This window comes from Amycolatopsis endophytica (genome assembly GCF_013410405.1).
Taxonomy (GTDB): Bacteria; Actinomycetota; Actinomycetes; order Mycobacteriales; family Pseudonocardiaceae; genus Amycolatopsis_E; species Amycolatopsis_E endophytica.
In genome coordinates, this window is the sequence record NZ_JACCFK010000001.1 from 3,274,494 (window position 1) to 3,385,203 (window position 110,710).

Annotated in this window: 110 protein-coding genes, 1 pseudogene and 1 riboswitch (2 of these 112 only partly in view); of the genes and pseudogenes, 56 read left to right on the top strand and 55 right to left on the bottom strand. The window is 71.2% G+C overall.

What is annotated here, in order from left to right:
- From HNR02_RS16235 to HNR02_RS16255, 5 genes are all read right to left on the bottom strand, one after another.
- Nucleotides 1–23: the start of an ABC transporter substrate-binding protein gene (locus tag HNR02_RS16235; RefSeq protein WP_179773996.1), read on the bottom strand. Its footprint begins 961 nt before the window's first position; the window shows 23 of its 984 coding nt (coding positions 1–23); it begins with the start codon at nucleotides 21–23; its stop codon lies off the left edge, out of view.
- A gap of 32 nt (nucleotides 24–55) precedes the next feature.
- A complete protein-coding gene (locus HNR02_RS16240; RefSeq protein ID WP_179773997.1) occupies nucleotides 56–1,090 on the bottom strand; it encodes an ABC transporter permease in 1,035 nt (344 codons plus the stop codon).
- An 88-nt stretch (nucleotides 1,091–1,178) separates the two neighbouring features.
- Nucleotides 1,179–1,946: an ATP-binding cassette domain-containing protein gene (locus HNR02_RS16245; protein WP_179773998.1), complete on the bottom strand. Its 768-nt coding sequence runs from the start codon at nucleotides 1,944–1,946 to the stop codon at nucleotides 1,179–1,181.
- Entirely contained in the window at nucleotides 1,946–2,971 is a 1,026-nt protein-coding gene (locus tag HNR02_RS16250; protein WP_179773999.1) for a class I mannose-6-phosphate isomerase, read from the bottom strand. The genes HNR02_RS16245 and HNR02_RS16250 overlap by 1 nt, the downstream gene beginning before the upstream one ends.
- Nucleotides 2,968–3,951 (bottom strand): LacI family DNA-binding transcriptional regulator, encoded by a 984-nt coding sequence (locus HNR02_RS16255; protein WP_179774000.1) that lies wholly within the window; start codon nucleotides 3,949–3,951, stop codon nucleotides 2,968–2,970. The genes HNR02_RS16250 and HNR02_RS16255 overlap by 4 nt, the downstream gene beginning before the upstream one ends.
- 289 nt (nucleotides 3,952–4,240) lie before the next feature.
- Here HNR02_RS16255 and HNR02_RS16260 point away from each other — a divergent pair, with 289 nt between their 5' ends.
- Entirely contained in the window at nucleotides 4,241–4,603 is a 363-nt protein-coding gene (locus HNR02_RS16260) for a DUF3817 domain-containing protein (protein WP_179774001.1), read from the top strand.
- A 54-nt stretch (nucleotides 4,604–4,657) separates the two neighbouring features.
- Here HNR02_RS16260 and HNR02_RS16265 read toward each other — a convergent pair whose 3' ends face one another.
- On the bottom strand, nucleotides 4,658–5,158 hold the full coding sequence (locus HNR02_RS16265; RefSeq protein ID WP_179774002.1) for a MarR family winged helix-turn-helix transcriptional regulator: 501 nt from the start codon (nucleotides 5,156–5,158) through the stop codon (nucleotides 4,658–4,660).
- Nucleotides 5,159–5,234: 76 nt separating this feature from the next.
- Here HNR02_RS16265 and HNR02_RS16270 point away from each other — a divergent pair, with 76 nt between their 5' ends.
- Both HNR02_RS16270 and HNR02_RS16275 read left to right on the top strand, forming a co-directional pair.
- Entirely contained in the window at nucleotides 5,235–5,534 is a 300-nt protein-coding gene (locus HNR02_RS16270; protein WP_179774003.1) for a thiamine-binding protein, read from the top strand.
- A gap of 70 nt (nucleotides 5,535–5,604) precedes the next feature.
- A complete protein-coding gene (locus tag HNR02_RS16275; RefSeq protein WP_179774004.1) occupies nucleotides 5,605–6,522 on the top strand; it encodes a tetratricopeptide repeat protein in 918 nt (305 codons plus the stop codon).
- A gap of 443 nt (nucleotides 6,523–6,965) precedes the next feature.
- Here the strand turns inward: HNR02_RS16275 and HNR02_RS16280 are convergent, their stop codons facing one another.
- Entirely contained in the window at nucleotides 6,966–8,354 is a 1,389-nt protein-coding gene (locus HNR02_RS16280) for a neutral zinc metallopeptidase (protein ID WP_179775953.1), read from the bottom strand.
- A 93-nt stretch (nucleotides 8,355–8,447) separates the two neighbouring features.
- Here HNR02_RS16280 and glgP point away from each other — a divergent pair, with 93 nt between their 5' ends.
- A complete protein-coding gene (gene glgP, locus HNR02_RS16285; RefSeq protein ID WP_179774005.1) occupies nucleotides 8,448–10,988 on the top strand; it encodes an alpha-glucan family phosphorylase in 2,541 nt (846 codons plus the stop codon).
- A 443-nt stretch (nucleotides 10,989–11,431) separates the two neighbouring features.
- On the opposite strand, the gene HNR02_RS16290 is transcribed toward glgP, so the two are convergent.
- The gene (locus HNR02_RS16290; RefSeq protein ID WP_179774006.1) at nucleotides 11,432–11,824 is read right to left on the bottom strand and encodes a rhodanese-like domain-containing protein; all 393 of its coding nucleotides are present in this window, start codon (nucleotides 11,822–11,824) and stop codon (nucleotides 11,432–11,434) included.
- Nucleotides 11,824–12,360 (bottom strand): cysteine dioxygenase, encoded by a 537-nt coding sequence (locus tag HNR02_RS16295; protein ID WP_179774007.1) that lies wholly within the window; start codon nucleotides 12,358–12,360, stop codon nucleotides 11,824–11,826. The genes HNR02_RS16290 and HNR02_RS16295 overlap by 1 nt, the downstream gene beginning before the upstream one ends.
- A 299-nt stretch (nucleotides 12,361–12,659) precedes the next feature.
- Here HNR02_RS16295 and HNR02_RS16300 point away from each other — a divergent pair, with 299 nt between their 5' ends.
- The 5 genes from HNR02_RS16300 to HNR02_RS16320 are packed head-to-tail and all read left to right on the top strand — an operon-like array spanning nucleotide 12,660 to nucleotide 17,176.
- Nucleotides 12,660–13,424, top strand: a complete 765-nt coding sequence (locus HNR02_RS16300) for an ABC transporter ATP-binding protein (RefSeq protein ID WP_218913891.1) — start codon at nucleotides 12,660–12,662, stop codon at nucleotides 13,422–13,424.
- A gap of 45 nt (nucleotides 13,425–13,469) precedes the next feature.
- Nucleotides 13,470–14,249, top strand: a complete 780-nt coding sequence (locus HNR02_RS16305; protein WP_179774009.1) for an enoyl-CoA hydratase/isomerase family protein — start codon at nucleotides 13,470–13,472, stop codon at nucleotides 14,247–14,249.
- Nucleotide 14,250: 1 nt separating this feature from the next.
- On the top strand, nucleotides 14,251–15,201 hold the full coding sequence (locus HNR02_RS16310; protein WP_179774010.1) for a class I SAM-dependent methyltransferase: 951 nt from the start codon (nucleotides 14,251–14,253) through the stop codon (nucleotides 15,199–15,201).
- A 38-nt stretch (nucleotides 15,202–15,239) separates the two neighbouring features.
- Entirely contained in the window at nucleotides 15,240–16,385 is a 1,146-nt protein-coding gene (locus HNR02_RS16315) for a THUMP-like domain-containing protein (RefSeq protein WP_179774011.1), read from the top strand.
- A 50-nt stretch (nucleotides 16,386–16,435) separates the two neighbouring features.
- The gene (locus tag HNR02_RS16320; RefSeq protein WP_179775954.1) at nucleotides 16,436–17,176 is read left to right on the top strand and encodes an HAD family acid phosphatase; all 741 of its coding nucleotides are present in this window, start codon (nucleotides 16,436–16,438) and stop codon (nucleotides 17,174–17,176) included.
- Here HNR02_RS16320 and HNR02_RS16325 read toward each other — a convergent pair whose 3' ends face one another.
- Together HNR02_RS16325 and HNR02_RS16330 are read right to left on the bottom strand one after the other, a co-directional pair.
- Nucleotides 17,177–18,595, bottom strand: a complete 1,419-nt coding sequence (locus HNR02_RS16325) for a serine/threonine-protein kinase (protein WP_179774012.1) — start codon at nucleotides 18,593–18,595, stop codon at nucleotides 17,177–17,179.
- Nucleotides 18,596–18,604: 9 nt separating this feature from the next.
- A complete protein-coding gene (locus HNR02_RS16330) occupies nucleotides 18,605–19,522 on the bottom strand; it encodes a TetR/AcrR family transcriptional regulator C-terminal domain-containing protein (protein WP_179774013.1) in 918 nt (305 codons plus the stop codon).
- 99 nt (nucleotides 19,523–19,621) lie between these two features.
- Here HNR02_RS16330 and HNR02_RS16335 point away from each other — a divergent pair, with 99 nt between their 5' ends.
- The 4 genes from HNR02_RS16335 to HNR02_RS16350 all read left to right on the top strand — a co-directional run bounded on the left by HNR02_RS16335 (nucleotide 19,622) and on the right by HNR02_RS16350 (nucleotide 23,462).
- Entirely contained in the window at nucleotides 19,622–20,428 is an 807-nt protein-coding gene (locus HNR02_RS16335) for an FAD-dependent monooxygenase (protein ID WP_179774014.1), read from the top strand.
- Nucleotides 20,340–20,834, top strand: a complete 495-nt coding sequence (locus HNR02_RS16340) for a Rossmann-fold NAD(P)-binding domain-containing protein (RefSeq protein ID WP_179774015.1) — start codon at nucleotides 20,340–20,342, stop codon at nucleotides 20,832–20,834. Before HNR02_RS16335 ends, HNR02_RS16340 begins: the two co-directional genes overlap by 89 nt.
- Before the next feature lie 69 nt (nucleotides 20,835–20,903).
- Nucleotides 20,904–22,139, top strand: a complete 1,236-nt coding sequence (locus tag HNR02_RS16345; protein WP_179774016.1) for a DivIVA domain-containing protein — start codon at nucleotides 20,904–20,906, stop codon at nucleotides 22,137–22,139.
- Nucleotides 22,140–22,202: 63 nt separating this feature from the next.
- Complete coding sequence (locus tag HNR02_RS16350; protein ID WP_179774017.1) at nucleotides 22,203–23,462, top strand: aminotransferase family protein; 1,260 nt, start codon at nucleotides 22,203–22,205, stop codon at nucleotides 23,460–23,462.
- 34 nt (nucleotides 23,463–23,496) lie between these two features.
- Here HNR02_RS16350 and HNR02_RS16355 read toward each other — a convergent pair whose 3' ends face one another.
- Genes HNR02_RS16355 through HNR02_RS16360 form a run of 3 tightly spaced genes read right to left on the bottom strand, consistent with a single transcriptional unit; the run spans nucleotide 23,497 to nucleotide 24,714 of the window.
- Entirely contained in the window at nucleotides 23,497–24,063 is a 567-nt protein-coding gene (locus HNR02_RS16355; RefSeq protein WP_179774018.1) for an NADPH-dependent FMN reductase, read from the bottom strand.
- Between the two features lie 34 nt (nucleotides 24,064–24,097).
- Nucleotides 24,098–24,370, bottom strand: coding sequence for an NAD(P)-dependent oxidoreductase (locus HNR02_RS35475; RefSeq protein WP_246339252.1), 273 nt, complete (start codon nucleotides 24,368–24,370; stop codon nucleotides 24,098–24,100).
- Nucleotides 24,268–24,714, bottom strand: coding sequence for an NAD(P)-dependent oxidoreductase (locus HNR02_RS16360; protein WP_246338582.1), 447 nt, complete (start codon nucleotides 24,712–24,714; stop codon nucleotides 24,268–24,270). Before HNR02_RS16360 ends, HNR02_RS35475 begins: the two co-directional genes overlap by 103 nt.
- On the opposite strand from HNR02_RS16360, the gene HNR02_RS16365 reads away from it, so the two are divergent.
- Nucleotides 24,705–25,058 (top strand): winged helix-turn-helix transcriptional regulator, encoded by a 354-nt coding sequence (locus HNR02_RS16365; protein WP_179774019.1) that lies wholly within the window; start codon nucleotides 24,705–24,707, stop codon nucleotides 25,056–25,058. The two genes, HNR02_RS16360 and HNR02_RS16365, sit on opposite strands and share 10 nt — an antisense overlap.
- Here HNR02_RS16365 and HNR02_RS16370 read toward each other — a convergent pair.
- Entirely contained in the window at nucleotides 25,047–26,003 is a 957-nt protein-coding gene (locus HNR02_RS16370) for an Lrp/AsnC family transcriptional regulator (protein ID WP_179774020.1), read from the bottom strand. The genes HNR02_RS16365 and HNR02_RS16370 overlap by 12 nt on opposite strands.
- 84 nt (nucleotides 26,004–26,087) lie before the next feature.
- On the opposite strand from HNR02_RS16370, the gene HNR02_RS16375 reads away from it, so the two are divergent.
- Nucleotides 26,088–26,951 carry a VOC family protein gene (locus tag HNR02_RS16375; RefSeq protein WP_179774021.1) on the top strand — a complete coding sequence of 288 codons (864 nt, stop codon included), beginning with the start codon at nucleotides 26,088–26,090 and terminating at the stop codon, nucleotides 26,949–26,951.
- On the opposite strand, the gene HNR02_RS16380 is transcribed toward HNR02_RS16375, so the two are convergent.
- Nucleotides 26,938–27,954 (bottom strand): Glu/Leu/Phe/Val dehydrogenase family protein, encoded by a 1,017-nt coding sequence (locus tag HNR02_RS16380; RefSeq protein WP_179774022.1) that lies wholly within the window; start codon nucleotides 27,952–27,954, stop codon nucleotides 26,938–26,940. The two genes, HNR02_RS16375 and HNR02_RS16380, sit on opposite strands and share 14 nt — an antisense overlap.
- A 79-nt stretch (nucleotides 27,955–28,033) precedes the next feature.
- On the opposite strand from HNR02_RS16380, the gene HNR02_RS16385 reads away from it, so the two are divergent.
- Entirely contained in the window at nucleotides 28,034–28,501 is a 468-nt protein-coding gene (locus tag HNR02_RS16385; protein WP_179774023.1) for an Lrp/AsnC family transcriptional regulator, read from the top strand.
- Here HNR02_RS16385 and HNR02_RS16390 read toward each other — a convergent pair.
- The 4 genes from HNR02_RS16390 to HNR02_RS16405 all read right to left on the bottom strand — a co-directional run bounded on the left by HNR02_RS16390 (nucleotide 28,495) and on the right by HNR02_RS16405 (nucleotide 34,894).
- Nucleotides 28,495–29,109 (bottom strand): SDR family oxidoreductase, encoded by a 615-nt coding sequence (locus tag HNR02_RS16390; protein ID WP_179774024.1) that lies wholly within the window; start codon nucleotides 29,107–29,109, stop codon nucleotides 28,495–28,497. The two genes, HNR02_RS16385 and HNR02_RS16390, sit on opposite strands and share 7 nt — an antisense overlap.
- Complete coding sequence (locus tag HNR02_RS16395; protein ID WP_179774025.1) at nucleotides 29,106–31,970, bottom strand: AfsR/SARP family transcriptional regulator; 2,865 nt, start codon at nucleotides 31,968–31,970, stop codon at nucleotides 29,106–29,108. Before HNR02_RS16395 ends, HNR02_RS16390 begins: the two co-directional genes overlap by 4 nt.
- 94 nt (nucleotides 31,971–32,064) lie before the next feature.
- A complete protein-coding gene (locus HNR02_RS16400) occupies nucleotides 32,065–32,505 on the bottom strand; it encodes a DUF6401 family natural product biosynthesis protein (protein ID WP_179774026.1) in 441 nt (146 codons plus the stop codon).
- Between the two features lie 28 nt (nucleotides 32,506–32,533).
- Nucleotides 32,534–34,894, bottom strand: a complete 2,361-nt coding sequence (locus HNR02_RS16405) for a Tex family protein (protein WP_179774027.1) — start codon at nucleotides 34,892–34,894, stop codon at nucleotides 32,534–32,536.
- A 155-nt stretch (nucleotides 34,895–35,049) separates the two neighbouring features.
- Here HNR02_RS16405 and HNR02_RS16410 point away from each other — a divergent pair, with 155 nt between their 5' ends.
- A complete protein-coding gene (locus HNR02_RS16410) occupies nucleotides 35,050–35,304 on the top strand; it encodes a hypothetical protein (protein ID WP_179774028.1) in 255 nt (84 codons plus the stop codon).
- Between the two features lie 328 nt (nucleotides 35,305–35,632).
- Here HNR02_RS16410 and HNR02_RS16415 read toward each other — a convergent pair whose 3' ends face one another.
- Nucleotides 35,633–36,043, bottom strand: coding sequence for a MarR family winged helix-turn-helix transcriptional regulator (locus HNR02_RS16415; protein WP_179774029.1), 411 nt, complete (start codon nucleotides 36,041–36,043; stop codon nucleotides 35,633–35,635).
- Between the two features lie 56 nt (nucleotides 36,044–36,099).
- Here HNR02_RS16415 and HNR02_RS16420 point away from each other — a divergent pair, with 56 nt between their 5' ends.
- The 6 genes from HNR02_RS16420 to HNR02_RS16445 all read left to right on the top strand — a co-directional run bounded on the left by HNR02_RS16420 (nucleotide 36,100) and on the right by HNR02_RS16445 (nucleotide 40,644).
- Nucleotides 36,100–36,666 (top strand): non-oxidative hydroxyarylic acid decarboxylases subunit B, encoded by a 567-nt coding sequence (locus HNR02_RS16420; RefSeq protein WP_179774030.1) that lies wholly within the window; start codon nucleotides 36,100–36,102, stop codon nucleotides 36,664–36,666.
- Nucleotides 36,667–36,676: 10 nt separating this feature from the next.
- Nucleotides 36,677–38,098: a non-oxidative hydroxyarylic acid decarboxylases subunit C gene (locus HNR02_RS16425; protein WP_179774031.1), complete on the top strand. Its 1,422-nt coding sequence runs from the start codon at nucleotides 36,677–36,679 to the stop codon at nucleotides 38,096–38,098.
- 10 nt (nucleotides 38,099–38,108) lie between these two features.
- A complete protein-coding gene (locus HNR02_RS16430; protein ID WP_179774032.1) occupies nucleotides 38,109–38,333 on the top strand; it encodes a non-oxidative hydroxyarylic acid decarboxylases subunit D in 225 nt (74 codons plus the stop codon).
- Nucleotides 38,333–38,557, top strand: coding sequence for a hypothetical protein (locus tag HNR02_RS16435; protein ID WP_179774033.1), 225 nt, complete (start codon nucleotides 38,333–38,335; stop codon nucleotides 38,555–38,557). The genes HNR02_RS16430 and HNR02_RS16435 overlap by 1 nt, the downstream gene beginning before the upstream one ends.
- Nucleotides 38,558–38,659: 102 nt before the next feature.
- Nucleotides 38,660–39,406 carry an alpha/beta fold hydrolase gene (locus HNR02_RS16440; RefSeq protein ID WP_179774034.1) on the top strand — a complete coding sequence of 249 codons (747 nt, stop codon included), beginning with the start codon at nucleotides 38,660–38,662 and terminating at the stop codon, nucleotides 39,404–39,406.
- Nucleotides 39,406–40,644: a cytochrome P450 gene (locus tag HNR02_RS16445; RefSeq protein WP_179774035.1), complete on the top strand. Its 1,239-nt coding sequence runs from the start codon at nucleotides 39,406–39,408 to the stop codon at nucleotides 40,642–40,644. Before HNR02_RS16440 ends, HNR02_RS16445 begins: the two co-directional genes overlap by 1 nt.
- Before the next feature lie 145 nt (nucleotides 40,645–40,789).
- Here the strand turns inward: HNR02_RS16445 and HNR02_RS16450 are convergent, their stop codons facing one another.
- The 5 genes from HNR02_RS16450 to HNR02_RS16470 are packed head-to-tail and all read right to left on the bottom strand — an operon-like array spanning nucleotide 40,790 to nucleotide 47,176.
- Nucleotides 40,790–41,551: a LamB/YcsF family protein gene (locus HNR02_RS16450; protein WP_179774036.1), complete on the bottom strand. Its 762-nt coding sequence runs from the start codon at nucleotides 41,549–41,551 to the stop codon at nucleotides 40,790–40,792.
- Nucleotides 41,548–45,138 carry a cobaltochelatase subunit CobN gene (gene cobN / locus HNR02_RS16455; protein ID WP_179774037.1) on the bottom strand — a complete coding sequence of 1,197 codons (3,591 nt, stop codon included), beginning with the start codon at nucleotides 45,136–45,138 and terminating at the stop codon, nucleotides 41,548–41,550. Before cobN ends, HNR02_RS16450 begins: the two co-directional genes overlap by 4 nt.
- A 51-nt stretch (nucleotides 45,139–45,189) precedes the next feature.
- Nucleotides 45,190–45,423, bottom strand: coding sequence for a helix-turn-helix transcriptional regulator (locus HNR02_RS16460; protein WP_179774038.1), 234 nt, complete (start codon nucleotides 45,421–45,423; stop codon nucleotides 45,190–45,192).
- Nucleotides 45,420–46,265 carry an ABC transporter permease gene (locus HNR02_RS16465; RefSeq protein ID WP_179774039.1) on the bottom strand — a complete coding sequence of 282 codons (846 nt, stop codon included), beginning with the start codon at nucleotides 46,263–46,265 and terminating at the stop codon, nucleotides 45,420–45,422. The genes HNR02_RS16460 and HNR02_RS16465 overlap by 4 nt, the downstream gene beginning before the upstream one ends.
- Nucleotides 46,262–47,176 carry an ABC transporter ATP-binding protein gene (locus HNR02_RS16470; RefSeq protein ID WP_179774040.1) on the bottom strand — a complete coding sequence of 305 codons (915 nt, stop codon included), beginning with the start codon at nucleotides 47,174–47,176 and terminating at the stop codon, nucleotides 46,262–46,264. The genes HNR02_RS16465 and HNR02_RS16470 overlap by 4 nt, the downstream gene beginning before the upstream one ends.
- Nucleotides 47,177–47,279: 103 nt before the next feature.
- Here HNR02_RS16470 and HNR02_RS16475 point away from each other — a divergent pair, with 103 nt between their 5' ends.
- Genes HNR02_RS16475 through HNR02_RS16485 form a run of 3 tightly spaced genes read left to right on the top strand, consistent with a single transcriptional unit; the run spans nucleotide 47,280 to nucleotide 50,427 of the window.
- Entirely contained in the window at nucleotides 47,280–48,323 is a 1,044-nt protein-coding gene (locus tag HNR02_RS16475; protein ID WP_179774041.1) for a ferredoxin-like domain-containing protein, read from the top strand.
- On the top strand, nucleotides 48,320–48,943 hold the full coding sequence (locus HNR02_RS16480; protein ID WP_179774042.1) for a precorrin-8X methylmutase: 624 nt from the start codon (nucleotides 48,320–48,322) through the stop codon (nucleotides 48,941–48,943). Before HNR02_RS16475 ends, HNR02_RS16480 begins: the two co-directional genes overlap by 4 nt.
- Nucleotides 48,940–50,427, top strand: a complete 1,488-nt coding sequence (locus HNR02_RS16485; RefSeq protein WP_179774043.1) for a precorrin-2 C(20)-methyltransferase — start codon at nucleotides 48,940–48,942, stop codon at nucleotides 50,425–50,427. Before HNR02_RS16480 ends, HNR02_RS16485 begins: the two co-directional genes overlap by 4 nt.
- 591 nt (nucleotides 50,428–51,018) lie before the next feature.
- Here HNR02_RS16485 and HNR02_RS16490 read toward each other — a convergent pair.
- Genes HNR02_RS16490 through HNR02_RS16500 form a run of 3 tightly spaced genes read right to left on the bottom strand, consistent with a single transcriptional unit; the run spans nucleotide 51,019 to nucleotide 55,653 of the window.
- Nucleotides 51,019–54,228 (bottom strand): arabinosyltransferase domain-containing protein, encoded by a 3,210-nt coding sequence (locus tag HNR02_RS16490; protein WP_376772930.1) that lies wholly within the window; start codon nucleotides 54,226–54,228, stop codon nucleotides 51,019–51,021.
- Nucleotides 54,229–54,244: 16 nt separating this feature from the next.
- The gene (gene bluB, locus HNR02_RS16495) at nucleotides 54,245–54,907 is read right to left on the bottom strand and encodes a 5,6-dimethylbenzimidazole synthase (protein WP_179774044.1); all 663 of its coding nucleotides are present in this window, start codon (nucleotides 54,905–54,907) and stop codon (nucleotides 54,245–54,247) included.
- Complete coding sequence (locus tag HNR02_RS16500) at nucleotides 54,904–55,653, bottom strand: cobalt-precorrin-6A reductase (protein ID WP_179774045.1); 750 nt, start codon at nucleotides 55,651–55,653, stop codon at nucleotides 54,904–54,906. The genes bluB and HNR02_RS16500 overlap by 4 nt, the downstream gene beginning before the upstream one ends.
- A gap of 11 nt (nucleotides 55,654–55,664) precedes the next feature.
- On the opposite strand from HNR02_RS16500, the gene HNR02_RS16505 reads away from it, so the two are divergent.
- Nucleotides 55,665–56,720 carry a cobalt-precorrin-5B (C(1))-methyltransferase gene (locus tag HNR02_RS16505; protein WP_179774046.1) on the top strand — a complete coding sequence of 352 codons (1,056 nt, stop codon included), beginning with the start codon at nucleotides 55,665–55,667 and terminating at the stop codon, nucleotides 56,718–56,720.
- A gap of 54 nt (nucleotides 56,721–56,774) precedes the next feature.
- Here the strand turns inward: HNR02_RS16505 and cobM are convergent, their stop codons facing one another.
- Both cobM and cbiE read right to left on the bottom strand, forming a co-directional pair.
- Nucleotides 56,775–57,542, bottom strand: coding sequence for a precorrin-4 C(11)-methyltransferase (gene cobM, locus HNR02_RS16510; RefSeq protein ID WP_179775956.1), 768 nt, complete (start codon nucleotides 57,540–57,542; stop codon nucleotides 56,775–56,777).
- Nucleotides 57,539–58,714: a precorrin-6y C5,15-methyltransferase (decarboxylating) subunit CbiE gene (gene cbiE, locus HNR02_RS16515; protein ID WP_376772865.1), complete on the bottom strand. Its 1,176-nt coding sequence runs from the start codon at nucleotides 58,712–58,714 to the stop codon at nucleotides 57,539–57,541. The genes cobM and cbiE overlap by 4 nt, the downstream gene beginning before the upstream one ends.
- 41 nt (nucleotides 58,715–58,755) lie before the next feature.
- Nucleotides 58,756–58,816: riboswitch (cobalamin riboswitch) on the top strand.
- An 81-nt stretch (nucleotides 58,817–58,897) separates the two neighbouring features.
- Here cbiE and HNR02_RS16520 point away from each other — a divergent pair.
- Genes HNR02_RS16520 through cobC form a run of 4 tightly spaced genes read left to right on the top strand, consistent with a single transcriptional unit; the run spans nucleotide 58,898 to nucleotide 63,816 of the window.
- Nucleotides 58,898–60,868, top strand: a complete 1,971-nt coding sequence (locus HNR02_RS16520) for a putative cobaltochelatase (protein WP_179774047.1) — start codon at nucleotides 58,898–58,900, stop codon at nucleotides 60,866–60,868.
- Complete coding sequence (gene cobO, locus HNR02_RS16525; protein WP_179774048.1) at nucleotides 60,868–61,482, top strand: cob(I)yrinic acid a,c-diamide adenosyltransferase; 615 nt, start codon at nucleotides 60,868–60,870, stop codon at nucleotides 61,480–61,482. Before HNR02_RS16520 ends, cobO begins: the two co-directional genes overlap by 1 nt.
- Nucleotides 61,476–62,810 (top strand): cobyrinic acid a,c-diamide synthase CobB, encoded by a 1,335-nt coding sequence (locus HNR02_RS16530; protein WP_179774049.1) that lies wholly within the window; start codon nucleotides 61,476–61,478, stop codon nucleotides 62,808–62,810. The genes cobO and HNR02_RS16530 overlap by 7 nt, the downstream gene beginning before the upstream one ends.
- A complete protein-coding gene (cobC, locus tag HNR02_RS16535) occupies nucleotides 62,803–63,816 on the top strand; it encodes an Rv2231c family histidinol phosphate aminotransferase CobC (RefSeq protein WP_179774050.1) in 1,014 nt (337 codons plus the stop codon). Before HNR02_RS16530 ends, cobC begins: the two co-directional genes overlap by 8 nt.
- Here the strand turns inward: cobC and HNR02_RS16540 are convergent.
- From HNR02_RS16540 to cobU, 3 genes are all read right to left on the bottom strand, one after another.
- Nucleotides 63,799–64,530, bottom strand: a complete 732-nt coding sequence (locus HNR02_RS16540; protein WP_179775958.1) for an adenosylcobinamide-GDP ribazoletransferase — start codon at nucleotides 64,528–64,530, stop codon at nucleotides 63,799–63,801. The two genes, cobC and HNR02_RS16540, sit on opposite strands and share 18 nt — an antisense overlap.
- A 72-nt stretch (nucleotides 64,531–64,602) precedes the next feature.
- The gene (cobT, locus tag HNR02_RS16545) at nucleotides 64,603–65,628 is read right to left on the bottom strand and encodes a nicotinate-nucleotide--dimethylbenzimidazole phosphoribosyltransferase (protein ID WP_179774051.1); all 1,026 of its coding nucleotides are present in this window, start codon (nucleotides 65,626–65,628) and stop codon (nucleotides 64,603–64,605) included.
- Nucleotides 65,625–66,245 (bottom strand): bifunctional adenosylcobinamide kinase/adenosylcobinamide-phosphate guanylyltransferase, encoded by a 621-nt coding sequence (gene cobU, locus HNR02_RS16550; RefSeq protein ID WP_179774052.1) that lies wholly within the window; start codon nucleotides 66,243–66,245, stop codon nucleotides 65,625–65,627. The genes cobT and cobU overlap by 4 nt, the downstream gene beginning before the upstream one ends.
- Nucleotides 66,246–66,281: 36 nt before the next feature.
- Between cobU and HNR02_RS16555 the strand changes: the two genes are divergently transcribed.
- Nucleotides 66,282–67,208, top strand: coding sequence for a cobalamin biosynthesis protein (locus HNR02_RS16555; RefSeq protein WP_179774053.1), 927 nt, complete (start codon nucleotides 66,282–66,284; stop codon nucleotides 67,206–67,208).
- Nucleotides 67,205–68,671, top strand: a complete 1,467-nt coding sequence (locus HNR02_RS16560) for a cobyric acid synthase (RefSeq protein WP_179774054.1) — start codon at nucleotides 67,205–67,207, stop codon at nucleotides 68,669–68,671. Before HNR02_RS16555 ends, HNR02_RS16560 begins: the two co-directional genes overlap by 4 nt.
- Here HNR02_RS16560 and HNR02_RS16565 read toward each other — a convergent pair.
- From HNR02_RS16565 to HNR02_RS16580, 4 genes are all read right to left on the bottom strand, one after another.
- Nucleotides 68,628–69,371, bottom strand: a complete 744-nt coding sequence (locus HNR02_RS16565) for a CbtA family protein (RefSeq protein ID WP_179775959.1) — start codon at nucleotides 69,369–69,371, stop codon at nucleotides 68,628–68,630. The two genes, HNR02_RS16560 and HNR02_RS16565, sit on opposite strands and share 44 nt — an antisense overlap.
- Entirely contained in the window at nucleotides 69,368–69,577 is a 210-nt protein-coding gene (locus tag HNR02_RS16570) for a CbtB domain-containing protein (protein ID WP_179774055.1), read from the bottom strand. Before HNR02_RS16570 ends, HNR02_RS16565 begins: the two co-directional genes overlap by 4 nt.
- 174 nt (nucleotides 69,578–69,751) lie before the next feature.
- Nucleotides 69,752–70,537 (bottom strand): DeoR/GlpR family DNA-binding transcription regulator, encoded by a 786-nt coding sequence (locus HNR02_RS16575; RefSeq protein WP_179774056.1) that lies wholly within the window; start codon nucleotides 70,535–70,537, stop codon nucleotides 69,752–69,754.
- Nucleotides 70,538–70,969: 432 nt separating this feature from the next.
- Nucleotides 70,970–71,716 (bottom strand): SDR family NAD(P)-dependent oxidoreductase, encoded by a 747-nt coding sequence (locus HNR02_RS16580; protein ID WP_179774057.1) that lies wholly within the window; start codon nucleotides 71,714–71,716, stop codon nucleotides 70,970–70,972.
- Nucleotides 71,717–71,810: 94 nt separating this feature from the next.
- Here HNR02_RS16580 and HNR02_RS16585 point away from each other — a divergent pair, with 94 nt between their 5' ends.
- The gene (locus HNR02_RS16585; RefSeq protein ID WP_179774058.1) at nucleotides 71,811–72,410 is read left to right on the top strand and encodes a TetR/AcrR family transcriptional regulator; all 600 of its coding nucleotides are present in this window, start codon (nucleotides 71,811–71,813) and stop codon (nucleotides 72,408–72,410) included.
- Between the two features lie 95 nt (nucleotides 72,411–72,505).
- Here the strand turns inward: HNR02_RS16585 and HNR02_RS16590 are convergent, their stop codons facing one another.
- Together HNR02_RS16590 and gltB are read right to left on the bottom strand one after the other, a co-directional pair.
- Entirely contained in the window at nucleotides 72,506–73,957 is a 1,452-nt protein-coding gene (locus tag HNR02_RS16590; RefSeq protein WP_179774059.1) for a glutamate synthase subunit beta, read from the bottom strand.
- Complete coding sequence (gltB, locus tag HNR02_RS16595; protein ID WP_179774060.1) at nucleotides 73,950–78,479, bottom strand: glutamate synthase large subunit; 4,530 nt, start codon at nucleotides 78,477–78,479, stop codon at nucleotides 73,950–73,952. Before gltB ends, HNR02_RS16590 begins: the two co-directional genes overlap by 8 nt.
- A gap of 508 nt (nucleotides 78,480–78,987) precedes the next feature.
- On the opposite strand from gltB, the gene HNR02_RS16600 reads away from it, so the two are divergent.
- From HNR02_RS16600 to HNR02_RS16610, 3 genes are read left to right on the top strand one after another with little or no spacing between them, the layout of a single operon-like run.
- Nucleotides 78,988–79,764, top strand: coding sequence for an MBL fold metallo-hydrolase (locus HNR02_RS16600; RefSeq protein ID WP_179774061.1), 777 nt, complete (start codon nucleotides 78,988–78,990; stop codon nucleotides 79,762–79,764).
- A 43-nt stretch (nucleotides 79,765–79,807) separates the two neighbouring features.
- Nucleotides 79,808–80,395 (top strand): DedA family protein, encoded by a 588-nt coding sequence (locus HNR02_RS16605; protein WP_179774062.1) that lies wholly within the window; start codon nucleotides 79,808–79,810, stop codon nucleotides 80,393–80,395.
- Nucleotides 80,392–82,395 (top strand): phage holin family protein, encoded by a 2,004-nt coding sequence (locus tag HNR02_RS16610; RefSeq protein WP_179774063.1) that lies wholly within the window; start codon nucleotides 80,392–80,394, stop codon nucleotides 82,393–82,395. Before HNR02_RS16605 ends, HNR02_RS16610 begins: the two co-directional genes overlap by 4 nt.
- Before the next feature lie 499 nt (nucleotides 82,396–82,894).
- Here HNR02_RS16610 and HNR02_RS16615 read toward each other — a convergent pair whose 3' ends face one another.
- The 4 genes from HNR02_RS16615 to mtnA form a co-directional block, all read right to left on the bottom strand.
- Entirely contained in the window at nucleotides 82,895–83,665 is a 771-nt protein-coding gene (locus HNR02_RS16615; protein ID WP_179774064.1) for a 2-keto-4-pentenoate hydratase, read from the bottom strand.
- Nucleotides 83,662–84,459 (bottom strand): 2-keto-4-pentenoate hydratase, encoded by a 798-nt coding sequence (locus tag HNR02_RS16620; RefSeq protein WP_179774065.1) that lies wholly within the window; start codon nucleotides 84,457–84,459, stop codon nucleotides 83,662–83,664. The genes HNR02_RS16615 and HNR02_RS16620 overlap by 4 nt, the downstream gene beginning before the upstream one ends.
- A 448-nt stretch (nucleotides 84,460–84,907) precedes the next feature.
- Nucleotides 84,908–86,827, bottom strand: a complete 1,920-nt coding sequence (locus tag HNR02_RS16625; protein WP_179774066.1) for a S53 family peptidase — start codon at nucleotides 86,825–86,827, stop codon at nucleotides 84,908–84,910.
- Between the two features lie 84 nt (nucleotides 86,828–86,911).
- Nucleotides 86,912–87,886: an S-methyl-5-thioribose-1-phosphate isomerase gene (gene mtnA / locus HNR02_RS16630; protein ID WP_179774067.1), complete on the bottom strand. Its 975-nt coding sequence runs from the start codon at nucleotides 87,884–87,886 to the stop codon at nucleotides 86,912–86,914.
- Nucleotides 87,887–87,950: 64 nt separating this feature from the next.
- On the opposite strand from mtnA, the pseudogene HNR02_RS16635 reads away from it, so the two are divergent.
- The 3 genes and pseudogenes from HNR02_RS16635 to HNR02_RS16645 all read left to right on the top strand — a co-directional run.
- Nucleotides 87,951–88,166, top strand: a pseudogene (locus tag HNR02_RS16635) (TrpB-like pyridoxal phosphate-dependent enzyme); the annotation flags it as partial.
- Nucleotides 88,167–88,213: 47 nt separating this feature from the next.
- The gene (locus tag HNR02_RS16640; protein WP_179774068.1) at nucleotides 88,214–88,960 is read left to right on the top strand and encodes a tryptophan 2,3-dioxygenase; all 747 of its coding nucleotides are present in this window, start codon (nucleotides 88,214–88,216) and stop codon (nucleotides 88,958–88,960) included.
- A gap of 258 nt (nucleotides 88,961–89,218) precedes the next feature.
- Nucleotides 89,219–90,298, top strand: a complete 1,080-nt coding sequence (locus HNR02_RS16645; RefSeq protein WP_179774069.1) for a Glu/Leu/Phe/Val family dehydrogenase — start codon at nucleotides 89,219–89,221, stop codon at nucleotides 90,296–90,298.
- A gap of 63 nt (nucleotides 90,299–90,361) precedes the next feature.
- On the opposite strand, the gene HNR02_RS16650 is transcribed toward HNR02_RS16645, so the two are convergent.
- Nucleotides 90,362–90,553, bottom strand: coding sequence for a DUF5302 domain-containing protein (locus tag HNR02_RS16650; RefSeq protein ID WP_179774070.1), 192 nt, complete (start codon nucleotides 90,551–90,553; stop codon nucleotides 90,362–90,364).
- A gap of 130 nt (nucleotides 90,554–90,683) precedes the next feature.
- Between HNR02_RS16650 and HNR02_RS16655 the strand changes: the two genes are divergently transcribed.
- Nucleotides 90,684–91,403, top strand: coding sequence for a TetR/AcrR family transcriptional regulator (locus HNR02_RS16655; RefSeq protein ID WP_179774071.1), 720 nt, complete (start codon nucleotides 90,684–90,686; stop codon nucleotides 91,401–91,403).
- Nucleotides 91,404–91,457: 54 nt separating this feature from the next.
- Here HNR02_RS16655 and HNR02_RS16660 read toward each other — a convergent pair whose 3' ends face one another.
- Complete coding sequence (locus HNR02_RS16660) at nucleotides 91,458–93,242, bottom strand: VanW family protein (protein ID WP_179774072.1); 1,785 nt, start codon at nucleotides 93,240–93,242, stop codon at nucleotides 91,458–91,460.
- A gap of 96 nt (nucleotides 93,243–93,338) precedes the next feature.
- Here HNR02_RS16660 and HNR02_RS16665 point away from each other — a divergent pair, with 96 nt between their 5' ends.
- Nucleotides 93,339–93,839 carry a metallophosphoesterase family protein gene (locus HNR02_RS16665; protein WP_179774073.1) on the top strand — a complete coding sequence of 167 codons (501 nt, stop codon included), beginning with the start codon at nucleotides 93,339–93,341 and terminating at the stop codon, nucleotides 93,837–93,839.
- Nucleotides 93,840–93,847: 8 nt separating this feature from the next.
- Here HNR02_RS16665 and HNR02_RS16670 read toward each other — a convergent pair whose 3' ends face one another.
- The 3 genes from HNR02_RS16670 to HNR02_RS16680 form a co-directional block, all read right to left on the bottom strand.
- Nucleotides 93,848–94,501: a TetR/AcrR family transcriptional regulator gene (locus tag HNR02_RS16670; RefSeq protein WP_179774074.1), complete on the bottom strand. Its 654-nt coding sequence runs from the start codon at nucleotides 94,499–94,501 to the stop codon at nucleotides 93,848–93,850.
- Nucleotides 94,502–94,585: 84 nt separating this feature from the next.
- Nucleotides 94,586–95,740: a saccharopine dehydrogenase family protein gene (locus tag HNR02_RS16675; protein ID WP_179774075.1), complete on the bottom strand. Its 1,155-nt coding sequence runs from the start codon at nucleotides 95,738–95,740 to the stop codon at nucleotides 94,586–94,588.
- A gap of 26 nt (nucleotides 95,741–95,766) precedes the next feature.
- Nucleotides 95,767–95,973 carry a hypothetical protein gene (locus tag HNR02_RS16680; RefSeq protein WP_179774076.1) on the bottom strand — a complete coding sequence of 69 codons (207 nt, stop codon included), beginning with the start codon at nucleotides 95,971–95,973 and terminating at the stop codon, nucleotides 95,767–95,769.
- Nucleotides 95,974–96,037: 64 nt separating this feature from the next.
- Between HNR02_RS16680 and HNR02_RS36795 the strand changes: the two genes are divergently transcribed.
- From HNR02_RS36795 to HNR02_RS16695, 4 genes are read left to right on the top strand one after another with little or no spacing between them, the layout of a single operon-like run.
- On the top strand, nucleotides 96,038–96,238 hold the full coding sequence (locus HNR02_RS36795) for a hypothetical protein (RefSeq protein ID WP_376772867.1): 201 nt from the start codon (nucleotides 96,038–96,040) through the stop codon (nucleotides 96,236–96,238).
- Nucleotides 96,238–96,528, top strand: coding sequence for a GNAT family N-acetyltransferase (locus tag HNR02_RS36800; protein WP_376772868.1), 291 nt, complete (start codon nucleotides 96,238–96,240; stop codon nucleotides 96,526–96,528). The genes HNR02_RS36795 and HNR02_RS36800 overlap by 1 nt, the downstream gene beginning before the upstream one ends.
- A 60-nt stretch (nucleotides 96,529–96,588) precedes the next feature.
- Nucleotides 96,589–96,924, top strand: a complete 336-nt coding sequence (locus tag HNR02_RS16690) for a WhiB family transcriptional regulator (RefSeq protein ID WP_179774077.1) — start codon at nucleotides 96,589–96,591, stop codon at nucleotides 96,922–96,924.
- Nucleotides 96,903–97,886: a TIGR03557 family F420-dependent LLM class oxidoreductase gene (locus tag HNR02_RS16695; RefSeq protein ID WP_179774078.1), complete on the top strand. Its 984-nt coding sequence runs from the start codon at nucleotides 96,903–96,905 to the stop codon at nucleotides 97,884–97,886. The genes HNR02_RS16690 and HNR02_RS16695 overlap by 22 nt, the downstream gene beginning before the upstream one ends.
- Here HNR02_RS16695 and shbA read toward each other — a convergent pair.
- Complete coding sequence (shbA, locus tag HNR02_RS16700) at nucleotides 97,883–98,548, bottom strand: RNA polymerase sigma factor ShbA (RefSeq protein WP_218902913.1); 666 nt, start codon at nucleotides 98,546–98,548, stop codon at nucleotides 97,883–97,885. The genes HNR02_RS16695 and shbA overlap by 4 nt on opposite strands.
- A gap of 304 nt (nucleotides 98,549–98,852) precedes the next feature.
- Nucleotides 98,853–99,290 carry a GtrA domain-containing protein gene (locus HNR02_RS16705; RefSeq protein WP_179774079.1) on the bottom strand — a complete coding sequence of 146 codons (438 nt, stop codon included), beginning with the start codon at nucleotides 99,288–99,290 and terminating at the stop codon, nucleotides 98,853–98,855.
- Between the two features lie 123 nt (nucleotides 99,291–99,413).
- On the opposite strand from HNR02_RS16705, the gene HNR02_RS16710 reads away from it, so the two are divergent.
- Nucleotides 99,414–99,812: a hypothetical protein gene (locus HNR02_RS16710; protein WP_179774080.1), complete on the top strand. Its 399-nt coding sequence runs from the start codon at nucleotides 99,414–99,416 to the stop codon at nucleotides 99,810–99,812.
- A gap of 133 nt (nucleotides 99,813–99,945) precedes the next feature.
- Entirely contained in the window at nucleotides 99,946–100,263 is a 318-nt protein-coding gene (locus HNR02_RS16715; protein WP_179774081.1) for a HesB/IscA family protein, read from the top strand.
- 45 nt (nucleotides 100,264–100,308) lie between these two features.
- On the opposite strand, the gene HNR02_RS16720 is transcribed toward HNR02_RS16715, so the two are convergent.
- The 4 genes from HNR02_RS16720 to HNR02_RS16735 form a co-directional block, all read right to left on the bottom strand.
- Nucleotides 100,309–101,757, bottom strand: a complete 1,449-nt coding sequence (locus HNR02_RS16720) for an FAD-dependent monooxygenase (RefSeq protein WP_179774082.1) — start codon at nucleotides 101,755–101,757, stop codon at nucleotides 100,309–100,311.
- Between the two features lie 66 nt (nucleotides 101,758–101,823).
- Nucleotides 101,824–102,423, bottom strand: coding sequence for an acyl-CoA-like ligand-binding transcription factor (locus tag HNR02_RS16725; protein ID WP_179774083.1), 600 nt, complete (start codon nucleotides 102,421–102,423; stop codon nucleotides 101,824–101,826).
- A gap of 54 nt (nucleotides 102,424–102,477) precedes the next feature.
- Entirely contained in the window at nucleotides 102,478–103,170 is a 693-nt protein-coding gene (locus tag HNR02_RS16730; RefSeq protein WP_312861035.1) for an HAD family hydrolase, read from the bottom strand.
- Nucleotides 103,171–103,180: 10 nt separating this feature from the next.
- Complete coding sequence (locus HNR02_RS16735) at nucleotides 103,181–104,155, bottom strand: 2-hydroxyacid dehydrogenase (protein WP_179774085.1); 975 nt, start codon at nucleotides 104,153–104,155, stop codon at nucleotides 103,181–103,183.
- A 103-nt stretch (nucleotides 104,156–104,258) separates the two neighbouring features.
- On the opposite strand from HNR02_RS16735, the gene HNR02_RS16740 reads away from it, so the two are divergent.
- The 8 genes in view from HNR02_RS16740 to pcaC are tightly spaced (at most 35 nt apart) and all read left to right on the top strand, a layout consistent with a single transcriptional unit that may run on beyond the window.
- A complete protein-coding gene (locus tag HNR02_RS16740) occupies nucleotides 104,259–105,077 on the top strand; it encodes a CoA transferase subunit A (protein WP_179774086.1) in 819 nt (272 codons plus the stop codon).
- 35 nt (nucleotides 105,078–105,112) lie between these two features.
- A complete protein-coding gene (locus HNR02_RS16745) occupies nucleotides 105,113–105,841 on the top strand; it encodes a CoA-transferase subunit beta (protein WP_179775961.1) in 729 nt (242 codons plus the stop codon).
- On the top strand, nucleotides 105,838–107,013 hold the full coding sequence (locus HNR02_RS16750; RefSeq protein ID WP_179774087.1) for a thiolase family protein: 1,176 nt from the start codon (nucleotides 105,838–105,840) through the stop codon (nucleotides 107,011–107,013). The genes HNR02_RS16745 and HNR02_RS16750 overlap by 4 nt, the downstream gene beginning before the upstream one ends.
- A 19-nt stretch (nucleotides 107,014–107,032) precedes the next feature.
- Nucleotides 107,033–107,776: a protocatechuate 3,4-dioxygenase subunit beta gene (pcaH, locus tag HNR02_RS16755; protein ID WP_179774088.1), complete on the top strand. Its 744-nt coding sequence runs from the start codon at nucleotides 107,033–107,035 to the stop codon at nucleotides 107,774–107,776.
- Nucleotides 107,773–108,318, top strand: coding sequence for a protocatechuate 3,4-dioxygenase subunit alpha (gene pcaG / locus HNR02_RS16760; protein ID WP_179774089.1), 546 nt, complete (start codon nucleotides 107,773–107,775; stop codon nucleotides 108,316–108,318). Before pcaH ends, pcaG begins: the two co-directional genes overlap by 4 nt.
- Nucleotides 108,311–109,636, top strand: coding sequence for a 3-carboxy-cis,cis-muconate cycloisomerase (gene pcaB / locus HNR02_RS16765; RefSeq protein ID WP_179774090.1), 1,326 nt, complete (start codon nucleotides 108,311–108,313; stop codon nucleotides 109,634–109,636). Before pcaG ends, pcaB begins: the two co-directional genes overlap by 8 nt.
- A complete protein-coding gene (gene pcaD, locus HNR02_RS16770; protein WP_179774091.1) occupies nucleotides 109,633–110,394 on the top strand; it encodes a 3-oxoadipate enol-lactonase in 762 nt (253 codons plus the stop codon). Before pcaB ends, pcaD begins: the two co-directional genes overlap by 4 nt.
- Nucleotides 110,391–110,710 carry the 5' portion of a 4-carboxymuconolactone decarboxylase gene (gene pcaC / locus HNR02_RS16775; RefSeq protein ID WP_179774092.1) on the top strand. It continues 70 nt past the right edge of the window, so the window shows 320 of its 390 coding nt (coding positions 1–320); the start codon lies at nucleotides 110,391–110,393; its stop codon lies off the right edge, out of view. Before pcaD ends, pcaC begins: the two co-directional genes overlap by 4 nt.

Here is a 110,710-nt window from a genome sequence, read left to right on the forward strand (position 1 = left end):
GCGGCGAACCTCGTGAACTTCATCGATCCCTCTCCCTACTTCGTTGTACGAGAATTCAGCGGGAACTGCGCGACCGGCGGCGCCGCTGGTCGAACCACACCGCGGCCACCAGCACGGCGCCGACCGCGATCATCTGCCAGAAGTCCTGCACGTGCGTGATGTTGAAGCCCTTCTTGAGCACCGCCGGGATGAACACGCCGATCACCGTGCCCAGCACCGATCCGACGCCGCCGAACAGGCTGGTCCCGCCCATCACGGTCGCCGCGATCGCGTTGAGGTTGTCGTTGGTGTGGGCGGTGATCGTGGTCGACGCGTAGTAGGCCAGCGACAGGAAACCCGCCACCCCGGCGAGGAAACCGGTCAGCAGGTACACCTTGAGCAGGTGCGCGGTCACCGCGATCCCGGACCGCCGCGCCGCTTCGGCGTTCGACCCGACCGCGTAGGTGTAGCGGCCGAACCGCGTGGTGTGCAGCAGCCACGCGCCGATCAGCGTGATGACGACGGCGACCAGCACCAGGTTCGGGACGCCGCCGAACGACGTGCCGTAGCCGAGCGTGCGGTTCAGGGTCGTGGGCACGCTGCGCACGTCGGAACCACCGTTGAGCAGGTACGCCGCGCCGAGCGCCGCGCCCATCGAGCCCAGCGTCACGATCAGCGGCGGGATCTTCGCCACCGCGATGAGGAACCCGTTGATCAGTCCCCACACGGTGCCGGCCAGCACCGCCGCGACCAGCCCGGCCGTGATCACGCCCCATCCCGCTGCGCTCGCGTTGCCGCCGGAGAGCCATTCCATCGTCTTGCCGCACACCATGCCCGCGAAGATCAGCACCGACCCGACGGACAGGTCGATCCCGGAGGTGATGATCACGAACGTCATCCCGACCGAGAGCACGAGCAGCACCGACGTCTCGATCAGCAACGTCTGGAACGTGAACACGGTGGCGAACTCGTTGGGGGCCAGCGCGGTGAAGATCGCGATCAGCGCGAGCAGCACGAGCGCGATCCAGAACGTGTTGGCACCGAGGAGCCGTTGCCCCAGGGATCGCTTGCCGACCCCGCCCTCGACCTTGGTCTGAATCGCCGTGCTCACGCCGCCTCCTCAACGGACGCGGCAAGCCGCGACAGTGTTTCCACGTCGGCGAGCGTGGTGTTCGATGATGCGGACCTGCAAGCAGTCCTCATGCCGCCTCCTCGTGCGTCAGAGCGCCAGTCATCGCCGCGACCAGGTCTTCGAGCTTGGTCTCCGAAGCCTTGAACCGGGCCACCCGCGTGCCCAGCCGCAGCACCTCGACCCGGTCGGCCACGGACAGCACCTCGGGCATGTTGTGGCTGATCAGCACCACCGCGATGCCCTCGTCGCGGACCCGCCGGACCACGTCCAGCACGCGTTCCCGCTGCACCACGCCGAGCGCGGCGGTCGGCTCGTCCATGAACACGACCTTCGACGCCCACACCACCGACCGCGCCACGGCGACGCTCTGCCGCTGCCCGCCGGACAGCGACCCGATCGGCACGTCCGCGCTCTGCAGCGTCACGCCCAGCCGTTCGAACTCGGCGACCGCCTGGCGCCGCATCTCGGCCTTGTCCAGCATCCCCAGCTTGCCGAGGAACCCCTTGCGCGGGATTTCCCTGCCGAGGAACAGGTTCGCCGCCGGATCGAGGTCCGGGGCGACCGCGAGGTCCTGGTACACCGTCTCGATGCCCAGCCGCCGCGCGGTCGTCGGCGAATCGAGCGACACCGTCCCGCCGTCCAGCACGATCTCGCCGGAGTTCGGTTGCTCCGCGCCGGACAGGCACTTGACGAGGGTGGACTTCCCCGCGCCGTTGTCCCCGATCAGCGCGGTCACCTCGCCCGCGCGGGCCTGGAAGGACGCCCCGCGCAGGGCCTCCACCGAGCCGTAGTGCTTGACCAGGTTCCGCGCGTCGAGCAGGACGGTGTCGTTCATCAGTGCACTCCCGGGGCAGGGGGTCGGCAGCGGATGACGGCCAGCTCGCCCGCCAGTTCGAGCTGGCCCGCGGCGTGCGGGACGACCAGGGTTTCGCCCTTGGCCACGGGGACCTCGTCGCCGTGCTCGGTGCGCAGGGTGCCCTGCCCGTCGAGCGCCACGAACACGGCGAACGACGGGTCGAGCGCGAGCGCGGGGGACGGGCGCAGCTGGTCGGCGCGGAAGAACTCCGCGGAACCGGCGGCGAGGAGGTCCACAGTGGACCCGGGCTCGTCCGCGGTGTGCTTGACGATGCTGGTGAGCCGCTCGTCGTCCCAGCCGCTCGTGTCCAGTGCCGTCAACGCGGTGTCGAAGCCGAGACCGAGGTGGCCCTTCTCGGGGCTGTCCAGGAAGTTCCGCCACTCGATGGTCAGCGAGAAGTCGGTCGGTTGCTGCAGCTCGACGACGAACACGCCCTCGCCGATCGCGTGCGGCAGCCCGGCCGGGATGTAGACCGTGTCACCAGCGCGGACCGGGACGCTGTTCAGCGCCCCCAGCATCGCGTCGGTGTCCTGCTCGCGCACCCAGCCGTCGACCGTCGAAGAGCTGACGGTCTCCCGGAAGCCGGGGTAGACGCGGGGGTCGTCGCCGCTGGTGCCGATGACGATCCAGGCTTCGGTCTTGCCGAAGTGCGAGTCGAAGTGCTCACGCGCGAAACCGTCGGTGGGGTGGAAGTGCACCGGCAGCCGCTGGCCGGCGTCGAGCAGCTTGACCAGCAGCGCGGTGGAATCCTTGAACGCCGACACGTGCCCGGCGCCGAGCCACGACTTCGGATCGTCGCGGACCGCGTCCCTCAGCCAGCGGCCGTCGGGCAACCTGCTCAGGCCGGATTCGTCCTGGCCGAAGCGGGTCGTGGCGGAGGCGACCCAGTCCTCCGGGCCGAACGCCGAGTCCTGACCGGACGCGCCGCGCAGAGCCGCGATAGCCGCGCCGCCGCGGTAGAACTGGTCCGGCTGGTTGGCCGGAAGCTTGATCGGAGCGGTCACGGGGACACCTCACCGGAGCCGCGGGGAACGAGATGCACGGGCAGGACGACCTTTCTCGGTGGTGAGGCATCGCCGTTGATGCGGGCGAACAACAGCTCGGCCGCCGCCGACCCGAGGCGGCTGACGTCGTGCGCCACGACGGTGACCGGTGGGTCGAGCAGGTCGGCGAGTTCGAAGTCGTCGAAGCCGACGACGGCGGGACGCGGGGTGACGTGCGCCAGTGCCCGCAGCAGGTGGACCGCGGCGCGGTTGTTGCCCGCGATGATCGCGGTGGCCGGGTCGGGCCCGCCGAGCAGGCGGGTCACCGCGTCGGCGACGCTGTCGCGTGTCGGGGGCCGCAGGATCGCGAGGCTTTCGTCGAAGCGCAGGCCCGCGCGGGCGCAGCCGTCGCGGAACCCCCGCAGGCGTTCGGCGGCGGTGAAGATGTCGGGCCGGTCGCCGAGGAAGGCGATCCGGCGGTGCCCGTGCCGGGCCAGGTGGGCGACGGCCTCGACGGTGCCACCCAGGTTGTCGACCAGCACGGTGTCGGCCGGGATGTCGCCCGCCGGACGGTCGACGAACACCACCGGCGTGCCCGCCCGCATCTCCGGCACGAGGTAGCCGTGCTGGGTGCCCGCCGGGACGACCAGCAGGCCGTCGACGCGCCGCGAGCAGAACTCCAGGGCCAGCTCACGTTCGCGGTCGGAGTCCTCCTCCGAGGAACCGGACAGGACGTGCCGCCCGAACGCGGTGGCGACCTTCTCGACCGCCCGGTTCAGTTCCGAATAGAAGGGGTTGCCGACATCCTCGACCACCAGGCCGACCGTGCCGGTGGTGGAGCCGCGGCGCAGGTTGCGGGCGCCCAGGTTGCGCCGGAAACCGAGCTGGTCGATGGCCGCCAGCACGCGCTCGGCGGTCTCCGGGTGCACCGCGGGCTCGTCGTTCACGACCCGCGAGACCGTCTTGATGCTCACCCCGGCCAGGCGGGCGACGTCGTTCATCGTGGCGCGACGAGACGCCTTACGCGGATCAGACGACAACGTTGTCATAGCGGTGTGGATTTCACACCCGCGGGCGGGGGCGTGTCAACCGTCGTCCGTTTTGATCCTTTGTGGACGACCTGGATGTGGCCCACGCCACGCGATTCCGGTGTCGGTGATGATGATCACGACCCCCGGCGTTCCGGTGAGGACCATCACGCCTCACACTGGGTACCGGAACGTCCGACAGCGTGGTTGAACGTAGCAGGGTCGGACGTTTTCTCATGTGCTTCTCACGAGGAGGAAAGCAGTGACCAGCAAGGCCGCTCTCGTGTTCCGCGTGGCCGCCGTCGCCGAGGCGTTGTCCTGGGCGGGTTTGCTGATCGGGATGTTCCTGAAGTACGTCGTCGACGCCCCGAACGAGGGCGGCGTGCCGGTGCTCGGCATGGTCCACGGCGTCGTCTTCGTCGTCTACCTGATCGTCACGCTGTCCGTGTTCAAGCCGCTGGGCTGGCGTCCGAAGACCGTGATCACGGCGCTGCTCGCCAGCATCCCGCCGCTGTTCACCTGGTGGTTCGAGACCTGGGCGCTGCGCACCGGCAAGCTGGACGGCCCGCAGCGGCTGACTCACGGCGGTACCGGGCTGTTCGTCCGCGACGCCGTCTCCGCCTGATCTTCCACCGCGGCGCCGCCTCCACGACTGTGGGGGCGGCGCCGTGTGCCGTCGTCAGCCGTCGAAGTCGCCCGTGGCTTTGCGGACCTTCGTGAGCAGGTCGGACAGCTGTTCGGTCTGCTTCGACGTGAGCCCGACCAGGCCGAAGTCGATGCCGGTGACCGCTTTCGTGGCGTCCTCCAGCCGGGCGTGACCGTCGTCGGTGATCTCGACCAGTGTGGTCCGCCGGTCGGTGGGGTGCGGTACGCGCTTGACCAGCCCGTCCTTCTCCAGCCGGTCCACGATGTTGGTGACACTGGTGGGGTGCAGTTGCAGCCGCTCACCCATGACCCGCATCGGCAGCGACCCGCGGCGCGCGAAGGACAGCAGCACCAGCGCCTCGTAGCGGGCGAAGGTCAGGCCGTGGGGCTTGAGGGCGCCGTCGACGGCCGACTGGACGATCTGCTGCACGCGCATCACGCCGGTGACCGCCGCCATGGTCGTGGACGGCCCGATCCGCTCCTCCCACGTCTTGGCGGCGCGGGCGATCGGGTCGAAAGGCAGCCGGCGGTTCATGGCAGGGAAGCTACCAGCGGGTTCTTGACCGAGGGGGCAGGGTAGTGCGCAAGTGCCGCGAGTGTGAGGAGAGCCGATGATCGTCGCGTTCAGCGTGAGCCCGTCCGGTGGTGACCCGGACGGCGGGGTCAGCGAGGCCGTCGCCAAGGCGGTGCGAGTGGTGCGTGATTCGGGCCTGCCGAACTCGACCAACGCGATGTTCACCAACGTGGAGGGCTCGTGGGATGAGGTCATGGACGTGGTGAAACGGGCCGTCGAGGCGGCGGGCGAAGGTGCGGCGCGGGTGTCGCTGGTGTTGAAGGCGGACATCCGGCCGGGGTTCGAGAGCGGTCAGCTGGACGCGAAAGTGGACCGGCTGGAGGAGCACCTGCGGTGAAACGCCGGACAGTACATGCCAGGATGGAAGCGTGACAAATCCACGCGCATCAGCAGCCAATTCAGCCGCCATGTCCGCCGCGCTGTCCGGCGCGGTGGATCTGTCCGGGCTCAAGGCGCGGGCCGAGGCCCAGCGCAACGGTCCGGCGCAGCCCAGCGGCGGCGCGCCCGAGGGGGACCGTCCCGTGTCGGGCGCCGTCATCGACGTCACCGAGGCCACCTTCCAGGCCGATGTCGTCGACCGGTCGATGCAGCAGCTCGTCGTCGTCGACCTGTGGGCCGACTGGTGCGGGCCGTGCAAGCAGCTCAGCCCGGTGCTGGAGCGGCTGGCCGGGCAGTCGGGCGGCGCCTGGGTGCTGGCGAAGGTCGACGTCGACGCCAACCCGCGCATCGCGCAGGTCTTCGGGGTCCAGTCGATCCCGACGGTGGTCGCCATCGCCGGTGGCCAGCCGGTCAACGCCTTCTCCGGTGCCCTGCCGGAGCCGGAGATCCGCCAGTGGCTGGACCAGCTGCTGGACGCGTTGAAGGACAAGCTGCCGGGCATCCCGCCCGCCGAGGGCGAAGAGGTCGAGGAGCCCGAGGACCCGCGCTTCACCGAGGCCGAGGCCGCGTTCGAACGCGGCGATTTCGCCGAGGCGGATGCTGCTTACCAGCGGATCCTGGACACCGAACCGGCCAACGAGCTGGCCAAGGCCGCCCAGGCCCAGGTCCGTTTCGCCGCCCGAGCCGCCGAGGCCGACCCCACGGCCGTCACCCGGGCCGATGCCTCACCTGGCGACCTGGACGCCCAGTTCGCGGCCGCGGATTACGAGGTGGCGACCGGCAAGGTCGAGGACGGCTTCTCGCGCCTGATCGAGACCGTGCGCCGCAGCGCGGGCCCGGACCGCAACCGGGTTCGCGAGCACCTGGTGAGCCTCTTCGACTTGTTCGACGCCTCCGACGAGCGCGTGGCCGCCGCGCGCCGCAACCTGGCCTCAGCCCTGTTCTGACCCCCCACACGGCGCCCGCGAGCGGCCAACACGCCGCCGGGAGCGGCAAACACGCCGCCCGGAACAGCAAACACGCCGCCCGGAACGGCAAACACGCCGGGTCGCGCGGCGTGTTTGCCGTTCCGGCTGGCGTGTTGGCCCTTGCGGGCGCCGTGTTTGCCCCTCCGGGACGCCACCCACCCACCCACCACACCGCCGCCCGGCAACGCAACCCAGCCACCAGGCCGCCCAGCCCTCCCCCGCACCCCGATCCCCAGCTCAGTTCTACGGACGATCAGGCGGAGTCAAGGCACGCTTTCCCGCCTTGACGCCGCCTGCTCGGCCGTAGAAACAATCAAAAATCGGGGCGGCCCCAATCGGGGCGTAGCGAAGCGAAGCCGGCGCTTGTCAGCCGCGCGCAGCGCAACAACCCGTGTAGCGGCTACGCAAGCCCTGCGCCCACCTCACCCGTACTGCGTCGAGCAGGGCCCGGACCCCTGCAGATACCCGGTCCGCATGGCCTCCACCCGGTTGAACCCACTGGCCGCAGGCTTCCCGCTCACATCAGCCGCCACGAGCGAATCCGGCCGCAGCAGATCCGAAATCGCCTCATCCAGGTCCCCAGCCGAGATCCGCAACTGGTCCCCGCCCTGCAACTGATTGGTGGCCGCGGCCCAAGCCCCCACCAGACACGCCGTCCGCAACCCGGCATTCGCGTTGTCCAGCGACGCCCCGACGCCCTTCTGAATGCCCAGCGCGTACCGGGACGCGACTTCGGAGAACGCCGCGAAGTCGCCGTGCCCGCCGCTGCTGGAGCCGGTGAACTCGCCATCCTGGTCGACCGGCTGTCCCAGTTCGGCGAGTGCCGCCAGGTCGATGCTGACCGTGTTGTCGCCGGTGCAGTAGGTCGCGGGCGGGGTGGACGTCCCGGTCGGGCAGGTGCCGCCGTTGTCCACGATTTCCGGTGCCTGCACCCCGGCGCCGGAGAATGCCTGATCGAGGCTCGTTTTCAGCAGGTCGATCGCGTCCTGGTCGACGTCGATGTCGCCGTCGTGGTCACCGGAGTCGAACGGGCGCTCGGTGAGGCGGGGCTGGATGGTGTCCATCGTCATCCCGGCGCACTCCTTCGGGCCCTGTTCGAAGCCGATCTGGAAGGCGTAGGTGCGGTCGAAGCCGGTGCCGTGCGCGGACCGGTCGGTCGCCGCCGTGCCCGCGCTGTCGCGCACCAGGAACAGCGACGACAGCGCCGAGTTCAGACCGTCGGACGTGGACACCGTGAAGTACTTGCTCTTGCCCTCGGCGACCCAGCGGTAGTAGCCGCCCGCGAAGCAGTCGGCCTGCTGCTCCTTGACGATCGTGGGGGTGTTGCGGGTGATGCCCGCCTTGTCGGCGATCCGGTACTGCACCGCGTGCCCGAACTCGTGCGCCAGCACGGTGACCACCGACAGTGGCCCGAACTGGTCCATCATCGTCGGCAGCAGCACTCCGCGATCCCAGGCGACCGAGTCGTCGAGGCTGCAGTAGAAGGCGTTGGCGTTGTCGCGGGTGTCGCCGCAGCCGTTCTCCTGGTTCTCGCCCTCGGAGTCGTAGGACAGCAGCGACTTCACCGGCTCGAACCGCACACCGAAGGACGACGGCAGCGCGTCGGACCAGTAGTCCTCGACGTCGGCGATCGTGGCGACGGCGACCCGGTCGGCCTCGTCGTCGCTCACGTTGGTCACATCGAGGTCCGGCGTCGGCGCGTTCGGTTTCAGGCCGCTCTCGAAGTGCGTGATCGGCAGACCCGCGACGTCACCCTCCGACAGGGACGCGGATTTCCCGTCGCTGCACGCGGCCAGCGCGAGCGCCAGCATCCCGGTCAGCGCCACCAGTGATCGCCGCACCCGGCCCCCCCTCGATGTTCGTCACGCTTGTCGCAGCGCACCTTACCGATATCGTCGATCCCCATGAGAGCAATCCGCCGGTTCACCGTCCGCGCGAGCCTGCCCGAGCCGCTGGCCGGGTTGCGCGCGCTGGCCACCAACCTGCGCTGGACGTGGCATCCGCCGACCCGCGACCTGTTCGCGTCGATGGACGACGAGCTGTTCCGGCGGGTACGGGACCCGCTCCGCATGCTCACCGCGGTGTCGCCGGCGCGGCTGGAGGAGCTGGCCGCGGACGAGGACTTCCTGGCCCGCGCGCGCGGCATGACCGAGGACCTCGACCGGTACCTGACCGAGCGCCGCTGGTACCAGCAGCACCCGGAGGGCGACCGCGCGCCGTCGGCGATCGCGTACTTCTCGATGGAGTTCGGTGTGCACGAGGCGCTGCCGAACTACTCGGGCGGGCTCGGGGTGCTCGCCGGTGACCACCTCAAGGCCGCCTCCGATCTGGGCGTGCCGCTGATCGGTGTCGGGCCGCTGTACCGGTCCGGCTACTTCCGGCAGGCGCTGTCGCTGGATGGCTGGCAGGTCGAGCACTACCCGGTGATCGAGCCGAGCGCGCTGCCGCTGGACCTGCTCACCGACGCCGACTCCGAGCCGGTGCTGGTGCACGTCGCGATGCCGGGCGGCCGCGACCTGTACGCGCAGGTGTGGCAGGCGCAGGTGGGCCGGGTGCCGTTGCTGCTGCTCGACACCGACATCGACGCCAACGACGAGGACCTGCGCCGCGTCACCGACCGGCTCTACGGCGGCGACGCCGACCACCGGATCCGGCAGGAGATCCTGGCCGGCATCGGCGGTATGCGCGCGGTGCGGCGTTACTGCGAGCTGACCGGGCATCCGCAGCCGGAGGTGTTCCACACCAACGAGGGGCACGCCGGGTTCCTCGGGCTGGAGCGGGCGCGCGAGATCATCGGCGAGCACGGTCTGGCCTTCGACGAGGCGTTGTCCGCGGTGCGGGCGGGCACCGTGTTCACCACGCACACCCCGGTCCCGGCGGGCATCGACCGCTTCCCGGTGGACCTGGTGCGGCACTACTTCGGCGACGGCCGCCTGCTGCCCGGCCTGGAGCTGCAGCGCATCCTCGCGCTGGGCGCCGAGGACAACCCGGGCATGTTCAACATGGCGCACATGGGCCTGCGGCTGGCGCAGCGGTCCAACGGCGTGTCCGCGCTGCACGGCCGGGTGTCGCGGCGCATGTTCGGGCGGCTGTGGCCCGGGTTCGACGACGCGGAGGTGCCGATCTCGTCGGTCACCAACGGCGTGCACGGGCCGACGTGGGTGGCGCGGGAGCTGACCGCGCTGCTGGGCGGCAAGCACAAGGCGTGGGGTCACGACGGGAAGCTGCCCAGTGAGATGGGTGTGTCCGACGAGGAGCTGTGGGCGCTGCGCCGTGACCTGCGGCAAAAGCTCGTGCTGGAGGTGCGGCGGCGGGTCCGCAACGCGTGGTTGCAGCGCGGCGCGTCCGCTCTGGAGCTGGGCTGGATCAACCAGGTCTTCGATCCCGACGTGCTGACCGTCGGGTTCGCCCGCCGCGTGCCGACGTACAAGCGGCTGACGCTGATGCTGCGTGACCCGGAACGGCTGCGGGCGCTGCTGCTGGACGAGGAACGGCCGATGCAGGTCGTCGTCGCGGGCAAGTCGCATCCCGCCGACGAGGGCGGTAAGGCGCTGATCCAGCAGGTCGTGAAGTTCACCGATGATCCGGCGATCCGGCGGCGCATGGTGTTCCTGCCGGACTACGACATGTCGATGGCCCGTTACCTCTACCGCGGTTGTGACGTGTGGCTGAACAACCCGACGCGGCCCCTGGAGGCGTGCGGGACGTCGGGCATGAAGTCGGCGCTCAACGGCGGTCTCAACCTGTCCATCAAGGACGGTTGGTGGGACGAGTGCTACGACGGCAGCAACGGGTGGGCCATCCCGACCGCGGACGGCGTCACCGACCCGCTGCGCCGCGACGAGCTGGAGTCCGCCGCGTTGTACGACCTGCTGGGGCAGCAGGTCGCGCCGCTGTTCTACGAGCGGGACGACGCCGGTGTGCCGCGCGGATGGATGTCGATGGTGTGGCACACGCTCGACGTGCTGGGGCCGCGGGTGCAGGCGTCGCGGATGGTGCGCGAGTACGTGGAGACGGCTTATCATCCGGCGGCGGTGACCAGCGCCGAGACGGCCGCCGACGGCTATTCGGGCGCCAGGGCGCTGGCCGGGTACCGGCGGCGGCTCGACACGCTGTGGCGTCAGGTCCGGGTGCTGGACACCGAGCTGACGGTGGAGCCGCCGGAGCTGCTCGTGGTCGGCGACGAGGTCCGGGTCCGCGCGAAGGTCGACCTTGCCGGGCTCGAACCGTCCGAAGTGGACGTGCAGACGGTGGTCGGCCGGGTGGGCGACACGGACGAGCTGGCGGAGCCGATCGTGGTGTCGATGTCACCCTCGCGGGAGGGCGAGTACACGGCCTCGCTGCGGCTGCCGCGCGCCGGTTCGCTCGGGTACACCGTGCGGATCCTGCCGCGCCACGATCTGCTCGCGACCCCGGCCGAACTGGGCAAGGTCGTGCTCGCCTGAACGCGGAACTCACTCGCCGGAGCGCAGAACTCGCGGTCGGGAACGAGTTGAACGGTCAGAGGAAGCGGGTGCGGAGGTCGGCGCGCGGAACGCGGCGGGGAAACCGTTGACCGAGATCACGGCGACGGTGCTGCCCCCGGCGGGCAGCACCCGCAGTGCCGCCGGCGCGGGGTAGAACGCCGCGTCCGCGGGCGTGGCGCAGTCGGCCACCCGAAGGAGTCGAACACCGGGTCGGGCACCGGCTCCAGCCCCGCGCCGGCAGCCGCACGCTCGCCGAGTGGATGATCCCGCGCCGGACCGGGACCTGCTTGCGCGCGGCCCACGCCTGTCCCGGCCGCACCCCGATGTGGATCAACGGCAGCAACCGCGTGAACACCGCCCGCGCTCGTCGCGGTGCGGCGTTGCGTGCGTGAGACGGCCGGGCCCAAGGCCCGGATCGCGAACTAGGGGACGGCGGGTGTGCCGCCGGGGCGCACGGGCAGTCCGGCGCCACGCCACGCGCGGAAGCCGCCGACCAGATCCGTCGCACGGGCGAGACCCAGCCGTCGCAGGTCGGCGGCCGCCAGGCTGGAGGCGTAGCCCTCGTTGCACACCACCACGACCGGCAGGTCCGGGTGCACCTGCGGCAGGCGGTGGTCGCTCGACGGGTCGAGGCGCCATTCCAGGTGGATCCGCTCGACCGGCACCGAGCCGGGGATCTCGCCCTCGGCGGTCCTGTTCGCGATCGGCCGGATGTCCACGATCAGCGCGCCCTCGGCCTGCAACCGCCACGCGTCGGCGGGTTCCGCCCGCTCCAGGGAGGAACGGGCGGCCGCCAGCATCTCGTCGATCCCCATCACCGCAGGATGCCAGGCAGTGGCGGGATCTCGGCGGGGACGTCGGCCAGACTGCTGTACTCGCGGGTCGGCACCAGCGGCGGTGAGTAGGCGTGGATGCTCGCCGAACCCCCGGCCGCGGCGCCGGTCACCTGGTGGGCCCGCCCGGCACCGAATCCGATTCCGTCCCCGGTCGCGTGCCTGCGCTGCCGGACCGGGCCGCCGGGGTAGCGGTACTCCTCGTCCAGTTCGCCCCGCAGCACGGTGAACGAACCGGCCGCGCCGCCGTGGTCGTGCGGCGCGGTGTGCTGCCCGTCCAGCCAGGTCAGCACCCACAGCTCGATCCCGTCGGTGAGGGCGAGCCGGGCCCACCACCGCTGGTCGGTGTCGAAGTGCAGGAACTCGCCGATGGAGTCGCCGAACTCCAGCGCGACCGTGCGGGTCAGGCCGGCGAGCTGGGTCGGGGTCCACAGCAGCCGCTCCGGGTGCAGCAGCTCACCGAGCGCGGACTCGGCCAGGCGCGGGTGGATCTCGGACGAAGGCAGGACAGAGGTCACGAAAGTCTCCGGGAAAGGTCGCGTGGGCGGGGAAATGGGCGAGACGCGGCAGGTCAGCGACCATGCCGCGTCGGGCTACACCCGCACGAGGCGACCAGCACCAGGTCCACGGCACGGTTGCGCCAGAAACGGCGGCGCGGGAACCGGGAGGTGCTCACGCAGCGCATGCTGTCACGAACTTCGGCTACCCGGGGTGACGTCCCACGAGGTGGTACGGGGGCGGCGCGACTCCGGCCGCGCTCGGCGGACACAATGGGGCCGTGAGCGAGCCGAACGACCTTGACGATCTCGTGGTGCGGATGGCCGGGGTGGGGGTCCGCCGCGGCACGAACGACCTGCTGGCCGGCCTCGACTGGTCCGTGGAGCTGGACGAACGCTGGGTGGTGCTCGGCCCCAACGGCGCGGGCAAGACCACGCTGCTCCGGCTGGCCGCCGCCGAGCTGCACCCCACCACCGGGTCGCTGCACCTGCTCGGCGAGCAGATCGGCAAGACCAACATCTTCGACCTGCGCCCCCGCATCGGGTTCACCTCCGCCGCGATCGCCTCGCGCGTCCCCGGCGACGAGAAGGTCAGCGACGTCGTGGTCAGCGCCGGGTACGCGGTGATCGGCCGCTGGCGCGAGCAGTACGACTCGCTCGATACCGGCCGCGCCGGGGAACTCCTGGCCGCGATGGGCATCGGGCACCTGGCCGACCGCCTCTACGGCACGCTGTCCGAAGGTGAGCGCAAGCGCACGCTGATCGCCCGCGCCCTGATGACCGACCCCGAGCTGCTGCTGCTCGACGAGCCCGCCGCCGGTCTCGACCTCGGCGGCCGCGAGGACCTGGTGGCCCGGCTGTCCGCGCTGGCGCTGGACCCGGACGCCCCGGCCATGGTCCTCGTCACACACCACGTCGAGGAGATCCCGCCCGGCTTCACCCACGCGCTGCTGCTGCGCGACGGGCGCGCCGTGGTCGCGGGCCTGGTCGAGGACGTCCTGACCGCGGAGAACCTGTCCAAGACGTTCGACCAGGACCTGCTCCTCGAACGCTCGGGTGACCGCTACTTCGCGCGTCGCCGGTAAGGTCGGCCCTACCAGCCGGTAGGCAAGATCAAGGAGGATGCCAGCGTGGGCGAGTTCGTACGGCTCGAGGTGGACGGCGGGATCGGCACGATCCGGCTGGAGCGGCCCCCGGTCAACGCGATCAACGGCCAGGTCACGGCCGAGCTGGCGGTGGCCGCGCAGGAGGCCACCGAGCGGGCCGAGGTGCGCGCCGTGATCCTCTACGGCGGTGAGAAGACCTTCTGCGGTGGCGCCGACGTCAAGGAGATGGTCACCCGCTCCTACGTCGACATGCGGTCCTTCGGCGCGAAGCTGCAGGCCACGGTCGCCGCGGTCGCCGCGATCCCGAAGCCGGTCGTCGCCGCGATCACCGGGTACGCGCTGGGCGGCGGGCTGGAACTGGCGATGGGCGCGGACTACCGCATCGCCGGGGACAACGTGAAGGTCGGCCAGCCGGAGATCCTGCTCGGCATCATCCCCGGCGCGGGCGGCACGCAGCGGCTCGCGCGCCTGATCGGCCCGAGCAAGGCCAAGGACCTGGTGTTCACCGGCCGGTTCGCCAAGGCCGATGAGGCGCTGTCGCTGGGCCTGGTCGACCAGCTGGTCGCCCCGGACGACGTCTACTCGGCCGCGCGGAAGTGGGCGGGGCAGTTCGCCAACGGTCCCGCCGTCGCGCTCGCGCAGGCCAAGGCCGCGATCGACGGCGGACTCGACATGGACCTGGCCAGCGGTCTCAAGCTGGAGACCCAGCTGTTCACGGCCCTGTGGGCGACCGAGGACCAGACCGCCGGCATGACCTCTTTCGTGGAGAACGGCCCCGGCAAGGCCACCTTCGAAGGGAAGTGACGTGACCGACCCCGCTCCGCACCCGCACGCGACCGAGGAAGAGGTCCAGGCGGCGTACTCGGACCCGAAGCTGGCCAACATCCTCTACCACGACTGGGAGGCAGGCACCTACGACGAGAAGTGGTCGATCTCCTACGACGAGCGCTGCATCTCCTACGCCACCGACGTGTTCAACGCGGTCGCGGGTGAGGACGGCCAGCCCTACCCGACCGCGATGGAACTGGGCAGCGGCACCGGCTTCTTCCTGCTCAACCTGATGCAGGGCGGGGTCATCAAGAAGGGTTCGGTCACCGACCTCTCGCCGGGCATGGTGCAGGTCGCGCTGCGCAACGCGGAGAACCTGGGCCTGGACGTGGACGGCCGCGTCGCCGACGCCGAGCGCATCCCGTACCCGGACGACAGCTTCGACCTGGTGGTCGGGCACGCGGTGCTGCACCACATCCCGGACGTGCCGGGTGCGCTGCGCGAGGTGCTGCGGGTGCTCAAGCCGGGCGGCCGGTTCGTCTTCGCCGGTGAGCCCACCAGGATCGGCAACTTCTACGCCCGCAAGCTGGGCCAGCTGACCTGGTGGCTGACCACGAACGTCACGAAGGTCCCGGCGCTGAACGGCTGGCGGCGTCCGCAGGAGGAGCTGGACGAGTCCTCCCGCGCGGCGGCGCTGGAGGCCGTGGTCGACATCCACACGTTCGACCCGTCCGAGCTGGAGCGCATGGCGCTGGGCGCCGGTGCGGTCGACGTCCGCGCGGTCACCGAGGAGTTCTCGGCGGCGCTGGCGGGCTGGCCGATCCGCACGTTCGAAGCGGCCGTCCCGCAGGAGAAGCTGACCGTGCGGTGGCGGATGTTCGCCTACCACCTGTGGCTGCGGCTGTCCGCGCTGGACAAGAAGGTGCTGGCCAAGGTGCTTCCCCGCGAGCTCTTCTACAACGTCATGATCACCGGCACCAAGCCGTAGGAATTTCCGGTACAGCTCCGCTTTCGAAAAGAACCGGAATGCCCTACACGTTCACCCTCGACGACGTCGCCTTCCTCCGCTCGGAGGAAGGCGCGCGTGCGCTGGACCAGGTTGCCGAGCTGCCGCTGACCGACCGGATCGCGGACGTGGCGGCCGTGCGCAAGCTGGTGGGCGAGAAGTTCGCGGCCGTGCTGGAGACGGTGCTGCTGCGGCGCAAGGGCAAGCTCGACCCCACGTGGCTCTACACCGGCGACGCGCTCCAGCAGGCCAGCGTGCCGCCCGTCGCCCGGCACCGCGCGGCGCGGCTGGCCGGGCGGGACGTGCACGACGTGACCTGCTCGATCGGCGCGGACCTGGCCGAGCTGGCCCGGGTCGCCCGCCGTTGTCTCGGCTCGGACCTCGACCCGGTGCGGCTGGCGATGGCCCGGCACAACTGCCCGTCAATACCGCTGGTCCAGGCCGACGCGCTCGCGCCGGTCACCTCCGGCGCCGTCGTCGTGGCCGACCCGGCCCGCCGTGACTCGGCGGGCCGCCGCACCTGGCGGCCGGCCGACTTCGGCCCGCCGCTGGACGAGCTCGCCGAGGTCTGCACCGGGCGCGACCTGGCGGTGAAGTGCGCCCCCGGCCTCGACCCGGCCGCGGTTCCGTGGGCGGCGGAGATCGAGCTGGTCTCGCTCGACGGGCAGGTCCGGGAGGCGTGCCTGTGGAGCGCGGGACTGGCCACCGCTTCGCGGCGGGCGAGCGTGCTGCGGTCGGACGGTACACAGTGGACGCTCACCGACCGGGACCCGTCGGACGCCGGGGCCGCCGCGCCGGGTGAGTGGATCGTCGATCCGGACGGGGCGGTCGTGCGGGCGGGCCTGGTCAAGCACTACGCCGCCCGGCACGGGCTGTGGCAGCTCGACGAGCGCATCGCCTACCTCACCGGCGACGAGCCGCCGCCGGGCGTGCGCGCGTTCCGGGTCATCGAGCACGGTCACTACCAGGAGAAATCCCTGCGGAGCCTGCTACGGGCGCGCGGCGTGGGACGGCTGGAGATCCTCGTGCGTGGCCTGGACGTCGACCCGGACGCGCTGCGCAAACGGCTCAAGCTCACCGGCGCGGACGAGGCGAGCGTGGTGCTCACGCGCATCGGCCGGACTCCGCACTTCTTCCTCTGTCGCGCGGAGCGGGTTCCGGGGTAAGTTCACTCGCCGTTCATCATTCACGGGGAGAGATCATGTTGCGTGAGAAAATGTCCGGTTTGGTCAAATTGGCCGCCGCGGCGGCGATCGGTGCGACGGTCGCCGGTGGCACCACGGCGCTCGCGACCTCCGGCGGCAGCCACGAACCGGACAACCTCGGCCAGGTCAAGCTGGACATCCAGGAGTACTACGGCGACCAGGTCGACGAGGACGGCAACCACCACGAGTCCGACCACAGCCGCTGGGCCGCCGATGTCCGCAGGCAGGTCGAGGGCGCCCAGCGCTACCTGGCGATCCGCCTCCAGCAGGGCGTGCGCAACCCGGCGATCGTGCTCGACATCGACGACACCTCCGAGGTCACCTACGGCTGGGAGGCCGACAACGACTTCGGCTTCGACCCGGTGAAGCAGGAGCAGGCCATCAACGACGGCACGTTCCCGGCGATCAAGCCGACACTCGCGCTCGCGAACTGGGCCGCGCAGCACGGCGTCGACGTCTACTTCCTGACCGGGCGCGCGGAACACCAGGGCCCGGCGTCACTGAAGAACCTCGCCAACGAGGGCTACCCGGCACCGGCCGACGCGTTCTTCAAACCCGAAACCACCGCGCCGGACTACCTGTCCTGCGGTCTGACCTGCACCACCGTGCAGTACAAATCCGGCACGCGCGCCCACATCGAGGCTGAAGGCGCCACCGTGGTGCTCAACCTCGGCGACCAGTACAGCGACCTCGAAGGCGGCCACGCCGAGCGCGCCGTCAAACTGCCGAACCCGATGTACTACCTGCCCTGATCAGAGCGCGCCGCTGTCCCGGTTGATCAGCATCCTGCCGTCGCGTTCGACCATGTCCAGGTGGTGCCGTTCGGTGGAGCGGCTCCCGCTCTTCTTGACGAAGGTGAGCGTGACCTCGACGGTGTCGGCGTCGACCATTCGCGGACCGCTGACGATGCTGACCGAGCTGATCGTGGACCACCAGCCCGCGTAGCTGGACTTGCCCTGGGCCTGCAGGACGGGGCCGAGGCGTTCCCAGCCCGCGTCGGTGTTGCCCGGCATCAGGGCGTAGTACTCGCTGACCACCTGGGTCGCGGAGCCTGCGCTCGGGCTGGCGCTCGTGCTCGGAGAGGCGGGGGTGCTCGTGCTCGACGCCGTCTCGGTGACGGTTCTCGTGGTCGGCGACGGCGGGTCCGCGCTGGACGACGGGGGCGGCGGTGCCGCGGAGGTGGACTGGCCGGGCGCGGCGCCGGTCCCGGTCGAGCCGGGCAGCATGATCACCAGGACCACGACGAGGGCGGCGACGACGACCAGCGCGGCACCGGCCCAGACGTATCTTCGTCTGGACCCCTCGGACGGCGCCGTACCGGCCTTCGCCGGAGCCGACAGCGAGGCCAGTTTGCCCAGCTCGGTGGCCAGTTCCGCCATCGTCGGTCGGACCGCGGGGTCGACCTGGAGGATCCGGTCGAGGACGCCGGTGAGCGGTCCGGCCTGCCGCGGCGGGGCGACGCGCCCGGCGGCGGCCGCGTAGAGCAGCGCCATCTGGTTGTCGGTGTCGCCGTAGGGCATCCTGCCCTCGACCGCGGCGTAGAGCGTGGCGCCCAGCGAGTAGACGTCGGACTCCGGGCCGGGCTGCTCGCCGCGGGCGGCCTCGGGGGAGAGGAACGCGGGCGTGCCCGCGAAGCGGCCGCTGCCGGTCAGGGTGCCGTCGTCGGCGGCCTTGGAGATGCCGAAGTCGGTGATCTTCGCGGTGCCGTCGGCGCCGAGCAGGATGTTGCCCGGCTTGACGTCGCGGTGCACGATCCCGGCGGCGTGCGCGACGGCCAGCGCGGACGCGGCGTGCGCGCCGATGCGGGCGACCTCGGCCGGCGGGAGGCTGCCGCGCTCGGCGAGCACCTCGGCCAGGCTGTGCGAGGGCAGGTACTCCATGACCAGCACGGGTTTGCCGTCGTCGTCGGCCACGTCGAACACCGTGATGGCGTGCGGGTGCTGGAGGCGCGCGGCGAGCCGGGCCTCACGGAACGAGCGTTTGCGTGCCTGCTCCGCCTCCTCGGGGGTGAGCCGGGGCGGGAGCAGAAGTTGTTTCACCGCAACGGTTCGGTCCAGTACCTGGTCGGTCGCCTCCCAGACGACCCCCATCGCGCCACCACCGATGTGACGCCGCAGCCGGTAGCGGCCGGCGATCACGCGCGCGTTGTCCTGCCCCTCGGTCTCCGTCACCCGGCAAGGCTACGGTGTCGACCTTGACGGGTGCGCGCCAAACACCTCGAAACCGTCGAGCATGCGTTGCAGGCCGAACTCGAACTGGGCGTCGAGGTCGGTCTGGAAGTCGTGCGCCAGCAGCCTCGCCAGCGCGGGGAAGCGGTGCAGCTCCAGCATTTCCGCCAGATGCGGCCCCTGTTCGGCCATCCATTCGCCGGGTGTCTGGCCGGTGTCCCGCAGCGCCTCGTACTCGGCTTCGAAAGTGACAGCGGCACCACGGACGTAGCCGAAAAGGGTCAAGTACGCGTTGAGCCGTGTCGACGGCGGCAGGCCGAGCAGTTCGAGCGCGGCCAGGGACCAGTCCGTGTGGGCGATCCCGCGCGGGAGCGCCTGGGGCCGCGTGAGGGAAATGGTTCTGGCCAGCCACGGGTGACGGCGGTAGGCGGCCCACTGCAGGCGGGAGGACAGTTCGAGTCGTGCTCGCCAGTCCGCGGGCGGTTCGGTGGGGAGGGTGTCTTCGGCGAGGACGGCGTCGGCCATCAGCAGGACCAGCTCGTCCTTGCCAGGGACGTGCCGGTAGAGGGACATGGTGGCGGCGTTGAGTTCCGTCGCGAGGCGGCGCATCGAGACCGCGGCCAAGCCTTCGGTGTCGGCGATCTCGATGGCCTTGGCGATGATGCGGTCGCGGCTGAGGTCCTGCTCCCTCGGCCGGGGCGGCGCGGGGGTTCTGGCGGAGGCGACGACGGTGCCGACACCGGGAACGGCCGTGACGAGGCCCTGCTGCCGCAGCGCGGTGAGGGCCTTGGTCGCGGTCGCCATCGCGACGCCCCAGTCCTGCGTGAGCTGCCGCGTGGAGGGCACGCGATCACCGGCGCGGAGTTCCCCGCTGTCGATGCGGCGCCGGATGTCGGCGACGATCCTGACGTAGGGCGGCGGCTCGACCATGACATTCTCCGTACTAGTGCGCACTTCGTTATTTACGCAGTCTAACACCAGTGCACTAGGTAACTTTACGACGTACGAGACCGTATGTACGGTGTACGCATGAACATCTTGATCTCGGGTGCCGGTATCGCCGGGCCCGCGCTCGCCTACTGGCTTCGCGAGTACGGCTTCGCCGTGACAGTCGTCGAACGGGCGCCGGCGCTGCGCCTCGGCGGGCAGGCGGTCGACCTGCGCGGAACCGCCCGTGAAGTGGTCTCGCGGATGGGCCTGCTGGACGAGATCCGCGCCCGGCACACCGGCGTCGTCGGCGTGGCGGCGGTCGACGAGCGGAACCGGCGGCTGTACGAATGGGGCGCGCAGCTGTCCGGGGATTCCGGTGGGATCATCGCCGACATCGAGATCCTGCGCGGCGACCTCGGGCAGCTGTTCCACGACGCGAGCCGCGACGGTGTGGAGTACCTGTTCGGCGACGCGATCGCGGCCCTCGACTCGCGCGACGACGGTGTCGACGTGCGGTTCGACAGCGGCGGACGCAGGACGTTCGACCTGGTCGTCGGCGCCGACGGGGTGCATTCGCGGGTTCGGCGGCTGGTGTTCGGGCCGGAGCGGGAGTGGGTCGCGGACCGGGGCTTCTTCAAGTGCGTGTTCGAGGCGCCGGTCGGCACCGGGTCCGACGGCCTGCAGACGATGTATTCGATGCCGGGCGGCAGGCGGGCGAGCGTGTACCCGGTGCGGGGGCGCGGCGCGCGGAATGCTGTGGTTCCTGGGGGATGCCGGGGAATGGGATCGCCGGGACGTGGCGGGTCAGAAGGACCTGGTGGCGCGGACTTTCGCGGGCGAGGGCTGGTTCGTGCCGCGGCTGATCGAGGCGATGCGCGACGCACCGGACTTTTACCTCGACCGTGAGTCGAAGGTTTCCCTGCCGACCTGGTCGCGGGGACGGGCCGTGCTGCTGGGTGACGCCGCGTTCGCCGGCTCGTTCGGCATGGGCACCAGCATGGCGGTCGTCGGGGCGTACGTGCTCGCCGCCGAACTCGCGACTGCGCAGGGTGATCACCGGCGGGCGCTGGAGGCATACGAACGTCGGCTGCGGCACTACGTGCAGGTGAACCAGAAACCCATGCCCGGTGGCACGAAGTCGTTCCTGCCGAAGTCGAGAACCGCCATCCGGCTGGGGAACGCGGGCATGAAGGTGATGCTCGCCGGGCCGTGGCGCAAGGCGCTGACGGGCGGGCTCGAAGACAAATCCGCCCTTGTCGCACTGGAAAATCCGGCCGTGCGGCCCCTGCGGGTGGACGGCGGGCACGGATGAGAGGATGCTGGGCAGTGGCGGGCTTTCAGTAGCTTTGTCCATTCAGGACAGTCTCTTCGGGAGGTGCGGATGACGGCCGTGGACACTCGCGAGGATCTGGTGCCACTGCGGACCGATTTCGACCGCTCGTGGCGGGGCTACGACGCGCGCCAGGTGCAGGCGTACGTCCGCACCGTCGAGGCCGATCTGCGGATGCTGATCGCCGACCGCGACGCGGCGGCGGTCACCGTCGAGCGGCTGGCCGTGCAACTGGAGGCGCTGCGCGGTGAGAACGACGCGCTGCGCGCGAAGATCGACCGGATCAGCCGCTCGCCGATCGAGGCCGAGGGCCTGACCGAGCGGTTGCTGCGGATGGTCGAGCTGGCCGAGGACGAGGCTGCCGAGGTCACCGAGCGGGCGAGGCTGGCGGCCGAGCGGAGCTGGGCGGCGGCCGATCAGGCGGCGGGACGGCTGCGGGAACGGCACGAGCGCCTGGTCGCCGAACTGGACGCCCGGCGCAGGGAAATGGCCGAGGAGCAGGCCGAGATCATGCGCCGCACGCAGGCCGAGGTCGACCTGATGACCCGGCAGGCGGCGCAGAGCAGGCACAAGCTGGACGACCAGGCCGCCCGCCGCCGCGCCGAGGTCGAGAAGGACTTCGACGAGGCCATGACCCTCCGGCGTGCGGCCGCGGTGCGCACCATCGCCGAACGCGACGCCGAGGCCAGGGCGCGGGCGGACGAGCTGGTGACATCCGCGCGCGCCGAGGCCGAGGAGTCGTTGGCCGCTGCCCGTGCCGAGGCGAACCGGACCCTGACCTCCGCCCGCGAGGAGGCCGAGGCGCTTCGGACCGCGGCCATGGAGCGGGAGGCCGATGCCCGCACCCGGGCGGACGAGCTGGTCGCCGACGCGACCGCCCGCGCCGAAACCCTCCTGGCCGACGCGCGTTCCCGCGCTGACCGGCAGGTCGCGGAGGCCGCCGACCGCGCCCGCTCCCTGGTCGCCGAGGCGACCGCCCGCGCCGAGGACAAGGTCACCAGTGCCGGAGCCCGGGCCGAAAAACTCCTGGCCGAAGCCACCACCGAGGCCGCCCGCCGCACCGAGGAAGCCGACGCCAAGGTCGCGGATCTGGACAAGGTCCGCGACGAGGCGGCCCACCGTCTTCGGGCCGTGCACGATCTCCTGTCCCGGGCGACGCCGCTCCTGCGTGACGCGCATCCCGCGGCGCCCGACGAGGCGAAGGCGTCTCCCGCGCCCAGGGTGGAGATCTCGGTGCCGGAGCAGGCGTCCCCGCCGGAGAAGTCCCCGGCGGAAGCCGCGCCCTGACGTCACTGGCTGCCCGGCAATTTCCGGTCCCGGCGAGGTCGACCGCCCGCTAACGTGAGGACCATGGAGACAGCACTGTGGCATCCGTTCTCGGACATGGCGATGGTCAGGGGCGAGGAGTTCGTCCTCGAACGCGGCGAGGACGTGTGGGTCTACGACGCCGCCGGCAACCGCTACCTGGATGCCACGGCCAGCCTCTGGTACGCCAACGCGGGCCACGGCCGCGCGGAGATCGCGGACGCGGCCGCCGAGCAGATGCGCACGCTCGCCGGGTACTCGATCTTCGGCGATTTCGCGAACGAACCCGCACGCGCGCTCGCGGACCGGCTCGCCGGGCTCGCGCCGATGCCCGGCGCCAAAGTCTTCCTCACCACCGGCGGCGGTGAGGCGATCGACAGCGCCGTCAAGATCGCCCGCCGCTACCACGTCGCGCAGGGACGGCCGGAGCGTGTGCATGTCATCAGCCGCACGAACTCCTACCACGGCACCAACGGCATCGGCACCGGCGTCGCGGGCATCGAAGCCAACCGAACCGGGTTCGGCGAATACCTGCCGTCGTCGTCGCGGGTCGCGTACGACTCGGTGGACGCGCTGCGTGACGAGATCCGGCGCGTCGGCCCGGAGCGGGTCGCGGCGTTCCTGGTCGAGCCGGTGATCGGCGCGGGCGGGGTGCTCGCCCCGCCGGAGGGCTACCTGCGGGGCGTGGCGGACGTGTGCCGCGAGTACGGCGTGCTGCTCATCGCCGACGCGGTGATCTGCGGGTTCGGCCGTCTCGGCACCTGGTTCGGCGTCGAGCGGTGGGGGGTGGAGCCGGATCTCGTCACCTTCGCCAAGGGTGTGACCAGCGGTTACCTGCCGCTGGGCGGTGTGGTCGTGCACGGCCGGGTCGCCGAGCCGTTCTGGGACCGGCCCGGTACGACGCTGCGGCACGGCGCCACCTACTCCGGCCACCCGGCCTGCTGCGCCGCGGCGCTGGCCAACCTTGACATCCTGGAGCGCGACAACCTGATCGAGCGGGGACGGCTGCTGGAATCCGAGCTGGCGGCCGCGCTCCAGCCGCTGTCCGGGCACTCCCTCGTATGCGAGGTGCGAGCTGGCGTCGGTCTGCTGGCCGCCGTCGAACTGCGGCCGGACCTGCTGGACCGCCTGCCCTCGGCGGTGTCCGACCTCAGCCTGCTCGTCCGGCAGCAGGGCGTGCTGACCAGGACCCTGGGCAAGGGGCTGGCCGTGTCGCCGCCGCTGACCATCCAGGGCGCGCAGATCGACGAAATCGCCCGCGCCATCACCGCTGGACTCGACGAGCTGGCCCTCAAGGCCGCCTGACCGCCGCTCCCCAACCCCACATGGGGAAAGCGCGTCAGGCGGCGTAAGGGTGGGTGCGCCGGGCGGTGCGGAGTGCGCTGGCCCACCAGGCGAGCTGGTCGAGCTGTGCCTTGGCGGCCGCGGTCGCCGCGTCCGGGTCGATCAGTGCGCCGGAGTCGTCGAACTGGCTCCAGGCTCCGTGGAAGCTGACGGTGTCCCGGATGGTCACCGCGTGCAGTTCGGCGAAGACCGGGCGCAGGTGCTCGACTGCGCGCAGCCCGCCGGACAGCCCGCCGTACGAGACGAAGGCCACCGGCTTCGCCTGCCACTGCGTTCCGTGCCAGTCCAGCAGCGTCTTCACCGGGGCCGGGTAGCTGTGGTTGTACTCGGGCGTCACCACGACGAACGCGTCAGCCCTGTCGAGCCGCGCGCTGACCGAAGCTACCTCGGGCGTCGGACGGCCGGAGAGGGCCGCCGGGAGGTCGGTGTCGGCCAGATCGATCACGTCGGTCCGGAACTCGCCGTGCCCGGCGGCCCGTTCGGCGAACCAGTTCGCCACGACCGGGCCGAACCGGCCTTCCCGGGTGCTTCCGATGATGATCGCTACTTCGAGAGGTTCCATGCCGACCAGGATTGAACCTCGACATTACTTGAGGTCAAGAGCTGCTGATCAGCAGATGTTCGTGCGGGTGACGTCCGTCGACGGCTTCGTCGATCAGTGGTATCGCGAAGTCGGCGTAGGAGATCCGGTCTTCGGGGTGCAGGTGCGCGGCGACCCGATAGTGCCCCGAACGGTCGCCGTTGTGGTCGAAGTCTCCGGCCGGGCTCACGTACAGCCAGTCCGCGCGGCTCGCCCGCAACACGTCCAGCCCCGCTTGGTGCGCCACGCAGAACGGCCGGGACTCCGGCGGGAACCCGGGCGTGTCCACCAACCGCTGCCCGGATGCGTCACGTGCCAGCGGCGCCAGCCCGACGACGACCAGGCGTACCCGGCGTCGGTCAGTGCCCGCGACGAAGCCGTGAAGAACGCGTGCGGATCGGTGCCCGCCCCGTACACGGCGGCGGCCGAAACCACCGCGTCCCGCCCCTTCGCCAAGGCCGCGGCCGAGGCCGGATCCGTGACGTCCCCCGCCACCGACCGCACCCCGTCCGGCGCCGCATGCCGGGACGGATCACGCACCGCGGCCGTCACCTCATGCCCCCGCCGCGCCGCCTCCGCGACCGCCTGCCGCCCCGCTCGCCCACCGGCACCGAAAACCACGATTGCGCTCATGGCGGGAAAGCTTCGACGAGATCTGCCCGTCGGGCCTGGCGCCGATCCGGTTCGGCGACAAGTGGGCGCCGCTGGTGATCGCCTGCCTCGAACACGGACCACGCCGCTTCTCCGAACTCCGGGTGCCGCTGCGGCGGGTCACACCCAAGATGCTGACGAAGTCGTTGCGGGGCCTGGAACGCGACGGTCTCGTCCGGCGCACCGACGAGGACGAACTCACGCCGCTCGGCCGCAGCATGCTCGAACCGATGAAGGCGGCCTGCGCCTGGGCGGGCGAGCACGGGGAGGAACTGCTCGACGCGCGCGAGACCTACGACGAACAGCGCGCGGGCTCACAGCGGTAGCACGGCACGCTTGTCCCGGCGGATCACCGGTGCGGTCTCGACGGCTGTCAGTCCCGGCAACGGACCCAGCCGGTTCGCGAGGTAGTCGTAGAGCGCTTCGGTATCCCGGCAGACGGCGAAGGCGAACAGGTTGCTCCGCCCTGTCGTCGCGGCGGCGAACGCGATTTCCTCGTGTCCGGCCAACGCTTCCGCGACCGCGGTGAGCGAACCGGGTGCGACGGTGAGCCACAGAATCGCTTCGGTGTGGTAGCCGAAGAGCAGCGCGTCGAGGTCGATGTCGAAGTAGAGGAGCCCGTTGTGGCGCAGTCGGTCGAGTCGGCGGCGCGTCGACGACTCCGACCAGCCGGCCGCCTTCGCCAGTGACGGGATGTCGGCGCGTCCGTCCGAGCGGAGCACCGCGAGCATTCGTGAGTCCGCTTCGGTCAGAGGCGTTCCGGTGCCGTCCGGATGGGCTTCCCAGCGCAGTCCCGCGACCTCGTCCGCGGTGAGCGCGCTGGTCCGGCCGGCCCAGCCGGTGTCGCCCGCGACGACGCGCAGGAGGCAGTGCGCGGTGACGCCGACGATGCGCGGCGTGCGCGGAAGCTTGCGCAGCAACAGGCTTTCGGCCTCGGAGCGGCCGCCGGTGCGGGTGATGCAGGTGACCTCGGTGCCGCCGGAGGTGAGGCTCACCCACGACGTGTCCGGCCGCCGGGCTAGCGCGGCGGCCACCTGGGCGGCGGCGTCGGGCGCGCACTGCAGGCGCACGAACCACTCGGTTTGCCCCAGCGCCCGCGCGCTCGTCAGGCCGAGCACCCGGAGCGCACCCGACGAGCGCAGCCGCAGGTAACGCCGGGCGACCGTCCGGTCGGAGGCGCCGAGCACCGCAGCGATCCGGCTGAACGGCGCCCGCCCGTCGAGCTGCAACGCGTGGATCAGGCGGCGATCCAGGGAGTCGAGTGAAACCACCGGAGCAGGCTAGCGTGTGTCGGAATCCGCCAGGATCGGGCGATTTTGTGCCGAGCGTGCCGCGGGGTTCGGAGTGTGACTGTCATGAGCGACATCGACTACCTCGACCACACCGTGGTCCTCTCCCGCGACCTCGCCGAGATCGCCGCCCGCTACGAGGCGCTCGGCTTCACCCTCAGCCCGCCGTCCGCGCACCGGTTGTCCGAGCAGCTCGGCGGTCCCATGGCCGGGCACACGTGCACCGCCAACCGGTGCGCCTGCTTCGGCGAGTCGTTCGTCGAACTCCTCGGTATCGTCGCCCCGGACGCGCCGGACCCGTGGCACGTCAAGGAACTCTCGGCGTCGCACCGCGGCCTGCTGCTGACCGTGGGCACCGGCGACGCGGAGGCGACCGAGCGGCGGTGGCGGTCCGCGGGGTTCCCCTCGACCGGGGTGCGCGACCTGGAGCGGGACGTCGAGACGCCCGAGGGGGAGCGGACCGTGCGGGCGCGGGGCGTGTACCTCGACCCGGGCAGTGCGCTCGGCGTCGGTTTCCAGGCGGGGCAGCACCTGACGCCGCAGTACGTGCACCAGCCGCACCTGCTGTCGCACCCGAACGGCGCAGTCGGACTGGCGAGCGTGCTGCTGGTGGTGGCTGACGACGCACTGGACACCTACGCCGAGCGGTACTCGGTGATCCTGGACGTGCCGCACGGGACCGACGGCCCGAAACGGGTGTTCCCCTTGCGCGCCGGCCGGTTCGAGGTGACTCCCGTCTCGGCGGCGCGCGAATTCCTGCCGGTCCACGACACGCCCGTCCTCGCGGCGCAGACGATCGCCGTCACCGACCTCGGGCGCGCGCGGAAACTGGTGGAGGGCAACGGGATCGAGACGCGCACGGTGCCGGACGGTTTCCTGGTCCGCGCCGCCGACGCGGGCGGCGCGGCCGTGGTGTTCAGCGAGCGCTGATCAAGCGAGCGTCCACAAGCGACTGGGCTTCACGCAGGGGTGTGGTCCCGTTGGCGGAAGCGGTATCCAGTACGCGCGACACCGTGACACCGATGGCGCGGACCCGGTCCAGTGCGTCCTCGTGGCCCAGTCCTTCGACCTCCCGCAGCAGGACGTAGACCACTCCACCGGCACTCGCCACGAAGTCCGGGATCCACACGATGCCCCTGGCGGCCAGCTCACCGGCGACCGCATCGCCGGTGAGCTGGTTGTTCGCCGGGCCGACGATCAGCGGCGCCGACAGCTCGGGCACCAGTTCGGGAGTCAGCACCCCGCCCACGGCGGCAGGCACCAGGATGTCCGCGGGCGTGCGCAACGCCTTCTCCGGTGTCACCCACTCGTGGTCCGCCGTGCGCTTCGACTCGTCCACATCGGACACCACGACGCGAGCGCCCGCGTCCGCCACCTGCCGGGCCAGTAGACCGCCGACCGAACCCAGTCCGCTGATCACGACCGTCCGCCCGCGCAGCGAATCGCTGCCGAACACGTGAGCCGCTCCCGCCAGCAGCGACTCGAACACGCCCAGCGCGGTCGGCGCGCTCGAGGAACCGACGCCACCACTGGACTCGGGCAGGCAGAACACCCGCGGCGTCTCCCGGTGCACCACCGCCATGTCGTCCGGGCCCGTCCCCACGTCGGGGCCACCGAAATACGAGCCGTCGAACGACTCGATCAGCTCGCCCAGGTCGAGCAGCGCCGCTTCGCGCCGGGCCGGTGTCAGTTCGGTGCCCGGTTCGAGCGCGATCACGCTCTTGCCGCCGCCGAAACCCAGCCCGGCGGCGGCGTTCTTGGCGGTCATCGCCTCGGACAGCCGCAGCGCATCGGTCAAGCCGTCGCGCCAGTCCGGGTAGCGCCGCAGCCGGATGCCCCCCGCCGCGGGGCCGAGGGCGCGCGAGTGGATCGCGATGATCAACGTCAACCCGGACCGCCTGCCGCGCCGGATCCTCACCTCTTCATGCTCCATGGACGAAAAGCTAGGCTGATGCCCAACGGAAGAGCGCCGCCGCCGAATGATATTCGGCCGGGGAAGTGGAGCTACGAACATGGACGAACTTGATTCGGCGATCGTGCGGCTTCTGCAGGAAGATGCGCGGCAATCGAACCGGGACATCGCGCGGAAGGTCGGCATCGCGGCCTCGACCTGCCTCGAACGGATCCGCCTGCTGCGCAAGCGCGGCGTCATCCGCGGCTATCACGCGGACATCGACCTCGGCGCGCTCAACCGCGGCGTGCAGGCGATCGTCGCCGCGCAGATCCGGCCGCTGAGCCGCGACGTGGTCGACTCGTTCGAACGCTCGGTGGCGCAGCTGCCGGAGGTGCTCTCGGTGTTCACGATCGCGGGCAGCGACGACTTCCTCGTGCACGTCAGCGCGCAGGACATCGACCACCTGCACGCGTTCCTGCTCGACCGCTTCACCAGCCGCCGCGAGATCGTCGGCTTCCGCACGTCGATCATCTACCAGCACCTCACCAAGCAGGTGCTGGAGCCGCTGCCGGACCCGCATCACTGATCGGCGTGCAGTGCCGCGAACAGGGACGGCCAGTCCGGCGAAGACGACTCCTCGTCGTCGTACAGCTCGAAGGTCTTGCCCGACGCCGACGGGTCGAACAGCGCGGCGACCACGGCGTCGGCCACCACGTCCCGGCTCACCCGGCCCTCGCCGGTGTCGCCCTGCTCGACCCGTACGCCTGCGGAGGGCAGGTCGTGCAGCCAGCTCGGCCGGACGATCGTGTACTGCGCGCCGCTCTCACGCAGCGCCTGTTCACCGCGCGCCCGCGCCTCGATCCGCGCGCTCATGTCCGGGTGCTCGGCGGCTCGCGTGAGGTAGATCTGGGTCACCAGCACCACCGGGATGTCTTCGCGCGCGGCGATTTCCGCGATCGCCGACACGCCACCGTGCATGGCGGCCTCGGCGTCTTCGGGATCCTTCGGCGGTTCCGCGACGATGACGACCCCCTCGGCGCCGGCGAAGACCGCCGGATCCGGTTCGGACGTCAGGTCCAGCGCCGTCTCCGCGCCCCGGCTCGCCACTACGACCCGGTGCCCGCCGTCGTTGAGGCGCTCACCGATCCGGCGTCCGGTCCGCCCGGCGCCCCCGATCACGACGAAGGTGCTCATCGACCCCTCCCGGCTTCCTTCGAGGTCACTGAGGGCACCAGGATGGACCCGCCGGCGATCATGGTCAATGGGTGGTGACGCAACCGTTCCCGCAGCGCCGCCGCGGCTTCCCCGGCGCCGAGGTCCTGCCAGATCTCCAGTGACCGCTGGAAGTGGCCGCGCGCCTCACGGACCTGCCCGAGCCGCTCGTGCAGCTCGCCCAGCAGCTCACCCGCCTCGGCCTCGGACCGCCGGTCGCCGTCGCGCCGGTGGACCGACAGTGAGTTCACCAGGAGCAGTTTCGCGTGCGCCAGGTCGCCGCTGCGCAGGCACAGCTGGCCGAGTGACTGGTGCGCGTAGCCGACGCAGTGGTCGTCGCCGAGTTCGCCGAAGATGACGATCGCGCGGTCCAGTTCTTCGCGGGCGCGCCCGAGGTTGCCGCGGTGCTGGTGCAGCAACGCCATCCGGTGCCGGGCGTGTGCCTCGCGGTGCCGGTCGCCGATCTCGACGCACGCCTCGCGCGCGTCGGTGAACCAGCGCTCGGCCGTCGCGTGGCACCCCCTGGCGAGCCACACCGAGCCGATCGCGATGCGCACCACCGCCTCGCCGTGCCGATCGCCGCTGCGGGTGAACAGCTCCAGCGCGTCGTGGCAGTGTGAGAGTGCCGCTTCGTGATCGCCGGAGACACGCCGGATCGTGCTGAGCCCGGCCAGCGCGACCGCCGCGCCCTGGTCGTCACCGATCCGCCGGAACAGCGACAGCGCACGCTCGAACCCGGCGTGCGCACCGGGGTAGTCGTCCTGGTAGACGTCGAGCTGCCCCAGGTTGCGCAGGACGATCGCCTGCCCGCGCAGGTCTCCCGCGCGCTCCGCCGCGCCCAGCGCCAGCTCGTGCGTGCGCCGCCAGTCGTCGTGATGGCCACCCAGGTCGAAGTACGGCGTGAACGCGGCGGCGAGCTGCCACGCCAGTGCGTCGAGTCCCCACTCGACGGCCAGCTCCACGAGCGCGACCGGTCGCTCGTTCCCGAACCACGCCACCGGGTCGTCGGGCACCGTCCCGTCCGGACGCCACAGGTCGGGCGGCAGCGGGGGAGGGGCCGCGCCGAAGAACCGCACCGGCATCCGGTCGGCGGCCTCGGTGGCCAGTGCCAGGTACCCCTCGACGACGCGGCGGACGCGCTCGCGCCGCGTCTCGACGGGTTCGGGCTCCGCCAGTTCGGCCGCGTAGCAGCGCACCAGGTCGTGCAGGCGGTAGCGGGGCTGGTCATCCACGAGATCGACGAGGTGCGCGTCGACCAGAACGTCCAGCGCGTCGTCGCCCGCGCGGTCGAGCAGCGCCGCGACCACCCAGCCGGGAAACGGCAGCGGCCCGAGCGTGCCGAGCGTGCGGAAGGCCCGCGCGCAGCTGCCCGGCAGCTGGTCGTAGCTCAGGGCGAGGCTGGCCCGCACGGCCAAGTCACCGACCCGGAGCTCGTCGAGGCGGCGGCGCTCGTCCGCCAGCCGGGCGGCGAGCGCGCGAAGTGTCCATTCGCGCCGGTGCGAAAGTCGTGATCCCGCAACGCGAATCGCCAGCGGTAGCCGTCCGCACGCCGCCACGATCGCCGCCGCGGCTTCGGGTTCGGCCGCGGTGCGTTCGCCGCCGGCGATCCGCGACAGCAGTTCGGCGGCTTCGGCCTCGGGCAGCACGCCGACATCGAGGTGCGCGGCACCGGTCAGATCGGGCAGCCGTCCGCGGCTCGTGATCAGCACCGCGCACGCACCCGCGCCGGGCAGCAGGGGGCGGACGCTCGCCGCGTCACCGGCGTCGTCGAGCACCAGGCACACGCGGCGCCCGGCCAGCCGGGACCGCAGCAGCGCGGACCGCTCGTCGAGGCCACGCGGAATCCCCGCGTCGGGCACGCCGAGCGCGTGCAGCAGCTCGGGCAGCACGTCCAGGGGACGGCGTGGCGACTCGGACGTGCCGCGCAGATCGACGTAGAGCTGACCGTCGGGGTAGCGGCCGCGTGCCGCGTGCGCCGCGTGCACGGCCAGCGCGGACTTTCCGGCACCCGCCGAGCCGGACAGGACCACGACCGCGGTCCGCTCGCCGTCGAGGGCAGCGGTCAGCCCGGCCAGCTGCTCCTCGCGGCCGGTGAAATCGGGCAGGTCCAGCGGCAGCTGACAGACCGGCGCCGCGGGGGCGACTTCGGCGAGCGCCTGCCGCAACCGCGGGCCGGGCACGGCGTCCAGTTCGGACCGCAGGACCCGCTCGGCTTCGCCGTACGCGGCCAGCGCCTCACTCTCCCGGCCACTCGCGCCGAGTGCCACGACCAGCAGCCGCCACAACTCCTCCCGCAGCGGGTGCCCGGCCAGCAGTCCCCGCAGCTCGACGATCGCGTCGGCGTGCCGCCCGGCCTCGACCCGGATCCGCAGCCGTTCCTCCTGCACGGACAGCCGTAGCTCGCCGAACCGCGCAACCGCCGACGACCAGCTGTGGTGGTGCGGCAGGTCTTCGAGCACCTCGCCACGCCACAACGCGGCGGCCTCGTCGAGCAGGGCCGGGAGGTTCTCCTCGTGTGCCCTGGTCACGAGCTGTTCGGCCAGCGTCGCGTCCAGCTCCTCCGGCGCGACGCGGAGCAGATAGCCGCCCGCGCGCCCTTCGATCCGGCCGCCGAGCAGACGGCGCAAGCCGTGCACGTAGGTCCGCAGGTTCGCCGCGGCCGACCGCGGTACCCGCCCGGGCCACAGGACGTCGGTCAGCGCGTCGGCGGACACCACGACGCCGGGCTGCAGCAGCAGAGCGGCCAGCAGCAGGCGCGGTTTCGGGCCGCCGAGCGGCACGGACCGCCCGCGGACCTCCTCCACGTCGAGCGGACCCAGGACACGGAAGAACACCAACGGCACCGCCCCCGGACTCCCGGACCGAAAAAAGGAAATCCGATCCTAGGCAAGTCCGTCAACGATTCACCAGTGCCGTTCGGTGGCATTTCCGCGAAATTCAGCGGAAGTATTCCCGGCGATTGTTCACATGTTCACCGGTCCCCACGGGCCGCTTGCGGGCGAACGCGGCCGAGCGGGGCAGCTTCGGGCCGCCCGGCTCGTCGGCCGCGAGACGCAGGCAGGCCAGCAGGCGCAGCCCCGTCCACTCCTGATCGTTCCAGTCCTGGGCGCCGGGCGAGCTCCAGCCCAGCACCCCGGCCTCGGTCCACACGTCGTGCGCGTGCCCGGCGAGCAGAACGAGCCTGGTCACCGGCTCGCCGCGGGGCACGAGGTCCAGCTCGCAGCGCACCGCGTCGCCGACCGCGTTCACGTGCCGTTCGAACGCCCGCCAGAGGGCGGGGTCTCCGGCCAGCGCGCGCCAGCCGGAGTCGAGCTGCCCGGCAACGCCGCGCAGCCACCGCCGCGCGGAGCGATCTGCCAGGAAATCGGCCCACTGCACCCTTGAATGATGACCCCTGAACGGGGTTTTAGCGACCGTAGCCAGCCTTTCGGAGGGCATCGGCCATCGCGCCACCACCGCCGGCGGGCTCGCGGCGCTTCGGCTGGCCACCCTTGCGCGGCTGGCCGCCCCGCCGTTCGCCACCTCCGCCACCAGCCGGTTTGGCCTTGCCGCCGCCGACTTCGTCGTCCAGGCGCAGGGTCAGCGAGATCCGCTTGCGCGGGATGTCGACCTCCAGCACCTTCACCTTGACGATGTCACCCGGCTTGACGACCTCGCGCGGGTCCTTGACGAAGTTCTTCGACATCGCCGACACGTGCACGAGACCGTCCTGGTGCACACCGATGTCGATGAACGCACCGAACGCGGCGACGTTGGTGACCACGCCCTCCAGCCGCATACCGGGCTTGAGGTCGCCGATCTTCTCCACGCCCTCGGCGAAGGTCGCGGTCTTGAACGCCGGACGCGGGTCACGGCCCGGCTTCTCCAGCTCGGCGAGGATGTCGGTGACGGTCGGCAGGCCGAACGTCTCGTCGACGAAATCCTCCGGGCGCAGCTTGCGCAGCACCCGCTCGTTGCCGATCAGCTCGCGCAGCTCACTGCCCGTCTTGGACAGGATCCGCCGGACGACCGGGTAGGACTCCGGGTGCACGCTGGACGAGTCGAGCGGGTCCTCGCCGCCGCGGATCCGCAGGAACCCGGCGCACTGCTCGAACGCCTTCGGGCCGAGGCGGGCGACCTCCTTGAGCGCCGAGCGCGACCGGAACGGGCCGTTGGCGTCGCGGTGACCGACGATGTTCTCGGCCAGGCCCGACGTGATGCCGGAAACCCTGGTCAGCAGGGGTGCGGAGGCGGTGTTGACGTCCACGCCGACCGCGTTCACGCAGTCCTCGACCACCGCGTCCAGCGACCGCGACAGCGACACCTCGGACACGTCGTGCTGGTACTGCCCGACACCGATCGACTTCGGGTCGATCTTCACCAGTTCCGCCAGCGGATCCTGCAGGCGGCGCGCGATCGACACCGCGCCACGCAGTGACACGTCCAGTTCGGGCAGCTCCTGCGACGCGAACGCGGACGCGGAGTAGACCGACGCGCCCGCCTCCGAGACGACCGCCTTGGTCAGCTTGAGTTCGGCGTGCCGCTTGATCAGCTCACCGGCGAGCTTGTCGGTTTCCCGTGACGCGGTGCCGTTGCCGATCGCGATCAGATCGACCGAATGGGCGGCGCAGAGCTTCGCCAGCTCGTCGATCGACTGGTCCCAGCGGTTCTGCGGCTGGTGCGGGTAGATCGTGTGGGTGTTGACGACCTTGCCGGTCGCGTCCACGACGGCGACCTTCACACCGGTGCGGAAGCCCGGGTCCAGGCCCATCGTGGAGCGGGTTCCGGCGGGGGCGGCCAGCAGCAGGTCACGCAGGTTCGCGGCGAACACGTTCACCGCGTCCTCTTCGGCCTTCTGCCGCAACCGCATGCGCAGGTCGATGCCCAGGTGCAGGAGGATCTTGGTGCGCCACGCCCAGCGCACGGTGTCCTGGAGCCACTTGTCCGCCGGGCGCCCTTCGTTGGTGATCCCGAAGCGCTGCGCGATGCGGCGCTCGTAGTCCGAAGGGCCGGTCTTCGGCTCGGCCGTCTCCTCCCGCGGTTCCTCGGGTTCGACGGTGAGGTCGAGGACGTCTTCCTTCTCGCCGCGCAGCATCGCGAGCACGCGGTGCGAGGGCATCTTGGTGAACGGCTCGGCGAAGTCGAAGTAGTCGGCGAACTTCGCGCCCTCGGTCTCCTTGCCCTGCCGGACCTTGGACGAGAAGTAGCCCTCGGTCCACATCTTCTCGCGCAGCTCGCCGATCAGGTCGGCGTCCTCACCGAAGCGCTCGACGAGGATCGCGCGGGCACCGTCGAGGGCGGCCTGCGCGTCCGCGACGCCCTTCTCGGAGTCGACGAACACCGCGGCGGCGGCCTGCGGATCGGTGGAGGGGTCGCCGAGGAGCCCGTCGGCGAGTGGTTCGAGGCCCGCCTCACGGGCGATCTGGGCCTTGGTGCGCCGCTTCGGCTTGTAGGGGAGGTAGATGTCCTCCAGGCGCGCCTTGGTGTCGGCGGCGCGGATCTGGTCCGCGAGCTCCTCGGTCAGCTTGCCCTGGCCGTCGATGGATTCGAGGATCGCGGTGCGGCGTTCGTCGAGTTCCCGCAGGTAACGCAGCCGGTCTTCGAGGGTGCGCAGCTGGGCGTCGTCGAGGGTGCCGGTCACCTCCTTGCGGTACCGCGCGATGAACGGCACGGTGGACCCGCCGTCGAGCAGGTCCACGGCGGCTTTGACCTGCCCTTCGCGGACGCCGAGTTCTTCGGCGATCTTCTGCTCGATCGACTGCGCGGCCACTGTCACGATGCTGATCACTCCCTGCTCGCGGTTGCGGTGGCCAATTCTGCCTGCGCCGGGTCGGGCGGACGCGGAAGGGGTGGCTCGCCGTTGCCGAACCGGAAGGAACGGAGCGGTAACCAACCGGGGTGCGTTCGCGACCTCGGGGTATCGGTCGAGGTGGGCAGGTGTGGATGGATGACTCCCGAGGGGCGCGTCAGGTCCGGGCGGCGATGCACCTTCGCCGGGTGCGCGTCGACGGACCCGACGGCGCCCCCGTCGTGCTGTCCTACCCCGGGATGCTGCTGAGCTGCTACGAGGATGACCGGAAGGTCTGCGAGAAGTGGATCCCCTTGGGCGCCGATCCGACCGAGGAGGACGACGAGCTGCTGATCGCGGCCCTGCACGCGGCCATGCTGTGGCGCACCCACCAGGCCGACTGCCCCTAGCCCCCCACACGGCGCCGCGAGCGGCCAACACGCCGCCCGGAGGGGCAAACACGCCGCCCGGAGGGGCAAACACGCCGCCCGGAGCGGCCAACACACCGGGTCGCGCCGTGTTGGCCGTTCCGGCTGGCGTGTTGGCCCTTGCGGGCGCCGTGTTTGCCCCTCCGGGACGGCCAACCACCCACCAAACCGGCGCACGGCAACGCAACCCAGCCACCAGGCCGCCCAGCCCTCCCCCGCACCCCGATCCCCGGCCGCAGAAACAATCAAAAATCGGGGCGGCCACAACCCAATCCACCCGCGCGCAGCGCAGAACCCGCGTAGCGGACCATCACGAAGAAGGACTCAACTTCAACAGCAACCCCCTTAGCGCCTCCCGCTCCTCAACCGTCAACCGCCCGAGCACAACCCCGTTGACCCGCGCCGCCACCTCCTGGGCCTGCCGCAGCACAGCCCGCCCCTCCTCGGTCAACCGCAGGATCCTCCGCCGCCGATCACTGCCGATGGAACGCGTGATCAACCCCCGGCTCTCCAACCGCAGCATCAAATTCGCCAACGTCGCCTTGTCGATCGCCGCTCGCTGACCCGCTGTGGCCTGGTCGACGTCGTCCCCCTCGGCGATCACCAGCAGCACCGCGTACTGCGGCTTCGTCAGGGTGGGCAGTTCGGCCTGCCACAGTGCGCCGTGCTCCTGCAGGGCGCGGCGCATGACGTGGAACACGGCTTCGTCGACAGCGGTCATGAGCACATGTTAGTATGAACACGAAAGGTTCGTATACGAACTATCAGGGAGGCGGGATGCGGCTGATCGTCGGGATGACCGGGGCCACGGGTGCGCCGCTCGGGGTCCGGCTGCTCGAAGCGCTCCACGACCTGTCCGGGGTCGAGACGCACCTGGTGCTCTCCCGCTGGGCCCGCACCACGATCGAGCTGGAAACGTCCTACAGCGCCAGGGAAGTCGGCAAGCTCGCCGACGTCGTGCACGGCGCGGGCGACCAGGCCGCGACGATCTCGTCCGGCTCGTTCCGCACCGACGGCATGGTCGTCGTGCCGTGCAGCATGAAAACCGTGGCCGGGATCCGGGCCGGGTACGCCGACGGGCTCGTCGGCCGCGCCGCCGACGTCGTGCTCAAGGAACGCCGCAAGCTCGTCCTGGTGCCGCGCGAGACGCCGCTGAGTGAGATCCACCTGGACAACATGCTCGCGCTGTCCCGGATGGGCGTGCGCATCGTGCCGCCGATGCCCGCCTTCTACAACCACCCGCGATCCGTGGACGACATCGTCGATCACGTCGTCGCCCGCGTGCTGGACCAGTTCGACCTGCCCGCGCCGAACGCCCAGCGCTGGTCCGGTCTGCATCGATAGGAGGAAACCCATGCCCTACGACGACTTCCGGTCGTTCCTGCACACCCTGGACGACCAGGGGCAGCTGCTGCGGATCACCGAGGAGGTCGCGCCCGAGCCCGACCTCGGCGCCGCCGCGAACGCCGCCCCGCGCCTGGGTGACAAGGCTCCCGCGCTGTACTTCGACAACGTCACCGGCTTCACCGACGCGCGCATCGCGCTGAACGTCCACGGCTCATGGGCCAACCACGCGCTGGCGATGGGACTGCCGAAGCAGACCGGGATCAAGGACCAGGTCGCCGAGTTCATCCGCCGCTGGGAGCGGTTCCCCGTGCCCGTCGAGCGGCGGGAGGACCCGCCGTGGGCGGAGAACGTGCTCGACGGTGAGGACGTGAACCTGTTCGACGTGCTGCCCCTGTTCCGGCTCAACGACGGCGACGGCGGGTTCTACCTGGACAAGGCGGCGGTCGTCTCGCGCGACCCCGAGGACCCGGAGAACTTCGGCAAGCAGAACGTCGGCGTGTACCGGATGGAGGTCAAGGGCAGGGCCAAGCTGGGGCTGCAGCCGGTGCCGATGCATGACATCGCACTGCACCTGGCGAAGGCCGAGGGGAACGGCGAGGACCTGCCGGTCGCGATCGCGCTCGGCAACGATCCGGTGATCTCGATCGTCGCGGCCACCCCGATGGCCTACGACCAGAGCGAGTACGAGATGGCGGGCGCCCTCCGCGGCGCGCCGGCGCCGGTCGCGACCGCGCCGCTGACCGGGCTGGACGTGCCGTGGGGCTCGGAGGTGATCCTGGAAGGCGTCATCGAGGGCCGCAAACGTGAGATCGAGGGGCCGTTCGGCGAGTTCACCGGCCACTACTCGGGCGGGCGGAACATGACCGTCGTGCGCGTCGACCGGATCTCCTACCGCACCAAGCCGGTCTTCGAATCGCTCTACCTCGGCATGCCGTGGACCGAGATCGACTTCCTGATGGCCGCCAACACCTGCGTGCCGATCTACCAGCAGCTCAAGGAAGCCTTCCCGGAGGTGCAGGCGGTCAACGCGATGTACACCCACGGGTTGCTCGCGATCATCTCGACGAAGAAACGCTACGGCGGGTTCGCCAAGGCCGTCGGGATGCGGGCGATGACCACGCCGCACGGACTCGGCTACGTCAAGACCGTGATCATGGTGGACGAGGACGTGGACCCGTTCAACCTGCCACAGGTGATGTGGGCACTGTCCACAAAGGTCAACGCGGCCGGTGACCTGGTGAACATCCCGAACCTGCCGGTGCTGGAGCTGGATCCCGGATCGCAGCCCGCCGGCATCACGAACAAGATGATCATCGACGCGACGACCCCGGTCGCACCCGACGATCGCGGTCACTACAGCCAGCCGGTGCGGGATCTGCCCGAAGCCGCCGGATGGCTGACGAAGTTGCAGGGAATGCTGGCGCAGTAAGGAGAACCCGATGTGCCCACGTTGTGAATTCGACACGATCGAGAAGCTGGCCGATTCGCCGGTCGCGGGGGTGTGGGAGGTGCTGCAGTGCCAGCGGTGCCTCTACACGTGGCGGACGACGGAGCCGCTGCGCCGCACGAGCCGGGAACACTACCCGGAGGAGTTCCGGATGACGCAGGCGGACATCGACAACGCGCCCGAGGTGCCGTCCGTGCCCCCGCTGCGGACGCGCTGATGGCCGACACGCTGATGTGGGAGGTGCGGGCGGCGCCAGGGCGGCGTTCCGAGCTGGCCTCCTGGGTGGTCGAGCACGTGCCCGGACCGGCCGAGGTGTACCTCGGGGGGCAGGACCGGGTGGTGGTGATCGCCCGCGGCGCGTCCCGGCTGCCGGAGCCGCCGCCGGAGCTGCTGGCGCGGCCGGTGGCCCAGTGGCCGTTCACGCACCACCGGTCGCTGTAGCGCGGCCGCGGGCCGCCGCCCGCCGGAGGAAGGCGTGCCAACCGGCGGCGACTGTGCCAAGCTCGCCACTGCAACGGGTCACCGCGGACTTGGAGGGCGCACATGGAGCGGGTCGGCACCGGCGAGCACGTCGTGCTCGTGCTGCACGGCTGGTTCGGGTCGTCGACGGCGTGGAAGGACCTCACGCCGCACCTCGACGGCCAGCGGTTCAGCTACGTCTTCCCCGACTTCCGGGGCTACGGCACGCGCAAGGACGAAGCGGGCGCGCACACCATCGCCGAAATGGCCGGCGACATGCTGCTGCTCGCCGACGAACTGGGCATCGACCGGTTCTCCGTCGTCGGGCACTCGATGGGCGGCAGCGTCATGCAGTACATCCTCGCCGAAGCGCCCGGCCGGGTCCGGTCCCTCTTCGGGATCTCCCCGGTCCCGGCCGGCGGGGTGCCGTTCGACGAGGAGACCTGGCAGCTGTTCGGCAGCGCGGCCGAGGACCCGGCGAGCCGTCGCGCGATCATCGACTTCACCACCGGCGGCCGCCACCCCGACGCGTGGCTCGAGGGCATGGTCATCCACTCGCTGGAGAACTCCGACAAGGCCGCGTTCGGCGAGTACCTCGGCGCGTGGGCGAAGACCGACTTCTCCGAGCGGATCGCGGGCAACGAGGTACCGGTCAAGGTCGTCGTCGGTGAGCACGACCCGGCGCTGTCCGAGGAGTTCATGCTCGCGACCTTCGGCCAGTGGTACCCGAAACTGGAACTCGAAGTGATGCCCGACGCCGGGCACTACGCCGCCGACGAGGTCCCGGTGACGCTCGCCAACACGATCGAAGTGTTCCTGGACGAGCACTGATGTCCGGTGTGGACGTCTTCGACCCGAGGGTGTTCGCCCGTGGCATACCGCACGACGAGCTGCGCCGCCTGCGTGACGCCGAACCCGTCGCGTGGCAGGACGAACACGAGGTGCTGGACTGGCCCGCCGGGCCCGGCTACTGGGCCGTGACACGTTACGACGATGTCCGGCACGTCCTGCGCACCCCCGAGGTGTTCTCGTCGTGGCTCGGTGCCACCCAGATCCGCGACCCCGAACCCGACGACCTCGCGTTCATCCGGCGCATGATCCTCAACATGGACGCGCCCGAGCACAACCGCCTGCGCCGCATCGTGTCCGCGGTGTTCACCCGGCGCAGGCTGGAACGCTCGGCCGACCAGATCGCCGCGCGTGCGCGTGCCCTGATCGGAGCGGTCGTGCCGCGTGGTCAGTGCGACCTGCCCGTCGAGGTCACCGACGACTTTCCGCTGCTCAACCTCGCCGACCTGATCGGGGTGCCGCCCGAGGACCGCGGGCTGCTGCTGAAGTGGACCAACCGCGTCATCGGCTACCAGGACCCGGAACACGCCGAGGTCGTCCGCGACGCGCAGGGGAAGCCGGTGAACCCCCGATCACCCGCGATGCTGGCGGACATGTTCGACTACGCGCAGGAACTGGCCTCGGCCAAACGGCGCGATCCGGCCGACGACCTGATGACCGCGTTGGTTCAAGCCACTGTGGACGGTCGCTCGCTGGACGACGCCGAGCTGCGGATGTTCTTCTTCCTGATGGTGATCGCCGGCAACGACACCGTGCGCAGCGCGTTGCCGGGCGGGGTGCTGGCGCTGGTGCAGAACCCGGGTGAGTACCGGCGGTTGCGGGCCGATCCGGATCTGGTGCCGTCGGCGGTCGAGGAGATGCTGCGCTGGCATCCGCCGGTGCTGACGTTCCGGCGTACGGCGGTGCGTGACGTGGAATTGGGGGGTGCGCGGATCGCGGCGGGGGACAAGGTCGTGGTGTATTTCGCGTCGGCGCACTTCGATGAGCGGAGGTATCCGGATCCGTATCGGTTCGATGTGACGCGAGGGGCGGAGCATTTGGCGTTCGGGCAGGGGCCGCATCTGTGTCTGGGGGCGCATTTCGGGCGGTTGCAGATGCGGGTGTTCTTCCGGGAGTTTCTGACTTTGCTGCCCGAGGTGCAGGTGGGCGGGGAGGTGCGGCGGTTGACGTCGAACTTCATCAACGGGGTGACGCATTTGCCGTTGGTGTGGGGTTTGTAGCCGCTACGCGGGTTGGAGTTCGCGCCCCGGAACGCAGAACTCACCGACGAGAGCGTGGAACTCGCGCGCGGGAACGTGGGACTCGCCGGGCGGGTCGGCGAGTCCCACGTCACGTTCGCCCGGCGCACTGACACCCGCGTAGCGGCTACGCGGCGAACGCTTCCACCGAAACCCCGGCTTCCACCAGGGCTGCCCGGACTCGGTGGCCGATCTCCACTGCTCCCGGCGTATCTCCGTGCAGGCACAGGGACTCGGGCCGTACCTGCACCTCGCTGCCGTCGATGGCGGTGACCACGCCCTCCGTCGCCATCCGGACGCAGCGTCGCACGACCTCGTCGGGGTCGTGGATCACCGCACCGGGCTCCCGCCGGGAAACGAGAGTACCTTCCGGCGTGTAAGCCCGGTCGGCAAAGGCTTCACGCACGGGACGCAGACCGGCGGCCTCCGACTGGCGCAGCCATTCCGAACCCGGCAACCCGAGCACCGGCAACGACGGGTCGAACAGCCGCACCGCTTCGACCACCGCCGCGGCCTGGTCGGCGTGGTGCACGATCGCGTTGTAGAGCGCGCCGTGTGGCTTCACGTAGGCGACCCGGGTGCCCGCAATCCTGGCGAAAGCGTCCAGGGCGCCGATCTGGTACAGCACGTCGTTGACCAGCTCGTCCGCGGTCACGTCCATGAACCGTCGCCCGAATCCCGCCAGGTCACGGTAGGCGACCTGCGCCCCGACCGCGACACCACGGGCAGCCGCGGCGGCTGTCACGGTGCGCAGCGTGCTGGGATCGCCGGCGTGGAAACCACAGGCGACGTTCGCGCTCGACACGATCTCCAGAAGCGCGTCGTCCTCCGTCAGGTGCCAGGCGCCGAAACCCTCACCCAGATCCGCGTTCAGATCCACCCCGGTCACTCGCCCTCCAGCTCACCTTCGGTCCGCAGGTACACCTCACGCAACTGTCCCAGCAGCTCCGGATCCGGCTCCGCCCACAGGCCACGGTCGGCGGCCTCGGTCAGCCGCTCGATGATGCCGCGCAACGCCCACGGGTTGGCCTTCGCCAGGAACTCCTGGTTCTGCTGGTCGAGAACGTAGGACTGGGACAGCTTTTCATACATCCAGTCCTGCACGACCCCGGCGGTCGCGTCGAAGCCGAACAGGTAGTCCACCGTGGCCGCGAGCTCGAATGCACCCTTGTAGCCGTGCTTGCGCATCGCGGCGATCCAGCGCGGGTTGACCACCCTGGCGCGGAACACGCGGGCCGTCTCCTCCGACAACGACCGCGTGCGCACCGAGTCCGGGCTGGTCGAATCGCCCACGTAGGAGGCCGGGGCCTGCCCGGTCAGCGAGCGGGTGAAGGCGATCATCCCGCCGTGGTACTGGAAGTAGTCATCCGAGTCGGCGATGTCGTGCTCACGCGTGTCGGTGTTCTTCGCCGCGACCTCGATGCGCCGGTACGCGCTCTCCATGTCCGGCCGGGCCTCGACGCCGTCCAGATCCCGGCCGTACGCGTATCCACCCCACGTGGCGTACACCTCGGCCAGATCGGCGTCGTCACGCCAGTTGCCGGAGTCCAGCAGTGGCAGGATTCCCGCACCGTACGCGCCCGGCTTCGAACCGAAGATCCGGGTGGTCGCCCGGCGCTCGTCGCCGTGCTCCGCGACATCCGCCCGCACATGCGCGCGCACGAAGTTCTCGGAGGCGGGCTCGTCCAGCGACGCGGCCAGCCGCACGGCGTCGTCGAGCAGGTCGACCACGTGCGGGAACGCGTCCCGGAAGAAGCCGCTGATCCGGACCGTCACGTCGATGCGCGGTCGTCCCAGCTCGGCGAGCGGGATCGGCTCCAGTCCCGTCACCCGGCGGGACGCGTCGTCCCACACCGGCTGGATTCCCAGCAGCGCCAGCACTTCCGCGGCGTCGTCACCGGACGTGCGCATCGCCGACGTGCCCCACACCGAAAGGCCGACCGACTTCGGCCACTCGCCGGTGTCCTCGCGGTAGCGCTTCACCAGCGAGTCCGCCAGCGCCTGCCCGGTCTCCCACGCCAGACGGCTCGGGATGGCCTTCGGGTCGACGGTGTAGAAGTTCCGCCCGGTCGGCAGCACGTTGACCAGCCCGCGCAGCGGCGACCCGCTCGGCCCCGCCGCGATGTAGCCGCCGTCGAGCGCGTGCAGCACCGCGTCGATTTCCGTCGAAGTACCGGCCAGCCGCGGCACGATCTCGGTGGCCGCGAACGTCAGCACGCGCGCGACCTCCGGACCGGAGGCCACCTCGGCCACCGCGTCCGGTGACCAGTCCCGCTTCTCCATGGCCTCGACCAGCGCCCGCGCCGACGCCTCGATGGCGTCCACTTCGGAGGTCGGGGCCCCGTCGGTCAGGCCGAGCACCGTCCGCAACCCGGGTACCGCACCGGCTGTGCCGCCCCACATCTGTTGTGCCCGCAGCATCGCGAGGACGAGGTTCACCCGCGCCTCACCGGTCGGCGCCGCGCCCAGGATGTGCAGGCCGTCGCGGATCTGCGCGTCCTTGACCTCGCACAGCCAGCCGTCGATGTGCAGCAGGAAGTCGTCGAACTCGGCGTCGTGCGGTCGCTCCGCGACACCGAGGTCGTGGTCGAGCTTCGCGGCCTGGATCAGCGTCCAGATCTGCGCGCGGATCGCGGGCAGTTTCGCCGGGTCCATCGCCGCGATGTTGGCGTGCTCGTCGAGCAGTTGCTCCAGGCGCGCGAGGTCGCCGTAGCTCTCCGCGCGGGCCATCGGCGGGATCAGGTGGTCGACGATCGTGGCGTGCGCGCGCCGCTTGGCCTGCGCGCCCTCGCCGGGGTCGTTGATCAGGAACGGGTAGATCAGCGGCAGGTTGCCCAGCACCGCGTCCGGGCCACACGCGGCGGACAGCCCGGCGTTCTTGCCCGGCAACCATTCGAGCGACCCGTGCTTGCCGAGGTGGACGACCGCGTGCGCGCCGAACTCCTCCTCGATCCAGCGGTAGCAGGCGAGGTAGTGGTGACTCGGTGGCAGGTCCGGGTTGTGGTAGATGGCCACCGGGTTCTCACCGAACCCGCGTGGCGGCTGGATCATCAGCAGGATGTTGCCGGCCTGGAGCGAGGCCAGCACGATGTCACCGTCCGGATCGGACGACGAGTCGACGTACAGCTCGCCCGGCGGCGGGCCCCAGTGCTCCTCCATGTCCGCGCGCAGCGCTTCGGGCAGCGCGGCGAACCACTCCCGGTAGCGGGCTGCCGGGACGCGGATCGGGTTGCCGGACAACTGTTCCTCGGTCAGCCACTCCGGATCCTGCCCGCCCGCGGCGATCAGCGCGTGGATCAGGGCGTCGCCGTCGGGCTGGTCGGTGCCCGTCGGCTCGACGCCGGGAAACGGCTCGTCACCGAGGTCGTAGCCCTGGTCCCGCATGCGGCGCAGCAGCTCGATCGCCGAGGCCGGGGTGTCCAGGCCGACCGCGTTGCCGACGCGCGAATGCTTCGTCGGGTACGCCGAGAGCATCAACACGATCTTGCGCTCGGACGGCGGAGTGTGCCGCAGGCGCGCGTGCGCGAGCGCGATCTTCGCCACGCGGGAGGCGCGCTCGGCGTCGGGCACGTAGTGCGGCAGGCCGTCGTCGTCGATCTCCTTGAACGAGAACGGCACCGTGATCAGGCGGCCGTCGAACTCCGGCACCGCCATCTGGTTGCCCGCGTCGAGCGGGGACAGGCCGTCCTCGTTGTCCTCCCAGGTCGCGCGGTCGCTGGTCAGGCACAGCGCCTGCAACGTCGGCACGTCCAGCGCGGCCAGCTCGGCGACGTCCCATGCCTCGTCATCGCCACCCGCGCCCACCCCGGACGGCCGGGTGCCCCCCGCGGCGAGCACCGTGACCAGCAGCGCGTCCGCTCTGCGCAGCTCGGCCATCATCGCCGGCTCGCGTGAGCGCAACGAGGCGCAGTAGATCGGCAGCGCCTGCCCGCCCGCGTCCTCGACCGCCTCGGCCAGCGCGTCGACGAACCGGGTGTTCCCGGACAGGTGGTGGGCGCGGTAGTAGAGGATCGCGACGACCGGGCCGCCGGAGTTCACGGCGCGGCGGCCTTTTCGATCCAGGAAACCCCACGCGGGCTGCTCGGACGGCGGCTCGAACCCGTCGCCGGTGAGCAGCAGCGTGTCGGACAGGAACCGGTGCAGTTGCGTGAGGTTGGCCGGACCGCCCTGCGCGAGGTAGGCGTGTGCCTCGGTGGCGATGCCCGCCGGGACCGTGGACAACGCCATCAGCTCCGCGTCCGGAGTCTGCTCGCCGCCGAGGACCACCACGTGTTTCCCGCTCGCGCGGACGGTGTCCAGGCCCTCCTGCCACGTCCGCGCCGATCCCAGGATGCGGACCACCACGACGTCGGCGCTCTCCAGCAGTCCGGGCAGCTCGGCGAGGTCGAGCCGGGCCGGGTTGGCCAGGGTGAAGCCGGCCTCGCTGGTGCGGGCGCTGAGCAGGTCGGTGTCCGAAGTGGACAGCAGCAGGATCACGGGGGTTCCCTCCTAGGTCCCCTCAACCCTGTCCGCCAGGAAGGCCCCGAGTCAAGCAGTCCGTTCGCCGAGACGGGGGAAGGGCTGCGTGGAGAAAATCACCTCAACGGGTACTTCGAAGTGTTCCGCGATGCGCAGCGCGAGGTACAGGCTCGGGCTGTACTCACCGCGCTCCAGGTAACCGATGGTCTGGTAGTGCACCCCGACCGCCTCGGCCAGCTGCCGCCGCGAGATGCCGCGCTCGGCGCGCAGCATGGCGATGCGGTTGTAGATCGACTCGCTCATCCCGGAACCCGCTGCAGTGCCTTCTCCCGGCGGGCGGCCACGGACGAACCGGACTCGCGCCGCGCCATCCTGCGCAGCAGAACCGGCGCCAGGAGCAGTCCCGCGACCGCCCACGCCCCGAGCACGCCGAGCGTTTCCCAGGCCCGCCACGATCCGCCGATCTCGACCGCGGCCATCGCGTCCGGCAGGAACGCCGAGCGCATGCCCAGACCCAGCCAGTACAGCGGGAACACCTGCGCGATGCCCTGGACCCACGACGGCAGCTCGCCGATCGGGTAGAAGATGCCGGACACGGCGACCAGCGCCGTCACCGGCAGCATCACCACGCCCATGGTCCGCGGGTTCTCGAACAGCGACCCGAGCACCGCGCCGATCGGCAGTGTCGCGACCAGGCCGAGCGCCAGCACCCACACCAGGGTCACCCAGGTCAGGGCATCGATCTCCAGGCCGTCGAACAGGAACAGGCCCGGCACGACCAGCAGGACGATGCCGGTCAGGGTCATGCCGGAGATCATCACGATCTTGCCGACGAGGTAACCGGACATCCCGTGCGGCAGCGCCTTCGCCCGCAGCAGCGTGCCGTCCTCGCGCTCGAGGGTGAGCTGCTGCATGGTGTTGATCATCGCGTTGAACCCGACGCTCGCGCCGATCAGGCTGGGGAGGGTCATCGAGCCGCGGGAGAACGTGGTGCCGGGGATGGTCGAGCCCTTCATCAGGATCATCACGACCAGGAAGATCAGCGTCGGGAAGAGGTAGCCCCACAGGTCCTGGATGGTGGTGAAGCTCTGCCGCAGTTCGATCAGCCCGCGCCGGAACCCGGCCCGCAGTGCGGTGGTGGTCATCGGGCGCTCCCTTCGAACTTGCGCAGCAGCGCCATGTAGGTGTCCTCCAGACTGGCCCGGCGCACCTCCAGGTCCTCGATCTCGTCGTCGTACTGCGCGAACAGCTCGCGCACGTACTTCGTGGCGTCCGTGGTCGCGTGCACGTAGCGCTGCCCGTCACGCGTCCAGCGCACTTCGGCGTCGGTGGACATCTCGCGGCTCAGCTGATCGGCCGAGCCGTTCGCGATGATCGTGCCGCCCGCCAGGATGAGGATCCGGTCGGCGAGTTTTTCGGCCTCGTCGAGGTCGTGTGTGGTGAGCAGGATCGTGGTGTCGGACTCGTCGGCCAGGCGGTGCACCAGGTCGTGGAACTCGCGGCGTGCCTCCGGGTCGAAGCCCGCGGTCGGCTCGTCGAGGAACAACAGCTCGGGGAGCCCGACGATGCCGATCGCCACGTCCAGCCGCCGACGCTGCCCGCCGGAGAGCTGCCCGACCCGCTTGTGCGCGTGCGGGGTCAGGCCGACGGTGGCGACCAGCTCGTCGGTGTCCCAGGGGCGCCGGAAGCCCGTGTAGTACGAGCCGAAGTGGGCCAGCAGCTCACGCACGCCCCACTTGCGGTGGTCGCGCCACGACTGCAACACGATGCCCAGCCGGGACCGCCACGCCTCGTCGCCGCGCGCCGGGTCGGTGTCCAGTACGCGGACCCCGCCCGCCGAGCGCATCCGGAAGCCTTCGAGGATCTCGATCGTCGTCGTCTTGCCCGCGCCGTTCGGCCCGAGCAGTGCCAGCACCTCGCCGGGCGCGGCCGTGAACGACACGCCCTTGAGCACGTCGTGGGTGCCGTACCGCATGCGGAGGTCGCTGACGTCGAGCACCGGTTCACCGCCCCGCGAATGCGGTGGTCTCGTCGCCACCTGTCCCCAAGTTGTCATAGTTGTTCTCCCCAGTGGTGCGCCAGTGCGATGAAATGTAGCAGACCTACTACATATGACCCAAGTCCTACTTCGGGGCCTTGGCGCCGTTTACAGTGAGCGCATGGCTCTTCCCGCACGTGTCCGCGCCGACGCGTGCCCGGGTGTCTTCGCCACGCACGACGCCGCCGACGGCGCGCTCGCCAGGGTCCGGTTGCCCGGCGGGCGGCTCAGCGCTTCGCAGGCCCGGGTGCTGGCCTCGTGCGCCGAGGAGCTCGGCGACGGCTCGCTGCACCTGACCTCGCGGGGCAACATCCAGTTGCGTGGCCTGTCGCGGACGGGCGAGCTGGTTCCGCGCTTGTCGTCGGCCGGGCTCCTGCCCGCGCCTCCGCACGAGCGGGTCCGCAACTACCTGGCCTCACCGTTGAGCGGGCTGACCGGCGGGCTGGTCGACGTCCGGGAGACCGTTGCCGAGCTGGACCGGGCGGTGTGCGCGCGGCCCGAGCTGGCGGGATTGCCGGGCCGGTTCCTGTTCGCGCTCGACGACGGCCGCGGCGATGTCTCCGGCGAGGACGCGGACGTGTGCTGGCGGGCGCTCGACTCGTCGACCGGTGCGGTGCTGCTGGCGGGCCGGGACACCGGGGAGCGGGTGCCGTTCGACGGCGCGGTCGGCGCGCTGGTGCGGAAAGCGTTGTGGTTCACCGAAGTCCGGGGCAGTGCGTGGCGGGTGCGGGAACTGGACCTGCCCGGCGGTTCGCGCCTGCCGGCGTCGCCGGGCGTGCCGGTCGGGCCGTTCACCCGCGACGACGGTCGTGCCGGGGTCTGCGGGGCACCGGTGCTGGGGCAGCTCGCGGCCGCGGACCTGCGGGCGCTGGGGGAGATCGTCGTGACGCCGTGGCGGTCGGTCGTCGTGCCGCTCGGCGTGCACGCGCCGGGTCTGGTGACCGATCCGGACGCGCCGGGTCTGGGCGTCAGCGCGTGCATCGGACGGCCGGGCTGCGCGAAGTCACGTGCCGACGTGCGGGCGGACGCGCGGGCGGTGATGCGCCGGACGCCCGCAGGCGTGCGGATGCACTTCTCCGGGTGCGAGCGCAGGTGCGGGCGCCCGCACGAAGCGCACATCGACATGCTCGCGGGCACCGAGGAATACCAGAAGGGAACGCCGTGATCGACTACATCCGCGACGGGGCGGAGATCTACCGCCACTCGTTCGCCACGATCCGCGAGGAGGCCGACCTCGCGATCCTGCCGGAGGACCTGGAGCCGGTCGCGGTCCGCATGATCCACTCGTGCGGGATGGTCGACCTGGTCGACGACCTGGCCTACTCGCTCGACCTCGTCGAGTCGGCCCGTGCCGCGTTGCGTGACGGTGCGCCGGTGCTGTGCGACGCGCGGATGATCGCCAGCGGCGTGACCCGCAAGCGTTTGCCCGCGTCGAACGAGATCCGGTGCACGCTGTCCGACGAGCGGGTTCCGGCGCTGGCCGAGCGGATGGGCACGACCCGGTCCGCGGCGGCACTGGAGCTGTGGCGGGACGATCTGGCGGGGTCGGTGGTGGCGATCGGCAACGCGCCGACCGCGTTGTTCCGGCTGCTGGAGATGATCGAGGACGGTGCCGGTGTGCCCGCCGCGATCATCGGGGTGCCGGTCGGGTTCGTCGGGGCCGCCGAGTCCAAGGAAGAGCTGGTCAAGCGCGCCCCCGCGCCCTATCTGGTGGTGCACGGGCGGCGTGGCGGAAGTGCCATGGCCGTGTCGGCGGTCAACGCGCTCGCGAGTGAGGTCGAATGAAAACGGGCAAGTTGTGGGGTGTCGGTCTCGGCCCCGGTGACCCGGAGCTGATGACGGTGAAGGCGGCGCGGCTCATCGGCGAGGCCGACGTGATCGCCTACCACTGCGCGCGGCACGGCCGCAGCATCGCGCGGTCGGTCGCCGAGCCGTACCTGCGCGAGGGGCAGGTCGAGGAACGACTGATGTACCCGGTGACCACGGAGGGCACCGACCACCCCGGCGGGTACGAGGGCGCGATCGCCGAGTTCTACGAGCTGAGCGCGAAACGCCTCGCCGAGCACCTGGACGCCGGGCGGGACGTGGTGTTGTTGTGCGAGGGCGATCCGTTCTTCTTCGGGTCCTACATGTACATGCACGAGCGGCTGACCGACCGGTACGAGGCCGAGGCGGTGCCGGGCGTGACGTCGGTGTCCGCGGCGTCGGCCGTGCTGGGCAAACCGTTGGTGCAGCGGGACGAAGTCCTCACCGTGCTGCCCGGGACGCTGCCCGCGCCCGAGCTGGCGCGACGGTTGGCGGACACGCAGGCCGCGGCGGTGATGAAGCTGGGCCGCACGTTCGGCTCGGTACGTGAGGCGCTGGCCGAGTCGGGGCGGCTGGACGAGGCATACTACGTCGAGCGGGCGACCTGGCCTGCACAGCGGGTGGAGCCGTTCGCGGAGGTGGACCCGTCGTCGGTGCCGTACTTCTCGCTGGCCCTGGTGCCCAGTCCCGCTTATGCCGCACGGAAATCGCCGGTTGTTTCCGAACCGGCCGCCTCGGAGGGCGGCGAGGTCGTGGTCGTCGGACTGGGGCCGGCCGGGCCGGAATGGTTGACACCGGAGGCTGCCGAGGCGTTGACCGAGGCTTCGGACATCGTCGGGTACGGGCCGTACGTGGCGAAGGTTCCGCAGCGGGCCGGGCAGGTGCGGCATGCTTCGGGCAACCGGGTCGAGGCTGATCGTGCCCGGCATGCTTTGGAGCTGGCGGCTTCCGGGGCTCGGGTGGCTGTGGTGTCTTCCGGCGATCCCGGGGTGTTCGCGATGGCTTCCGCGGTGCTGGAGCAGGCGGCTGCGCTTGAGGAGCCGGTTCGTGTGCGGGTGCTGCCCGGGGTGACGGCTGCTTCGGCTGCGGCTTCACGGGTCGGGGCGCCGCTGGGACACGACTACTGTGTGCTGTCGTTGTCGGATCGGTTGAAGCCCTGGGACGTGATCGAGCGGCGGCTGGATGCCGCCGGGGCCGCTGATCTGGTGGTGGCGCTGTACAACCCGGCTTCGAAGACGCGGACGTCGCAGTTGGTGCGGGCGCGGGAGGTGCTGTTGCGGCATCGATCTCTTGAGACGCCGGTGGTGGTGGCGCGGGATGTCGGTGGCGATGCGGAGTCCGTGCTGGTGACCACGTTGGGGGAGTTCGATCCTGGTGTGGTGGATATGCGGTGCTTGGTGATCGTGGGGTCGTCGCGGACGCGGGTCGACCACGGGTTTGTGTGGACGCCTCGGTCTTATTGAGGTTTCGTGCCGTAGCCGCTACGCGGGTGTTTGCGCTGCGCGCGGCTGCAAGCGCCGGCTTCGCTTCGCTACGCCCAGATTGTGGCCGCCCCGATTTTTCATTGTTTCTCCGGCCGAGCAGGGGCTGTCAAGGCGGGAAAGAGTACCTTGACAGCCCCTGATCGTCCGCAGAACTGGGCTGTGTATCGGGGTGCGGGGGAGGCTGGGCGGCTTTCGGGTCGGGTTGCGTTGCCGGGTGGCGGTGTGGTGGGTGGGCGGCGGGTGCGCGAATGCAGAACTCGCGTGCGAGAGGGTGGGACTCGCCCGCCGGAGCGTGGGACTCGCCGACGTGCCCGGCGAGTCCCACGTTCCGGGCCGCGAGTTCTGCGTTCCCGCGCGCGAATTCCACGTTCGCGCGGTGCCCGGCAACGGTAGGCGACCCGGCGCGTTGCCTGCCGGCCTTTCCTCTCCCGCAACCGATCCCCAGCCAAAGAAAATGAAGGATCGGGTCCGGGAGGGGCGATCGCTTGCGAGCTTGCGAGCCCGGCGCCCTCGACACCCGCGTAGCGGCAACGAAAAGAAACCCCCGCCGGAAGCGGGGGTTCCCTCACATCAGCGAGTCGGCGTCGACCCGTTCGGCTGCTGCGGCCCTGGCCCGGGGCTTTGCCAGCCCCACATCGTTTCGGTTCCGTGTGACACCTGCGGTGCGACGCCGTCCGTGAAGGGTTCGATCTGCAGCAGGCGTCCCCAGGACCGGCCGGAGGTGTCACCCTCCAGGTAGCTCGGCACCTCCGGCTGATCGGCCAGTTCCTCGATCCAGCCGTTGGGCCCGCCACCGATGTTGTCGGCCACCCCGGCTTCCGCCGCCAGGTCACCCGCGGTGATCCGGTAGGCCGGGATCTGCGAGATGCCGTCGTGCGAGGCGACCGGGTTCATGCACGGGTAGACGAACGCCGCGGGCCAGTCCATGTAGACCGGTGCGCTGCCGACCCGCTGCGTGAGCGTGGTGAACGTCGGCACGCGCGGGGCGCTCACCGCGACCCAGCCGTCGGAGGTGATGTCGTCGTCCTTGACCACCACGCGCACCCGGTTCACGTCCGCGGGCAGGTCGCCGATGTCGACCCGCTCGTCGGCCCACTTCGTGTCGTCCGCGCTCGCCCCGGTGCCGACGTTGGTGCCCAGCACCGTCGTCGATTTGACCACCTCGACACCCGCGGGCGTGTCCCGGCCGAACTCCAGCGCCACGTTCGTCGCCTTGCCCGGAGGCGCCGCGGTCGCGATCGTCACCTGCGCGCCCGCGTGCTCGTCGGGCAGCCCGTACCAGTCGGTGCGCAGACGGCCCGTCGCCGAACCCTCGTGGTAGCTGCTCCACATCGGCACCGTCGCGGTCGTGAACCCGTGTGGCGGGGCGTTCAGCGGATCGTCGTCGCCGACGCCGTCGGTGTGGAAACCGACCGACGTCTTCTCGTTGCCCTCGTTCTCCGGCAACGGCAGCGCCGAGTTCTCCGGCTGCTCCGTCTCGTCCGGAACGGTGACCGCGGAAACCGGTTTGAGCATGCTCGACACCGGATCCTGCTCCACCATCACGTGGTCCGACAGGTTGCAACTCGACCCGGTCAGATGCTCCACGTTCGCCGCGGCCAGGCTGTAACTGCCCGTCGACATCTGCTTCTGGATCGACTTCGCCATGCTGGCGACCTCGAACACCACGAACGCGCCACACACCACGACCAGCGACACCGCGCCCAGCCGCAGCCCCCGGCCGCGCCGCTCCTGCACCGGCGGGAGAGCGCCCGGCCGTTGCGCGCGCACGTTCTCCACGAACGCGAACACCGCCGCCACCAGCGCGGCCGCGAGCAGCGCCGTGGACAGGTGGTAGCCCTTGAACGACGGCGCCTTGTCCCACCACGGCACCCCGAGGCTGGACACGAACCAGTACGCGTTCGGCCCGGTGACCGCCAGCGCCGCCACCACCAGCAGGCCCGCCGTGAAGGCCGCCCGGTTGCGCCGCGAGCGCAGCACCGTCGAACTCGTCGCCAGCGCGGTCAGCGCCGCCATCGCCGCGCCCACACCGGCGAACGCGCCGAAGTGGTGCGTCCACTTGGTCGGGGTCAGGGCGAGCAGCAGGAAGAACAGCGCCACCGTGCCGATCAGCCGCCGGGCCGGGCCCAGGGCGGCACCCTGGATGCGGCCGCGGCGCAGCAGCACGACCAGGCAGGTGCCGGTGCACAGGATCAGCAGCAGCACCGGGAACCGGCGGGTCAGGGCGCCGTCGGCGCTGTTCTCGAACAGCAGCTCGTAGCGGGCCAGCTCCTCGTACCAGGACTTGTTCGGCCCGACCGAGCCGCGCAGGCGCGTCGCCTCCATGACCGTCGAGAACGTCTGGTCGGCGAAGATGACGATCAGCACCACGAACCCGGCCGCCGCGATCGGCGCCAGCACGGTCGCCCACCCGGACTCGCGTGCCCGGCTGCGCAGCAGGTGGAACAGCGGCTTCGCGGCGACCAGGAACGGCGCGACCGCGATCAGCGCCGTCGGCGTCGCGGCCAGCGCGAACGCGGCGCCGATGAGGCCGAGGCACAGCGGCAGCAGCCGCCGCGTGACCAGCGCGCGTTCCACCGCGCACAGGGCGATCAGCGAGCCCAGCGCGGCCCACGGCTCCGGGCGGACCCCGTTGTTGAACGGCAGCCACCAGACCAGGAACACCACGGCCGCGGCCCAGCCCGCCGCCCGGCTGATCCGGACCTCCTTGCCCAGCCTGGGCAGCACCTCACGGCTGATGAGCAGCCAGCTCAGGATGCCGAGCAGGAACGACGGCAGCCGGATCCACGGCGGCACCGTGGACACCGTCGCCATCAGCTCGTAGATGTGGTCGTTCCACCCGAACGGCGCCTCGGCCACGCCGAACCACCGGTGGTAGTTGGTCAGGTACCCGACCTGGTCGGCGACTCTGGCCATGGTGAGGATGTAGCCGTCGTCCGAGGTCACCGGCCCGATGAACACCCAGGCGCCGAGCACGCCGAAGACGGTCACGTCCCGTTTGGTCAGCTTCCACCAGCCGATCGGCGCCCAGCGCGGAGCCCGCCGCGCGGTGCCGGCGTCCAGCCGGTTGACCGCGATCAGGCAGCCGATCAGCGACAGCACGCCGAACACGCCGATGCCGACCTTGAGACCGGTCGGCGAGGACTGGTAGCGGGTGTCCGGGGTGATGCCGACCGAGAGCCCGGCGATCGGGTCCTGCGACGACGAGATGTCGGTGTAGATGCCCAGCACGCGCGGGCGGACGTCGCCGCCGGAGTCGTAGACCGGGGTGCCCGCGACCGACAGGGTGGTGTGGGTCGCCGTCGAGCTGAACCGGATGTCGCAGCCCGTCGCGGGCAGCGGCTGGCGCGCGACCTGCTGGCCGCGGCTGGTGGCGGTGAGCACGCCGTCCTCGACGTTGAGCTGCGCTCCGGCGCCGTTGCCCGCGCGGGCCGGCGGCACGGTCGAGAACAGCAGGCTGGACCCGGCGCCGCGGGCGTCGAGCGACTGGACGGTCGCGCACGGGATGTCGACCTGGAGGTCCTGTGCCCAGTAACCGACGAGCGGGGCGTTGACCGGGCGCGTGTCGCTACCGGCCGGCCACGCGATCTTCGCCGTGTCCTGGACGACCGGCAGCAGCGGGAACGCGACCGCGCAGGCGGCCGCGAACAGACCGAGAACGACGGCGAGCAGCCGCCACAAGAACGTGCGAGGTCGGCGCGATGAGGTGCTCTCCGACGCGCCCGGCTGTTCCGGGTCGGTCACCTCGTCCCGCGCGACAGTAGGTGTCCTGCTGGCCATCCACATTGTCAGAACGCTATCGCGATGCTTCCTCGCGCTCGCTTCGGGATGGTGGTGTCCGGAAACGTTCACGGTGCGTCGCCGCCGACAACGGGCGCCGTTGCCGCCAGCCGTGGCGCTCCAGGTCCGGTATGTCCTGCAGCGCCTTCACCGGGCCCACACACAGCCACGCGACCGGCCGGACGTCCTCCGGGATGCCGAGCAGCTCACGCAGGAAGTCTTCGCGGTAGAAGCTGACCCAGCCGACGCCCAGACCTTCCGCGGTCGCGGCGAGCCACAGGTTCTGGATCGCCAGGCACACGGAGTACAGGCCGGCGTCGGCGATCGCGTGCCGCCCGAGCACGTCCGGGGCGCCGCGGCTCGGGTCGTAGGTCACGACGACCCCCAGTGACGACGAGAGGATGCCCTCGATCTTGATCGGCGCGAACGTCTCCCGGCGCTCCTCGGGCAGCGACGCGGCGAAGACCTCGCGCTCGGCGAGCACGTGGTCGCGGAACACGGTACGCGTACGGGTGTTCTCGACGAGCACGAAATCCCACGGCTGGGTGAGGCCGACGCTGGGCGCGGAGTGCGCGGCTTCGAGCACGCGGTGCAGAACCTCGTCGTCGACCGGCTCGCCGGTGAACTCCGCGCGCACGTCCCGGCGCCGTCGCAGGACCTCGTAGAACTCTTCGATCATGTCCCCAGGATCGCTGACACCCACGCCAGCGCCGCGTCCACGTCGGCGACGGTGTGCGCGGGCGGGCGTTCCGGGCGCCGCACGACGACCACCGGCACGCCTTCGCGGCGGGCGGCGGTGAGCTTCGCGGTGGTCATGTCGCCGCCGCTGTCCTTGGTGACGAGTACGTCGATGCGGTGTTTCCGCAACAGCGCCGTCTCACCCGCCACGGTGTACGGGCCGCGGCCGAGCAGGACCTCCAGGCGCGGTGGCAGCGGCGGCTCCGGCGGATCGACGCAGCGGGCCAGGAACCACGGCCGGGTGCAGCGCGCGAACGCGGACAGGCCCTGGCGGCCGCTGGTCAGGAAGATCCGGTCACCGAGGGTTTCCACGAGTTCCGCGGCTTCGCCGAGGCTGTCGGCCCAGTGCCAGTCGTCCCCGGGGCCCTGCTGCCAGCCGGGGCGTTGCAGGCGGAGCAACGGGACGTCGGCACGTCGCGCGCCCTCGACGGCGGACGCGCCGATGCGCTCGGCGAACGGGTGTGTGGCATCCACCACGGCGACGGTGCCGTGCCCGCTCAGCCAGCGCGCGAGGCCCTCCGGTCCGCCGAAGCCGCCGATCCGCACCGCACCCGCGGGCAGGCGCGGGTCGGCGACCCGTCCGGCGAGCGACGAGGTGACCGCCACGCCGCGGTCGACGAGCCCGGAGGCCAGCGCGCGGGCCTCACCGGTGCCTCCGAGCACGAGTACTTGCGTCACGCCAGCCATACTGCCCGGTGATGAGGTACGGGTGGACCACCGGAGCGTGCGCGACCGCGGCCACCACGGCCGCGTACACCGCGCTGCTCACCGGCGAGTTCCCCGATCCGGTCGAGGTGCTGCTGCCCCAGGGCCGCCGCCCCGCGTTCGCGCTGGCCACCGAGCGACGGGACGCGGCTTCGGCGACCGCCGGGGTGATCAAGGACGCCGGCGACGATCCGGACGTCACCCACGGCGCGCTGATCGAGTCGACGGTCACCCGTGGCGCGCCCGGGAGCGGTGTGACGTTCCGGGCGGGCGTGGGTGTCGGCACGATCACGCTGCCCGGCCTGCCACTGCCGGTGGGGGAGCCCGCGATCAACCCGGTGCCGCGGCGGCTGATGACCGAGGCGGTGCAGCGGGTCGCGGCGTCGTTCGGCGACGCCGGGGACGTGGTGGTGGAGATCTCGGTGCCGGAGGGCGAGGAGCTGGCACGGCAGACGTGGAACCCGCGGCTGGGCATCCTCGGCGGATTGTCCATCCTCGGCACGACGGGTGTCGTGGTGCCGTACTCGTGCTCGGCGTGGATCGACAGCATCCGGCGCGGCGTCGACGTGGCGCGGGCGCTGGGGCACCCGCACGTCGCGGGCGCGACGGGCAGCACGTCGGAGCGGGTGGTGGCCGACCGGTACGCGCTCCCGGAGACGGCGCTGCTCGACATGGGCGACTTCGCGGGCGCGGTGCTGAAATACGTGAAGCGGCACCCGGTGCGCCGCCTGACCATCGCGGGCGGGTTCGCGAAGATGTCGAAGCTCGCGGCCGGGCATCTGGACCTGCACTCGAAGCGGTCCCAGGTGGACCTGGCGCTGCTGGCTTCGCTGGCTCCCGAGGGGCTGGCATCGGAGATCCTCGGCGCGAACACGGCGCTGCACGCGCTGCAGCTCTCGCAGGCGGCGGGTTTCCCGATCGGCGACCTGGTCGCGGCGCGGGCACGGGAGTTCGCGGCGTCGGTGCTGGACCCGGCGCCGGTCGCGGTGGACGTGCTGGTGATCGACCGCGCCGGGACCGTGGTCGGGGTCAGCGCGCCGGTGAGCTGACCCACGCTCGCGAGCGGGCCGTTTCGTAAGCGGCGGGTGCGAGTTGCCCGGGCGTCACGACCGTTCCGGCGCGCTCGCCCCCGAACGGTCCCGCGCCGCCGAATACAGGTAGCTGTCCGGAAAGTTCCCGGCCGCCAGTACGCGTCCCACGAAGATCACCGCCGCACGGTCGATTCCGGCGTCACGGACCTGCGCCGCGATGTCGGACAGGGTGCCGCGCAGGATCTGCTGCTGTGGCTGGCTCGCGCGGTGCACGACGGCCACGGGGCAGTCCGCGCCGTAGTGCGGCAGCAGTTCGCCGACGACCTGCTCGATCCGGGTGATCGCCAGGTGCACCGCCAGCGTGGTCCCGCTGGCGGCGAACGTCGCGAGCGTTTCGTCCGGCGGCATGGCCGTCGAGCGGGCCTGGACGCGGGTGATGACCAGGCTCTGGCCCACCGTCGGCACCGTCAGCTCGCGTCCCAGCTCCGCGGCCGCCGCCGCGAACGCCGGGACACCCGGGACGACCTGGTAGGCCACACCCGCCGCGTCGAGCCGTCGCATCTGCTCGGCCACCGCGCTGTAGATCGACGGGTCGCCCGAGCACAGGCGTGCCACGTCGTGCCCGGCCCGGTCCGCCGCCACCAGCTCACCGACGATCTGCTCCAGCGACAGGTCCGCGGTGTCGATCCTGCGCGCGTCCGCGGGGCAGTGGGCGAGCAGGTCCGGCGGGGTCAGGCTGCCGGGGTAGAGGCACACGCCGCAACGCGCCAGCAGATCGCGTCCGCGCACGGTGATCAGGTCGGCCGCGCCGGGCCCGGCGCCGATGAAGAACACGGTCATTTCAGGAAACTCCATTGCGTCACGGTCCGGGCCGGTGTCCAGCCGGTGAACCCTCCGAGCGGCGCGGCGTGCTCGACGGCGACGCGAACCAGCTCGCCGCCGTAGCGCTGGTACGCCGCTACCAGCGCCTGTTCCGATTCGAGCGTCACGGCGTGCGCGACGAGACGGCCGCCGGGCCGCAGCGCGTCCAGGCAGGCGCCGAGCGCGGCCAGGCCGCCGCCGAGGAACACGGCGTCCGGCACCGGAAGATCCGGCAGGTCATCGGGCGCGGTGCCGGTCACCACGCGTAGTTCCGGTACACCCAGACGATCTGCGTTGCGCTGGATCCGCGCCACCCGTTCGGGATTGCGCTCGATCGCGATCGCCCGGTTCGCCGGATGCGCGCGCGACCACTCGATCCCGACGCTCCCGGCACCGGCGCCGACGTCCCACAGCAGCTCACCGGCCGCCGGCGCGAGCCGGGCCAGCGCGGAGGCCCGCAGGTCGCGCTTGGTGATCTGCCCGTCGTGCTCGAAGGCGTCGTCGGGCAGGCCGGGCAGCAGCGGCAACGGCGGCCCCGCGCACTCGACCGCGACGACGTTCAGCGGATCGCCCGCCGGATGTGACCAGCCTCGCGCTACCCCGTCGACCCGGCGTTCGGTCGGGGCACCCAGCTGCTCCAGAACCGTGAGCTTGCTCTCGCCGAAACCCCTTGCCACCAACACGGAAGCCAGCTCCGCGGGTGTTCCGCCGTCGGAACTGAGCACCAGCAATCGCGCCCCCGGCGCGAGCGCCCGGCTCACCCGGTGCACGCTGCGACCGACGACGCTGACCACCTCGGTTTCCTCCGCCGACCAGCCCATCCGGGCCCGGGCCAGCGCCACCGACGACACCGCGGGCACGATCCGCACGTTCTCCGCGCCCAGCCGTCTGACCAGCGTCGTCCCGATGCCGGACAGCAGCGGGTCCCCGCTGGCCAGTACACAGATCCGCCGCCCGGCGTACTCGGCAAGCAGGCCGTCCAGTGCGGGCAGCAGCGGGCTCGGCCACGTCACCTTCGGCACGTCGAGCGGCACCAGATCGAGCTGGCGGCGGCCGCCGAACAGCACGTCCGCGGCCGCGATTTCGGCCCGCGCGGGCTCGGCCAGCCCGGCCCACCCGTCGGCCGGAACACCCACAACGACGATCCTCACGGAGGGAGACCGTATGCGATGATCCTGGCGACGGTCTCCGTGGAACCCGGTGCGATTCCGGGGCGGTCCCGCCACTGTGACCGGCCCGAGCGGCCGGGAGCCAGAGCTTCGGTGGCCGTTACGTGCCCGGCACGTGCCCTGTTCAGGCGGGCGAGGACACCCGCGCGTGGCGAAGGAGTTCGCTTGAGGCCGTATCCGTTCACCGCCGTCGTCGGGATGCCGGATCTCCGGCTCGGACTGGTGCTGTCGTCGATTTCGCCCGCCATCGGCGGTGTCCTGGTGCGTGGCGAGAAGGGCACCGCGAAGTCGACGATGGTGCGTGCGCTGGCCGGCCTGCTGCCCGAGGTCGACGTCGTGGAGGGCTGCCGCTTCTCGTGTGACCCCGTCGCGCCGGACCCGGACTGCCCGGACGCGCCCCACGGCGAGGGCGCCTTCCGCCGTCCCGCGCGGCTGGTCGAGCTGCCGGTCGGCGCGGCCGAGGACCGCGTGATCGGTTCGCTCAACCTGGAACGCGCCCTCACCGAGGGCGTCACGGATTTCCAGCCCGGTCTGCTCGCCGCCGCGCACCGCGGCCTGCTCTACGTCGACGAGGTCAACCTGCTGCACGACCACCTGGTCGACACGTTGCTCGACGCGGCGGCGATGGGCCGCGCGACCGTCGAGCGCGAGGGCGTGTCGGTGTCGCACGCGGCGCGGTTCGTGTTGATCGGCACCATGAACCCGGAGGAGGGCGAGCTGCGGCCACAGCTGCTCGACCGGTTCGGGCTGACCGTCGAAGTCGCCGCGAGCCGCGATCCGGAGCAGCGCGCCGAGGTGATCCGCCGTCGGCTGGCCTACGAAAGCGACCCGGACTCCTTCGCCGCCCGCTTCGAGGAGTCCGACGCGCAGCTCGCGGCCGAGATCGCCGCGGCGCAGAAGCTCCTGCCCTCGGTCGAGCTGACCGACGAGGCCCTGCGGCAGATCGCCGAGGTGTGCGCGGCCTTCGAGGTGGACGGGATGCGCGCGGACATCGTCACCGCCCGCACGGCCGTCGCGCACGCCGCCTGGAGCGGGCGCACCGAGGTGGCAGGCGAGGACATCCGCGTCGCGGCCCGCCTGGCGTTGCCGCACCGCCGTCGCCGCAACCCGTTCGACGCGCCCGGCATCGACGAGGAGCAGCTGGAACAGGCCCTGCGTGACGCCGAACCGCCGGAGGACCCGGGCCCGCCGGACGACGACGGTCCCGGTTCGGGCTCGGACGCGCCCGCGGAGGGCCAACACGGTGACCGGGACGGCCAACACGGTGACCGGAGCGGCCAACACGGTGACCGGAGCGGCCAACACGGTGGGGAGCAGAAGCCGGTCGGGAGTGGGAAGCCGTTCCGGGCCAAGAGGTTCGAGGTAGCCGGGGTCGGCGGTGAAGGCGTGCACGGCAAGCGGTCGCGGGCGGTGACCGATGCCGGGCGGACCGTCGGCGTGCACCCCGCGGGCGTGCGCGAGGGGCGGCCGCACCTGGTCGCGACCGTGCGCGCGGCCGCGCCGCACCAACGGTCACGCGGCCGGTCCGGTGCGGGCCTGGTGCTGCGGCCCAGTGACCTGCGGTTCGCGGTGCGCGAGGGGCGCGAGGGCAACCTCGTGCTGTTCTGCGTGGACGCGTCCGGATCGATGGGTGCGAAGTCGCGGATGCGGGAGGTCAAGGCCGCGGTGCTGTCGTTGCTGCTGGACGCCTACCAGCGGCGCGACAAGGTCGGGCTCGTGACCTTCCGCGCCGGGGCCGCCGATCTGGCGCTGCCGCCGACGATCAGCGTCGAGGCGGCTGCCGCGCGCCTGGAGGGCCTGCCGACCGGCGGGCGGACGCCGCTCGCGGAAGGACTTCTGGAAGCCGCGCGGGTGCTGCGGCGTGAAGCCGTACGGGATCCGCGCCGCCGTCCGCTGCTCGTCGTGGTCACCGACGGCCGGGCCACCAACGGCGCCGACGCCGTCGCGCGGTCGCAGCAGGCGGCGGACATCCTGGCGGGCGCGGGCGTCGCGTCCGTGGTGATGGACTGCGAGACCGGGCGCATGCGGCTCGGGCTCGCGGCGGAGCTGGCCGCGCGGCTGGGCGGCGAGCACGTGCCGCTGGGCGAGGTCGCGGCCGACGCACTGGCCACCGAGGTACGACGGAGGGCTGCCTGATGCCGCAGGGAAAACCGCTGGTCGTGCCGGACGACGGGCTCACCACGCGCCAGCGCCGCAACCGGCCGCTGCTCGTCGTGCACACCGGCGAGATGAAGGGCAAGTCCACGGCCGCGTTCGGCATGGCACTGCGCGCGTGGAACCAGGGCTGGTCGATCGGGGTGTTCCAGTTCGTCAAGTCGGCGAAGTGGAAGGTGGGCGAGGAAAACGCCTTCCGCGCGCTCGGCGCCCTGCACGAAACCTCCGGTCAGGGCGGGCCCGTCGAATGGCACAAGATGGGCGAGGGCTGGAGCTGGTCCCGCAAGCAGGGCTCCGAAGAGGACCACGCCGCCAACGCGCGCGAGGGCTGGGCCGAGATCAGGCGGCGCCTGGCGCAGGAGCGTCACGACTTCTACGTGCTCGACGAGTTCAGCTACCCGCTGCACTGGGGCTGGATCGACACCGCCGAGGTCGTCGAGGCGTTGCGGGACCGGCCGGGCCGCCAGCACGTGGTGATCACCGGCCGCAACGCGCCGGACGAACTGGTCGAGGCCGCGGACCTGGTGACGCACATGACGAAGGTCAAGCACCCGATGGACGCCGGGCAAAAGGGCCAGCGGGGCATCGAATGGTGAACCGCGTCGTCATCGCCGCGCCCGCCTCGGGGCACGGCAAGACGACGATCGCCACCGGGCTGATGGCGGCCCTGCGAGCCCGTGGGGCCGCGGTGTCCGGTCACAAGATCGGCCCGGACTTCATCGACCCCGGCTACCACTCGCTGGCCACCGGGCGGCCACCGCGGAACCTGGATCCCTTCCTGCAGGGTGAATCCCTGCTGGCACCGCTGCTGCGGCACGGAGCGGCGGGCGCGGAGATCGCCGTCATCGAGGGCGTGATGGGGCTGTTCGACGGGCAGCTCGGCACCGAGGGGTACGCGTCGACGGCGCACGTCGCCCGGCTGCTGGACGCGCCGGTGGTGCTCGTGGTGGACGCTTCGGCGGCGAGCCGCAGCGTCGCGGCGATGGTGCTCGGGTTCGCGCGCTTCGAGCCGGGGGTGTCGATCGCGGGCGTGATCCTGAACAAGCTGGGCTCGCCCCGGCACGAGGAGGAGATCCGGACGGCGATGACGCACACCGGGATCCCGGTGCTCGGTGCCCTGCGGCGCAGCGATGACATCCACGCGCCCAGCCGCCACCTCGGGCTGGTCCCGGCGGCCGAGCGGGACGCCGAATCGCGGGAGTTGCTGCCGAAGCTGGCCGCGTGGGTCGCCGACGGGGTGGACCTGGACGCGATCGTGCGGGTGGCGCGGTCGGCCCCTCCGCTGACGGTTCCGGCGTGGGAACCTTCGGGAACCTTTTCGGGGCCACGCCGGGTGGTCGCGGCCGCCGCGGGACCGGCTTTCACCTTCCGGTACACGGAGACGACAGAGCTGCTGGCGGCCTCCGGTGTGGACGTCGTGGACCTGGACCCGTTGCACGACAAGACGTTGCCCGCGGACTGCGCCGGGTTGTACTTCGGCGGCGGGTTTCCGGAGGTGCACGTCGAGGACCTGTCGGCGAACGCGCCGTTGCGCGAGGAGCTGGGCGCGGCGATCGGCCGGGGCATGCCGGTGGTGGCCGAATGCGCCGGGTTGCTGTACCTGTGCCGGGAGCTGGACGGGTTGCCGATGGTCGGGGCGCTGGACGCCTCGGCGGCCATGACGCGGCGGGGCGCGCTGGGCTACCGGACGGCCCTCGCGCCGGGTGACCATCTGCTGGCCGTGGCCGGGGAGCGGGTCACCGGGCACGAGTTCCACCGGACCGTCGTGACGCCCCGCGCGGGTGCGGTTCCGGCGTGGTCGTGGGACGGGGTCGGCGAGGGTTTCGCCTCGCCCACAGTGCACGCGTCCTACCTGCACGTCCACTGGGCCGGGCATCCCGCGCTGGCGCGGCGGTTCGCGGCGGCGGTGCACGCGCATGGATGATTACGATCTGCACCACCACGGTGACCGCGAGGTCGGGGACGGGCTGGTGGATCTGGCCGTGAACGTCCGGCTGCCGGTGCCGCCCGCCTGGTTGCGCGCGGAGCTGGTGTCGGCTCTGGACGATCTGGCCGCGTATCCCTCGTGTGGTGCGGCTGTCGGGGCGGTTGCCGCGCGGCACGGCCGGGAGGTGTCCGACGTGCTGGTGACGGCGGGCGCCGCGGAGGCGTTCACGTTGCTGGCCAACGCCGTACGCCCACGACACGCGGTGGTGGTGCACCCGCAGTTCACCGAACCCGAGGCGGCGCTGCGTGCGGCAGGCCACGAGGTGGACCGGGTCGTGTTGCCCGCTTCGGACGGTTTCCGCCTCGGGCCGGTGCCGGAGAGTGCGGATTTGGTGTTCGTCGGCAATCCCACGAACCCGACGTCGGTGCTGCACCCGGCGTCGGCGTTGCGTGCGCTGGCCCGTCCCGGCCGGGTGCTGGTGGTCGACGAGGCATTCCTGGACGCGGTGCCGGGCGAGCCGGAAAGCCTGGCGGGGGAACGGCTTCCGGGTGTAGTGGTGATCCGCAGCCTGACCAAGACCTGGGGGATCGCGGGCCTGCGGGCCGGTTACGTGCTGGCCGAACCGCCGGTGGTCGAGGCGCTGCGGGCCGTGCAGCCGCCGTGGTCGGTGTCGACGCTCGCCGCACGCGCCGTGGTCGCCTGCACTCAGCCCTCCGCTGTGGACGAAGCCGACAAGCTGGCCGTGCGGGCGGAGCAGGAGCGCGAGTACCTGGTCGCGGGGCTGAGGTCCGCGGGCATCGAGGTGGCCGGTGCGCCCCGCGGCCCGTTCGTCCTGGTGCGCGTTCCGGGCGCCGCCGATCTGCGCCAGCGGTTGCGAAACGCCGGGTACGCCGTCCGGCGAGGCGACACTTTCCCCGGTCTCGATGAAGACTGGCTCCGCATCGCGGTACGGGACCCGGCGGTGACGGACGGGTTCCTGGAAGCCCTACGGCGCGAGCGCTAACCAGGCCGTCGCGGCGGCGATCTCGACGCCGGCCCCCAGCACATCGCCGGTGATGCCGCCCAACCGGTTCGTGCAGCGCCACAACATGACTCCCGCGGCGGCGACGGCGGCCGCGACCGCCAGGGGGCCGCGCCACCAGGGCAGTCCGGGGGCGAGCGTGGCCAGCCCGGCGGCGGCGCACAGCGTGAGGATCGTCCAGGGCGGGCGGATGGCGCCCGCGACGGTCGCGCCCAGGCCCTCCGGCCGGGCCGAAGGAACACCGCGCGTGCAGCACAGCGCGAGCACCCACCGGCTGACGAGCGTGCCCACGACAGCCGCCGTGACGCCGTGGCCCGAGGTGATCGCCCCACTCAACGCTCCACACTGGACGATCAACACGAGCAGGAGCGTGGCGACGCCGGTGGGACCGGAATCGCCGCGGCGCATGATCTCCAGCGCACGGGAACGGTCGAAGGAAGCGCCAAGGCCGTCAGCGGTGTCGGCCAGGCCGTCCAGGTGCAGGCCCCGGCTGGCGAGCCCGATGGCGCCGACCGCCAGGCCCGCCACGGCCAGCGCGGGCAACCCCAGTAGGTCGCCACCGAGCACGATCAGCCCGGCCAGCACCGCCAGCGGCACGGCCGCCACCGGTGCCAGCAGCATCGCCCCGCTCGCCACGCGCCGGTCGATCACGTGCGGCGCAGGCACCGGCAACGCGGTCAACGTGCCCAGCGCCATCCGCCACGCGTCCCTCACCGCACGCCCCCCACTGTGGCATTGGTGGCGTCAGACGCATCGGGGGAACGGAGGTCACGCAAGGTCGGCCAGCAAACCCATGTCGGCGATGACGGCGCGCGCCGCGCGGAGTGCCGGGATTGCCTGGACCGCTCCGCTGCCTTCGCCGAGCCGCAGGCCCAGGTCGAGGATCGGCGCCAGGCCCAGAGCCTTGAGGGCGAACGCTTGCGACGGCTCGGTGGACCGGTGCCCCGCCAGCCACCAGCGCGGAGCGTCCGGCGCGATCTCCGCCGCCACCAGCGCCGCCGCACCGGAGAACACGCCGTCCAGCAGCACCGGCACCCCGCGGACGGCCCCCTGCACCAGGAAGCCCGCCGTCGCCGCGGCGCACGCGCTGCCCAGCGCCGTCAGCAGCTCGAACGGGTCCGACACCCGCGAACCCGCCCGCGCCAGACCCGCGCGGACCGCCTCGACCTTGCGTGCGCGCCCGGCCTCGTCCACACCCGTTCCGGCGCCGACGACCTCCTCGGCGGGCACTCCGAGCGCCGCCGCGACCAGCGCCGCCGCGACCGTCGTGTTGCCGATCCCCATGTCGCCGGGAACGAGCAGGTCCGCGCCCTCCGCGATCTCCGCGTCGGCGACCGTGCGGCCCACGTCGAAGGCCAGCCGGGCCTCGCCCGGCTCCAGCGCGTCCTCGACGTCGATCGACCCCGATCCGCGCCGGATCTTGTGCGCCCGCACCGCGTCCGGTACGTCGGACAGATCGGCGTCGACCGCGATGTCCAGCACCCGCACCCCCGCGCCGACCTCGCGGGCCAGCACGTTGACCCCGCTGCGGCCCGCCAGGAACACCCGCACCATCGCCGCGGTGATCTCCCGCGGGTACGCCGACAACCGGCTCACCCCGTGGTCACCGGCGAAGACGACCACCCGCGGCCGCGCGATCGGCGGCGGCGGGACCTGGCCGGACGCGGCGCACAGCCACGCGGCCAGCTCCTCCAGCCTGCCCAGCGAGCCGACCGGTTTGACCAGGCCGTCCAGCCGTTCCAGCGCGGCCGCGTGCGCCGCGGCGTCGGGGGAGGGGATGTCGAACCGGGTCACAGCCGGGCCCTTTCGTCGAGGTGCAGCACGCGCCCGGCCACCACCAGCTGCACGCTGTCCGCCTCGGCCGCGACGCGATCGTTGAGCGCACCCAGCACATCACGGAACAGCCGCCCGGAGGTTGTCGCGGGCACCACACCCATGCCGACCTCGTTCGTCACCGCGACCATCGGCACGTGCGCGGCCCGCCACGCGTCGAGGAACTCCTCCATCCGCTCGTCCAGGCGCAGCTCCCAGCCGGTCTTGACCTCCCACGCGCCGACGTCGCCGAGCACCCGCGTGACCCAGGTGCCCAGGCAGTCGATCAGCAGCGGCCGCGACGCCTTGCGGACGGCGGTGGCGAGGTCGCCGGTCTCGACGGTGCGCCAGTTCGCCGGTCTGCGCGACTGGTGCAGCGCGATCCGCGCCGCCCATTCGGGATCGTCACCGTCGGGCACCGGGCCCGGCGCGACATAGACGACTTCGGGATGGCGGGCCATCAGGCGCTCGGCGTGGCGCGATTTGCCCGAGCGGACCCCGCCCAGGACCAGCACCTTCGCCTCGTCGTCCCCGTACCGGCGGAGCAGCCGGGCGGCGGCCTCCAAGGAGGCGGCCAGCCGCTGGGTCAGCTTGGTCATACCCGGCATTCTCGTGCACGGGCTACCGTCCCGTGTGTGGTGGATGCAAGATCGTTGACCGCGCTCGGTCTCGTGACCGGTTACGCGCTGGACGCGGCCGTCGGCGACCCGCGCCGCGGTCACCCGGTCGCCCTGTTCGGCCGCGCCGCGCATGCCCTGGAGCAGCGCGTTTGGCGCGACTCCCGCGCCAGGGGGGCCGCGTATGCCGTCACCTGCGTGGGAGCGGCCGCCGGACTGGGGGCGCTCGCCCAGTCCGTGAGACGGCCCCCGGCGCGTGTCGTGATCACCGCGCTCGCCACCTGGACCGTGCTCGGCGGACGCGGGCTCGCGGCCGAGGGCGAGGCGATGGCTGCGCGGCTCGAAGCGGGGGACGTGCCCGCCGCCCGCCGGCGGCTGGGCCACCTGTGCGGACGCGACGCCTCCGTGCTGGACCAAAAGGGCCTGGCCAGGGCCGCGACCGAGTCGATCGCCGAGAACACCAGCGACGCCGTCGTCGCGCCACTGCTGTGGGGCGCGGTCGCGGGGGTGCCCGGCCTGCTCGGGTACCGGGCGCTCAACACGCTCGACGCGATGGTCGGGCACCGCACGCCGCGCTTCGAGCGGTTCGGCTGGGCCGCGGCCCGCGGCGACGACCTCGCCAACCTGCTGCCCGCCCGTGCCGGGGCGCTGGCCGCTGCCTTGTGCGCGCCGCTCGTGCGTGGCCGTCCGGGGCGGTCGCTGAAGGTCTGGCGCCGCGACGCCGCCCGGCACCCGAGCCCCAACGCGGGGCAGATCGAGGCCGCCTTCGCCGGCGCGCTCGACGTGCGGCTGGGCGGCGTCAACACTTACGGCGGCAAGGTCGAGGACCGCGGCACCCTCGGCGACGGTCCCGCTCCCGGCGCCGCCGATCTGCGCCGGGCGGTGCGGTTGTCCCGCGCGGTCGGGCTGGCCGCGCTGGCGCTGGCCGTGGCGGTGGCGCGGTGAGGGGCCTGCTGGTCGCCGGGACCACTTCGGACGCCGGGAAGAGCCTGGTCACGGCGGGCATCTGCCGCTGGCTCGCGCGGCGTGGCCTGCGGGTGGCGCCGTTCAAGGCGCAGAACATGTCGAACAACTCGATGGTGTGCGCGGACGGCGCGGAAATCGGGCGCGCCCAGTGGCTGCAAGCGGTCGCCGCCGGGGTCGAGCCGGAGGCGGCGATGAACCCGGTGCTGCTCAAACCGGGCAGCGACCGGCGCAGCCACGTGATCGCGCTCGGGAAACCGTTCGGGACGCTGGAGGCCGGCGAGTTCGCCACCGGCCGTCGTGAACTGGCGCGAATCGCGTTCGACGCCTTCGACGATCTGCGCGGCCGGTTCGACGTCGTGGTGTGCGAGGGCGCGGGCAGCCCGGCGGAGATCAACCTGCGGCAGGGCGACTACGTCAACATGGGCCTCGCGCGGCGGTTTTCGCTGCCGGTGCTGGTGGTCGGGGATATCGACCGCGGCGGCGTGCTGGCCGCCATGTACGGCACGGCCGCGTTGCTGGAACCCGGGGACCAGGCGCTGCTGGCCGGGTGGGTGGTCAACAAGTTCCGCGGCGACGAGTCGCTGCTGCGGCCCGGTCTGGACCGGATCGCCGAGCTGACGCACCGGCCCGTGCTCGGGGTGCTGCCGTGGCTGGACGGCGTGTGGATCGACTCCGAGGACGCGCTCGCCGCGGCGGGATGGCGGCACGAGCAGGCCACGACCGGCGGCTTGCGGATCGCGGTGGTGCGGTTCCCGAGGGCGTCGAACGCGACCGACGTGGACGCGCTCGCCGCCGAACCGGGCGTGACGGTGACCCTGACCGCGGACCCGGACACCGTGCGCGCGGCGGATGTCGTGGTGCTGCCCGGAACGCGCGCGACCGTGGACGATCTGCGGTGGCTGCGCTCGCGGGGACTGGACGCCGCGCTGGCCGCGCGGACCGGGCCGGTGCTGGGGATCTGCGGCGGCTACCAGATGCTGGCGGAGACCATTGTGGACGATGTGGAGTCGGTGGCGGGAAAGGTTTCCGGGCTCGGACTGCTGCCGACCACCGTGACGTTCAGCGAGGAGAAGGTGCTCGGCCGTCCGGTCGCGCGATGGCGCGGGCACGCGGTCGCGGCGTACGAGATCCACCACGGCAGCGCGTTCTTGCACGGCGAGGGCGTGGAACCGTTCCTGGACGGCTGGCGCCGCGGCGCGGTGTGGGGCACGACCTGGCACGGTGCGTTCGACAACGACGACTTCCGGCGGGCGTGGCTCTCCGAGGCGGCGGCGCAGGCCGGGGTTTCCTGGTCGCCCGCGCCGGGCGCACCCGGTTTCGCGGAGCTGCGGGAGTCGATGCTGGACCGGCTCGCCGACGCGATCGAGGAGCGCCTCGACACCGGGGCGCTCCTCGACCTCATCGAGCGAGGCTCACCGGAGGACCTGCCGCCGGTGCGGTGAGGGCCCGCCGCGCCAGCAGGCCGAACGTCACGCCGAGCACCGTCCACAGCACGACCTGCGTGCCGAGCGACGCGATCCGGAAGTCCCACAGCGTGGTGGCCGGGAAGTCCTCCGGCACCTCGTTGATCACGGGCATCAGTCGTGCCGTCAGGGCCGCCGGCACCAGGTACACCGCGCCGCCCGCGATCGCTCCCGCGGCCGCACCGGATCTGAGCGCCACCTGCCGTCCGGCAGCCGCCGCGGCGACCGCGAACGCCAGTGACAGCGCGATGAATCCGAAGTAGAGCCCGGTTCGCTCGCCGATCGTGTCCGGCTGCCCGACGGCGGGCGGGTTCGCCGGGTACTTGAGGAACGGCACCAGCACGACGACCACGAACGCCGCGCCCGTGAGCAGCGTGGCCGTCGGGCCGGGGCGAAGCGAACCGAGGCGGCCGTAGACGAGCGCGAAAGCGATGGCGAGCAGGCCACCGATCGCGATCCCGTACACCCCGACGGCGGTGAGCAGCCCGAGCGTGCTCTGCACACCGCGGGACACCAGCTCCTCTTCGTGGCTGTGCTCCCCGGACGCGTGCGCGGCCGCTTCTTCGAGCCCGATCGCGGCGTTCACCGGCGGTTCCCCGACGGCGTAGGCGAAGAGCGCGGCCAGGACAGCGGCGATCAGGCCCGCGAGCATCCCGCGGACCAGCAGCGCGCGCATCAGTGGCAGGGGAAGGCCAGCAGGTGCCGGCCGTCGTGGACGAATTCGTGGATGTAGCTGTTCGCGAAGATCGCGAAGGCGCCCTGCTCGGCGCTCACGAAGTAGAGGGCGATCAACGCGAGGAGCCCGGCGAAGAACGCCCACGGGGCGATCTCCCGCACCGGGATGCGGACCGGGATGGGCGCGGAAACCGCGACGGCCTGGGACATGGCGGAAGTACCTCCTCGGGCGTACGCGGCCCGGTCAGGGGTGGCGCGACGGCTCGGGTCTGACTCCCCGTTTCGGCGGGTCACAGTGGCGCGTCCGTGCGGGTTCTCACCGCGTTCCGAGTCCATCGCCTGGCCGTCCCAAGGTAAAGCACACCTGAGAGGTTTTCAACGCGCTCAGACGAGCGTCACCCGGACGCCTTCGAGTTCGAACGCCGAGACCAGGTCCGGTTCGGCGGCCGAGTCCGTGATCAGCATGTGGATGTCCAGGGTCGGGCAGATGCGGGCGAACGCGTATCCGCCCAGCTTCGAGCTGTCGGTCACCACGACGACCTTCTTGGCCCGGTGCGCGAGCAACTTGTTGACCGCGGCCTCGGCCTCGTGGTTGGCGTAGGCGCCCCGCAGCGGGTCGACCGCGTCCACGCCGATGAAGGCGAGATCGAGGCTGACCTCCTCCAGCATGATGCCGGTGAGGTGCCCGGTCAGCTCGAACGATTGCGGCCGCGCCACGCCGCCGGTGCTGACCAGCCGGATGCTCTGCCGCACGGTCAGTTCGTGCGCGATGTTGACCGCGTTGGTCACCACGGTCAGCACCGGGGAACTGCCACGATCGTTGAATTCGGGACGACTCGCAATCGCGCGGCTCACCTCGGTGGTGGTGGTTCCGCCGTTGCAGCCGATCACCATTCCGCGCTCCACGAGCCGGGCCGCGGCCTCGGCGATGCGGCGCTTTTCCACGGTGTGCCGGGACGCGCGATGACGGCCGGGAAGATCGTAAGCAACATTTCCGGCGACGGCCCCGCCCCGCGTTCTCGTGAGCAATTGGCGACTTGCCAAATGATCGAGGTCACGGCGGACCGTCGCAGGCGAAACACTCAGTTTCCCCGCGGCCCGGTCGACGTCGATCCGCCCGTGCTGCCCGATCATCTCCAACAGGGTGTTCAGCCGCTCATGCCGGTCCACCCATCAGTAATACCGAATCTTGAGCCGGATGTGAACCGGATCTTCCTGAAGGCGTGCGGGACCGGTTGTTGGTGTTTTACTCACCGGGACGGAAAAATGGATTTGATGACCTTGTTGAATGCGCCCGGGTTTGCGGTGGCGGCGCCGCGAGGCCCCTGTCGAAAAATGTGCGGCGCCGCCACCTGCTGATAAGTCGCCGATTGCGGACGGTGGATACGGAATGAGGTGGTTTTCACTCTGATGGCGCAGTGCGTGGGGCGCTACGCGGGCCGGGCGCGGTTGGCGAGCGTGGGGTTCGGGGTGCTGAGTGTGGAACTCGGTGTCGGGAAGGTGGGACTCGCCCGGCGGAGGGTGGGACTCGTCGAGGGTGGGCGCGAGTTCCACGCTCCTGCGCGTGAGTTCTGCGTTCCGGTGCCTGAGGTGGGCGGCGCGCTATGCGCTGTATCCGCCGTCGATCCTCAGTATCGCGCCGGTGACGTAGGACGCCTGCGGGCTGGCGAGGAAGACGACCCCGGCGGCGATCTCCTCTGGCCTGCCGTACCGCCCCATCGCCGCGGTCGGCAGGAACATGGATGCGGCCGGGCCGTCGGCGGGATTCCCGTCGGTGTCGATGAAACCGGGTTGGACCACGTTGACCGTGATGTCCCGGTGCGCCAGATCGCGCGCCGCGCCTCGGCTGAAGCCTTCGAGTGCCGCCTTCGTGCCCGTGTAGTACGCCATCCCCTGGAAACCCGCCCGGGTGGCCACACCCGAGCTGATGTTGACGATCCGCCCGCCATCGGGCAGAAACGGCACCGCCGCCTGGATCGCGGCCACCACGCTGGTGTAGTTGACGGCGAGCTGTCGCTCGATGGTGGCGTGGTCGACGAGTTCGCTGCCGACCAGGCCGCCGCCACTTACGGCCGCGTTGTTGACCAGGATGTCCAGCTTCCCGAACTGCTCGACCACGCTCCGGATCAAGTCTGCCGCCTGCGTCGCATCCGCCTGATCGGCCCGGAAAGCCGCCGCGCGCACGCCCTTCGCCTCCAGGTCGGCGACCACGGCCTTGGCCTGATCCGCCGAGGACGAGTAGCTGATCGCGACATCGGCTCCCTCGTCGGCCAGCGCCTGCGCGGACGCCGCCCCGATCCCCCGCGCCCCGCCGGTCACGATCGCCACCTTGTTGTCCAGCTTGCCCATGTGTTTCCCGCTCCCTAGAACATCCCGTTCTTGACCGTGCGGTCCACCATAAGCGTGGTGGACCGCACGGTCAAGAATCCGTATCCTGGTTGCCATGGCACGACCGCGAGCGTTCGACGAAGAGCAGGTGCTGAACGCAGTCCGTGAGCAGTTCTGGAACGCCGGCTACGCCGCGACCTCGCTGCAAGACCTGATGCGGGTCAGCGGGCTGGGCAAGGGCAGCCTGTACGCGGCGTTCGGCGACAAGCGGCAGCTCTTCCTCCGGGCGCTGCGCAGCTACATCGACGAGAGCCACGGGCACATGCGGAAAGCCCTCGCCGAGGCCCCACGGGCCCTGGACGCCCTGCGCGCGCTCCTCGAGACACCGATCGACGACCCGGCGGGCGCCGGGATGCGGCGTGGCTGCCTGATGGCCAACAGCACCTGCGAACTCGGTAACGCCGATCCGGAAGTCCTCGACCAGGCGCACCGCGGCTACGAGAAGTCCACCGCGCTGATCGGTGAGTGCGTCGCCCGCGCCCAACGCGAGGGCGACCTGCCCGCCGAGGCGGATCCGATCGCGCTGGCGCGGGCCCTCCTGGCCGCGCAACAAGGGCTCGTGTTCATGAGCCGGACCGGGCTGGACTCGGCGACACTCGCCGCCACGGGACGATCACTCGCGGCTCGGCTCCTGCCGGACCACCCCGGCAGCTGATCGCCATGTGGCTCGCCATCGCGGTGTGCACGTACCGGGAGCGCTGAAAAAGGAGGTGGGCCGCCGCGGCGTCGTTGCCGCGGCGGCCCACGGCACTACGCGATCGGCCGGTCCGTCGGCGCGATCGGGGCCGGGAGGACGTCCCGGCCGGTCAGGTAGGCGTCCACACCGGCGGCCGCGGACCGGCCCTCGGCGATCGCCCACACGATCAGCGACTGTCCGCGGCCCATGTCGCCCGCCACGAACACGTTGTCCACACTGGTCCGGAAGTCCGAATCCCGTGCCACGTTCCCGCGAGCGTCCAGTTCGACCCCCAGCGATTCGAGCAGGCCCTCGCGCTGCGGACCGACGAAACCCATCGCCAGCAGCACCAGCTGCGCGGGCAGCTCCCGCTCGGTGCCCTCGACCTCGACGAACTTGCCGCCCTCGTTGCGGACCTCGACCAGCCGCAACGCCCGCAGGTTCCCGTCCTCGTCGGCGAGGAACTCCTGCGTGCTCACCGAGTACAGGCGCTCGCCGCCCTCCTCGTGCGCCGAGGACACCCGGAAGATCATCGGGTACGTCGGCCACGGGTGCGCGTCCGAACGCGACTCCGGCGGCCGCGGCATGATCTCCAGCTGCGTCACCGAAAGTGCGCCCTGCCGGTGCGAGGTGCCGACACAGTCCGCACCCGTGTCACCGCCGCCGATCACCACGACGTGCTTGCCCTCGGCCGAGATCGGTGTCTCCTCCAGCGTGCCCGCCGCGACCCGATTGGCCAGCGGCAGGAACTCCATCGCCTGGTACACGCCGGTGGTCTCCCGGCCCGTCACCGGCAGATCACGCCACGCGGTCGCGCCACCGGCCAGCACCACGGCGTCGTAGTCCGACTTCAACTGCTCGGCGGTGATGTCGACCCCGACGTTCACCCCGGTGCGGAACTCGGTGCCCTCGGCCCGCATCTGGTCCAGGCGCCGGTCCAGCCGCCGCTTCTCCATCTTGAACTCGGGGATGCCGTACCGCAGCAACCCGCCGATCGCGTCGGCCCGCTCGAACACGACCACGTCGTGCCCGGCGCGGGTCAGCTGCTGCGCCGCCGCCAGACCGGACGGCCCGGACCCGACCACCGCGACCTTCTTGCCGGTGCGGGTCACCGGCGGCTGCGGCGTGATCCAGCCCTCCTCCCACGCCCGGTCCACAATGGAGATCTCGACCCGCTTGATCGTCACCGGGTCGTCGTTGATCCCCAGTACGCACGCGGTTTCGCACGGCGCGGGGCACAGCGTCCCGGTGAACTCCGGGAAGTTGTTCGTGGCGTGCAGCCGCTCGATCGCGTCACGCCAGTCGTCGCCCCAGACCAGCGTGTTCCACTCCGGGATCAGGTTGCCCAGCGGGCAGCCCTGGTGGCAGAACGGGATGCCGCAGTCCATGCAGCGGCCGGCCTGCTTCTCCAGCTTGTTCGACGCGAAGTCCTCGTAGACCTCGTTCCAGTCGAGCAGCCGCAGCGGCACCGGCCGGGTCTTCGGCGTCTCGCGCGGCGTCGTCAGAAAACCCTTGGGGTCAGCCATGAGCGGCCTCCATGATGGCTTCGTTCACGTCCCGGCCGTCGCGCTCGGCTTCCGCCCGCGCGGCCAGTACTCGCTTGTAGTCCTTGGGCATGACCTTGGCGAACCGGGTGATCGTGGCCTCCCAGTCGGCCAGCAGCGCCCGCGCCACCGGCGACTCGGTTTCCACGAAGTGCGCCTCGACCGCGTCCCGCAGGAACTCGACGTCCTCGTCGTCCAGCGGGTCGACGTCGACCATCTCCCGGTTGACCCGCAACGGCGAGGAGTCCAGTACGTACGCGACACCACCGGACATGCCCGCGGCGAAGTTGCGCCCGGTCGAACCGAGCACCACCACCTTGCCGCCGGTCATGTACTCGCAGCCGTGGTCGCCGACGCCTTCCACCACCGCGACGGCGCCGGAGTTGCGCACGCAGAACCGCTCGCCGACCTTGCCGCGCAGGAAGATCTGCCCGCCGGTCGCGCCGTAGCCGATCACGTTGCCCGCGATGATGTTCTGCTCGGAGACGATCTTCGCCTCCTTCGGCGGCCGCACGATGATGCGCCCACCGGAGAGGCCCTTGCCCACGTAGTCGTTGCCGTCACCGAACAACCGCAGCGTGATGCCCTTCGGCAGGAACGCGCCGAACGACTGCCCGGCGGTGCCGGTGAACGTCACGTCGATCGTGTCGTCCGGCAGGCCCTCACCGCCCCACCGCTTGGTCAGCTCCGATCCGAGCATGGTGCCGACGGTCCGGTTGACGTTGCGCACCGGCAGTTCCAGCCGCACCTTGTCGCCGGAGTTCAGCGCGCCCTCGGCGAGCTGGATCAGCGTGTTGTCCAGCGCCTTGTCCAGGCCGTGGTCCTGCGCGACCACCTGGTGCCGCGCCGCACGCGGCTCCAGTTCGGGCACGTGGAAGATCGGCGACAGGTCCAGCCCGCGCGCCTTCCAGTGGTCGACGGCCTGCCGCGTGTCGAGCACCTCGGCGTGCCCGACGGCCTCCTCGATCGACCGGAAGCCCAGCGCGGCCAGGTACTCGCGCACCTCCTGCGCGATGAACTCGAAGAAGTTCACCACGTAGTCGGCCTTGCCGCTGAACTTCTCGCGCAGCTTCGGGTTCTGCGTCGCCACACCGACCGGGCAGGTGTCCAGGTGGCAGACGCGCATCATGATGCAGCCCGACACCACCAGCGGCGCGGTCGCGAAGCCGAACTCCTCGGCGCCGAGCAGCGCGGCGATCACCACGTCGCGGCCGGTCTTGAGCTGGCCGTCGGTCTGCACCACGATCCGGTCGCGCAGCCGGTTGGCCAGCAGCGTCTGCTGCGTCTCGGCCAGGCCCAGCTCCCACGGACCGCCCGCGTGCTTGATCGAGGACAGCGGCGAGGCGCCGGTGCCGCCGTCGTGACCGGAGATCAGCACGACGTCCGCGTGCGCCTTCGACACACCCGCCGCGACCGTGCCGACGCCGACCTCGGACACCAGCTTCACGTGGATGCGGGCGGCCGGGTTGGCGTTCTTGAGGTCGTGGATGAGCTGCGCCAGGTCCTCGATCGAGTAGATGTCGTGGTGCGGCGGCGGGGAAATCAGGCCCACACCCGGCGTGGAGTGCCGCGTCTTCGCGATCCACGGGTACACCTTCGCGCCGGGCAGCTGACCGCCCTCGCCGGGCTTCGCGCCCTGCGCCATCTTGATCTGGATGTCGTCGGCGTTGACCAGGTACTCGCTCGTGACGCCGAACCGGCCGCTGGCGACCTGCTTCACGGCGCTGCGCCGCTCGGGGTCGTAGAGCCGCTCCGGGTCCTCGCCGCCCTCGCCGGTGTTGGACTTGCCGCCCAGCCGGTTCATCGCGATCGCCAGTGTCTCGTGCATCTCCTGCGAGATCGAACCGTAGGAGATGGCGCCGGTGGCGAACCGCTTGACGATCTCGGAGACCGGCTCGACCTCCTCGACCGGCACCGGCGGGCGCACGCCCTCCTTCAACTCGAACAGGCCACGCAACGTGAACAGCTTCTTCGACTGCTCGTCGACCGAGCTGGTGTACTCCTTGAACACGTCGTAGCGGCCGGCGCGCGTGGAGTGCTGCAGCTTGAAGACCGTGTGCGGGTTGAACAGGTGCGGCTCGCCCTCGCGCCGCCACTGGTAGTCCGACCCGACGGCCAGCTCGCGGTGGTTGGCGCGGAACCCGTCGCGCGGGAACGCGCGGGCGTGCCGCTGCCGGACCTCCTCGTGCAGCACGTCGAACCCGACGCCGCCCAGGCGCGAGGTGGTGCCGGTGAAGCAGGTGTCGATGACCTCCTGCGACAGGCCGAGCGCCTCGAAGATCTGCGCGCCGGTGTAGGAGGCCACGGTGGACACTCCCATCTTCGACATGGTCTTGCGCACGCCCTTGCCCAGCGCCTTGATCAGGTTCCGGGTGGCCTGCTGCGGCGTGACACCCGGGATCTTGCCGTCGTGGGCCAGCTCCTCGACCGTGGCCATCGCCAGGTACGGGTTGACCGCGGCGGCACCGAAGCCGAGCAACAGCGCGATGTGGTGCACCTCGCGGGCATCGGCGGTCTCGGCGATGATCCCGACCTGCGTGCGGGTCTTCTGCCGCACCAGGTGGTGGTGCACCGCGCCGGTCAGCAGCAGCGACGGGATGGCCGCATGGTCGGAGTCGACCCCGCGGTCGGACAGCACGATCAGCCGCGCGCCCTCGGAGATCGCGTTGGACACCTCGGTGCGGATCTCCTCCAGGCGCGCCAGCAGCGCGTCACCGCCGCCGTGCACGTCGTAGAGGCCGTGGACGGTGACCGCGGTGAACTCCGGCAGATCGCCGTCGTCGTTGATGTGCACCAGCTTGGCCAGCTCGTCGTTGTCCAGCACCGGGAACGGCAGGACGACGCGGCGGCAGGACTCGCCGGTGGCTTCCAGCAGGTTCGGCTGCGCGCCCAGCTCGGTGCCCAGCGAGGTCACCAGCTCCTCGCGGATCGCGTCCAGCGGCGGGTTCGTGACCTGCGCGAACAGCTGGATGAAGTAGTCGAAGATCGGCCGCGGCCCGGACGACAGCGGCGCCAGCGGGGAGTCGTTGCCCATCGACCCGATCGGCTCCGCACCGGCCTTCGCCATCGGCGACAGCAGCGTGTCGAGTTCCTCTTCGGTGTACCCGAACGCCTGCTGACGGCGCACCAGCGACGAGTGGGTGGGCACCTCGCGCTCGCGCTCCGGCAGCTCCTCCAGGCGCACCAGACCCTCGTCGACCCACTCGCCGTAGGGATGCTCGGCCGCGAGCTGCCCCTTGATCTCCTCGTCGTCGATGATGCGGCCCTCGGCCGTGTCGACGAGGAACATCCGGCCCGGCTCCAGCCTGCCCTTCTTCACGATCGTCGACTGGTCCAGCTCCAGCACGCCGACCTCACTGGCGAGCACGACCAGGCCGTCCTCGGTGACCCAGTAGCGGGCCGGACGCAGGCCGTTGCGGTCGAGCACCGCGCCGATCTGCGTACCGTCGGTGAACGACACCAGCGCCGGGCCGTCCCACGGCTCCATGAGCGTGGAGTGGAACTCGTAGAACGCCCGCCGCGCGGGGTCCATCTCCTCGTGGTTCTCCCACGCTTCGGGGATCATCATCAGCACCGAGTGGGGCAGGCTGCGGCCGCCCAGGTGCAGCAGTTCGAGCACTTCGTCGAAGCTCGCCGAGTCGCTCGCGCCGCGCGTGATGACCGGGTAGATCCGCTTGAGGTCACCAGGGATCAGGTCGGTCGCGAGCATCGATTCGCGCGCGTCCATCCAGTTCCGGTTGCCGCGCAGCGTGTTGATCTCACCGTTGTGCGCCACGTACCGGTACGGGTGGGCCAGCGGCCACGACGGGAACGTGTTGGTGGAGAAGCGGGAGTGCACCAGGCCGATCGCGCTCGTCACGCGCTCGTCGGTCAGGTCCGGGAAGAACCGCGGCACCTGCGGCTCGGTGAGCATTCCCTTGTAGACGATCGTGCGCGACGACAGGCTCGGGAAGTAGACGTCCTCGTCGGCCAGCAGGTGCTCGGCCCGCTTGCGCACGCAGAACGCGGCGCGCTCCAGGTCGAGCCCGGTGCGCAGACCCTCACGCGAGGCGAGGAAGAGCTGCGCGAAGTGCGGCATCGTCGAGGCGGCGGTCGGGCCGACGTGCTCGGTGTCCACCGGAACCGCGCGCCAGCCCAGAACCCGCAGACCCTCCTCGGCGACGATGCCCTCGATGGCGCTCATGGCACGGCCGCGGGCGGTCTCGTCCAGCGGCAGGAACGCGGTGCCCACGGCGTAGTGACCGGGCTCGGGCAGCGTGAAGCCGGTGACCTCACGGAAGAACGCGTCCGGGATCTGGATCAGGATCCCGGCACCGTCGCCGGTCTCCGGTTCGGCTCCTCTGGCGCCACGGTGTTCGAGGTTGCGCAGGGCGGTCAGGGCCTTGGCGACGATGTCGTGGGTCCGTCGGCCGGACATGTCGGCGACGAACGCGACGCCGCAGGCGTCGTGCTCGTATTGCGCGTCGTACAAGCCTTCCGGCTTGCGCACACTGTGGCGGGTCACGGCTGGCCGTCTCCTCACACGCGGGCGCGGCCGGGCTGTTGTTAACGCAACAGCCCTCCTGCGCGATGGTCAGTCGAGAGCAGAAGTACGAGTCGCCTGAACGAGGGCAAGACTCGATACACCGGCCACACGTCGTTGGGCGGCCGCCGGTCGGCACGTCTTCGGGCCGCTGGCGCGCGTCGAGCGTCGACCCGGGTTGTGGTGGGCGGGTTCCCGCGGCGCGCCAGTTACCCCCGGGTTCGCCGGGTCTTATGACAGTAATGTGAATTCGCCGTTATCGACATACGTCGACCGGACCTCGTGGCATATGCCATACGGCCGTTGACGCGACAGCCACCCGTGTGGAAGTACCGTTGAACCAGCGTTGACCTGCGTAAAGCTACTCTTGGTTGGCCCACGTGATCGGTTCACCGGTTCGGGTGAGTGTCCGATTAAGTAATCAAGGTGTTACGGAGGCGGAGACCACGGGAGCGGGGCGGTGACGCGCTCCGGCCGGGATACTCGGGGTGTGGACGGTCTGTCGTTGCGTTTCCTCGGCCACTCCACGGTCCGCCTGGAGATCGCCGGCCGGATCGTCCTGACCGATCCGGTGCTGACGAAGTCGGTGGGCGGGCTGGTCCGCGTCGCCCCGCCGCTGGATCCGGCCACCTACGCCGACGCCGACCTGGTGCTGATCTCCCACCTGCACGGTGACCACCTGCACGTGCCTTCGCTGCGGCTGCTGCGCCGGAACGTTCCGATCGTCGTGCCGCGGGGATCCGGGGCGTGGTTGCGGCGGCGCGGGTTCGGTTCGGTGGCGGAGCTGGACGTCGGCGAGCGGTTCACCGACGGGGATCTGCGCGTCACCGCCGTGCGGGCGGACCATTCCGGACACCGCTGGGGGCCGCGCTTCACACACGGGCCGCAGGCGCCCGCGACCGGTCACCTCGTGGAGGCTCCCGGCGCACGCGTGTATGTGGCAGGGGACACGGACCTCTATCCCGGGATGCGCGAGCTGGGGCCGGTCGATGTCGCGTTGCTGCCGGTGTGGGGCTGGGGCCCGAACCTCGGTCCGGGACACCTGGATCCGGCGCGCGCGGCGGAGGCCGTGGAACTGGTGCGGCCGCGGCTGGCGGTGCCGGTGCACTGGGGCACGCTCGCGGTGCCGGGCCTGGCGCGGACGCGGCGGATGCGGCGGTTGCTGGTGGACCCGCCACGCGAGTTCGCCGCCGCGGTGCGTGGTGAGACCACCGTCGCTGTCACCGAACCGGGTGAAGTGGTCGAGCTGCGGGAGATTTCCCGGTGAGGGCTGTGCCGGGTGCACCGTCGGGGCGTGGTGAGGTGACCGGGTGAACTGGACCGACTTCTCGACCGTCGGCTACCCGACCCTCTTCCTCGGCGTGCTGATCGGTTCGATCGTGCCGATCGTCCCGACGGGGGCGGTCGTCGGCGCCGCGGCCGCGGTCGCCATGACCGGGCACCTGTCGCTGCCCCTGGTGCTGCTGCTCGCCACCGCCGGTGCGGTGGTGGGCGATGTCGTCACCTTCGCGATCGCGCGGCTCGGCAGTGACGCGGCCGTGCGGTGGCTGGCGCGCGGGCAGGCACCGGAGCGGCTCGTTTCGGCGCGGCGGCGGTTCGAGCGGCAGGGGTGGATGTTGATCGTCGTCGGGCGGCTCGTGCCGGCCGGGCGGATCCCGGTGCTGATCGCCGCGGGCGCGGTCGCCTACCCGTGGCGGCGGTTGCTGCCCGCGACCGCTGTGGCGTGCGCGCTGTGGGCGGTCGCCTACGCACTGCTCGGGGTGGTCAGTGGCGGGCTGTTCGACTCGCCACTCGTCGCGACGCTGCTGGCCGCGGTGCTGGTACTGCTGGTGACGGTGGTGGTCAACCTGGTGGCGCGGCGCCGCCGGGAACGCGCGAAGGTGGGGAACAGGGGATGACTTCGGCGGATCGGGGCCGGCTGTTCCGACGTGGACGGTCGCTCGCGCGGTTCGCGCTGGTGTGGCTGACCGCGTCGCTCGCGCTGGTGGGCATGGACGACCTGCTCGACGGCTTCGCGATGCCGCAGTGGTGGCAGCCGCTGGTGTGCGGTCTGCTGCTGAGCCTGTTGACCGCCGTCGTGTGGCCGCAGGTGCTGCGGGTCGCGTTGCCGCTCGCGTTGTTCACCCTCGGCATCGGGAGCTTCCTGCTGCTCGGCGCGGGCGCGGTGGCGGTGTTCGCCGCGGTCCCCGGCGTGGAGATCAACGGGCTGCGCACCGGGTTCCTCGTCGTGGTCGGGGTTTCGGTGGTGAGCGGGATCGTCTCCAGTGTGCTCGCGGTGGACGAGGACGAGGTGTTCTTCCGGCGTGCCCGGCGCCGGTCGCGACGGCACCCGGAACTCGCCGACGACGTTCCGCCGGGGCTGATCTTCCTGCAGGTCGACGGGCTCGGGTACGACGTCGTGCGCCGCGCGGTGCGGGACGGCGACATGCCGACGCTGGCCCGCTGGCTGGCCGAGGACAGCCACGCGCTGGTGCGGTGGCAGACCGACTGGAGTTCGCAGACCGGCGCGAGCGTGTGCGGCATCCTGCACGGCTCGAACCACGACATCCTCGGCTTCCGCTGGTACGAAAAGGACCGCGACCACGTGATGGCGTGCGCGCACCCGCGTGACGCGGCCGAGATCGAGCGCCGCCACTCCGACGGGCGCGGCCTGCTCGCGGGCGACGGCGCCAGCCACGGCAACCTGTTCACCGGTGACGCGCCCCACGTGAGCCTGACGATGAGCGCGGTGTCGGTGCTGCTGCCGAAGGGCCTGCGCCGCCGCCGCGTCGACCGGGTGGGTGCCGGGTACTACGCCTACTTCGCCAATCCGGTCAACGCGTTGCGCACGCTGGGTTCGGCGCTGGTCGACGTGCTGCGGGAGGTTTCGGCCTCCGCCCGGCAGCGGCGGGCCGGGGTGGTGCCGCGGGTGCCGCGCGGCGGGATCTACCCGATCGCCCGGACCGGCACGACCGTGATCTCAAGGGACGTCGTGGTGTCCGCGGTGCTGGAGGACATGCTCGTGGGCCGCCCGGTGGTCTACGCGGACTTCCTCGGCTACGACGAGGTCGCCCACCACTCCGGTATCGAGCGCTTCGACACCCTCGCCGTGCTGCGCGGGATCGATCAGCAGATCGGCCGCCTGCACCGGGCCGCCCGGCTCGGCCCGCGGGACTACCACCTCGTCGTGCTGTCGGACCATGGGCAGACGCAGGGCTGGGCGTTCGCGCACCGGTTCGGGGAGTCGCTGGAGGAGCTGGTCGGGCGGTTGTGCGGCGGGCCGCCTCCGGATTCCGCTGCCGCGGGCCCGGTGGCGACGGGCTTGCGGGAACGGGTGACCGGCGCACGGCGCATCGAGCACCGTCCCCGGGACTCGGAACGTCACGAGGTGGCCCGGGTCGCGCCCGGGGTGGTCGCGGTGGTGTCCGGGCACGTCGGGATGATTTCGTTCACGGAGCACGAGGGGCGTGTTCCGTTGGAGACCATCGAGCGGGAGCATCCGGACCTGCTGCCCGCTCTGGTGGATCACCCTGGTGTCGGTTTCGTGATGGTGCGTGGCGCGGATGGACCGGTCGTCCTCGGGCGCGACGGAGTGCACCGGTTGGCGACGGGGGAGATCCTCGGGGAGGACCCGCTGGCGCCGTACGGGCCGCATGCCGCGGATTTGGTACGGCGAGTGGACACGTTCCCGCACTGTGCCGATGTGATGATCAATTCGCGCTGGGATCCGGAGACGGGGGAGGCTTCCCCGTTCGAGGTGCACGTCGGGTCCCATGGCGGGCTGGGCGGGGAGCAGGAGCGGGGGTTCCTGATCTACCCGAAGGAGTTCGAGCCGCCAGGGGAGCTGGTGGGGGCCGAGTCGCTGCACCGGTTGTTCCGGTTGTGGTTGACGAAGCTGGGGCACGAGCCGGTTTCTTGAGTTGTCGCTACGCGGGTTTGCGCTGGGGGTGGCTCTGCGCTGCGCGCGGCTTCGGGCGCCGACTCCGCTTCGCTACGCCCCGGCGCCTGGGCGCTGGCGCGCCTGGCGTTCTTGGTCCTCCCGTACCCGATCTTTCAGTGTTCGGCAACCGAGGGGGCTGGGGATCGGGTTGCGGGACGGGTGTGGTTCGGGAGCTGGGTCGCCTCGCGTTGCCGGGTACCGGTCCCGGAGCGGCAAACACGCTGCGCGGAACGGCAAACACAGCGCCACGAACGGCAAACACGCCAACGCGAGCGGCCAACACGCCGCGCACCGCGCCGTGTTGGCCGTTCCGGGCGCCGTGTTGGCCGTTCCGGGCGCCGTGTTTGCCGCTCGCGGCGGCGTGTTGGCCGAATGGTGACAGCCGGATCCAAAGCCGAGTTCTGCCGTCTGCTCGGCCGGAGAAACAATGAGAAATCGAGACGGCGTTTGTCGATAAATCGCGTAGCGGCTCCAAAACTCAACCCGAAACAGTAACCGATCCCAAATTCGTGAAATGCGCTGCCACCCGCGCGCCCGGCGAAACCGGTACGGCATCGGTCATCCCGCCGGTCAGCACGATCCACCCGGCCTCCAGCGCCAGCCCGCGATCGGCCATCGAATTGGCCGCCAGCGCCAACGCCTCCCCGGGATTCCCGAGCACAGCCGCACCCGTCGCCGAATCGACGACGGCTCCATCCACCTCAAGCAGACATGCCTCCAGCGAAAGATCGATCCCCGGCGCAATCCCCACCGGGCCCACCCGGAAGACACTCGACGATGCGTTGTCGGCAATGGTGTCCGCTGCCGAGAAACGAAAATCCGAGTACCGCGAATCGATGATCTCGAGGCCGCCGTAAACCCGGGACACGGCTTCCATCGCGGTAGCCGCCGTCACGCCGGGCCCGCAAAGTCGTGACCCCAGCACGAAAACGATCTCCGGCTCGGCCCGGGGATGAATCAGCGGCGGCAGGGGATCCGCAGACGGCAGGACCATGGCGTCCGTCAGCCACGCGAGCACCGGCCGGTCCACGCCCATGCGTTCCTGCTTCGCCTTCGAGGTCAGGCCCAGTTTGACGCCGATCAGCTTCTCGCCACGCGACAGTCGCAGACGCAGGGCCTCGTCCTGCACCGCGTAGGCCGTCCGCACATCCAGCCCTGGCCACTCAGCCGTGAGAGGTCCGCGGGATGTTCCGGCGTCCTCCGCTGCCAGCAGGACCCGCGCCGCCTCGGCGATGCTCCACTCGGTCACGCTTCCTCCTTCGAGCCGAACACCGCGGTCACACTGCCCAGCCCGGCGACCGTCGACACCACCGTGTCGCCAGGGCGCAGGGAGATGGCGCGGGTCATCGAGCCGGGCAGCACGACGTGCCCCGGTTCCAGGTCGATGCCCAGCGGACCGACCGTGTTCGCCAGCCACACCAGGGCGTTCAGCGGTGAACCGAGCACCGCGCCGCCCGCTCCGGTGGCCACCAGGTCGCCGTTCGCGTGCAGGGTGCAGCCGGCCAGGCGCAGATCCACCGTGGACAGGGCCGTCGGCCTGCTGCCGAGGACCACCCCGCCCGAAGAAGCGTTGTCGGCGATGGTGTCGACGATCGAGATCCGCCAGTCCTCGATCCGCGAGTCCACGATCTCCAGCGCGGGCACCACGAAGTCGACGGCGCGCACGGCGTCGGCCACCGTCACGCCGGGTCCGGACAGCTTGCGCCCGAGCACGAACGCGATCTCCGGCTCGATGCGCGGTTGCAGGAAGTTCCCGGACGGGATCGGCTGGTGCTCCAGGTGGAACATGCTGCCGGTCAGGTGCCCGTAGTCGGGCTGGTCGACGCCCATCTGACGCTGCATCGCCGCCGACGCCAGACCGACCTTGTGCCCCTTGACCTCGTCACCGTCGTCGGTCCACACCCGGACCTGGTCGAGCTGGATCCGGTAGGCGTCCTCGACCGTCGCGTCCGGGTAGGTCTCGATCAGGGGCGCGACGGGTTTGCCCGCCGCGTAGGCCCGCAGCAAGAGGTCGGCCGCCTCCCGCACCGCTGTCGCATCCATAACCCGGACTCTCGTGCCGGCGCCGTGGAAACGCAACCACGGTGTTCCGCTGGGCGGCACGCCCTCATCGTCATCTGGCGGCTGCGAAGGGTCAGGTGGTGAAGACATATCGAGTTGCTTCGAGTTGCCACTGCGCGGGTTTGCGCTGCGCGCGGCTCCTCGCTGCGCGCGGCTCCTCGCTACGCGCGTAACTCGGCGTTCTGGGGCCTCCCGAACCCGATCTTTCAGTGTTCGGTTGCCGGGGCATCGCGCCAAGCCGTTCGGGGGTGGGCGCGTTTCGCGGCCGGGTGCCCGCCCCGGAGCGGCAAACACGGCGCCCGGAGCGGCAAACACGGCGCCCGGAGCGGCAAACACGGCGCCCGGAGCGGCCAATCGGGGCGGCCACAATTTGTTGCGAGCTTGCGAGCCCGGCGCTTTCAGCGCGCGCAGTGCAAAACCCGCGTAGCGGCTACGGGAGCAACAAGAACGCCAGTCCGTTGGGCACGCCGAGGCCGGTCACGTCATCGTATCCACGCGTCGTGTGGATCGACAGCGACTGCCAGTCCAGTTCACGCACCGAGGTGATCAAGCCTTCCGACGCATCCACCGAATTGGCGTAGTCGACCCGCGTCACGGCCCCATCGACGTGCCGCACGTCCCGTACCGCCGGGGTTCGCGAACCGACCTGGTACAGCACGGGGTTGATGAACCCGTGGTGGAACCCGCTCAGGCTGTCCGACACCGCCATGATCCCGGCCAGCAGTGGCGAAGACAGGCTCGTCCCGCCGATGCGGTACTGGTCGTAGTACACGCCGTCCGGGAACGTCTGCGTCTGGCCCATCAGGAAACCGGTGTTCGGGTCGCCGACTGCCGAGATGTCGGGAACCACGCGTCCCCGCGCCTTGCCGCGCTGGTTCTTCGCGGCGAGCGCGTCCGGCACCACGCCCCGCTGGTAGAACGGCTCGTCGAACAGCACGCTCGTGCCGCCGCCCGCACCGGACGTGTACGCCGCCGGACCGTAGGTGCCGTCGGTGAGCGTGCTCTTGCCGGTCTCCCAGCCGGTTTCGAACACCGTCCTGCCGTCCGCGCCGATCGCGAGGCTCGTGCCGCCCACCGCGGTCACCCACGAGTCCGAGGCGGGGAAGTCCGCCGACGGCGAACCGAGCCGCGCCGCCTCGTCACCGTTGTCGCCCGAGGAGAAGTAGACGCCGATGCCCTCCAGCGCCGCCTGTTGGGCGATCTGCGTCCACACCCGCACCTCGGCGGCCGGGATGTCCTCGCCCGCGTCGCCGTAGGAGTTCGAGATGATGTCCGCCCGGTGCCCGGCCACGATCCAGTTCAGCGCCTCGTCCAGCGAGGCGTCCTGGCAGTCGGACCCGCCGACGTAGAGGATGTCCGCGCCGGGGGCCATCGCGTGCACGGCCTCGACGTCGAGCGTCTGCTCGCCGTACCAGCCCGCCGCGTCGCACTGGTCCGGCGGTTCCTGGTCCACGTTGGCCGGGAACACCTTCTCCGCGAACTGCGACCGCCGCAGCGGATGCGCCGGATCGTTGCGCTTCGCGTACTCGGCCGCGTCGGCGTAGAGCGTGGGTGACGCGAAAGCGTCCACAATGGCCACCGTGGTGCCGCGGCCGTCCGAGTGCACCTTGTCCAGTCCGTAGGCCGACCGCAGCTGCGCGGGCGTGTAGCCGCACGGCGCGTACGGCAACTGCTGCCCCTCGTACGCCGGGTCGGTGGTGTCGGTCTTCTCACCGTAGTAGGTGCCGCACGGCGCGGCGTTGCGGAAACCGTCCGACGGCGGCACGTCCGCGGGCGATCCGTCCGTGCGGTCCGGCTTCATCAGGGCGGTCGCCTGGTCGACGCCGATCACCCCGAGCACGTCGCCGGACAACGCCGACGGCACCGACAGCTCCTTGTCCGCGGCGCGCAGTACCTGCCCGTCCACCCGGTACTTCGCCAGGTCGACGCCGAATGCCCGCTCGACCTGGCCGGTGGTGCCGGTCGCCTCGACGTAGGCCCGGTTGGCCGGGATGTCCCCGACCGCGAACCCGCTGCCGGACAACCAGTTCCGCACCGCTGAGACCGTCTGGTCGCTCGCCGCGAACGAGTCCCGGACCTGGTCCGGCGTGAGGTACTGGCGGAAGGACGAACTGGACGGGTCGGACACCGCGCGGGCGGCGTCGTCGGCGGCGGCCTGGTCGCGCATCGTCAGGTACACCCGGAAGCTCAGCTCCGCGGACGAGGTGGAATCGGCGACCTTGGTCTGCGGGGTCGCCCACAGCGGATGGGACAGCGGGATCACGGCACGTCCCTGCGCGGCGGCGGCAGGCGCGGCGAGCACGCCACCCGCCAGTGCCAGCGACGCGGCAACGGTCAAAGCTCTTCGCATTGCGCCGACATTAGAACCGCGCCCGGGAAAAGCCAGCGCACCGGCGAATTTACCGAAGAAAGTAGGGAACCCGGCAAAGGGAATTCACGGCACCATCGGGCCTTTTTCGGTGACCACGGCGGTGATCAGCTCGGCCGGTGTCACGTCGAATGCCGGGTTGAACACCTTTGTCCCGTCCGGGGTGACCGGCAGGCCGGAAAACGTCGTGATCTCCTCCGCCGCCCGTTCCTCGATCACGACCGAATCGCCCGACGCCAATTCCGGGTCCACGGTGGAAGACGGCGCCACGACCACGAACGGCAGCCGGTGGCGTGCGGCGGCGATCGCCAGGCCGTAGGTGCCGATCTTGTTCGCCACGTCCCCGTTCGCGGCGATCCGGTCGGCGCCGACGACCACGCAGTCCACCATCCCGCGGGCCATCGCCGCGGCCGCGGCGGAATCGGGCAGCACCCGGTACGGCACGCCCGCCTCGGCCAGCTCCCACGCGGTCAGCCGGGCGCCCTGCAGCAGCGGTCGCGTCTCGTCGGCCAGCACGGACTCCAGGTGCCCTGCCGCGTGCAGGTGCCAGACGACGCCGAGCGCCGTGCCCCACCCGACCGTCGCCAGCCGCCCGGCGTTGCAGTGCGTGAGCAGACGCAGCGGGCGCCGCGAGCATCGTTCGAGGATCAGCTCCGCGGCGCGGGCCGACGCCTCGTGGTTGAGCCGTTCGTCCTCGTCGAGGACGGCGAGCGCCTCGGCGAGGACGGCGTCCGGCCCCTCCGCCAGGCGGGTCAGCGCGCGGGAGACGCCCCAGCTCAGGTTCACCGCCGTCGGACGGGCCGCCGCGACCCGTTCGGCGTCGGCGCGCACCGCGTCCGCGTCGTCGCAGGCGAAGGCGGCCAGCGCCACGCCCAGTGCACCGGCGCCGCCGAGCGCGGGCGCCCCGCGGACGGCCAGCCGCCGGATCGCGTCGACCAGCTCGCCGACGGTCGTGAGCCGCAGCGTCCGGTACTCCCGCGGCAGGGCCACCTGGTCGATGATCTCGACGGCCCCGTCCGCCCAGTCGATGGTTCTGCGCACGTCTTCCATTGAACGCCATCCCACGCCAAGCTGGGCAAGCCGTCACGAGGGAGGGTGCCCGCCGATGACACCTCGCACGAAGTACCTGCTCGACGAGTCCGACCCGCCGACCACCTGGTACAACGTGATCCCCGACCTGCCCGCGCCACCGCCGCCGCCGCACCCCGGTGCCCGCGAGCCGGTCGGCCCGGACGATCTCGCACCCCTGCTGCCGCGGGCCCTCATCGCGCAGAAGACCGGTCAAGATCGTTATGTCGACATCGTGGGCGAGGTGCCCGACAACGACCTGCCCGAGCCGGTGCCGGCCGAGTCACTCGCGGGGCTGCCGTGACCGACGAGCACGCCTCCCTGACCTACACCTCGTACCTGGCGCTGGACGACCTGCTGGCCGCGCAGCACCCGCGGTCGGAGGAGCACGACGAGCTGCTGTTCATCGTGATCCACCAGGTGTACGAGCTGTGGTTCAAGCAGATGCTGCACGAGCTGGCGTGGCTGCGGGACAAGCTCGCCGCGGGCGACACCGCCCACGCGATCCGCACCCTGCGGCGGGTGCTGACGGTGTTGAAGGTCGTGGTCGCGCAGATCGACGTGCTGGAGACGATGACGCCCAGCCAGTTCACGAGCTTCCGCACCCGGCTGGACGCCGCGAGCGGCTTCCAGTCGGCGCAGTTCCGGGAGCTGGAGGCCGTGCTCGGGCGACGCGACCCGGGCGCCTTCACGCACTACCCGGAGGGCAGCGAGGCGCGGGCCCGGATCGAGGCGGCGATGGAGCAGCCCTCGCTGTTCGACTCGTTCCTGACCTACCTGTCCGTGCACGGGTACGACGTCGACGGTGACCGCCGCGAGGTGCTGCTGCGGGTCTACACCGACGACCGCGGCCCCGCGACGGTGGCCGAGCACCTGGTCGACCTGGACGAGGGCGTGCAGGAGTGGCGGTACCGGCACGTGAAGATGGTCGAGCGCACCATCGGCGACAAGGCGGGAACGGGCGGTTCGTCCGGCGCCGGGTACCTGAGGGGCACCTTGTTCAAGCCCTTGTTCCCCGACCTGTGGTCCGTCCGCGCCGACCTGTGACCGCGAACGGCCAACACGGTGCCGGGAGGGGCCAACACGGTGCCGGGAGCGGCCAACACGGTGCCGGGCGTTGGTCCGTCCGAACCATCCGCGTCCGCGGACGTCGTCCGATCTTCCCATGGCTTTTCCGGCGAAGACCGCTAAGTTGCTCCGTGGAGGCCGAAGGGAACGACCTTCCCGGAAGCTCCGACCACAACCACTCACCCGCCCGTGCGCCACGAACGCCGACGGGCGGGTCGCAGATGAGGAGTCACCACCGTGACGGATGGAGTGTTCGGCCGCGAAAGCGGTCACGAACAGGTCGTGTACTGCCAGGACCAGGCGACCGGCCTGAAGGCGATCATCGCCGTGTACTCGACCGCGCTGGGCCCAGCGCTCGGCGGCACACGCTTCTACCCCTACGCCCGCGAAGCCGACGCCCTCGACGACGTCCTCGCGCTGTCCAAGGGGATGGCCTACAAGAACGCCCTCGCCGGGCTCGACCTCGGCGGCGGCAAGGCCGTCATCATCGGCGACCCGTCGACCACCAGGACCGAGGCGCTGCTGCGTGCCTACGGCCGGTTCGTCCAGTCACTCGGCGGGCGCTACTACACCGCCTGCGACGTGGGCACCTCGGTGCCGGACATGGACGTCATCGCCCGCGAAACCCGCTTCGTCACGGGCCGCTCCCGCGACGACGGGGGCGCGGGCGACTCGTCCGTGCTGACCGCGTTCGGTGTCTTCCAGGGCATGCGCGCCGCCGCCGAGTTCCGGTGGGGCAGTGCCGATCTGGCCGGCCGCCACGTCGGGGTGTCCGGGGTGGGGAAGGTCGGGCACATCCTGGTCGGGCACCTCGTCGAGGCCGGGGCGCGCGTGTCGGTCACCGACGTGTCCGCGGCGGCGGTCGAGCGCGTCCGGGCGGCACACCCGTCCGTCGAGGTCGTCACCGACAACGAGACGCTGCTGCGGTCGCCGCTCGACGTGTTCGCGCCATGCGCGCTGGGTGGCGCGCTCAACGACGTGACCGTGCCGCAGCTGGGCGCCGAGATCGTCTGCGGCGCCGCGAACAACCAGCTGGCCCATCCCGGCATCGAGAAGTCGCTGCAGGACCGCGGCGTGCTGTACGCGCCGGACTACCTGGTCAACGCGGGCGGGGTGATCCAGGTCAGCGACGAGCTGCACGGCTTCGACTTCGAGCGGGCCCAGCGCAAGGCGGCGGGCATCTTCGCCACGACGAAGGCCGTGTTCGAACTGGCCAAGGCCGAGGGCGTCCCGCCCGCCACCGCGGCCGACCGGCTGGCCGAGCGCCGCATGTCCGAGGTCGGACGGTTGCGCTCGATCCTCACCGCCCGCTCCTGACTTCCCCGCCGCGGCATTGGTGGCGCTCGACGCCACCAATGCCGCGCAAGGGAGGCGTGCGGGTCAGCCGCTCTTGCGGCGGAACGTGCGCTTGTTCGCGGCGGGCCCGTGGCCGTGCACGTGCCCGCCCTTGCCGCCGCCGTGGTCCTGACGGCCGGAGCCCTGGGCGTGGGCCTGCTTGCGTTCGAGTGCCTCGCGGAACCGGCGTTTGACGTCGTCTTCCGATTCGCCTGAGGAAACAGTGTTCTCGGACATACGACCTCCTGGGTGTCACGCGCTTGCCGGTCCAGCCTTCCAGGCCCTGGCGGCGTTGGCGAGCCGTTTTCGTCACGATTGACGGCCACGCTGACTGGCGGTCCGACAAGAGGGAGCTAGGGTTACCGCCATGGCGAAGTCTGCTCCCGTGCCCGGCCGGCCGCGTTCCCGGGACGCCGCGGGCCTTCCCGCGGTCACCCCGGAACGCATCATCGACGCGGCACTCGAGCTGACCGCCCGGCACGGGGTCGAATCGTGGACGTTGCGCCAGCTCGCGGGCGCGGTCGACGCCTACCCGGCGGTGATCTACCACCATGTGGGTGACCGGGACACGGTCGTGACGGCGGTCGTCGACCGGGTCATCGCGAAGTACGAGCTGCCTCCGGCGGAGATGGAGTGGCGCGACTGGTGGCGGCAGTTCCTCACGAACCTCCGTGCCGTGTTCATGCAGTACCCGGGCGTGGCGCGGCGGGTCGCGCTCAACGGTCCCTCCGTGCAGGCCGGCGGGCCCACTGTGGACCGTGCGATGAGGACACTCCTGCGCGCGGGGTTCGACCAGGACGAGGCGGCGATGGTGTGCCGCCTGCTCGTCAGCCAGGCCTGCCTGTTCATCTCGCTCGAAGACGACCAGCGCAAGGCGGACGAGGTGAAGGCGCAGATCTCCGGCGGCTGGGGTGCGCCGCCGCCGGATCCGGAACTGTCCGGCCTGGCCACGCTCAACGAGTCGGTGCAGGAGAGGCTGCAGGACCCGCGGAAGAACCAGGACTACTTCGGCGAGCTGTTCGACTACGCGGTCGACCGCGTGCTGGACGGCGTTCAAAAACGACTCGACGACATCACCGGCGTCTGACGCGAAAAAGGAGGGGCCGCACCGGTTCCGGCGCGGCCCCTCCTTGGTGCCCGGTCAGGGGCAGGTGATCTTCGGTTGCGGGTTGTAGTGCACCGTGCGCGTCTCGCGCTTCACCTCGCGTCCGGTCTTCGCGTCACGCAGGACGCGGGTGTCGCTCGTGGTGAAGCCGGGCGCGCCGTTGGACGCGTGGCAGTTCTGCGCCGGGCCCGGCTTCTCCGAGGGTGGGACGAACTTGTCCTTCGCCCCCGGGATCGACTCCACGTCGTACCGCTTCGTGCCCCACAGCTTCACCGTGATCGACGAGGAGGTCCAGATCGTCTGGATCGCCACCCCGGTGTCCGAATCGTTGGTGAACTTGAGGTCGATCACGCTGCTGCCGTTCGGGTTCTGGAACACCGTGGCCTCCCGCGCGGCGGGGTAGCGGCTGATGTAGTAGCTGTGCTCCTTGTGCCCGGCGTCCTTCATCCCGGCGAAGTAGGACGCGTTGTACAGCGTGGTGGCGAACTGCGAGATGCCGCCGCCGACCTCGCGGGCGGGCGCGCCGTTCTCGATGACACCGGCCTCGACGTAGCCCTGGGCCTTCCCGCGCGGCCCGGTGAACCCGTTGAGGCTGAACGTCTCGCCCGGCTTCACGATCGCGCCGTTGACCTTCTGCGCCACGGTCCGGATGTTCACGCCCGAGTCCGAGGCGAACCCGCCGGTCGAGAACTCACCGATCACCTCGGTGATGCCGAGCTGGTTGGCCTGCTCGGTGGTCACCTTCGCCGGGGTCGTGTGGTATTTCGCGGTCAGCTCGTGCTTGCCCGGCGCCTTGAGCACGTCGAACACGGTCTCCAGGGTCGGGTTCCAGTCGACCCCCTTGCCGTCCACCGACGGCTGGACAGCGGGGCGGCCACCGTCGAAGACGATCTGCGCGTCCTTGCCCTCTTCCTCGGAGGACTTGAGCTGCGGCCCGGCCGCCTCGACGATCTTGTTGTTGTCGATCTTGGGCACCAGTGTGCCGCCTTCGCCGGGTTCGAAGGTCAGCGCGGCGGCGACGGCCTCCGGCGCCACCGTCGCGTCCGCGCCCTCACCGTGGATGACCAGCGGGGTGGACACGGCGGGCCGGGCGAACCCGTCGAGCGTGGCCTGCACCGCCTCGGCGGAGACCTTCACCGGCGTGGTGCCGACCGGCAGCTGCAGTGTCTCGCCGGTCGCCCAGTTGCGCAGTACCTCGGCCTTGGCGCCCTCGGTTTCGAGCTTCTGGCCGGGCTGCGGCGGCACCGCGACCGGTTCGGCGCCCTCGAACCGGATCGTGCCCTCGACGGGCAGCCGGTCGGTGCGGTCCCGGAGCCCCTCGATGGCGGCGGTCAGCTTCACGTCGTCCGCGTGCGTCACCACGCCCACCTCGCGGTCGCTGAAGAACGACGCGATGCGGGTGAACGGGTTGAGCGGCTGGTCACCGGCTTGGTCCAAAGTGGACGGCCAGTCGAGCGTCAGCCCCGCCGTGCCAGGGTCGATCGCCGCGGTGGCGTCGCCGGCGCGCACCGGGAACGTCTCGGTCAGCCGCGGTTCGATCTCGTCGCGCAGCTTGTTCTCGGCCTCGCTGCGCTTGAGGCCGCCGACGTCGACGCCGGCCACCGTCACGCCACGCGGGACGGTGCCCTGGCTGACGAGCAGGTCGACGGCGTACAGCGCGGCCAGCACGCCGAGCACCGACGCGGCGACGATCACGCCACGGCGGACGGTTTTCTTCTTGCGTTGCGGCTCCTGCGGCACCTTCGGCAGCACGTCGGTAACCGGGGCCATGACCTCGGTCCGCTCGTCGTCGGACGTGGGCCATGCGGGTTCCTGCGTCAAGGCTCACCCCTCCTGATCCGGACAACCCGGATGAAGGTTACGGGCGGGGACGACGGTGCCCTGCTCCGGGTGGTCCGCCGTGATACACCGGTGACCATGCTGCTGCTCGTGACCGCCGACACCCACGTGCCCAAGCGCGCGCGTGATCTGCCCGGACAGCTGTGGCGGGAGGTCGAACGAGCCGACGTGGTGGTGCACGCGGGCGACTGGGTGGACGTCGCGCTGCTCGACGAGATGGAATCGCGCAGCAAGCGCCTGATCGGCGTGTACGGCAACAACGACGGCCCGGACCTGCGGGCGCGGCTGCCCGAGGTGGCCCGCGCCGAGCTGGACGGGCTGCGGCTGGCGGTGGTGCACGAGACCGGCCCGGCGAAGGGCCGTGAGCAGCGGTGCGCGCGCGACTACCCGGACACCGACGTGCTGGTGTTCGGGCACAGCCACATCCCGTGGGACACCGTGGCGGACAACGGGTTACGCCTGCTCAACCCCGGTTCGCCGACGGATCGGCGGCGGCAGCCGGTACACACGTACCTGACGGCCCGGGTTCGCGAGAGCCGGTTGAGCCAGGTGAAGCTGCACGCGCTGCCGGCGCGCTGACCTGCTGCTCAGTCCCGCTTCGGATCGGCGTAAGCGCCGGAAGCCGCACGCGCCTCCGGCACGCTGACCCCGGCGGCGGGCTGGGCGAGCAGCCGCACGACGGCGGTGAACGGCTCGGCGCCGATGGCCGGATCGGCCGAGCGCAGCAGGCCGAGCCCGATGGTGATGCCGAACAGGGCGTGGGCCGCGTGCCGGACGTCCATCGGCAACCGCACGCCGAGGCGACGCGAGTTGGTGGTCAGCAGCTGCGTGATCCGGTCGGAGATCCCGGCGTTGCTGCGGGCCAGATCGGCCAGCAGCGCCGGGTCGCGCCGGCAGTTGAGCAGGTACTCCGCCTCCAGCCGGATCCATTCCTGGTCACCGGCGCTGCCCTCGGCCCATACGGTGAACACCCGCAGCAGGTCCTCCAGGCTCTCGGTGCGCGACAGCGCCTCGCCGACCGTCGCCGCCTTCTCCGCCCGGACCCCGTCGAGGACGGCCAGGCACAGCTCGTCCTTGTTGCGGAAGTTCGAGTAGACGGCGCCCTTGGAGAACCCCGCCTCGTCGGCCACCCGCTCCAGCGACGTCGCGGTGAAGCCGTCGCGGAGGAAGAGCGCGGTGGCCGTGGCGAGGAGCCGTCGGCGCGTGTGCGCCTGGCTTTCGGCGCGGGTCAGTCGGGCCATACGATCACTGTAAGGCCAGGTTTGAACTGTGTTTAAGCAGGTGGGCTTACGTGTCGGCGGTATCCCCCGCGCGGGTGGTTCCGTTCACGACGGGAGTGTCCGGAACACTATGCCGGCGTTCTTGAGGCGTGTGCGCAGGGCGTCGCCCATCGCCGCGGCGGGGGAGAGCTGCCCGGAGCGCGACGGCAGCTCGTCCAGCGCCAGGCACAGCGCGGACTCGGCGAGCATCTTCGCCGTCTCGTCGTAGCCGGGGTCGCCGCCGGAGACCTCGGTGACGACCCGCTTGCCGCCGCCGTCACCGGTGAACCGGACACTGAACCACGACTTGGCGCGCCGCTGCTCGCTCGGGCCCTCGCCGGGTCTGCGCAGGTTGCCCAGCGCCTTGCGCACCGGTGGCAGCTGGATGAGCGCGACCGCCGCGCCCACCCCGGCGAGCCCGCCCGCCAGTACCGGCAGATGCTTGACCGCCGCGTAGTGGCTGTAGGTGAAGTCCGGGCCGTAGCGGGGCAGCTCGCGCGCGGAGGCGACCACGATCCGCGGGTCGATCGTGGGCAGCGGCACCAGCCAGTGGCCGGTCTCGCCGTCGCGGCGCGGGGTGCCGGTCACCGCGCGCACCCGCCGTCCCGCGGGCTCGTGCTGCACCTTCCGGCGCTCCCGCGCGGCCTGGAGCATCGGCAGCAGCCGGGAGGCGGTGCCGAGCGCGGAGGCGTAGGTGCCGCCGGAGAACGTCGCGCCGACGCGCAGCTGGCCGCGGACGCGGATCGGCACGTCGTCGGGCAGCTGCTGGACCGTGTAGTGGACGCCGAGATCGTGCGGGATCGAGTCGAAACCGCAGGCGTGCACGATCCGCGCTCCCGTTTCGGCGGCGCGCGCGTGGTGGCGGACGTACATCAGGTCGGTGAACTCGGGCTCGCCGCACAGGTCCACGTAGTCGGTGCCGGCTTCCGCGCAGGCGGCGACCAGTGCCTCTCCGTACCGCACGTACGGCCCGACGGTGGTGATCACGACCCTGCTGGACTCGGCAACCGCTTTCAGCGAGGCGGGGTCGGTGACGTCGGCGTAGAGCAACGGCAGCCGGGCGAACCGCGGCCCCAGGCTGTCCCGCACACCCTCCAGCTTCGGGCGGCTGCGGCCCGCGAGCGCCCAGCGACAGCCCTCGGGAGCGTGCCGGGCCAGGTACTCCGCGGTGAGCCGCCCGGTGAACCCGGTGGCGCCGAACAGAACCACGTCGTGGACCATGCGGGCCACGATAACGGTCCCGGTGATCAGCGGCCGAGCTTGCGCTTGAGTATCCGGGCGCCGGGCGTCGACCGCCGCTCCGGATCAGGCATCCGGCGGGTGACGCGACGCCGGAAGGGCTTCGCGACATCCTCCCCGGTTTCGAGTGCGGACAAGGCAGCGCGCGCCGCCTCGAGGTCGCTCAGCTCCTCGAGTCGCTCCCAGCGCCCGCACACGTCGGCTTCACTCGCCATTCCGGAAATGTACTAGCCCGGCCGATCACCCGAAACCACTCGACGGGCGCGGGATCATGCGCTCATGTGGACGATCAGCCCGGTCCCCGTGACCGACCCCGCCGCCGCGCGGGTGTTGCGGGACTACTTCGGCGAAGTGGCCAGCCGCTACTACGGCCGTCCCGCCACGGTGGACGAACTCGACGCCGCCATGACGGACGATCCGAGCGCCGATCTGGTGCCGCCGACCGGGCTTTCCTGCTCGCGCGGTCGCACGATGTGGTGATGGGCTGCGTCGGGATCAGGGTGGTCGACGTCACGATCACCGAACTGACCCGGCTGTTCGTCTATCCCTCAGCACGCGGCCAGGGTGGCGGCGCCCACCTGCTGCGCGCGGCCGAAATCGCAGCTCAGCGACTTGGTTCGACCCGCATGAGACTGGACACGCGACACGATCTGGTGGAGCCTCGCAGGCTCTACGCCAAACACGGCTACCGCGAGATCGAAGCCCCCGCTCAGCGCTTGTACGCCGATCACTGGTTCGAGAAGCGGCTGGCGGTGAGCCGACAGGTGTAGTGGCCGAAAAACCGGGGTAGTCCTGCGCGCAACCGAGATGGTCGCGGAGGTGAGGTCGAGATGGCGGACACGTCAAGGCTCCCGGTGCCCGTTGCCGAAACGTGGGAGTGGCAGCGGCACGGCAACTGCCGGAACCTGGACAGTGCGGTGTTCTTCCACCCGGACGGCGAACGCGGGTTCGCCCGCGCGAACCGGGTCGCACGCGCGAAGCAGATCTGCATGTCGTGTCCGGTGATCGTGGAATGCCGGCACCACGCGCTGACCGCCGAGGAGCCCTTCGGCGTCTGGGGCGGGCTCGACGAGACCGAGCGCCGCGCGATGATCACGCGCCGCAAGCAGCTGCTCGAGAGCGCCGAGGCGGAAAAGGAGCAGGAGTGCGTTTCGGTTACACCCTGATGACCGAACAGGCCGGGCCCCGGGAGCTGGTCCGGCACGCGGCGGCCGCCGAGGAGGCGGGGTTCGCGTTCGAGGTGTGCAGCGACCACTACTCGCCCTGGCTCGACGAACAGGGACACGCGCCGTACGCGTGGAGCGTGCTGGGCGCGGTCACCCAGGTGACCGAGCGCGCGGAGCTGCTGACCTTCGTGACCTGTCCGACCATGCGGTACCACCCGGCGGTGGTGGCGCAGAAAGCGGCGACCATCTCCCTGCTTTCCGGCGACCGGTTCACGCTGGGGCTCGGTGCGGGCGAGAACCTCAACGAGCACGTCGTCGGTCGCGGGTGGCCACCGGCGAACGTGCGGCACGAAATGCTGAGCGAGGCCGTCGCGATCATCGGTGACCTCTTCGACGGCGGGTACGTCGACTACTCGGGGCAGCACTACCGCGTCGACTCGGCGAAGCTGTGGGACCTGCCGGAGCGCCGCACCCCGATCGGCGTGGCCGTGTCCGGCGGGCAGTCCGTCACCCGGTTCGCCCCGGTGGCCGACGCGCTCATCGCGACCGAGCCCAAGCCCGAGCTGTGCCGGGCGTGGGACGACGAACGCGCCCAGCTCGGTCAGGACACCTCGCGCAAGTACGCGCAGCTGCCGGTCTGCTGGGATCCGGACCCGGAGGCCGCCCAACAGCGCGCGCACGAGCAGTTCCGCTGGTTCGGCGGCGGCTGGAAGGTCAACGCCGAGCTCCCGGGCACGTCGGGCTTCGCCGGCGCGACCCAGTTCGTCACCCCCGACGACGTCGCGCGGTCGATCCCGTGCGGCCCGGACGTCGAGCCGATCGTGAAGAGCGCACAAGCCTTCGCCGACGCCGGGTTCACCGATCTGGCACTGGTCCAGATCGGCGGCGACCACCAGGACGGATTCTTCGACTTCGCCTCGTCCCAGCTCCTGCCCGCCCTCACCGAGGCGTACCCGGACTAACCGATCAGGTCACCGTCCCGGGTGATCATGGCGCGGAGCTTGGCGAGGGCGCGGTGCTGGGTGACGCGGACGTTGCCCGGCGAGATGCCGAGCGCTTCGGCCGTCTCGTTCGCCGAGAGCCCGACCGCGATCCGCAGCGTCAGGATCTCCCGCTGCAACTGGGGAAGCGTGGCGAGCAGCTTCGTCATCCGGTCGCCGAGGTCGACGTCGAGCGCGTGCTTCTCGGGCTCGTTGTCGGCCAGCGGGCGTTCCGGCAGTTCGGCCACCGGGTCCGACCGGTCGCGCGAAACGAGCCGGTAGGCGTCGGCGACCTTGTTCGACGCGATGGCGTGCACCAGGTAGAGGAACGATCCGCCCCGGTCCTGGTACTGCGGCAGCGCGTGCAGAACGGCCAGGCAGACCTCCTGTGCCACGTCGTCCGCGGACAGGTAGGACAGGTCACGCCCGCCCAGCCGGGCCCGGCAGTACCGGACGGCGACCGGGGTGATCATCTCGATCAGGCGTTCCACGGCGACGCGTTCACCGGTCGCGGCTTCGCGGACGACCGGGTCGAGCTCTTCTTTCGTGAGCCGCTGTGATGCCCGAGGGAACGCCTGGGGGGTCAGCCCCGGCGCCTCGGGCTCGGTTCTTCCGGCAGTACTGGGCGGGACACTCGTTCGCATGGTCGGCTCCCCAACGACATAACGATGACCCGTCGACCGGTCGCCGTCGGGGGCCCGCGTTTTCGTGTTACGCTCGGTGAGCGGGCACTCCCTCTGGGTCCCTGCCGGCCCGCCACCGATGCGACTGTGCGTAATCGTAAGTGGTGGTGGCCCGGCAGTCCAGATTTCAACTAGGCATTCGGCAGACATACCCCATTTGCAGCAACTCCCCGCTCGATCGCGCTTCCGGAGCGCGCGAACCGAGCATCCGCGATCAACGGAACGCACAAGTGACACACCTTTTGGCGATGTGACAACGTGCAGGTCACCGCTGTGCGAAGACCCACCAGCGCAGGAGTGCGAACCGGAGGATCCCGCCGAGTCCGCTCGCCATGGCGAGGGTGACGGCCTGCAGGGTCGCCGACGGTTCCGGCGTGAACAGGTGTAACGACACCAGGACGAGCGAACCGTAGCTCGCGTAGAAGGCGAACGTCCCGGCTGACTGCAGGTGCAATCGAAGGCGTGACACGGGTAGCCCGGCGAACGTCACCCGTCGCTGGAACTCGGTGTTGCCCACCGTGGTCAGCGCGATCGCGACGATGTTGGCGATCAGCGCGCCGGTGAGCGGGCGGGCGCCGAGGAAGAGCAGTTCCTGCAGTCCGGTCGTGAGGACTCCGGCGACGACGTACCAAGCGACCGGGTGGTGTTCGGCGGGCCGGGACGCTCGTCGCTGCGCCGGCCCGCTGATCCACGTCGCGGTCATATCCCGGAATTTACCTGCGCTCAGCAATCATTTGTACTGTACAAGCACGTGACCTTGGTCTCGGGTTTGCCCGTTCCGCCGGTCGGGTATCGCCTTGGCGGAACCAGCAGGTGAGGAGGACCTATGAGTGAGGCTCATGGCCATCCCGTCCCCGATGCGGCGGAGAGCGATCCGGCCGCGTTGAACAGCGCGGAGGACCTCGACGAGGACCGTCTGCGTGTGGATCCGCTCGAGGAGGGCGTCGAGCCACCCGAGCGGTACATGGCTTCCGACCGCTTCGGTACGACACCGAACGAGGTGCGCGACGGCGAGAGCCTCGACCAGCGCCTGGCGGAGGAGCGGCCCGATGTGCGGCCGGAGGACGTCGCGGTGGACGACGCGGACGCCTCGCGGGATGACACGGGCCGGTACGGGTCCGACGCCGGGCAGACGCTCGGCGACGCGGCGGACCAGAAGGCCGACAATCCGCCGGGGTCGGTTCCGGACGCGATTCGCACGCCGCCGGACGAGGATCCGGTGTGATCTCGATCACAGAAGGGATGACCTGGCGAAACCCAGGGTGATCGCCGATGACGTCCGGTGCTGGACAGCACCGCCCGGCGCGTGCCCCTACGGTCGGGACTACGAGTGCACGTGACGCGAAGGGACTGACACGATGCTCGCATTGACCGATGCCGCCGCCGAGGCCATCAGCGCCCTGACGGCTCAGGAAGGCCAGACCGACAACGGCGGCCTGCGCTTCGCCGTGCAGGCCCAGCAGGACAGCGGCGCCCAGCTGGCGCTCTCCGTGGCCCCCGCCCCGGAGGACGGGGACCAGGTCGTGGGCGCGGACGGGGGCGCGAAGGTGTTCCTGGAACCGCAGGCCGCGATGTTCCTGGACGACAAGGTGCTCGACGTCCAGCAGGACGAGCAGGGGCAGCTGAACTTCGCCGTCCTGCAGCAGCCGGACGCACCGGGAGCGCCGACCGCCTGACACCGAGGACTTTCCTGAGGGAGGACACCGCGGCGGTGTCCTCCCTCAGTCGGTTCCGGGGCCGAACCACCTCGTGAGCGCGTCATGCAGGCCGTCGCCGCCCTCGCCGGTCCAGGCGATGAAGCAGTCCGGTCGCAGCAGGTACGCGGTCTCCAGTCCGGGCGCCTCGACGACGTCGACGGACTTCCGCCAGGGTCCGGCGTCCAGCGTTCCGGCCGGATCGAGCAGCAGGGCACGGCCACCGCGGGTGAGTTCGCGCAGGCCCGGCAGATCCGGTGCGAACCACCCGACGCGCTCACCGGCTGCCCCCATGTCGTAGCGAATGTCGGATCCCGCCATCAGGTCGGCGATGTGCTGGCGGGTGCCGCCCAGCGACAGCAGTTCCGCGAACAGCTCGCGGAACGCGGTCACGTCGCCGCCCGGCCGGATCAGCAGCGACTGCGCCTGCGTGTGCATCGCGACGCGCTGGGCCACCGGCCGCCGCTCGGACTCGTAGGTGTCCAGCACGTCCACCTCGCCGCGCACGGCCGCCGCGAGCTTCCAGCCGAGGTTGACCGCGTCCTGGAGACCGAGGTTGAGGCCGGGGCCGCCGATCGCGGAGTGGACGTGCGCGGCGTCGCCGAGCAGGAAAACCCGGCGGTCCCGGTAGCGCTCCGCGATCCGGGTGTTGCCCCCGAACAGGCGGCGCAGCAGGTGCGGGCCCTCGCCGGACGGTGGCCCGAGCGGCAGGTCCGCGCCGAGTACGCGGGCGGCGCTGGCGCGCAGTGCGTCGAGCGTCGCCTCGCCCTCGGCGGGAGGTCCCCACTCCGTGGTGCTGACCATGGGGTCCCGGTCGGGGAAGGGGGCCCAGGTGATCAGTCCGCGGTCGGTCCGCAGGTGCTGGAACGGCGGTATGACACCGAACCCGGGGACCACCAGCTCGCCGCCGGGACCGATCAGCTCGGGCGGAACCGTGACGTCGCCCGAGTACGCCACGGAGTCGTCGGAGGTGACGCCGGGGAATCCGATACCGGTGAGCTTGCGGACCACGCTGTGCCCGCCGTCCGCGCCGACGAGGAACCGCGCCCGCACCGGCTCGCGTCCACCGATCTCGACGGTCACCGCGTCCTCGTCCTGGACCAGGCCGGTGACCTCGTGTCCGCGACGGATGTCCACGCCGAGTTCGGCCGCGCGTTCGGCGAGCACCGCCTCGATGCGCCGTTGCGGCACCGCCAGTGTGTAGAGGTGGTGGTCCAGGTCGGCCAGTGGCAGCGGGAAGGCGCCGAACACGAACCCGGGGACGGGTTCGGGCGCACCGGGCGTGCCGGTCAGCCGCTCGTACAGGCCGCGCCGGTCCATCAGGCGCACGACCTCGCCGACGAGGCCGTTCGCCCGGCGCTCGTGGCCGGGTTCGGTCAGGCGCTCCAGGACGACCGGCCGCATGCCGGCGAGTGCGAGTTCACAGGCGAGCATCAGGCCGTTGGGCCCGCCGCCAGCGATGACGACGTCGATCATGGGAAGTCCTTCCGGGCAGGGAACATCGGCCCGGCGACCGCGCCGGGCTGGCTGTCCACAGTGGAGTTACCGGGTGAGGCCCGCGGCGACCTGGGAGAGCGCTTCGGCGAGCAGGTCCGCCACCGGGCGCTCGGTGCGCAGGTGGTGGCCGATCGCGGTGTTCACGGCGGCCACGACCGCGGCCGCCACCAGGTGCGGGTACAGGTCCCGGTCGAGCGAGGTGCCGGTGCGGTCGGCGACCGCGGCGGCGATCTCGGCTTCCGCCGATGCTCCCGCCTTGAGCAGGTCACCCTGTAGCGCGGGGGCGGCGAGCGTCGCGCGCACGCCTGCCGTCCAGGTCGCCGGATCCGTCACCGGGTTTTCGGTGGCGGCGAGGTCCGGACCGAACTGGGCCACGGCCGAAGCGCCGATCGCGTCCCACAACGACTCGTCCGCCGGGCGCTCACGCAGCGCCGCGGCGAGGTTGCGGACGCGGTCGGTGTGGCGGGCCGCGATGGCCTCGCCCTTGCTGGAGTAGTAGTTGTTGAACGTGCGCGGGGAGACGCCCGCGGCCTCGGCGATGTCCTCGACCTTCACGTTGTCGAACCCGCGCTCGACCGCCAGCCGGATCGCCGCCCAGCTGATCGCCGAGCGCGTCTCGGCTTTCTTTCGCTCCCGCAGGCCCATGACCCGACGATAGCAAAACATGCGCGCCGCGCAAAGATGCGTGCTGCGCAAGTTTTAGAAGTGGTGCAGCAGCTCCCGGAACGAGCCGAGCCGCAGAACGCGGTCATCGGACTCGTCGAGTTCGTCGTGCTCCAGCACCCAGGTGTGGGCGTTCGGGATGAACACCGCGTTCAGGCCGGCCGCGCGGGCCGGGCGGATGTCGGACTTCGGCGAGTTGCCGACCATCCACGTCGTCTCCGGCGGAAGCATCCGCTCCGCCGCCAGGCCGCGGTACACGTCGGCATGCTTCTCCGGCACGATGCGCACCTCGCCGAAGTGGTGCGCGACGCCGGAGGCGTCGACCTTGCGCTGCTGTTCCTCCCGGTCGCCCTTGGTCAGCAGCAACAGCTCGTGCCGCGTGCCCAGCTCGTCGAGCGTGTCCGCGACGCCCGGGATCAGCTCGACCTCGTGGTGGATCAGCGCGTGCGCCAGTTCCTCGATACGGGCGCGGTCGGCGGCCGTCGCCGGGCGCTCGTTCAGTTTCTCGAAGCATTCGGCCAGGTTCCGCAGGAACGCCCTGGTCCCGTAGCCGTGCGTGACCGTGTTCGCCCGCTCGATGTCGTTCAGGATCTCGCGCACGGCGGCCCGGTCGAGCGTGGGATGGGCGATCCAGTCCAGGTAGTCGTCGATGACCCGCTCGAAGATGACGTTGTTCTCCCACAGCGTGTCGTCGGCGTCGAGGATCAGGACCTGGCTGTCGAATCGCACGCCCCGGAGACTAGGAGCGATCACCGCCCGGCCGCACCTCATTAATGGCGCCTTCGCCCGCGAGCACGGCCGCCACGTTGCGGGCCGCGAGGAGAGCCATCTCGGTGCGTGTCTCGACCGTCGCCGAGCCGAGATGCGGTGTGACGACCACGTTGTCCATCTCCAGCAGCCGTGGCTCGACTTCCGGCTCCTTCTCGAACACGTCCAGCCCGGCCCCGGCGATCTCGCGCCGCAGCAGCGCGTCGGCCAGCGCGGGCTCGTCCACGACCGGGCCGCGCGTGGTGTTGACCAGGAATGCGCTGTGTTTCATCGCGCCCAGGGCCTCGGCGTCGATGAGGTGGCGCGTCTGCGGGGTCAGCGGGCAGTGCAGTGACACCACGTCGGCCGTGGTCAGCAGGTCGGGGAACGACAGGTGCTCGGCGCTCAGCTCCGCCTCGGCCGCCGGTTTCGCGCGCGACCGTCCGCTGTAGACGATGTGCATCCCGAACGCGCGGGCGCGGCGGGCCATCGCCTGGCCGATCTGGCCGAGCCCGACGATGCCGAGCGTCTTGCCCTGCAGTCCGGACCCGAGCAGGAAACCGAGGTGGAACGACCACGGCTGCCGTGCCCGCAGCAGCCGTTCGCCCTCGCCGAGGCGGCGGGTGACCGCGAGCAGCAACCCGAACGCCAGGTCGGCGGTCGCGTCGGTCAGTACGCCCGGAGTGTTCGTGACGGTCACGCCCCGTTCGGCGAGCGCGGGCACGTCGACGTTGTCGTAGCCGACGGCCACGTTGGCCACGACCTTGAGTTGCGGCCCGGCCGCGTCGGCCACGGTGCCGTCGATGCGGTCGTGCAGCATGCCCACCACCGCGTCCGCGCCGCGCACCGCTTCGCGCAGCTCCTCGGGCGTGAGGGGCCGGTCTTCGCCGGACATCCAGACCTCGCCCGTCTCGCGGAGCACCACCATCGCCGCTTCCGGAATCCGCCGCGTCACCACGATTCGCATGGGGAACACCTTTCCATGCCCGTCGGTTTCCTTGCGCCGCCTCTGTCGAGCGACTATGTTCATATGTAGAACTTGTGTGCGGAATGCGAACGAAAGCAGCTCAATGGCCGAGATCACGTCGCTCCGTGACGCCGTCGCCCAGCTGGTGCACGACGGGGACACGGTCGCCCTCGAAGGATTCACCCACCTCATCCCGCACGCCGCGGGGCAGGAGATCATCCGCCAGCGGCGCACGGACCTCACGCTGGTCCGGATGACCCCGGACATCGTCTACGACCAGCTCATCGGTGCCGGCTGCGCGAAGAAGCTGATCTTCTCGTGGGGCGGCAACCCGGGCGTGGGCTCGCTGCACCGGTTCCGCGACGCCGTCCAGAACTCGTGGCCGGTGCCGCTGGAGATCGAGGAGCACAGCCACGCGGGTATGGCCAACCGCTACGTCGCCGGCGCCTCCGGGCTGCCGTTCGCCGTGCTGCGCGGCTACCGGGGCACCGACCTGCCGAAGCACACGGACACGATCAAGACCATCACCTGCCCGTTCACCGGCGAGGAACTGGCCGCGGTGCCCGCGATCAACCCGGACGTGTCGATCATCCACGCGCAGCGGGCCGACCGCGCGGGCAACGTGCAGATGTGGGGCCTGGTCGGAGTGCAGAAGGAAGCGGTGCTGGCCGCGAAGCGCAGCCTGGTCACGGTCGAGGAGGTCGTCGACGAGCTGACCCCGGTCCCCGGCCAGGTCATCCTGCCGACCTGGGCCGTCACGACCGTCGCCGAGGTCCCGAACGGCGCACATCCCTCGTACGCGGCGGGGTACTCGGAACGCGACAACGAGTACTACGCGTATTGGGATTCCATTGGGCGGGAGAGGGACTCGTTCCAGCAGTGGCTTGAGGAGAAGGTATTCACGACGGAGGTGGCCCAGTGACAGCGACGGCCGAGCGGACGTACACGTCCGACGAGATGATGTCCGTTGCGGCGGCGCGGGCCCTCTCCGGCGGCCAGAAGGTGTTCGTCGGCATCGGCCTGCCCTCCACCGCGGCCAACCTCGCGCGCCGTACCCACGCCGACGACCTCGTGCTCATCTACGAGTCCGGCACGCTCGGTTCGAAGCCGACCCGGCTGCCCGCGTCGATCGGCGACGGCATCCTCGCCGACACCGCGGACGCCGTGATCAGCGTGCCGGAGGTGTTCAACTACTGGCTGCAGCCCGGCCGCATCGACGTCGGCTTCCTCGGCGCCGCCCAGCTGGACAAGTTCGGCAACATCAACACCACCGTGATCGGCACCGACTACGCCGATCCGAAGGTCCGCCTGCCCGGTGCCGGTGGTGCCCCGGAGATCGCCGCGAGCTGCCACGAGGTCTACGTCGTCGTGCGGCAGAGCAAGCGCAGCTTCGTCGACCAGGTCGACTTCATCACCTCGTTCGGCCACGGCCGCGGCAAGGGCGAGCGGGAGAAGCTGGGCCTGCCCGGCGCCGGTCCGACCTTGGTGATCACCGATCTCGGCGTGATGCGGCCGGACCCGGAGACCGCTGAGCTGGTGCTGACCCAGATCCACGAGGGCGTCACGGTCGAGCAGGTCAGGGAGGCGACCGGCTGGGACCTCAAGGTCGCGCCGGAGCTGGGGACCACGCCCGCGCCGACCGAGGCCGAGCTCGCGGCCCTGCGTGCGTTGAAGGCGGCGCGATGAGCGAGGCGTACGTTCTCGACGCGATCCGGACCCCGTTCGGCCGCTACGGCGGCGCGCTCGCGAAGGTCCGCCCGGACGACCTCGCCGCGCACGTCCTCCGCGAACTGGCCTCCCGCAGCGACCTCGACCCCGGCACGATCGACGAGGTCGTGCTCGGCGACGCCAACCAGGCCGGGGAGGACAACCGCAACGTCGCGCGGATGGCCGCGCTGCTCGCGGGCTGGCCGACCACGGTGCCCGGCACCACGGTGAACCGCCTGTGCGGTTCCGGCCTGGACGCCGTGATGCAGGCCAGCCGCACCATCGCCACCGGTGACGCCTCCCTGGTCGTCGCGGGCGGCGTGGAGTCGATGAGCCGCGCGCCGATGATCCTGCTCAAGCCGGAGAAGGCGTACTCGCCCGCCACGCAGACGCTGCATTCCAGCACGCTGGGCTGGCGCATGGTCAACCCGGAGATGCCCGAGCAGTGGACGATCTCGCTGGGCGAGAGCACCGAGCGGCTGGCGGAGTCCTACGGCATCAGCCGCGAGGCGCAGGACGAGTTCGCGCTGCGCAGCCACCTCCACGCGGCGAAGGCGTGGGATGCGGGCTTCTACGACGACCACGTCGTGCCCGTCCCCGGCACCGACCTGATCCGCGACGAGGGCATTCGCGGCGATTCGACGCTGGAGAAGCTGGCCAAGCTCAAGCCCGCGTTCCGCAAGGACGGCACCATCACCGCGGGCAACGCCTCGCCGCTCAACGATGGTGCCTCCGCCGTCCTGCTGGGTGATCAGGCGGCGGCCGACCGGATCGGCAGGACGCCGCTGGCGCGCATCGCCGGGCGCGGCGCGGCGGGTGTCGATCCGGACGTGTTCGGCATCGGCCCGGTGCGTGCCGCCGAGATCGCGCTGGAACGCGCCGGGATCGGCTGGGACCAGCTGGCCGCGGTGGAGCTGAACGAGGCGTTCGCCGCGCAGTGCCTGGCCTGTTTCGCCGACTGGCCGAAGCTCGACCCGGCGATCGTCAACGTCAACGGCGGCGCCATCGCGATCGGGCACCCGCTCGGCGCCTCCGGCGGGCGCGTTCTCGCGTCGCTGGCGTACGAACTGCGCCGCCGGGGCGGTGGCTACGGTCTGGCCGCGATCTGCATCGGCGTTGGCCAGGGGCTCGCGGTCGTGCTGGAAGCGTGAGGAGAAAGGAAACCGTGCTATGGCAGCACCGACGAGTGACAGGCTGATCCTGCCGCGCTACCGGCGGGACCCCGACGGCACGCACGCGCCGCTGAACTCGCCCGGCTACCGCTCGACGCAACTCCGGCACCCGAAGCAGCCGCTGGTCCTGTTGCCGCAGATGCTCACCGAGGTCACCGGCCCGCTGCTCGGGCCGGGCCGCCTCGGCGAACTGGACAACGACCTCACCCGCCAGCACGCGGAAGAGCCGCAGGGGCAGCGCATCCTGGTGCACGGCCGCCTCCTCGACGGCGACGGTCGCGGCATCCCGCACTCGCTGGTCGAGATCTGGCAGGCCAACGCGGGCGGCCGCTACCGGCACATCGGCGACAACTGGCCCGCCCCCCTGGACCCGAACTTCGACGGTGTCGGCCGCACGGTCACCGACTCGGAGGGCCGCTACGAGTTCACCACCATCAAGCCGGGCGCGTATCCGTGGAAGAACCACGACAACGCCTGGCGCCCGGCGCACATCCACTTCTCGGTGTTCGGGCAGGCGTTCACGCAGCGCCTGGTGACGCAGATGTACTTCCCGGACGATCCGCTGTTCTTCCAGGACCCGATCTACAACTCGATCCCGGACGAGAAGGCGCGGCAGCGGATGATCTCGCGGTTCGACTTCAGCCGCACGACCGACCACTGGGCGCTGGCCTTCGAGTTCGACATCGTGGTGCGCGGCCGGGAAGCCTCGGTCTTCGAAGAAGAGGAGGACGAGGACGAATGACCACCCCTTCGCAGACCGTCGGCCCCTACCTCGCGATCGGCCTGCCCTGGGACGACGGCCCGACCGTGGTTCCGGTGGGCACGCCGGGCGCCGTGTGGATCCGGGGTGTCGTCACCGACGGCGAGGGCATGCCCATCCCCGACGCGATGATCGAGACCTGGCAGGCCGATCCACAGGGCCGCTTCGACCATCCGGACGATCCGCGCGGCCGCGTCGAGGGCTTCCGCGGTTTCGGGCGCTGCCCGACCAAACCGGACGGTTCCTACGAGATCCTGACCCTGCTTCCGGGCGCGATCCCTGGCGAGGACGGGGCGGCGCAGGCCCCGCACATCGACGTGTCGGTGTTCGCGCGCGGGCTGCTGCACCGGGTCGTCACGCGGATCTACTTCCCGGAGAACACCGAGGCCAACGCCGCGGACGCGGTGCTCGGCTCGGTGCCGGAGGAGCGCCGCGACACGCTGATCGCGGAGAAGTCCGAAGACGGGTACCGCTTCGACGTGCGCCTGCAGGGTGGCGCTGAAACAGTGTTCTTCGATGTCTGACCTGTTCGACCCGGTGCTCGCGGCCGGGCCGGTGCGCGACGAGGTCGCGGACCCGGCCTGGCTGCGGGCCCTGCTCGACGCGGAGGCGGCGCTGGCAGGCGCGGAGGCGGACGCGGGCGTGATCCCGCGCGAGCACGCCGACCGGATCGCCTCCGTGGCCCGTGACGGCCGGTTCGATATCGCCGCGATCGGCGCGAAGTCCGTCGGGGTCGGCAACCCGGCCGCGCCACTGGTCCGGGAGCTGACCGCCCAGGTCGGCGGCGAAGCGGGCCGGGTCGTGCACCTCGGTGCGACCAGCCAGGACATCGTGGACACCGCCGCGATGCTGGTGTCCGCGCGGGCGCTGGCCGTGCTGCTGGCCGACGTCGAGGCGTGCGCGGACAGCCTCGCCGCGCTGGCCCGTGAGCACATCGGCACCGTCCAAGCGGGACGGACGTTGCTGCAGCAGGCGTTGCCGGTGACGTTCGGGTTCCAGGTCGCGGGCTGGTTGTCCGGGATCGACGCGGCGGCCGAGCGGTTGCGTGGGCAGCGGCTCGCGGTGCAGCTGGGCGGGGCGACCGGCACGCTCGCCGCGCTGGGGCAGCGGGGGCCGGAGGTGCTGGCGGCCTTCGCCCGTCGCCTGGAGCTGGACGAACCCGTGCTGCCCTGGCACACCGAGCGCACGCGCATCGCGGAACTGGCCGGTGCGCTCGGCGAACTGTGCGGGGTGATCGCCGGGATCACGCGGTCGCTGGTGCTGCTGGCGCAGACCGAGGTCGGGGAGGTGGCCGAGGTCGCCGAGGGCAGCGGCGGCTCGTCGACCATGCCGCACAAGCGGAATCCGGTCGCCGCGGTGGCCGCGGGCGCGGCCGCCCAGCAGGCACCGGGGCTCGTCGCGACCCTGCTGGGTGCGATGACGCAGGAGCACCAGCGCGCCGCCGGTTCGTGGCACGCCGAATGGCGCCCGCTGACCGAACTGTTCCGCAGCGCCGGATCCGCGGTGCACTGGCTGCGCACCAGCCTCGACCGGTTGCGGGTCGACACCGCGCGGATGCGGGACAACCTGGACATCACCGGCGGCGCCCTGCTGTCCGAACGCGTCACGACCGCGCTCGCGGCAGAGACCGGACGGCTCGAAGCACACGACGCGGTGAGCGCGTGCACCCGTCGCGCCTTGGCCGGTGAGGGTGCGCTGGCCGACCTGCTGGCCGAGGATCCGCTGGTGGGCAAGCACCTGTCGCGCGAGCGCATCGGCGAACTGCTGGACCCGGCCGATTACCTGGGGAGCGCGCGCGTCTTCGTCGAACGGGTGCTGGAGAAGCGGAAGGGAACTTCGTGAAGGTCCACCACGAGACCGCGGGTGACGGTGACGTGGTCGTGCTGAGCAACTCCATCGGCAGCACCCTGCGGATGTGGGAACCGCAGGTGAAGCCGTTGGTGGACAACGGCTTCCGCGTCGTCCGGTACGACACGCGCGGTCATGGGAAGTCGGACGTGCCGCCCGGGCCGTACTCGATCGCCGATCTCGGCGGTGACGTCGTCGAGCTGCTCGACACGCTCGCGGTCGAGTCCGCGCACTTCGTCGGCCTGTCCCTGGGCGGGATGACCGGCGCCTGGCTCGGGCAGCACGCGCCGTCGCGGATCAGGACGCTGGCCCTGACGTTCACCTCGGTCAAACCCGGCAACGTCGAGATGTGGACCGGCCGCGCGCGGCAGGTGCGGGCCGAGGGGATGGGCGAGATCGCCGAGGGCAGCATCGGCCGCTGGTTCACCCGGGACTGGATCTCCGCGCACCCGGAACTGGCCGCCGAACTCCAGCAGATGACCGCGACGACCCCCGCCGAGGGTTACGCGTCCTGCTGCGAGGCGATCGCCGGGCTCGACCTGACCGCCGCGTTGTCCACGGTCAGTGCGCCGACGCTGGTGATTTCCGGCGCCGACGACGCCGCGCTGCCGTCCTCGCACGGCCAGGTCATCGCCGACGGTATTCCGGACGCGCGGTTCGAAGTTCTCGGCCATGCCGCCCATCTGGGCAGCTACGAGCAGGCGGAGCGGTTCACCGGGTTGATCCTGGAACACGTGAAGGGGACGCGATGAGCGACGAACTGTACGACGCCGGCATGAAGGTCCGGCGCGAGGTGCTCGGCGACGCGCACGTCGACCGCGCGTCGGAGAACGCGACCGAGTTCACCCAGAAGTTCCAGGACTACATCACCCGCGCCGCGTGGGGCTCGATCTGGACCCGTGACGGCCTGGACCGCAAGACCCGCAGCTGCATCACGCTGGCCGTGCTCACCGCGCTGCACTGCCACGGCGAGATCGCGATGCACGTCCGCGCCGCCGTCGGCAACGGGCTGACCGCCGACGAGATCGGCGAGGTGCTGCTGCACGCGGGCGTGTACGCGGGGGTGCC

Bases quoted from the DNA above. Each gene is read 5' to 3' on its own strand.
- HNR02_RS16245 (WP_179773998.1), bottom strand. From the start codon at position 1,946: ATGAACGACACCGTCCTGCTCGACGCGCGGAACCTGGTCAAGCACTAC.
- HNR02_RS16255 (WP_179774000.1), bottom strand. From the start codon at position 3,951: ATGAACGACGTCGCCCGCCTGGCCGGGGTGAGCATCAAGACGGTCTCG.
- HNR02_RS16265 (WP_179774002.1), bottom strand. From the start codon at position 5,158: ATGAACCGCCGGCTGCCTTTCGACCCGATCGCCCGCGCCGCCAAGACG.
- HNR02_RS16270 (WP_179774003.1), top strand. From the start codon at position 5,235: ATGATCGTCGCGTTCAGCGTGAGCCCGTCCGGTGGTGACCCGGACGGC.
- HNR02_RS16275 (WP_179774004.1), top strand. From the start codon at position 5,605: ATGTCCGCCGCGCTGTCCGGCGCGGTGGATCTGTCCGGGCTCAAGGCG.
- HNR02_RS16280 (WP_179775953.1), bottom strand. From the start codon at position 8,354: ATGCTGGCGCTCGCGCTGGCCGCGTGCAGCGACGGGAAATCCGCGTCC.
- glgP (WP_179774005.1), top strand. From the start codon at position 8,448: ATGAGAGCAATCCGCCGGTTCACCGTCCGCGCGAGCCTGCCCGAGCCG.
- HNR02_RS16290 (WP_179774006.1), bottom strand. From the start codon at position 11,824: ATGGGGATCGACGAGATGCTGGCGGCCGCCCGTTCCTCCCTGGAGCGG.
- HNR02_RS16300 (WP_218913891.1), top strand. From the start codon at position 12,660: ATGGCCGGGGTGGGGGTCCGCCGCGGCACGAACGACCTGCTGGCCGGC.
- HNR02_RS16315 (WP_179774011.1), top strand. From the start codon at position 15,240: ATGCCCTACACGTTCACCCTCGACGACGTCGCCTTCCTCCGCTCGGAG.
- HNR02_RS16320 (WP_179775954.1), top strand. From the start codon at position 16,436: ATGTCCGGTTTGGTCAAATTGGCCGCCGCGGCGGCGATCGGTGCGACG.
- HNR02_RS16330 (WP_179774013.1), bottom strand. From the start codon at position 19,522: ATGGTCGAGCCGCCGCCCTACGTCAGGATCGTCGCCGACATCCGGCGC.
- HNR02_RS16335 (WP_179774014.1), top strand. From the start codon at position 19,622: ATGAACATCTTGATCTCGGGTGCCGGTATCGCCGGGCCCGCGCTCGCC.
- HNR02_RS16345 (WP_179774016.1), top strand. From the start codon at position 20,904: ATGACGGCCGTGGACACTCGCGAGGATCTGGTGCCACTGCGGACCGAT.
- HNR02_RS16350 (WP_179774017.1), top strand. From the start codon at position 22,203: ATGGAGACAGCACTGTGGCATCCGTTCTCGGACATGGCGATGGTCAGG.
- HNR02_RS16355 (WP_179774018.1), bottom strand. From the start codon at position 24,063: ATGGAACCTCTCGAAGTAGCGATCATCATCGGAAGCACCCGGGAAGGC.
- HNR02_RS16360 (WP_246338582.1), bottom strand. From the start codon at position 24,714: ATGAGCGCAATCGTGGTTTTCGGTGCCGGTGGGCGAGCGGGGCGGCAG.
- HNR02_RS16375 (WP_179774021.1), top strand. From the start codon at position 26,088: ATGAGCGACATCGACTACCTCGACCACACCGTGGTCCTCTCCCGCGAC.
- HNR02_RS16380 (WP_179774022.1), bottom strand. From the start codon at position 27,954: ATGGAGCATGAAGAGGTGAGGATCCGGCGCGGCAGGCGGTCCGGGTTG.
- HNR02_RS16385 (WP_179774023.1), top strand. From the start codon at position 28,034: ATGGACGAACTTGATTCGGCGATCGTGCGGCTTCTGCAGGAAGATGCG.
- HNR02_RS16390 (WP_179774024.1), bottom strand. From the start codon at position 29,109: ATGAGCACCTTCGTCGTGATCGGGGGCGCCGGGCGGACCGGACGCCGG.
- HNR02_RS16410 (WP_179774028.1), top strand. From the start codon at position 35,050: ATGGATGACTCCCGAGGGGCGCGTCAGGTCCGGGCGGCGATGCACCTT.
- HNR02_RS16415 (WP_179774029.1), bottom strand. From the start codon at position 36,043: ATGACCGCTGTCGACGAAGCCGTGTTCCACGTCATGCGCCGCGCCCTG.
- HNR02_RS16420 (WP_179774030.1), top strand. From the start codon at position 36,100: ATGCGGCTGATCGTCGGGATGACCGGGGCCACGGGTGCGCCGCTCGGG.
- HNR02_RS16425 (WP_179774031.1), top strand. From the start codon at position 36,677: ATGCCCTACGACGACTTCCGGTCGTTCCTGCACACCCTGGACGACCAG.
- HNR02_RS16430 (WP_179774032.1), top strand. From the start codon at position 38,109: ATGTGCCCACGTTGTGAATTCGACACGATCGAGAAGCTGGCCGATTCG.
- HNR02_RS16435 (WP_179774033.1), top strand. From the start codon at position 38,333: ATGGCCGACACGCTGATGTGGGAGGTGCGGGCGGCGCCAGGGCGGCGT.
- HNR02_RS16440 (WP_179774034.1), top strand. From the start codon at position 38,660: ATGGAGCGGGTCGGCACCGGCGAGCACGTCGTGCTCGTGCTGCACGGC.
- HNR02_RS16445 (WP_179774035.1), top strand. From the start codon at position 39,406: ATGTCCGGTGTGGACGTCTTCGACCCGAGGGTGTTCGCCCGTGGCATA.
- HNR02_RS16460 (WP_179774038.1), bottom strand. From the start codon at position 45,423: ATGAGCGAGTCGATCTACAACCGCATCGCCATGCTGCGCGCCGAGCGC.
- HNR02_RS16465 (WP_179774039.1), bottom strand. From the start codon at position 46,265: ATGACCACCACCGCACTGCGGGCCGGGTTCCGGCGCGGGCTGATCGAA.
- HNR02_RS16470 (WP_179774040.1), bottom strand. From the start codon at position 47,176: ATGACAACTTGGGGACAGGTGGCGACGAGACCACCGCATTCGCGGGGC.
- HNR02_RS16475 (WP_179774041.1), top strand. From the start codon at position 47,280: ATGGCTCTTCCCGCACGTGTCCGCGCCGACGCGTGCCCGGGTGTCTTC.
- HNR02_RS16485 (WP_179774043.1), top strand. From the start codon at position 48,940: ATGAAAACGGGCAAGTTGTGGGGTGTCGGTCTCGGCCCCGGTGACCCG.
- HNR02_RS16490 (WP_376772930.1), bottom strand. From the start codon at position 54,228: ATGGCCAGCAGGACACCTACTGTCGCGCGGGACGAGGTGACCGACCCG.
- bluB (WP_179774044.1), bottom strand. From the start codon at position 54,907: ATGATCGAAGAGTTCTACGAGGTCCTGCGACGGCGCCGGGACGTGCGC.
- HNR02_RS16500 (WP_179774045.1), bottom strand. From the start codon at position 55,653: ATGGCTGGCGTGACGCAAGTACTCGTGCTCGGAGGCACCGGTGAGGCC.
- HNR02_RS16505 (WP_179774046.1), top strand. From the start codon at position 55,665: ATGAGGTACGGGTGGACCACCGGAGCGTGCGCGACCGCGGCCACCACG.
- cobM (WP_179775956.1), bottom strand. From the start codon at position 57,542: ATGACCGTGTTCTTCATCGGCGCCGGGCCCGGCGCGGCCGACCTGATC.
- cobO (WP_179774048.1), top strand. From the start codon at position 60,868: ATGCCGCAGGGAAAACCGCTGGTCGTGCCGGACGACGGGCTCACCACG.
- HNR02_RS16530 (WP_179774049.1), top strand. From the start codon at position 61,476: ATGGTGAACCGCGTCGTCATCGCCGCGCCCGCCTCGGGGCACGGCAAG.
- cobC (WP_179774050.1), top strand. From the start codon at position 62,803: ATGGATGATTACGATCTGCACCACCACGGTGACCGCGAGGTCGGGGAC.
- HNR02_RS16540 (WP_179775958.1), bottom strand. From the start codon at position 64,530: ATGGCGCTGGGCACGTTGACCGCGTTGCCGGTGCCTGCGCCGCACGTG.
- cobU (WP_179774052.1), bottom strand. From the start codon at position 66,245: ATGACCAAGCTGACCCAGCGGCTGGCCGCCTCCTTGGAGGCCGCCGCC.
- HNR02_RS16570 (WP_179774055.1), bottom strand. From the start codon at position 69,577: ATGTCCCAGGCCGTCGCGGTTTCCGCGCCCATCCCGGTCCGCATCCCG.
- HNR02_RS16580 (WP_179774057.1), bottom strand. From the start codon at position 71,716: ATGGGCAAGCTGGACAACAAGGTGGCGATCGTGACCGGCGGGGCGCGG.
- HNR02_RS16585 (WP_179774058.1), top strand. From the start codon at position 71,811: ATGGCACGACCGCGAGCGTTCGACGAAGAGCAGGTGCTGAACGCAGTC.
- HNR02_RS16590 (WP_179774059.1), bottom strand. From the start codon at position 73,957: ATGGCTGACCCCAAGGGTTTTCTGACGACGCCGCGCGAGACGCCGAAG.
- HNR02_RS16610 (WP_179774063.1), top strand. From the start codon at position 80,392: ATGACTTCGGCGGATCGGGGCCGGCTGTTCCGACGTGGACGGTCGCTC.
- HNR02_RS16620 (WP_179774065.1), bottom strand. From the start codon at position 84,459: ATGGATGCGACAGCGGTGCGGGAGGCGGCCGACCTCTTGCTGCGGGCC.
- HNR02_RS16625 (WP_179774066.1), bottom strand. From the start codon at position 86,827: ATGCGAAGAGCTTTGACCGTTGCCGCGTCGCTGGCACTGGCGGGTGGC.
- HNR02_RS16650 (WP_179774070.1), bottom strand. From the start codon at position 90,553: ATGTCCGAGAACACTGTTTCCTCAGGCGAATCGGAAGACGACGTCAAA.
- HNR02_RS16655 (WP_179774071.1), top strand. From the start codon at position 90,684: ATGGCGAAGTCTGCTCCCGTGCCCGGCCGGCCGCGTTCCCGGGACGCC.
- HNR02_RS16665 (WP_179774073.1), top strand. From the start codon at position 93,339: ATGCTGCTGCTCGTGACCGCCGACACCCACGTGCCCAAGCGCGCGCGT.
- HNR02_RS16670 (WP_179774074.1), bottom strand. From the start codon at position 94,501: ATGGCCCGACTGACCCGCGCCGAAAGCCAGGCGCACACGCGCCGACGG.
- HNR02_RS16675 (WP_179774075.1), bottom strand. From the start codon at position 95,740: ATGGTCCACGACGTGGTTCTGTTCGGCGCCACCGGGTTCACCGGGCGG.
- HNR02_RS16680 (WP_179774076.1), bottom strand. From the start codon at position 95,973: ATGGCGAGTGAAGCCGACGTGTGCGGGCGCTGGGAGCGACTCGAGGAG.
- HNR02_RS36795 (WP_376772867.1), top strand. From the start codon at position 96,038: ATGTGGACGATCAGCCCGGTCCCCGTGACCGACCCCGCCGCCGCGCGG.
- HNR02_RS36800 (WP_376772868.1), top strand. From the start codon at position 96,238: ATGGGCTGCGTCGGGATCAGGGTGGTCGACGTCACGATCACCGAACTG.
- HNR02_RS16690 (WP_179774077.1), top strand. From the start codon at position 96,589: ATGGCGGACACGTCAAGGCTCCCGGTGCCCGTTGCCGAAACGTGGGAG.
- shbA (WP_218902913.1), bottom strand. From the start codon at position 98,548: ATGCGAACGAGTGTCCCGCCCAGTACTGCCGGAAGAACCGAGCCCGAG.
- HNR02_RS16705 (WP_179774079.1), bottom strand. From the start codon at position 99,290: ATGACCGCGACGTGGATCAGCGGGCCGGCGCAGCGACGAGCGTCCCGG.
- HNR02_RS16710 (WP_179774080.1), top strand. From the start codon at position 99,414: ATGAGTGAGGCTCATGGCCATCCCGTCCCCGATGCGGCGGAGAGCGAT.
- HNR02_RS16715 (WP_179774081.1), top strand. From the start codon at position 99,946: ATGCTCGCATTGACCGATGCCGCCGCCGAGGCCATCAGCGCCCTGACG.
- HNR02_RS16720 (WP_179774082.1), bottom strand. From the start codon at position 101,757: ATGATCGACGTCGTCATCGCTGGCGGCGGGCCCAACGGCCTGATGCTC.
- HNR02_RS16725 (WP_179774083.1), bottom strand. From the start codon at position 102,423: ATGGGCCTGCGGGAGCGAAAGAAAGCCGAGACGCGCTCGGCGATCAGC.
- HNR02_RS16735 (WP_179774085.1), bottom strand. From the start codon at position 104,155: ATGCGAATCGTGGTGACGCGGCGGATTCCGGAAGCGGCGATGGTGGTG.
- HNR02_RS16740 (WP_179774086.1), top strand. From the start codon at position 104,259: ATGGCCGAGATCACGTCGCTCCGTGACGCCGTCGCCCAGCTGGTGCAC.
- HNR02_RS16745 (WP_179775961.1), top strand. From the start codon at position 105,113: ATGATGTCCGTTGCGGCGGCGCGGGCCCTCTCCGGCGGCCAGAAGGTG.
- HNR02_RS16750 (WP_179774087.1), top strand. From the start codon at position 105,838: ATGAGCGAGGCGTACGTTCTCGACGCGATCCGGACCCCGTTCGGCCGC.
- pcaH (WP_179774088.1), top strand. From the start codon at position 107,033: ATGGCAGCACCGACGAGTGACAGGCTGATCCTGCCGCGCTACCGGCGG.
- pcaG (WP_179774089.1), top strand. From the start codon at position 107,773: ATGACCACCCCTTCGCAGACCGTCGGCCCCTACCTCGCGATCGGCCTG.
- pcaB (WP_179774090.1), top strand. From the start codon at position 108,311: ATGTCTGACCTGTTCGACCCGGTGCTCGCGGCCGGGCCGGTGCGCGAC.